Genomic DNA, 110,609 nt, shown 5'->3' on the forward strand with positions numbered 1-110,609 from the left:
TTAATCTTCTCGATGTGAATGCGGCCGTCCTGGACGGCCTCGATGCCGCGAGCGATCTCTATCAGCTTGCGGGCGGCACTTCACCTCAAATAGCGGTAGCCGGCATTGAGGGCGTCACCGAGTGTCGCCGCGAAAACTAAGCATGCGGACATTCCAGGCCTGGCAGGCGAGGATGTCCGCGTCCTTGCGGGCGTCGCGGGCGCGTTCGGCCAGAACGCGGACCGTTGTCCCGAACAGGTATTCGCGCGACTTGGTGGTCATGGTGAATTGATTCCGCCAGAAAGAGCCAGAAGCAAGCCGCTAGCGCTAGATGCGCCGCTCCGCGGACGGCCAACCCTTGGTCAAGCGTATTGTGGCAGGCGAGCGGAAAACTTAAGAAGGCTAGGAACATGCTGCGCGCAGCTAGTTTTGCATTTCCATGCCAAGAGAAATTGCAATTGCGCTCTGTTCTCTAGCCGCAGCCTGCTTGGTGGCATTCACTTTGGCTGCAATCGTCTCTCCTCACTAGCCAAACGGGAAAGGCCGCTTCATCGGCGGCCTTTCCCGTTGCGGTTTAGCGGCGATCGCAACCCAAGTCTCGTTCGCTCACCGCTGTTTCGGCACCTCCGCGTTAATGCGCAGGACAAGGATCGTATTCTCAAATTCATCCGCCACCTCCAACCGCCATTCACGACCGGGCACGAGATTTCCATCGATGCTCTGCAAGGTCTGGCCGGCCACCACCGTGGCCTCCTTCCAAGCAGCGCGATCATCGGGCAACTCTTCACCGACCTCATCGATGATGGTGCGATGGTAAGTCACGTGGAAAAAGTAGCGGGGCATGCGTCCTAGCTTGGGCGAAGGGAAGTGGTCAGCTTGCTGGTCATTTCGATCTGTCGCGCCTTCCGCAACAGCATCTCCCCATCGTTCGTTTTGCCCGCGGTCGGTCCGTTTCGGGCCCCTAACGGGGAGGATGAGCGATGCGGCGTCGCATCAAGCAAAGCCAAACGTTGGAGGAGAGGCTTCAGTCGGCTGCGCAAAAGCTAAGGGAGGAAGCCAAGTCTCAGTCGGAAAGTTGGAGACTTGCCGAACGTTCCGTCTTTTGGAACAGCCCCTAGGACGCCTTTAGAAGTTCCGCGATGCAACATTCGAGTTGTTCGATGGGGAATGGCTTTCTGAGAAGTGGACGTTCGCGAAAGGCTTCTGGGACGCCCTCGGCGCCAAAGCCGCTCGCGAATGCGAACGGGATGTTTCGGTTTGCAAGAGCCACCGCCACAGGCTCCGCGCTGTCGCGACCAAGTGAAACGTCCAGCAGGGCCATATCAAAATCAGAGTCGCGGGCGTGCCGTAATGCAGACGGCAAGTCGTTCACTTCTGCCTCGACCATGTGGCCAGCTCTGTCACCATGTCGGCGACCATCATCCTGATGAGGGCTTCATCCTCGACCAAGAATACCGAAGCCATGAAACGCCGCCGCTCAACTACTGCCACGTGATCTTCATTGCAGTCGCGAAAGCTTGGAGAGCCACGCTTCGAAGCTCGTCCAAAGTATTTTGGCCTGCCTCGGCGGCCTGCAAAAGCCGTTCGGCAATCAGTCGTCGGCTCTCGTGATCTCCACCGTGCGGAAGCTCTCGGCAAGTCTCTCCCAACACTAATTCCATGTTCGACTTCACGCGGTCGGACAGAGCCATCCAACTTTCTCCGGCTCCGATGTCGGTGGTTTGGTAATATGGGACCGGTCCGAAGCGCTCGTCAAGAAGGCGCGCGCCCGCGCTGCATTTTTTGTGTTTTGCGGCTCCGTTTGTAGCACTTCCGAGAAGTTGGGGCTCCCCGGTTTGAGGTCTGCTCCGCCGGGTCAAGCAGACGCGAATCGCTCGCTTTGAGCATGTCGACCCGGAGCGCCTCACTTCCATCGTCAGATCGTGGAGAGCCGGGGGAGCTTGGAACAATGTTCAGGCGATCTAATTGGAGCGTTGACCATCTCAGCTGAGGATGTGCCGTTCGCTGGGAAGCGTCTTGAGGAGGAAGGAGCTACAATGGACGACGAACGAAAAAAATCAGAAGCGGGGGAACGGGCCGCGGAAGGCTTGCGCAAAGCAGCATCCAACGAGGAAGCAAAAAACGAGAGCAAGATGGGGCACGATCTAGCTAAGGCGGCTGATCGTTTCGAAGAGCGCTCTAAGAGCTCCGATGGAAAGAGCGCAGGCGAGAAACAAAAAACCTAAATCTACCCGCACACCGGTCGCGGCTTTCTGACGTAAGGTCTCCACGGCCTTTGCACACAGGGAAGGTCTGCTTTCGCTGGTGGTTCGTGCCCTGGAAACGGGCGGCTTCCCCCGTGGAGCGCGCTAAGACACCTGCGGGAGGATGCCGACAGACCCCCGGACCTCCCCGCACTTGGTGTCGGCTTTTGGCTCGTCTGCGACATCTGATGGTCCGGTGTTGGAAATTGACCGGACATCAACGTCGTCCTTTCAAGCCGGGCAAATGGGGAACCCGCTGAAGACGACCATGGGCGCCGTCCTCTAAGCTGATGGTTCGTCGGATCGCCCCCTGCCCCCGTTCCGCCTCAAGCCAGAAGTCCAGGTCACGACCCACTGGGCGGCCGGCGTGCTCCCAGAGCTCCTGCGCTCGCATCTTGATCTCTCTATCTCGCGTGGACGGGAATAGCCTCTGCCTCAGCTCGTCGGCAAACCGTCTCAAGCGGCTGGCGGTGCTCTGGTCACGAATGTAGCCTGCCACCTTTGTGGCTAACTCGATCTGGTGCTCCAGCTTCGCCCGTTCGTCCATCTGAGCCGCTCCCATCCTCCTTTAGTGAAGACGACTCCCACGGCGCACGGTTGTTTCGCCGCCAGGCTCATTTCTACAATGGTCCGACTTAGGGTTCACTTTTGCACACAACGGGCTCTTAACCCCTGGTGAATTCGCCCGAGTCCAATTGTCGAAGAAATGAAAGTGCTCGTCGCGTTTTGTTAGCGACCCGGAACCCCCCACCGCCGATTTTCGCTCATAACGTATGGGTACTTACGTCGTGGTTCTGATCAGCGCTTTTTTGATTGTGGCGGTAGCGAGCTTCGCCTCGCTGAACTGGCCGACTTCCTGATCGCGGTCGAGACCACTCCACCGTAACAGCTTCCCCCACCATTTCCCCAGCGGCTGATGCAACCTGAGGATCAGCGCAGAAGGTCTTCCCTGGAAAGCGGCTATTGAAATGCGAACCCCGCCAGCACCGCGATCGCTGGGATAACGGCCACTCCAAACAGAACAAGCGGTGAGGGAAGGCTTGCTTCGGCTGTCACTGGTCACCTGCCGATACGGCTAGGCACTCGGGGCAGGTATCGCCGACGGAATCCATCGTCTGCGCGCGTCTGCTCGGGCATTCGCTGGGCGGCGCGACGGATGACCCGGGATGGGGCGACCGCCACGTCGAGGCTTTCGCGGAAGGTCGCGGTGATGCCTCCGATGTTCAGGAGGCGCTTGCTCAGATCATGCCCGGACCGGGCGAAGATCGCAGCTCCGTCCCTGATGTCTTTGCAAGTGTGCATAGCCATTGCATCGAGCTGGCAGCCGGTCGGGCTGCTGAGCGTATGTTGTTGGGCGATGATGATGCGCGGTCTAGCGTCGATGATCACCGGCAGGCGTGTGACTTGGCCTTGCTGATCTGCAAGAGCGAGGAGGCGATCGAAACATTTCTCGCGCACGGCGAAGTTGCTGCGCGCGATTTGCTGATCCCCTATGGTCACGTTGTGATCGCGTTGTCCGTCGTGTTGCGAATCAAGCGCACTCTAGATGGCGCCGAGATCGATGAGATCAACCTGTGCGATCACTCATGAGATCTCCTTCAAGAAAGCTCCGCTGGCACGCTCGTGCATTGCGATGCGACGGCCCTGCTCAGGTGTTCGGCCAAGTGCGCTCCGGTTCAGGGCAGGCGCGCAACCGGATTTAGATGATGCGACGGCATCGCGCGGAGTGATCCCCGCGGGCGGATCGTGCCTGGCAACATCGAGCGCGCGCTCGCGGGCATGCGGGTCGCCCCGTCCTGCGCCCAGCCGTGCTCCTCGCATTCGCGGATAGCGCCCGCCTCCTGAAGCACGCTAACTGCCCAGCCTCTCAGTGTCCGTATGGCACTCCGTCTTTGCGCAGTCATCAGCATCGCGTTGGCTCCTATCGGGGCGAATCCTTACGACCCCTGCTCGTTCCGGGCGGTTAGCACGGGGCAGGGATTCGCAATCGGCAGGGCTAGGGCTTGTCCACCTGTTCCGCACCGTTTGTGCAGAACGCTACGCTTCCAGCGCTGGGTCTTCCTTTTCGCCAGTTGCAAGGCGCCATCGGGGAGGGGCCGCTGCAGTCCCATGGCCCCCGAATCCAGACATCGTACTCCTCGGTCGTGGTCAGGATCACCGGCATGGCCTTCGGATGCACGCGCTTCACCTGGGCGTTGGGTTCGCAGGTCAGGAAAGGCACTACGATCACACCGAGAGAAAGGCCCGGGAAATCAGAATAGACGGAGTCTGAGCCCACACCAACGGTGCATGAGTCCGGTTATGGCCCATCCGCGAAGTGACGACACCGCTCATTGAGGTCCGCTTAGCCGGACGGAGCGGACTGGATTTGTTCGCGCTGAGTTTTTCGCATTCTGACCCGAACCCACGAGATGGTACGCGAAGCGTTGCGGACAGGGTGGTGTTCATGGACGCTGGCATGATTGTAGAAGAGGGCCTGCCTCACCAGTTCTTCTCGGATCCCAAGCACGAGCGCACTCGTTGCGTTTCTGAAGCAAATCATGCATTAGGGCATGCGGCAGCTGCAATCGCATCGCAGCAAACTGCTCGCAGTGAATCTCAAACAGGCGAATTGCAGGAAGCTTGACACATTGCGGCGGTACGACTTGATGGACTTCCGGTCACCAGTTTCGACCGACGTCCGGTGGCCCGGCCACCGACGGACTGATTAGCGACTTCGATATTCAGTTCGTAGGAGCCGTCCTTGGCCAATTGATTGCGCTCGGCTTCTCCGATCTTGCTCAGAACGCGACGTTCGTATCCGCGACATTCGTGAGTATACTGATCGGCGCGATCGGGGCCGCGGATCGGTGCGGCCGCAGATTGATGTTCCAGTTCAACCTCGCGGTGTTCGGTCTGGCAACGCTGGCCCGCCCTGTAAGCTTGGCTCGCCTTGGAAGTCAATGGAGCCACCAAGCGGCGAGGGCGCAACCGGGGCAGTGCAAGGGCCAGCCATGGTTTGGTTTCTAAATGATCTGCATCCGCTATCTGCTGCTTGCCCGCGGGTGTCGTATCTTCCCATCCCTCGGGTTCCGCATAGCGGTGATGACTGAACAACTAAATCTCGAAGATTGGGCCTGGCAACGTTCGACCGAGGTGTACCGTCTCAATCTGTATAGCCACCTTACGAGACAAGCAGAGCCGAATCGATCGTCGGTCACCGAAGAAGAGTTGGCCGGAGCTATCCGCGACAGTTTCACGCAAGTGAATGAGGCCGCCTACCGGGAAATGGTCAAGTTGGCGACGGAAGCGGCACTCGAAACCTACGATCGGGTCGTATCGTCCACCATCAAACGGTCGCGCGTCCGGCTACGCAGCTGAAGTCGCGTCTTGCGGTTCGGAAAAATCCCGACTCAACTCCATGGCGCACGCTACGGTGCTGCGTGCCGCGCCGATGGCTCTGTCGCGGCAAGGAAAATTCGCTTAGGAACCAAGTAGCCGGCCGTCCGTTGGGCGCTATTGGCCAGCGGAGACGACGCGCCTTCGCGTCGAGACCGGCTTGATTTCTCGGCTCGGCCTCCGTCGCAGGGAGCAAGACATGTCCCAAGACACGGCCGACGTCACGCATCAGATTCCCGACCGCATTCCGATCAGTCTCATCGTCAACGGAAACAGGCGCACGCTCGACCTCGTGCCCTGGACCTCGCTGCTGGACGCGTTGCGTGACCATCTCGCGCTGACCGGCACCAAGAAGGGCTGCGATCACGGCCAGTGCGGAGCCTGCACCGTGCTTGTGGACGGCCGGCGCGTCAATTCCTGCCTGATGCTCGCCGTCATGACCGACGGCGCGGAGATCACGACCGTCGAAGGTCTTGCCAGCGATGGCGCGCTACATCCCCTGCAACAAGCCTTCATCGACCACGACGCCTTCCAGTGCGGCTATTGCACGCCGGGACAGATTTGCTCGGCCGCCGGCCTGCTGGCCGAAGGCCACGCGGGAGATGCCGACGAGATCCGCGAGCTGATGAGCGGAAATCTCTGCCGCTGCGGCGCCTACCCGAACATCGTTGCTGCCATCCAGCAGGCAATGGGCCTGCCATGATCAACTTCCAGTATTGCCGCGCCACCGACGTCGCCGATGCGATCCTCTTGCTCACCGACCATCCAGGCGCCAAGCTCATTGCCGGCGGCACCAACCTGATCGACCTGATGAAGGAGAATGTCGAGCAGCCTTCCCGGCTGATCGACATCTCCCGTCTTCCGCTCCGCAAGGTCGCGGAGACGGCCGATGGAGGCTTGCGCATCGGCGCCCTGGTGCCGAACTCGGACCTCGGCTACCATCCGCTGGTCGAACAGCGCTATCCGCTGCTTGCCAGCGCTATCCTGGCCGGTGCCTCCGCGCAATTGCGCAACATGGCCACCGTCGGCGGCAACCTGATGCAACGAACGCGTTGCGCCTATTTTTATAACACGGCCACGCCCTGCAATAAGAGAAGTCCCGGCAGCGGCTGCTCGGCGATCGACGGCCTCAACCGCAACCATGCGATCCTCGGCACCAGCGCCTCCTGCATCGCGACCAATCCGTCCGACATGAGCGTGGCGCTGGCGGCGCTCGGCGCACTCGTGCACATCGCAGGTCCATCCGGCGAGCGCACGATGGCGCTGACCGATTTCCATCGGCTGCCCGACGACACGCCGCATGTTGACACCAATCTCGGCACCGGCGAGATCATCACGGGAATCGAACTTCCGCCGCGCGGCTTTGCCCATAACTACAGCTATCTGAAAGTCCGCGACCGCCTGTCTTATGCCTTCGCCCTTGTCTCGGTCGCTGCCGCGCTCGAATTGGACGGCAATGCGATCAGAGAAGCGCGCGTGGCGCTCGGCGGCGTTGCCCACAAGCCCTGGCGCAGCCTTGAAGCCGAAACGGCCTTGCGCGGCCAGGCGGCAACTGAGGATCATTTTTCCCGCGCTGCGCATCTCCTGCTGGAGGGCGCTAGGACCTGCTCGCATAACGGCTTCAAGATCGAGCTCGCCCGCCGAGCCATCGTGCGAACGCTGACGCAGGCCGCAAGCGCCACACCGCAGTCCCAGGCTCACAAGAAGATCGCATGAGGGGCCGATGAACGCCTATGTCGGAACGCCAACGTCCCGCGTCGATGGTCGCGCCAAGGTCACCGGGGCCGCCAAATATGCCGGCGAATTTTCGGCCGATGGACTCGCCCATGGCTTCGTCGTCACGGCCACCATTCCGCGCGGGCGCATTGCGCGTCTCGACACCAGCAAAGCGCTGAAGGTGAAGGGCGTGCTCGACGTGCTCACGCATGCGCATCGGCCGCCGCTCGCCGACAAGGACGAGTCCTGGAAGGATGAAGTGGCGCCGGACGAAGGCTCGCCATTCCGTCCGCTCTACGACGACAGCATCAAGTTCAACGGCCAGCCGATCGCGCTAGTCGTGGCGGACGACTGCGAAATCGCCAAATTCGCCGCGACGTTGGTGCGTGTCGATTATCAGGAGCAGGCGTTTGCGACCGACCTCGAAGCCGAGCGCCGCAAGGCCGCCGAGGTCAAGCAACCGAGCAAGCCCCGCGGCGATGCCGTCGCAGCGCTTGCCGGAGCACCCGTACAGCACGAGGCGGACTACTTCGTTCCGACCGAGCATCACAACCCGATGGAGCTCTATGCAACCACGGCGGTTTGGGACGGCGGCGGCAGGCTCACGGTCTACGACAAGACGCAAGGCGTCCAGAACGTTCACAAGTTTCTCTGCAGCGTGTTCGGCAAGAATCCGGAAGATATCCGCGTGCTCTCGCCCTATGTCGGCGGCGCCTTCGGCTCCGGCCTGCGGCCGCAATACCAGGTGGTGCTGGCAACGCTTGCCGCGCTGGCGCTGAAGCGGTCCGTTCGCGTGGTGCTGACGCGGCAGCAGATGTACGGGCTCGGCTACCGGCCGGCGACGATCGAGCACGTCGGGCTCGGCGCCCGGTCCGACGGCGCGCTCGAGGCGGTCACGCACGAGGCCACGGCCGTCACCTCGCGCTATGAGGATTTCGCGCGCAACGACGCCGGCTGGGCGGAACAGCTCTACAAGAGCCCGAACAGCCGCTATTCCCACAAGCTCGCTCGCCTCGATGTCTCCACCCCCTGCGACATGCGCGCGCCGGGTGCAGCTTCAGGCGTCTGCGCGCTTGAATGCGCCATGGACGAATTGGCCGTCGCACTCAAGCTCGACCCCGTCGAGCTGCGGCTGAAGTGCTACTCGGACCGCGACCAGAGTGAAGACCTCCCCTACACCAGCAAGCAGCTGCGCGAATGCTACGCCCGCGGTGCGCAAGCCTTCGGCTGGAGCAGGCGCAATCCCGCGCCGCGCTCGATGCGCGACGGCAAGGAGCTGGTCGGCTGGGGCATGGCGACAGGCGTGTGGGAGGCGCTGCAGATGCCGGTCGCAGCTCGCATCGTGCTGACCGCGAATGGCCATGCCGAAGTCTCCTGCGCGGCGTCCGACATCGGCACCGGCACCTACACCATCGTGGCACAGGTGGCAGCCGATGCGCTCGGGCTGCCGATCGAGAATATCGACGTCAGGCTCGCCGACTCGACCCTGCCGCAGGCCCCCGTCGAGGGTGGCTCGTGGATGGCCGCATCGAGTGCGCATGCGGTGTTGGGAGCGGCCGAGGACATTCGCCAGGAACTCGCGCGTCTTGCCAAGGCGATACCCGCCTCACCGCTGGCTGATGCGGCCAATATTATCCTTGTCGACGGCTCGATCGCCAAGGACGGCGACAGGAGCTTTGCGGTCTCGATCGCGGATGCGATGCGCTACGGCAAGCTTGAGCGGATCGAGAAGCAGAAGCTCAACCAATTCGCGGAGGACAAGTCGCACGCACGCAACACGCATTCGGCCGTCTTTGCCGAGGTAAAGGTGGACGAGCAGCTCGGCGTCATCCGCGTCGCGCGCGTCGTAAGCGCCGTCGCGGCCGGGCGGATCCTCAACACCAAGACCGGTCGCAGCCAGATCATGGGCAGCGTGGTCTGGGGGATCGGGATGGCCCTGCACGAGGAGACCGTGACGGATCACCGCTTCGGCCGGATCATGAACGCGAATATCGCCGAGTACCACATCCCCGTGAATGCCGACATTCACGACATCGAGGTGATCTTCGTCGAAGAGCGCGACGACCGCATCAACAGGCTGGGCGTCAAGGGGCTTGGCGAAATCGGCATTGTCGGCGTCCCCGCCGCGATTGCGAACGCCGTGTATCACGCCACGGGAAGGCGCATCCGCCGCCTCCCGATCACACTGGACAAGCTGCTGGCGTGACGCGCAAGTAGCTTACCCTCACGCAAGCTGTATGGATGTTCATCGAATTGTGAAAAACGCGAGCCTGGGCGCGATTTGATACGCTAGCGGGCGGTGCGAGTGCGTCGTGTGCCCGGCGTTTGCCGGATCCGCGCGGGCGCGGCGTCAGGCGTCTGAACCTCTAGACGGTTCGCCTGCCGCCGGAGCACGGCGTAGAGGGCGATCGAGCCAGAAAATCGGTGCATAGGACACGCCAAAGCGGTATTTCATACAGTAATGTCGGGGCGCGCGAAATGCATCTTCCTGCCGTATAAGGCCTCCGACTCTTGAATATACCAGGCAGTTGCTTGCGCATAACGTGCAGGAATTTCGGTTGCGCAAATCGTGGTCGCAGTACTACCAGGGCGCCGCTCAAAAGCGAGTCTCTGAGAAGCTTGTTGTCTGCGGGCGCGCCGTTCTCATGCTCGTCGCTCCTCGTAGCTGACGGTTCAGCCGAGATCGCCGAGTCGAGAACCAGGCTCTGCCCAGAGGCGACAAAGTTGGCATGAGATACCTTGTCGTTAGCCTTTCTCAACGCGTGATGATGAAGCTGGGCTGGAGCCTCGCCTTCTTTCGTCGCCGTTGAAAGCGGTTTTCATGACCTTCAAAACGTAACCTTCGTCTCGTTCGCCATCGATGTTTCGCCGACGGGTGTCCCCTGGGAATGAATGCGTCTCTCGGTGGGAAGAACGCGGGCACTATAGTCTGCGAGTCCATTGACCAAGGCGGCGATAAGCCCCTTTCGTCTTTCTCCAACTCAGAAGGAAAGGTAACGAGCGAGACAGTCGCGAGCGCTGGGAAGTACGAGGTCTGGTTATGAACGCCACGGTATAATCATTAGGGCCGTTCCGATGGGGATCAACTTCGCCGCCGCCTCGATTTACCGGCCAAACTAGGGGCACAACGTTTCCATTTGCCGGGGAACGAGCAGTTAGCCCAGCCGTTTCGGCAAAAAGTGATCCGCGGCTCTCGCTCATACGTTTTAAGTGGGAGAAGCCGCTTGTCGAGCAACTATGGTCGCTGCTATCCGAGCTTTAACTGTGCCAATCCCGGCCAAGGCCAGTGCGCCACGCGGGGGTGTCGCGCGGCTGTCGACCGGTGTGAGCAAAGGGCCGAAGGCGAAGGTGAACTGGGCTGATTTGATCGGACGCGTCGCCTCTTCCGGTGACAGAGAGGCATTCAACCGTCTCTTTGAGCATTTCGCGCCTCGCATCAAGGGATTGATGTTGAAGGCCGGGTGCAGTTCCGACGAGGCCGAGGAGATCGCGCAAAGCACCTTGATCGCCGTGTGGCGCAAGGCGAGCCAGTTCGATCCGTCGACGGTCGGGGCCGCGGCCTGGATATTCACGATTGCACGTAACCTGCGGATTGATTTGTTCCGCAGCAAGGCGCGGGCAGACCGCGTGTGGGGCGTTGCCGAGCTGCCGGACACGCCGGATCCCGCCGAACCGGTCGACGCCGTCATTTCACGCGTTCAAGACGCCGCCCGGATCACGTCGGCCGTCGGGAGGCTGTCTGCGGAGCAATCCAGGGTAGTGACGCTCTCGTTCATCGAGGAAAGGCCGCATCCGGAAATTGCAAGCCTGCTCGGAATTCCGCTCGGAACGGTGAAGTCGCGGATCAGACTGGCGATGAACCGCCTGAGAGAGCTATTGGACGAAGAAGAATGACCATCAACCATCATCCTCCGGAAGATTTTCTGGCCGACTTTGCCGCCGGCAGCTTGGAAGAGGCCTATCACCTGGTCGTGGGGGTGCATGTGGCAGAATGCGCCCGGTGCGCTCGGTTCGTGCGCGCGATAGAGCAGCTCGCGGGATTGGCACTTGAGGATGTCGAGCCGGTGCCGATGGCAACGGATGCGTTCGAGCGCGTGTTGGCCCGGATCGACGTCGCGCCCGGACCGAGAGCTGCGCCGTCCTCGACCGACACGTTCGGGATGGTGCGAGATGTTCCACGGGCGCTGCGAGATTACCGGGTCGGCAAATCCAGGCGCGTTGCGCCAGGTCTCAGCATGCGGCCAATCGAGCTTTCCGGCTCGGGCAAGGCGCGGGCCTTCTTGCTGCGGTCGGCGCCGGGCACGCGCATGCTGGAACACACTCACAGTGGCATCGAGTTGACCCTCGTGCTCGAAGGCAGCTTCAGCCACGAAGGCGGTCGTTTTGGCCCCGGCGATTTCGACTATGGTGATAACGAGGTCGATCATCGTCCGATCGTTGGCGACGAAGGCCCCTGTCTCTGCCTGGTCGCGATGACCGGTGATCTGCGCATGAATGGTCTGCTTGGCCGGCTGATCGGGCCCTTCGTGCGGCTTTGATCCTCTTCACTGCCTCTCCCTCCCGGTGATCCGAACGTGAGCCCGAAGCGTTTAAATGCCAAACGCAAGGGAGACGGGACATGGACTGCTCACGTCCGGCAAGACAGGGACAGAGCGACGGATTGCCCGAACTGCTCGCGCGTGTCTCACGGGGCGATGCACGAGCTTTCTCGACGCTGCACACACTGACGCGAAGCAGGTTGCGCAGGACGGCGCTCGCCGTTGGAGCACCGCCTCACGACATCGAAGACATCCTGCAAGAGACCTATCTGAAGATCTGGCGCAATGCCTGCCGGTTCGACGTCAAGCGCGCTCCAGCGATAGCATGGATGTCCGCGATCGTGCGCAATACCGCAATCGATCATTTGCGAGTCAAAAGACCGCCCACCGACGAATTCGACGAAGCGCTATCGATTGCGGCAAGCGAAGACCCGATCGACGACCTCGATTATGCGCGCGCCGAACCCATTGCTTTTGGCGCGTTGGCGCGGCTGCCGGAAGATCGGCGCAAGCTGGTGGCGCTCGCCTATCTCGAGGGCGAGAGCCGAGCGAGTCTGTCTCGACGCTACGGCGTGCCCGTGGGAACGATAAAGACCTGGCTGCACCGGGCTCTCCTGGCTGTGCGCAAGGACTGCCTCGCCGCATCTGGCGCGGCCTGAACGCGAGGGAGCACCGGCTTTGACCGCCGATATCATCGAATTTCCCATGCGCAGGCACGAGGACCGCTTGGTGCTTGCGGTCGTCAGGCTCGAAGAGATCGTGCGAGAGGTCGAGCGTATTGCGGTCGAGCCTGCGGATGGTCTGCATCGCCTACTGACCGTGATGGAGCACCTGGGAGACGGGCTGGTCGAATCATCATCGCTGTTGCTGGACGACGATGCGAACGGCCGAATTCAGCCCGCATTCACGTCATTGTCAGAAAAAATCGCGATAACCAGAGAGGCAATGGGTAAGCTTGGGAACGCACGCATTCCTGACTCGCTCCGTGATGCGCCCATTGCCCACGGCATCTGCAATCGGGCTGCAATGCTAGTTGAGCAAAAGCAACGAGAGATTCAGCGACATCGCAAACGCAACCCAGCCGGCGTAGGGAAGGAAAAGCGCCGCCGCCAGCCGGTCTGCGGGCCATTGCCGCCAGACAAATGCGACGATAGCGACGAATAACGCTACGATCACGCCGAGTGCAATGTCCATGCGATGAAGCGAAAAGAAAATGGGCGACCAGACGAAGTTCAAGACCATCTGAACGGTCCATAACCTAATCGCGGCGCCGCGCGGCTCCGCCTCGAAGGTGCGATATCCAGCTACGGCAATGAGCAGGAACAGCACGGTCCAAACCGGAGCGAACACCGCATCCGGCGGATTGAAGGACGGCTTGTTCAGGGCTGCATACCAAGCCCCTGGCCGGTTGAGCACGCCGATCAGAAGTCCCGCGGCGGGAACGAAACAGAGGAACGCGCCACCGCGATACCATTTCCAGCTCTTGCGGGCTTGGTCCATCGGCCGTTCGGTTCCGCCGCGCATGATCAGGGCGCCATTCGTTGAGCGACGACAAAGCCGGCCCAGGCGCTCACACCGGCGAGAAACGACCCCCAGCCGATGTCTGCCACCGACAACCCGGTCGACCAGTTTCGTAGCGTTGCTTGATTGGTCAGATCGTAAGTCGAATAGGTGAAGCATCCGAGCAGCGCACCCGAGGCAAATGCGCGCAGCGCACCGCCTTCGTGCTGCGCGGGTAGCACCGCGAACCAGATCAACCCGGCGGGATACGCCAGGTAGAACAGCGCGGCGGCGGCTAGATTGGGCTCGGACCGCAACATATCACCCAGCACCGGTCGATAGAGCCTTTCCACCATGCTCTTGAGCCAGATCATGTCGAGCCCAACGAAGGTCACCGTGACAGTGAGATATGTGAAGACGATATTCATGTCCGCTTCCACTTCCACCCGTGGGTCGCCAGCTTCGAGATCTGGACGGAAGCTTAACGAGCCGAAAGCCGTATCGGATCACATCCGCCTACTCATGCGCTTTTGCGGCCCGCGACGCAGCCCAAATCACGGCGCATAGGGAGCCCGATCATTGCAGCGGCTGTTTGGGCGGCCACGGAAAGAATGCGTTGGTTCTCGCCTGATACTCTCGATAGCGTTCACCACGCGATCGCAGCATCTGCTCCTCGAGCGGGGGTATGCCGGTCACCTTCACGAGTATCCAGTACATGATGGCTGGCGCCGAGAGGCTGGCCCAGCCCCATAGGTACTGCGGCGACAACGCGATGACCGGATAAGCCAACCATGCGAGCCATTCGAAGAAGTAATTCGGGTGGCGTGACCAGCGCCACATTCCCGCATCGCAAACGAGGCTGTGGTTGGAGCGCGAAAGCTTGAACCGCCGCAATTGCTCGTCAGCGATCGCTTCGCCGGTGACTGCCGCAAGCATGACGACAGCGCCGGCATAGTCCTGCAGCCCTAGGCCGGGGTCCGGAGCGTGTGCGGCGAGAAAGACCGAAAACGGCAGCGGGACCGACGCTTGAGCCTGCGACTGCAGGAAAAAGAACATCCGACGGGGAGCGTCGGAGCCCCATTCGCGTGCATAGTTCGCATAACGCGGATCGTCGACACCTGCGGCGGCGCGACGCGCAATGTGCGTTCCAAGTCTTGCCGCCCAGCAAAACACCAGCCCTGCCACAAGGGCCCGGCGAGCCGACGAACTGTCTTCGAGAGGCCATAGGGCGGCAACAGCGCCAACGAACCCAACCGAATAGCACCAGATTGCGTCAACCCAACCGGAATTGCCAGTGCGCTGTTGCACCACCCAAGCGAGCGCCATCAATGCCGAAAGAGCCAGGGCAATGCCGGCTATGGCCTGCAGATTCAGGAAAAGCATCCATTCACCGGGGCTGTTTTCATCGGTACGTCCGCCGTATGCGCCGGTTTCAGAATCAAAGCTCGCATGCGCGAGGTGATCCAGGCCGCCTCGGCGAGCGTTCCTATGCGCCGCCTGCAAAAGGAATGCGAATTGGTGGCTTCGAGCCGGGCGGAAGGGCTTTGCCCGTAGAATCGGACATTTCTCGCTGTCGGTGGCCGGCAGTATCGCAAAATGGGGCAGTTGAAAGATGCGCTTAGCAGTGATTGGGACGGGGATTGCAGGCAATGCTGCGGCCTGGCTCCTTTCGAAGCGCTACGCTGTGACCGTCTACGAGCGTGAGCTGCGACCTGGCGGGCACAGTCATACCGTTCGGATCGACTATGATGGCGAGGCCATAGACGTTGACGTCGGCTTCATCGTGTTCAATGAGCTGAACTACCCCGAGCTATCATCTCTGTTCACGCATCTGGGGGTGAAGACGGTCGAGACGTGCATGAGCTTTGCGATGTCCGCTGATCAAGGCCGCTTTGAATGGCGCGGGGGCGGCGAGGGGATTCTGCAGACTGCCTGCGGACTGTTCGCTCAACCGAGCAACCTGGCGTCGCTGTCATACTTTCGAATGCTGGCCGACGTCCTGCGATTCAACAAGGAGAGCGTGGCCGACTTGCGCGCCGGCCGGCTGGACAAGATGACGCTCGGCGAGTATCTGCAAAAGGGGTCATTCGGTGCGGGCCTGTTCTCTAATTATCTCGGACCAATGGGGGCAGCCATCTGGTCGTCCTCGGCGGCGGCTATTCTCTCATTTCCTGCGGAGAACTTCATCACCTTCTTCGACAATCATAGACTCCTGCACCTGGATCGCCCACGCTGGCGCACCGTGGAGGGTGGCAGCCGATGCTATGTCGACAAGCTCACCGCTATTTTCAAGGATAGTATTCGCCTCGGCCGTGCAGTGACTTCCATCACCCGAGAGGAGCAGGGCGTGACCATCCGCGACAGTCACGGCGGTGTGGAGAGCTACGATGCCGTTGTGATGGCCTGCCACAGCGATCAGGCACTGGCGATGCTATCAGATGCCGACGCGCAAGAGCGGTCAATACTAGGCGCCATAAGATACAGCCCGAACGCAGTCTATCTGCACCGCGATCACAATCTTATGCCCAAACGTCGTCAGGCATGGGCATCATGGAACTTCCTGCAGTGGCGGCGACAAACGCTTGTCGAGAACGACGCGGCCGTGACCTATTGGATGAACCGCCTGCAGGGTATTGACGATCGCAAGCCGCTATTCGTCAGCCTCAACCCGCCGCGCGAGCCAGCCCCCGACCTGACGTTTGCAAAATTCAGCTTCGCTCACCCTCTCTACCATTTAGCCGCATTCGCCGCCCAGCGGCGGCTTCCTGCGATTCAAGGTCGTCGCCGAACATGGTTCTGTGGTGCGTGGACGGGCTACGGCTTCCATGAAGACGGTCTGAGGTCCGGCATCCGAGTGGCTGAGGCTATGGGCTGTGCGCCGCCTTGGCGTCAGTCCACCTCGTTGCTGGCGCAAGCAGCCGAGTAAATGCGATGTTCGGGTCGAGACCGCCCAGAGGGAATGATCAGGTCGCACCGGTCGTGCTCTATCGCGGAAAGGTGATGCACGCGCGATGGCAACCTGTGCAGCACAGATTCACCTACGAGGTGATGAGCCTTCTCATCGACCTGGACCGACTGGACGATGCGGATCGACAGTCGCGCTTGTTCGGAGTCAATCGAGCGGCAATCTTCAGCTTCCACGAACGCGACCATGGAAACCGTGCTGGCGCAAAACTGAGCCAGTACGCGCGGAAATTGGCGGTCGAGCGCGGCATCGACTTGTCGGGTGGCCGGGTTCTTCTTCTGTGTTATCCGCGGCTCCTGGGCTACGTGTTCAACCCGCTCTCGATTTACTTCTGCTATCGCGCCTCCGGCGAGCTCGCGCTGTTGATTTATGAGGTGCGAAACACCTTCGGAGAGATGCATTCCTACGTTCTGCCGGTGCTAAAGGCGGCCGGTGCAAGGGCGATCCGGCAAACTCAGGCCAAGGAGTTCTACGTCTCGCCTTTCATGGAAATGAGGATGCAATACCGCTTCAGCATCTCTCCGCCGGCGCGTCATGTGCGGGTCAGAATCCTTCAGACGAACGAACAGGGTGCGATCTTTGCGGCCGCCTTTATCGGACGACGGCGTCGGCTGACCGGCCCTCGACTTGTTGCGGCATTCTTTGGTCTGCCCCTTGTCACCGTTAAGGTAATGATCGCCATCCATTGGGAGGCGTTATGGCTTTGGATCAAAGGTGTTCCGTACGTGACTAGGATGAAACAGGGCGGAATTTGAGATCATGGAGGTCGTAGCCAATCACCAGACTGCCCGATTCGACGATCTGCCGTTCCTCGCCCGGCTCACGCTGCGGCTTGCATCGCGACTCAGGTTCGGTAGCGTGCACGTGCGCCTTCCGGACCACAGGACCACGGTCTTGCGAGGGGTGGAATCAGGCCCGTCGGCCACGATCCAGATCAACGATTATGCGTTTGCCCGTAGTCTGATCCTGGGCGGCGACATCGGTATGGCTGAAGCCTATGTCAGGGGCGACTGGACGACGCCCGATCTCACCCAGCTTCTTTATGTGTTCTGTCTCAACGACGACCTCATCGACAGCGTCTTTACGGGTAACATGCTTGTCCGGCTCTGCCGCAGGATGCTTCACCGACTACGCCACAACACGCGAGAAGGGTCACGGCAAAATATCCGTGCGCATTATGATCTCGGTAACGAGTTCTTCGCTGCATGGCTGGATCGAAGCATGACCTACTCGTCGGCTCTGTTCTCATGCGGGACCGCCGACCTCGCCGCCGCGCAACGGAACAAATACGAGCAACTAGCAAAAGACATCGATTTGCAGGCCGGCCAGACCGTCCTCGAGATCGGATGCGGTTGGGGCGGCTTCGCCGAGTTTGCCGCGAAAAGTTGCGGCGTCAGCATATTGGCACTTACCATCAGCAAAGAGCAGCACGAATTTGCGCGCCGGCGGATTCACGAAGCCGGGCTTGCCGAAAAGGTCGAAGTCCGGCTGCAGGATTATCGCGATCAAACAGGTCAATTCGACCGCATTGCCTCGATCGAAATGTTCGAAGCTGTTGGCGAGCAGTTCTGGCCCGCATACTTTGATCAGCTGCATCAAAGGCTCAAGCCGGGCGGGCTGGCAGGTATCCAGACCATCACCGTCCAGGACGAACTCTTCGACAGCTACCGGCGCCGCGTGGACTTCATACAGCGGTACATTTTTCCAGGTGGCATGCTGCCTTCGGCCGCTATCCTGCGCTCGCTCGGCGAACGTTTCGAGATTCCTATGAGGCATGAGCGCGTCTTTGGACAAGATTATGCGAAGACGATTGCAATCTGGCGAGCAAATTTCGGTCAGGCCTGGGCTGACCTGACCTCGCTCGGGTTCGACGAGCAATTCCGACGACTTTGGGAATACTATTTGTCTTACTGTGAGGCGGGGTTCAGGGCTGGAAAGATCGACGTCCGCCAATTGGTCTATGCGCGTCGAGGCTAGAACCTCACGGGCGGTTGATAGCTGTTCGGAGGAGCAGCCTATGCAGTCAATTTCGACGGTCGGTCTGGATGTTGCGAAGTCGGTCTTTCAAGTGCACGGCGTCGATGCAGCCGGCCAAGTGGTCATACGCCGTCAGCTCAAACGCCGTTTCGTGCTGTCATTCTTTGAGAAGTTGCCGCCGTGCTTAGTGGGGATCGAGGCTTGCGCGTCATCCCATTATTGGTCCGGTGAGTTGCAGGCATTGGGGCATACAGTTCGATTGATGCCTCCGGCCTATGTGAAGCCGTGCGGTGGATTGTGATTTAAAGCTGGCCATTTTCTGAACCTTGTTCCGCACGACATGGGCGCGCTAAGGGTCATTCGCGTCGATTTGGCAAGATCATCACGGCCTCCGGCCTACCCCATTTAGCCGACATTCTCAGGATGGCCCGAGCATGTCTCGCAAGAGCCAATTCCGAACTCGAACGGGCCTGACCCTCATGAGCGAACTGCGCCGGAGTGTTGTGGTGCATGTTCTGGGCAAATGTAACACAGACGCCTAAGCGCTTCGCAGCCGCAATGGATGTGGCCAGTCTAAGGGAGTCTCTTTACCGATCCGAACCGCCACTGGAACTCAACTGTGCACCCGAGAGTTCTATTCGCTTAGGGCGGAAGGAAGCGGAAACCTGTGAGGCAAGCCATAGACAAACTTGGTCCCTACCAGTCACTTGCGCTGTTAGCCGCTGTCTGGTTGAGCCTTTGAAGCTCATCGCTGTAGCGGTGGCGGGCGAGGGCCACTGGATCACCGGCACAGCCATGATCATCTCAGCGTATGCCGCCAGCCTGCTCATTGTGGAACGACTGTTCGCGGCGGTGAAGCCAAAGCTGCTGAAGCTTCACTGGTTTGCGGAGCTGTGGGCTTGGCTCATACGATACAAGCTCGCACGTCCGTTTCGGAGCACGTCTGCTTCATAACGCCTATGTCATTTTTTACGCGCATGACCACGTCGAGCACTGGTGAGGAAAGAGCCGTTAGCGTCCTCCGTGAATTGCACGCTGCCGAGGACGAGTTGATCGGTAAGACTGTCGTCATGAGTGAAGGCTAAGCTGGAACCATTGATCATGTCTATCTCGACGACGTGCACGGACTTCGCATTTCAATAATCCGGCATGACAGTGAATGGCCGATTTTAACCGTCAAGCTCATCCAGAACTGATGGCTGGAGCACCAACTTCACCGACAACGGCCCACGTTGTTTGCGTCGCTAAGGGGGGCACAAGCAGGCATTATGCGGCCCCGCTTAGAGCCAAGGAGGCGAAAAGAGTCGAAGTGGCGCGTTTCGAAGGGCTGCTCGCGCCTCTTGAGCGCGCCGGAGACAATCCAAGGGAAGCGCCAGAGTCCAGTCGAAGCCGTTTCGGCTGACGATACGGCTGTCTTGCTCACTTACACACGCGGGCGCGGATGCACCTAACGCTTTGTCGGCCTACGGCGGAATGGACGCATGATGTCGGTGGTCGTGAAGCTGGTCTCGAACCCGTTTGGCAGCAACGGCATCTCATTGTCGGGACCGACCTTGTTGCAGACGGGCAGGGCGCAACCGCGCCGCCGCGGCCGCAGGCCTCGGTCCTTCACGGGCGCTCAGGGTGGTTCTCGCAAACCCAGTGCGTGCCGTCGCCGCGACCGATCGCATGGGTGACGACGTGTGATGATGCCGGCGCAATCAACGCCGCGCCGTTGAAATGCGATCGGACGCGTGTGCCGAGTGAGCCTCGAACGTTTTTCATCCTTCATGCCACAGCCATTCCGGAATCTTCATCTGCCGCGTCGTGTGGAGAAAGGCGACGCTTTGCGGCGTTTCCTTTCTACTGCGTCGTCGCTCGCCGAAATTGGCGAACGATTCTGGTGACCCCGCAAAAGTGGTGCGACTTGTTCGCCAGATCGTGTGCCGTTAAGACGGGCCTGGCTTGGAAGCGTCGGCGCTCCTCCTTGCGTGCTGACGAGCCGTCGATTGGACCGGCCCCTTCCGCTGTTGGCACTACGGCGGGGAAAGAAGACTTCCGGAAACAAGCAGACGTTCGGTAACCTCTTCTCTGTGGATTGCGCGCGCAAACTTTTAGATTTGCAGCTTTCAGTCGTGCGCACCCAAATCGAAAGTGCTTCTCTGTATTGGGGAGAGAGGCCGATCGATGACCCAGTTCAATTCTGTTTTGGTCGCGGTTGCTCTGGCGCTTACTGCCTACTTTGGCGTAGCCGCTTGGAAAGCCACTGCAGATGATCGCCGCGATCGGACTTCATAGGATGGAACTACCTGCGGCGCTAACGCAACAGTAGCGGAGTAACGTGCATCGGCCATCATTTGTGAGCAGTCAGGGTATCTCAGCCCGGCTAGGATCATAGCGATGGCTAGACGGAAACCGATCTTACCTATCGATGTTTTGCTGATAGTTGCGATCAACGTTGTCGTCGCGGTTGTGGTCTATTACTTGATCGTACTTTGGGGATTTATGGAGGGCTGAGGCAACAATCGGACAGCCGGGTGAGCCTGCCAACCTCATCGAGACTGGCTCACGTGTAGCGCCTTCGCCTCGTCCCAAGGCGCGCGCATCCAGAAATCGCAAGCCTCGACAGCGCGGTGAGAAAGTATTGAGGGTGCCGTTTGTGGCAGCTCCAAGACACTGTTCCGCTCAGCTCTCGAAAGCGGAAAGCGCGGCGCCAAAAGCGGAAGTCAGCTAAGGGCCAAATGCGAAGAACTCAGAGCGAGCAAATCCAGTCCGCTTAGCCGCAAGCAGCGGGCCTCCGCCAGATGAGGCGCAACTTCGCTGATGGGCCAAAACCCGACATGTTCTATATAAATGGTTAGGTCGAGACCAGATGGACGGCGGGATGCATCATGCCGAGCATTCCGACAATGGCGAGGATCGTCAGTCCGAGCGCGATCTCGATAACGCTGTTGCGCGTGAGTTGCCGGAGTGAGTCCGACTGCACTCTGGTGGCGGATGGCAGGGCGAGCCGCGGCATCAGGTAGAATCGGTTAATCGCGGCAACTGCGAGCATGGCGGCGAATATGCCGAGCGTGAGCATCAACACCCGGCCATATTCGGTTGTAAACAGCCCACGAAACGAGCCGACCAGGATCCAGGCGTTGACAATGCCGGTGACGAAAAGCGTGGCCACGCTGACCATGCCCAAGATCGAAAAGCGTTCGGCCGCATCGCCCGCAACCGGTGCCCAGGCGGTCGTCTGATTCCGGGCTGCAGCGAAGAAAAGGACCAGCGACACGAGACCACCGATCCAGGCCGCGGCGGCGATCAAATGCAGTGCATCTGCAGCGAGATGCACGTCGCCGATTGCCCCAAGGGTCGAGCCGGCATGGCCGGTCCAGGCAAGACTGGCGGCGAGGCCGAGCCCCGCCGCGAGCGCAAGCCACTCCGCGAGTGCCGCGCGATCAAACGCGAGGCAGGCCGCCAGAGCGACTGCCAGGCCAGCGCGGACCTCCATGAGTCGCCCGAACTGGGTTTCGTTCAATACCGTTTGCACTCGCGCGTTAACTGCTTTCCATCGCGCTGCCACTGCGAGGTTAAGGCGGCCACTCGGCGAATGCTCGGGTGCAGGTCTGCTATGGGTCCACTCGCGGACGTTGTCCTGAGCGCCGCAAGAGGTCGGCTATGGGCCGATTTTGTTGCAAAAGGCGGCTGTAACCGACGGATGTCTTTCGGCCATTCGGTAAGGCGGACCGGCTTTGATCCGCCGTCCCTGACGCTCTCAATGCAACTCCTACGCTACGCAATGCACAGGGCATGAGCGGGTGGTGGTCGCGCAACGAACAACGCGAGGCGCCTCAGATTTTGAGCGATGGCGGCCAGAACAAACTCGTCCTGGGCGCCCCGTGGGCCGCGAATCCGGAGCCGCCCAAGCCTCAAGATGCGCTTCAAGTGCGCAAACTGCATCTCGACCTTCTTGCGCTGACGTCGCGACGTCTCGAAGCCCTCGGTGCCAGCGAACGACCGGGCGACGTCCCGGGCGTGCTCATGTATGTCGCGCGGGATCTTGCGCGATGGTTCTTTTGGACAGCACTGCGGTTTAAGCGGGCATGCGTCGCAGTCGAGCTTGCTCGCACGATACAGAAGCGTTTTGCCCTCGTGTACGGTGCCGCTCGTCCCGAGCCGCTTTCCGCCAGGGCAGTGGTAGACGTCGCTGGTTGAATCATATCGAAAGTCACTGCGTGAGAAGGTGCCGTCATCTCGCTTCGACTTGTCGAACACAGGGATATGTGGCGCGATGCCCTTCTCCTCGACCAGCCAGTTCAGCATCGGAGCAGCCCCGTGAGCGGTATCCCCGACAAGCCGCTCCGGCTTGAGACCAAAGCGTTCCTCTGTTCGTTCGATCATTGTCTTTGCCGCTCCGACCTCGGCCTGGCGAATGGAGCGGGACGCCTCGACATCAACGATGACGCCGAACTTCACGTCGATGAGATAATTGTCGGAGTAAGCGAAGAATGCTGGTCCCTTGTGAGCTCCGGTCCACTGGGCCGCGGGATCGGACAGCGAGATGAACTTCGGGACAACGTCGCTGGCCGCGCCCCACGCCGTATCGTCGAGGGTTGCCAGATACTCCTTCACCGCGCGGCTTGACCTCGCCGGATCGCGATCCTTGCGCCAATCCTGACCCGCAATCGAGCGCTGCTTGTTGGCGTCGGCAGCAATCAGGCTCGCATCGACGGCAAAGCCTTCGCCACCAACCAGACCCGCCAAAATGCACGCCTCGACGACGCGTTCAAACACGCGACGGAAAACATCCCCCTCGCGGAAACGCTCGTTGCGGGCCCGCGAGAAGGCCGAATGGTCTGGGATGGCATCTTCAATGCCGAGTTTGCAGAACCAACGATAGGCGAGGTTCACCTGTACTTCACGACAGATCAGCCGCTCCGAGCGGAGCGCAAAGACATACCCCAGGACCAGCATCCGGATCATCAACTCCGGATCGATCGACGGACGACCCATGGACGAATAATGAGGAGCAACTTCGCTGCGAAGCCACGACAGATCGAGAGCAGCGTCGATCTTCCGCACCAGATGATCTTCGGGAACCGCGTCGCCGAGATGAAACTCGTAGAACAGTTGACCTTGGTCACTCTTCAGACGGCCCATCATGGATCGACCTCGTCGCGATTCGCGTCAACACAACGGAATCACGCCTACCGGCTCGTCTCAACTGACTTTTGCAACAAAATCGGCCAATTACAGACCTTGGCAGCGAACAGATGCGCGGATAACCTTTAGGTTGCAGTCCTCTGGCAGCCGATCCTTTGAACAACAGGAATTTGTCATGACGAATAGTGGAATTACTCGCCGCCGCATGCTTCGCAGCGCAACAGCCGGCGGTCTTGCGGCAGCAACGACCTCCGGCGTGGCCGGTGTCGCCCGCGCGCAACCGGCGCGAAAGACTTTCGTCCTCGTCAGCGGGGCGTTTTGCGGCGGCTGGATATGGCGCCGTGTCACGGACCGGCTCGAACAAGGCGGTCACAAGGTATTTGCCCGTCACTCACGGGTTTGGCTGATCGCTCGCATTTGCTGAGCAAGGACGTCAATCTGGACACCCACATCGCCGACGTCGTCAACCTGGTCAAATGGGAAAGTCTCGAGAACGTCTGCCTCGTGGCGTGGTCCCTTGCAGGTTATGTAGGTTCCGGCGCGCTCGAAAGCATCGGCGACCACGTCTCGTCAGCTGTGTGGCTTGATGCCTTCATTCCAGCCGACGGACAAAGGGCCGCAGACACCGCAGCCGAGCCGGTTCGCAAAGGCATACAAGCGGCCATCGAAAAGGGCGAGGCAGGTGTTCGTGGGTCGGCGAAGTATCCGCCTGCTGTCGTTGCCGAACGCGATCGCGCGTTCGCCGAGTCCAAAGTGACTCAGCAGCCAGTCGGCACCTATCTTCAGCCGATCAAGGTTACCGGGGCGCTCCAAAAGGTGGCGAAGAAGACATATATCCGTCTCCCCAAATTTTCACTGCCGCCCCTTGATAAGGCGCTGGCAGACTGCAAGAGCGAGAAGTCCTGGGCCACGTTCGAACTGCCTGATGTCGGGCACATGGCCATGCTCGATGCACCAGATCGTCTGAGCGAGTTGATACTGCAAGCCGCTTGAGATCGACCCATAGTGTAAGGTGCTGACACTGCACCGAAGTGCGTTGCCGCCCGTGGGAGGGCGGACGCTGGTCCGCTTTGGGTCAAAGGCTGCCCTCGGCGTGTCCACGATGGCTTTCCGCTCAGCCCCCGGAAGCGGACCGTGCGAGGCCAAGAGAGGAAGTCAGCTTCAATAACGCGGTGGAACGCATGGTCGCCAGTCTGGAAAACGTAACCGGCTGCTCAATCCCAAGGAACGTGAGATCGTCGCTTTTCATGAGATGGGCCACGCGCTAGTCGCGCTTTCCTTGCCCGGTGTCGATCCCGTGCATAAGATCTCGATCATACCCCGTGAGGGTCGGTGCACTCGGCTACACCATTCAGCGGCCGATCGAGGACCGATTTTTGATGACCAAGGAGGAGCTGGAAAACAATATGGCCGTTCTGCTCGGCGGCCGTGCAGCTGAGCTCATCGTGTTTGGCCATCTATCGACGGGAGCTGCCGACGATCTGCGCCGGGTGACCGACGTCGCACGGAGCATGGTGACACGCTATGGCATGTCGGAGAAACTCGGCAGCGTTGCCTATGACGCGAGCCCGGCAATTTCCTCCCAGGCCCTGACCAGCCCTATCCAGTTCGCGAGCGTGGCTACGCGGAGGAGACCGCCGCAGCCATCGACCGCGAGGTAAAGGATACTGTAGATCAGGTCTTTCAGCGCACCCAAGGCATACTGAACACGCGGCGTCCGATCCTGGACCGCGCGGCAAAGAAGCTCCTTGAGAAGGAGACGCTGGAGCAGAGCGATATTGACCTGCTGATCCGGGAGATGCCGAAGGAAGGCCTCCGGGCGGTCTAACGGCGCGCTCATTTTCGCGCCCCAGATAGAGCTGGTCCACCACCGCGTTGAGAACGCCGGAGCAGGTGAAGAACTCCTGATGCTGGTTTTTGGCTCCGCCAAATCGCTGGCAAGATCGACAGGTCTCATCAACGAGTTACTTGAACTCGCCCCGGACAGTTCTAATTCACTGTATAGCCGAACCGAGGTTCGGCGAAGTGGACCATGACAAGGAGACAAGTGCGCAGAGCGCGTAGTAACTTGAGGGAAACGACATGAGAAAGCTTGCTCTTGCAGTCGTCGCGGCGGCAACGCTCCTCATCGGATCAGTTGCGCCGGCTTCGGCCCATTGGCGTCATCATGGCTGGGGCGGTCCGGGTATCGGTCCCGGGCTTGCTCTCGGATTGTTCGCTGGAACACTAGCGGCCGCCACCGCACCACCGGTCTATTATGGACCGGTCTATGGCCCGCCCTACTACTATGGCCGTCCGTACCGGGTAGTCCGCTATTATCCTCCGGTTTATCCGTACTGGTACTGGTGATGAAAAGAAGGCCCGGTTCCCGCCGGGCGTTCGTTCAGGGCGCGCGACTTGCTCGCTCGCGCTGTCATCAGTTGTGGGACGGAGAAAATGGAGGTCGAGAGAATCAGAATAGCAGAACATCATGGAGTGATGAGCCGGCGAAAGTCTCGGAGTGGTTGCCGTATTTCGCGGAATCGGTGGGGCTGGGCCGCCGCTCCGGCTTCCATCGTGGCTCGGTCTCTTCGTTGCCAGCAAAGCAGCGGTGCAATGGATGAATGAGGGGCGTGGCGCTTCGAACGCCAACGCAAAACGGGAGCTGGACTTGAAGCTCATTTATCCGACCTGGCGCGAGGGCTTCCGTGCCGGATTGGCATCTCCATCGAGGTGAGTGCCGCCTGCCGCAAAGCGTCGCGCTGGAGAGCAGGGCAGGCGGGGCACACGAGTGGTGAAGCACCCTCGCAGGTTCGGCTGCGCTATCGACCGATCGCTAGGCTCCATTTGACGGCTTCTTGATCCCAGGTGTTTGCGCGATCTGTGCCGAGACAAAGTCGGCCAACAAGCGCACTCGGGCGATGCCCAACCGTTCCGGTACGATCAGCATGTTCAGCGGAACGGACGGTGGCGAAAATTCGGGAAGCACCACTTCGAGCTTGTTAGCGGCGAGGAGATCCTGGACGAGCCAGAGATGTGCAGGCGCTATTCCGCGTCCGGCTACGAGGGCCTCTCTTGCTGCAAGTCCATGATCAACGCGCAAGCGACCGCCGAATGGCACCACATGGCGCCCGCCGCGCTGACCATGCAGTACGAGTAGATCGCTGCCGGCGATATTGGACATCCTGACGCCTTCGTGATCTGCCAAGTCCTGCGGGCGCACCGGCTTGCCGCGTTCGGCTAGATAGCTGGGTGCGGCAACGAGCATTCGCCTTGATTGGCCCAGCGCCTTGAGCTTCATCGAGCTATCACCAAGTGGCCCAAGCCGGAGGGCAATATCGACGCCTTCCTGCACGAGGTCGATGCGCTCGTCCGTGAGGCTGAGATCAACCAGGATGTCCGGGTGGCGGTCCTGAAAGGCGAAGATGAAACGACTGACGTGCAGTACTCCGAAGGCCGCGGTGCACGAGATGCGTACCGTACCCGCTGCCGCGCCGCGTGTGCTGCGCGCTTCCTCGCCGGCCAAATCAACCTGGCGGAGGATCTGGACGCAGTGGCGATAGTAGCGCGCGCCCTCTTCAGTCATTGACACCCTGCGCGTGGTTCTGCTGAGGAGCGGCACTCCGACCGCGTCCTCCAGCTCTCGCAAATGGCGCGTCACCGTTGACTGGCCGACTTCCAGCTCGCGCGCGACCGCGGACAGATTGCCCCGCTCGGCGACCCGGACGAAGCTACGCATGCGCTCAAGCGTGACTTCTGATTTATCCATTTTTTGGCATAATCGTATCCATTATTTACATCTACTAGATTGCGGCTTTGCGTGCCACCTGATCAACGTCACTCATCAGGAGGTGCTGTCGTGAAAGTATTGATTGTCTTCGCCCATCCGGAGCCGCGCTCGTTGAACGGCGCGCTGCTAGACGTCGCTGTCAGGGAACTCAAGCGGCTCGGGCACGACGTGCAGGTGTCGGATCTCTATGCTCAGGGCTGGAAGTCGGAGGTCGGCAGAGGGGACTTTCCGTCGCTCGGGCAAGGTGAACGGCTCAAGCCGGCCGCGGCCTCCAAGCAGGCTTTCGAGGCGAGCACGTTGACCAGCGACGTGAAAGCCGAGATCGAAAAGCTGTTATGGGCGGATGTCCTGATTCTGCAGTTTCCGCTGTGGTGGTTTTCGACGCCGGCGATCCTCAAGGGCTGGGTCGACCGGGTGTTCGCCTACGGGTTCGCGTATGGGGTCGGCGAACACAGCGACAAGCGGTGGGGCGATCGCTATGGCGACGGGACTTTGAAGGGCAAGCGCGCGATGCTGGTCGTGACTGCCGGTGGATGGGAGGAGCACTATTCCGATCGCGGCGTCAACGGGCCGATCGACGACCTGCTGTTCCCCATCAATCACGGCATTCTCTACTATCCCGGCTATGAAGTCCTTCCGCCCTTCGTGGTCTATCGCGTGGACCGGCTGGACGACGCCGGTTTTGCACCTGTTGCCGAAGAATTGCGTGAGCGGATGCGCGCGCTCGCGACCACCGCGCCCATTCCGTACCGGCGACAGAATGGTGGCGATTACCTGATCCCGAGCATGCAACTCCGCGCCGGGCTAGAGGCTCCCGGCACAAGCGGATTCGCACTTCACCTCGATCGCGGAGGTCATAGCGAGCAGGAGAGTAGGCCCCAAGCGTCGGGCTCGTCCCTCGCCTCATCGGGCCGCGGCAGCTTGGCTTCCGGCGAATTGGCTAGCTGATACGGGGAACAACCCATTGGGTTCGCAGTTCTTTTGGCGCCGCCGGCCTGAGTGCCGTTGGGCGCCTCAGGGCCCAGCTAAGCCAGGCGACACGGCGGCTCGTACCATTTTGCTCCATGGAGGATCTGGATATGAAAGCTACCTGTGTCATCGCTTGGCAGTCGATCAGTCCCACTCACCTCCGTGGGTCCCCGCGGCTGCGTCTTCCCTCTGGCCGCTTGTTAGAGCTCAAGAGCGGCGATGGCTTCTGAGGGAGGGCAAGTCATGTCAATCAAGTCAGCCCTCCCTGCCATCCATTCGGAAGCCGGGTTGTCCCGGTATCTGCAAGAGATCCGTAGCTTCCCGCTGCTCGATGCATCCGAAGAAGTGATGTATGCAAGGCGGCTTCGGGATTCCGGGGATCGCGAAGCTGCCTACCGTCTGGTGACGAGCCATCTGCGATTGGCCGCCAAGATCGCGCTGAAATATCGGCGCTATGGATTGCCCATCGCCGACCTCATCTCGGAAGCCAACGTCGGATTGATGCTGGCCGTCAAGCGGTTCGACCCTGAGAAGGGATTTCGCCTGGCGACCTATGCCGCCTGGTGGATCAAGGCGTCCGTGCAGGAGTTCGTCCTGAGATCGTGGTCACTCGTCAAGCTCGGCACAACTGCAGCGCAAAAAAAGCTGTTCTTCAACCTTCGAAAGTTGAAGAGACGCCTTGGTGCGCCGGACGATGGCGAGCTTTCGCCGGAGCAGGTGAAGCAGATCTCTGAACATCTTCAGGTTAGGGAAACCGACGTCGTCGAGATGAACGGCCGGATCCGTGGCGACATGACGCTGAACGTTCAGCTCAGTGACGAAGAAGGCGAGCAATGGCAAGACAGGCTCGCCGATTCATCTCCTGATCCCGAAACCCAGCTTGTGGAGACCGGAGACCGTGAACGGCAGAAGGCCGCACTCTCGGAGGCGCTGAGTGCGCTCTCTCCGCGAGAACGCACCATCGTCGAAGCCCGTTACATGGCAGAAGAGCAAAGCACGCTTGACGATCTGGCTAATTCCTTCGGGATTTCTCGCGAGCGTATCCGCCTGATCGAGCAGCGTGCGTTGAAGCGCATCAAGAGGATGATGTGCGCACACCTTCCGGATCTTGAGGCTGCTTCAGCAGGCGCATCTAGAAGCTGAACACAGAAACTGCTGGCCGGCTGCTGATCGATGGATCGGCAGCCGGTGCAGATATCAGGCACGATGGCTTCCGCTGAGAAATCACTGTCTTTGCGGCCATCGGACCTTGTTCTTGCGGGCTTGCCGCGCGGCTGGTCGCTTTGATTGCTGACAAACTGCTTAACGGCGGCGTCGGAGCTTCGCACTGGTCGCGACGAATCCGCTTCTTTCGCCTGCAGCGAAACCACCATCCCGAGTAGAGCAGCAAGTACCAATAAAGTCCGCATCTCTGGTTATCCTCCTTTCGAAGATGCTCCAATTTGCTGCGCAGAGTTTGCTCTGCCGCCGAGAAAACATCTCGGTTTGATGATCTCAGTTTTCAACGTGCGGCGAGCGATTCTGGACGCTGGGAAAGCTCTGCGGGTGCGAGCTGCGAGCGATAGCGACAGCCGGCGGCCTTCGTCGCAAAAATTTTCTTCCTCCCTCTTGAAAGTAGATCCCTCGCTCCTAGGTGCTTTTTCGCCCGGGGGCCGGTTACGGACCCGGATTTTGGACATCGCTGAACCTACCCAAGGAGGATGTGCATGCATTTCCGTCCCTTGCACGATCGCGTGCTCGTGCGACGTCTCGACGCCGAAGAGAAAACCGCGGGCGGCATCATCATTCCAGACACAGCAAAGGAGAAGCCACAGCAGGGCGAGATTATCGCCACTGGCCCCGGCGCACGCAACGAACAGGGCCAGCTCGTTCAACTCGACGTCAAGCCCGGTGACCATGTTCTGTTCGGAAAGTGGTCTGGTACAGAGGTCAAGATCGACGGCGAGGAATTTCTGATCATGAAGGAAAGCGACCTTCTGGGTGTCATCGACAAGGCAGGCACCGTCAAGAAGGCAGCGTAGCGCGCTGACAGTCATAAGAGGAAAGGAGAGATCAAAATGGCTGCCAAGGATGTGAAGTTCGCAACCGAGGCCCGAGAGCGTATGCTGCGGGGCGTCGAGACACTGGCAAACGCGGTGAAGGTCACACTCGGTCCGAAGGGGCGCAACGTCGTGATCGAGAAATCGTTCGGTGCGCCGCGCATCACCAAAGATGGCGTAACCGTCGCCAAGGAGATCGAACTGGAGGACAAGTTCGAGAACATGGGCGCGCAGATGGTGCGCGAGGTCGCCTCGAAGACGAGCGATGCCGCCGGTGACGGCACCACAACGGCCACCGTGCTTGCCCAGGCCATCTTCAAGGAAGGCAGCAAGTCCGTCGCCGCCGGCATGAATCCGATGGACCTGAAGCGGGGCATTGATCTGGCGGTCGACGCCGTCGTTGCCAACCTGAAATCACACGCCAAGAAAATCACCTCGAACGACGAAATCGCCCAGGTAGGCACAATCTCGGCCAATGGTGATAGCGAGATCGGCCGCTTCCTGGCCGACGCCATGAACAAGGTCGGTAATGAGGGCGTGATTACAGTCGAGGAGGCCAAAAGTCTGCACACCGAGCTCGAAGTGGTCGAGGGTATGCAGTTTGACCGCGGCTACATCTCGCCATACTTCGTCACGAACCCCGAGAAGATGCGCGTCGAACTCGAGGATCCCTACGTTCTGATTCACGAGAAGAAGCTGTCCGGCTTGCAGACCATGCTGCCGCTGTTGGAGCAGGTCGTTCAGTCCGGTAAGCCGCTCCTGATCATCGCAGAGGACATCGAAGGTGAAGCGCTCGCGACATTGGTCGTCAACAGACTGCGCGGCGGATTGAAGGTCGCGGCCGTCAAGGCGCCTGGCTTCGGCGATCGTCGCAAGGCCATGCTGGAGGACATCGCGATCTTGACCGGCGGCAATGTCATCAGCGAGGACCTCGGCATCAAGCTGGAAAAGGTCACAGTGAAGATGCTCGGGCGCGCCAAGAAGGTGGTCATTGACAAGGACAATACCACCATCGTCGGCGGCACGGGCGCCAAGAAGGATATCGAGGCGCGCGCCCAGCAAATCAGGCTTCAGATCGAGGAAACGACCTCCGACTATGATCGCGAAAAGCTGCAGGAGCGCCTCGCCAAGCTCGCCGGAGGCGTCGCGGTGATCCGTGTCGGTGGCGCGACGGAGGTCGAGGTCAAGGAACGCAAAGACCGTGTCGATGATGCGATGCATGCTACGCGCGCGGCGGTGGAGGAAGGCATTCTCCCTGGCGGCGGGGTAGCCCTTCTGCGTGCCCTCAAAGCGCTTGACGGCATCAAGACCGCCGACGCGGACCAGAAGGCCGGCATTGACATTGTTCGCCGCGCCATCCAGGTGCCGGCTCGGCAGATCGTGCAGAACGCCGGCGAGGATGGCTCACTGATTGTCGGCAAGCTTCTGGAGCACCAGAGTTACAATTGGGGCTTCAACGCGGCGACTGGCGAGTACGAAGACTTGGTGAAAGCCGGTGTGATCGATCCCGCCAAGGTCGTCCGCACCGCCTTACAGGACGCCGCGTCGGTCGCATCGCTGCTGATCACGACCGAGGCACTCGTGGCCGAGAAGCCGAAGAAGGCTGAACCAACTCCGGCCGCTCCCGCCATGGACTTCTGAACGAGAGAGCCCGGCCGATCAAGGCCGGGCTCCACCGATGAGAGGAGAGAAGACCGCTTCCAAAGATGGAGTGTCCCATGAACAAGTCTAATCGTCGTCGGCTCAGGATGAGGCAGGACGCGATCCACTGGTTCATGTTCTACCTGAGTTTTGTCACCATTGCCTGGATCTGTTTTCGAACGATTGGAGGAGTATAGATGCTGAGCCATCACCATACGTTCTCCGCCCGGACGGAGACCAACCGCAATCTGCGGCGACGCCTGCTCGCTCTAGTAATGGGCAGCGCAATGTCCCTGACCGCCTTCGGTGCTTACGGCCTAGAAAGCCCGCGGGGAGCCGAGGCCACACAGCGTGTGTTCACTGGACTGCCACTGCTGCCAATCCCGTATCTCGATACGATGCCGTGGTTGAAGTGGCAGCCTGCGGCGGCAACGATGAAGATCGACATCTTGCTGCCGCCGACATCCGCGCCGACGGGTATTTGGCCGCAGCCGACGCCCCATCCCGCCGGACTGGCGGCAGCAAGCTGAATGTCGGTGAGCGGCCTGCAAAGGCCGCTCGCTACCTTATGCAAGGTCGTCAAGAGCGAGCGACAATCATGTTTGAAGCGAATTCGGCGAGGCATTCCGTGCGCGGGAGCTCCGATGCAGCCTCAAGCACAGCAGTCGAGCTTGGCGTCCGCGACTTCCTCATCCGAGGCTGTCAAAAGGTGATCGGTCACTACGAGCGCCTGCTCTCAACTGCGAGGAGCGAGCAAGAGCAGCAGCTCTATCAAGCCCGGATTGAGCGAGAGCAGCGAGTGATGGATGTCCTACGCGAGGGCGCTCACCCGGATCGCTTGGCCGCGTAGTCGCTGAGCTGCCGGGCGAGGCATCAGAAAAAAACGCACAGCCTCTTGAACTCATGAGTGTCAGTTCTAATTCGTTTCTCGACCGCCAGTGCGGTGTGTCGAGCGCCAGGCGGGGCTCGGCACGAGGCGCTGGACTGGGGGGCTCGACGATAATCGAAACTCCGATCCTGCCTTGCGTCGTATCCATATTGCTCTTTGGAGGACTTGGCTATGAGGACACTTGATTTCGCGCCACTTTGGCGCACCACGGTCGGCTTCGATCATCTGGCTGACCTCGTCGACGGCATGTCGCGCCAGCCGACTGAGGACAACTACCCGCCGTACAATATCGAGCGGTCCGGCGAGGACCACTATCGAATCACGCTGGCGGTGGCAGGCCTCGGTGCCAACGATATCTCCGTGACGGCCGAGCAGAATGCTCTCACGATCGAAGGAAGGAAATCCGATGGTGTTGCGCGCGAGTATCTGTATCAAGGTATTTCGGCGCGACCGTTCCGGAGAGTCTTCAGTCTGGCCGACTACGTTCAGGTGAAGCAGGCATCCTTCCAGGACGGCCTCTTGGTCATTGATCTCGTTCGAGAGATTCCGGAAGCGATGAAGCCGCGCAAGATCCAGATCGGAAGTGGAGCAGCTGCTTCGTCGCAGATTGAGCAGAAGAAGGCCGCTTAGTAGCCTCGATCCATGGACGGGCGATTCGCAACGGAAGTTGCTCTCTGTCCTATCTCATCTCAACATGGGTGGCGACGTCGACTACGCCGCCACCTAAATCTCGAGCACCATCCCTTAGAAAGGAGTGTGTAGGGAGGCGAGCCATGACTAACGTAAAAATCGACGGCGGTGGTCTTCACCCATTCCTCCATCCCGCCGCTCACTACGTTTCTCCGGCGGAAGTCCTGAATGACAAGGAGCTCTCGACGCCTGAGAAGCGGATCATCCTGTCCTCGTGGGCGTCGGACATGTACGCCGTGGAATCCTATCCCGACCTGCGGGAGGTCCCCGGGACTGGGCACGCTGTGAAGTTGGCGGACATACTGGCAGCGTTGCGGCAACTCGACGGAGACGGCGATGATGATCCACCCCCTGGCGGTGGCGTCCCCATGCGGCTGCGGCGGCCCTGGGCCGCCGCCGCACAGCGGAGGGCGCTGTGATGGTCACGGAAGCCGTTCTAGCCATCGTGCTGCTTGGCCATGCCGCAGCAGTCTGGGCAATTCCGCTCCTAGCATTGGAAGGAATGGTTCTGCCTGTGATTGACGATCCGACAAGCATGCAAGGGTGATCGGAATGTTGGATCAGCGAACAATATTGGCATGGCTTCTGGTTGTGGCGCTATTCGCGGCTTCACCGGCTACAGCCCAAGTGCCGGACCTGAAGACGGGTGGTTCTGTGCCAACATTGGCGCCCGTGGTTCGACAGGTGACGCCGGCGGTCGTGAATATTTCCGTGCACGGCCGTGTTCGCGAGGACAATCCACTTTACCGCGATCCGTTCTTTCGTGAGTTCTTCGACATTCCCAAGCAGGTCGAGAAGGAAATCAATTCGACGGGTTCGGGCGTCATCGTCGATGCCAAGCGCGGCTATTTGTTGACCAATAATCACGTTGTCGAAGGCGCTTCAGTCGTTCAGATAACGACCAAGGATGGCCGGCAGCTATCTGCGAAGGTAATCGGGCGCGATGCGCCGACTGACGTCGCAGTGCTGCAGATCCCAAACCCTGCCGACCTTCAGGGGCTTCCTTTCGCCGACAGTGATGCGCTTGAAGTCGGGGATTTCGTGCTTGCGATCGGAAATCCCTTCGGACTCGGCCAGACCGTTACGTCCGGGCTCGTCAGTGCGCTGGGTCGGACTGGCTTGAGCAAGGAAGGCTACGAGGACTTCATCCAGACCGACGCTGCGATCAATCCGGGAAATTCCGGCGGCGCATTGGTGAATCTTCGTGGCGAGTTGGTCGGCATTAACTCTGCGATCATTTCGCCCGGCGGAGGGAATGTCGGGATCGGCTTTGCAATTCCCGCGAATATGGCCCGGCTCGTTATGGAGCAGATCGTAGATAGAGGATACGTTGAGCGTGGCCGCATTGGCGTTTTACTGCGCGAGCTCCAACCGTCGACGAATTCTCGCCGCAACGAAGGGGCAGTGATCGCGGAGGTCGCGCCAGACTCTCCGGCTGAAAAGGCGGGCTTGCGCAAGGACGATATCGTGGTCATGGCAGATGACCGTCCGATCCGCACCGCGTCGCAACTTCGGAACAAAATTGGCCTAGCACGCATCGGTCAGGATGTGAAGCTTACCATCGTGCGGGGCGGCCAAACCAGTTCCGCAGTCGTGAAAGTAGCTCCGCCCGTCCAGGCAAGCAGCACATCCACTCGTCTGTTGCGCTGATGCAAACGGGTTCAAGACAACGGCTTCGCACCGACGGGTATCTGCCGGTCATGCAAGACCATTTGCTATTAAGACTATTCTTCTGCCCCTAGGGAAGCCATCTAACTTGCTCAATCTTGTAACTCTTCTCGCCTCCTGGAGTCTCGACGGCTACGACTGCGCCTTGGGACTTGCTTATCAACGCCCGTGCGAGAGGTGAGCTGACTGAAATTCTGCCTCTGGCCGCATCGGACTCCGGCTCGCCGACGATATGGCAAATTCGCTCCTCGCCCGTATCCTGATCCGTCAGCGTGACCGTCGCGCCGAATTTGACGATTTCGCCGGAGAGCTTCGAGACATCGATGACCTCTGCGCGTGCAAGTTTGGTTTCCAACTCGGCTATGCGAGCCTCGTTGAGGCCTTGCTCGGTCAGCGCGGCCTGATACTCCGAATTCTCAACAAGATTAGGTTCGTCCGCGATCGCGTGCTGAATACGCTCGGCAAGATGGGGCCGCGTAATTCGTATGCGGGTGGCTAATTCGTTCTGAAGAGCCGCATAACCGGACGCGGTCATAGGGAGAGTTGGCATCGTATTCGCTACCGGGTTTCCTAAGAGCGCTGCCGAGAGCCGAGAACGGCCGCGCTGTTATCCGCCGGCCGACGCGAACTCGGTGCTATTCGGTTGGCAACTATGCTGAACATCGCCTGTTCCAAGGAGCGCCTGTGCCACGGCGATCGTCCCTGCGCTGGACGGATTGCTCCATTGCGATCCCTCTTAGCGTCGGAGGAACTGACCTTCCGGTCGTGAGTTTTGCGCGTGTCCAAAGCGGACTCTGGCACGCTCCCGGCCGAGCGCCTCGGAGTGTCGCCTTCGCTGCATTGCGACAATGAAGATAAGGTGTCGATCAATGTACCAGCATCCCGAACTCACACCTTTGATGACAAGCGTGGCAATGCTCCTGACGCGAAAGCAGCACCTGATCAGCCGCCTAGAAGAAGAGCCAGGTCCAAGGGAGCGCGAGGAGATCGAACGTCTTCTCGAAAAAATAGATGCCGAACTGGACGCGGTTGATAGCCCCGATAAGCTTTGAGAACCGCGGAAGGGAGGAGCGATCTATGCCGATCAAGCCGGATTCCGACTTGGGCGGTGCCACTCAAGATGAGACGGCATATCTCGAATCGCTGATCCGCCAGGATTTCGAGCAATGCCATCCCGGCGAGACTCTTGACGATTTCAAACGGCGAGCCTCCTTTTCCAGGGAGGACAGAGGATTGTTGCGAGATTGGATGGCGATTGCGGCGAGCCGTGCAGCGGCTGCGCGGGCCAAGAGGAGCGACTTCAACTCGGCGGCGTAGTCCCGAGCGCGTCTTCTCGGAGATGAGGGATTGATTTCGATCGCCAGCGTTCTTGGCCAAGACTTGCCCTAATAACAATAAAATGAGGATGGTCCTACCGGCTCACCATGCCAGGCAGTTGGCTCTTGATCCCCCTCATGATGAAATTCACGGCGATTGCCGCGATGATGAGAGCCATTACACGGGTCATAATGTTGATGCCGGTTCGGCCCAAGAAGCGTTCGATCGCAGCAGCCATCCACAAAGTCAAACCGATCAGTGAGGTCGCGAGGACGGCTGCGGCGGCCAAGAAGGCCTTGCCAAGCCATCCTGGGTTATCGTTCGAGAGGGTGATCATGATGCTCAACTCGGCCGGCCCCACCAGCAAGGGAAACGCAAATGGCGTGATGGCCAGGCCATGTATGAACTTTCCATACTGTGCCTGAAACATTTCGAATGCGATCACCAGAACGAGCAGCCCACCGGCGATCCGGAAGTCATCGAGCCCCACATTGAAGAAGGCCAAGATCTCCTTCTCGAACATCGCAGACCCAATGAAGAAAACGGCTACTGCCGCGCAGGCCAAAACGATGATCCGGTGGGTCTTCACCACGCCGGCGCGCCCAGTCATTGGCAGGAAAACCGGGATGGCTCCGACCGGGTTCGTCAGGGCATAAAGAAGCATGATGGTGCCGACAAACTGATTCCAAGCCACAGTCTTCCGAGTCCCTTTGCTCTGGCCTGCCGAGCAGCTGTCGTGCTCAGAGATTTCGTGGGAGCCGGGTAACTCCAACCTCTTATTCGGGTTCCGGCCCGCGGCAGTTTCAGTGGCTTGACAGAACGCCGGAAATTCGTACGAAAATACCCTCCAGGAAGATGTTTGCAGCCATGGTGCCTGCTCAAGGGCTTTGGCCCTGTCTTCGCGCAAACCACGCCAATCACATCCAGCCATGCCAGCCGGGCAGAACGACGCCTGCTGGCCGGCGCGCGCTTGGACATCCGGAAGACAAATGAACATTCCTGAAGGCAGCACCAAAACGCAGGCAATCTCTACGGGCATCGCCGGCTTCGATGGCATTCTCGATGGCGGATACGCATCGCACCGCGTGCACTTGATCGAGGGCCAGCCGGGAACCGGCAAGACCACCCTGGCCCTGCAGTTTCTTCTCGACGGCGTCTCCAGGGGGGAGCGCTGTCTGTACATCACGCTCTCCGAAAGCAAGGACGAACTGCGGCAAGTAGCCGAAACCCACGGCTGGGATCTCGATGGGATCGAGATTTTTGAGCTCGTCCCGGCGGAACTCAGCCTCGACCCCAAGCAGCAACAGACCGTCGTCTATGCCTCTGACCTTGAGCTTGGCGAAACGACGAAAATGACCTTCGACGAGGTGAGGCGGGTTGCACCTAAGCGGGTCGTTTTCGATAGCCTCTCCGAAATTAGGCTCCTGGCGCAAAATCCGCTGCGATACCGCCGGCAGGTCATTGCTCTGAAGCATTTCCTGGCCCAGGAGGGCTGCACCGGGTTGTTTCTGGACGACCTTACCGATCAGGCCGACGATCTCAATCTGCACAGTCTCGTCCATGGCGTCGTCAGGCTTGAGCATAATGCGCTGCAATATGGTGCGGAGCGCCGCAGGCTGCGCATCTTCAAGATGAGGGGGCGCAGCTTCCGTGGTGGCTTCCATGATTTCGTTATCCGCAAGGGCGGAATAGTTCTGTTTCCCCGGCTGATTGCGTCCGAGCACCTCGATGGCAAGCCGCCGGCAGAACCGCTCCTGAGTGGTATCAACGAGCTGGATCAATTGCTGGGAAGTGGTCTCGACCGGGGCACGAGTACCCTGCTCATGGGGCCGTCTGGCTCCGGCAAATCATCCATCGCCATGCAGTTCGTGATGGCGGCGCTCGCTCGTGGTGAGCGCGCCCTCTTTGTGACCTTTGATGAGACCAAAGCAATCCTGATGAAACGTGCAGCGGGCATGGGCTGGTACTTGGATCAGCCGATCGCATCGGGGCAGTTGGTGCTTGAGCAAGTCGATCCCGCAGAGCTTTCCCCCGGAGAACTCACAGGGATGGTTCGCCGGCGGGTCGAGACGGACAATGTCCGGGTAGTGGTACTGGACAGCTTAAGCGGATATCAGAACGCCATGCCTGCCGAGCAGTTCATGCTGCTCCTCATGCACGAAATGCTGACCTATCTGAACCACCGCGGTGTCGTGACGATCCTGACCCTTGCGCAGCACGGCCTTGTCGGGTCGATGCAATCAAGCGTCGACCTCACCTATCTGAGCGACGCGGTCTTGCTGTTGCGCTTCTTCGAAGCTGCTGGAAAAATTCGCCGCGCGATCTCGGTCCTAAAGAAACGCACCGGACGCCACGAAGACGAAATTAGAGAGTACCGGCTAGATAATCGCGGAATTCGCGTCGGGCCGCCGCTGGCGGAATTCCAGGGCGTGTTATCAGGCTCGCCGATCTATACCGGCCAGCACGGCGCGCTACTTACGGCAGCTACCAATGGACGGTCGTGAGAAGAGCCAAAGCGGCCCGGTACTTGTCCTAGCGCCGTTTGGCGTGACGCCAGGGTGGTTTGTTCGGCTCTGCGCGACGTCGGCATTCAGGCGTTAGAGCAGTCGAGTCTTTCCGAACTGGTGTCCAGCTTGAGTGATGCTGCCGCCGCCGTCATTGCAGAGGAAGCGCTCGTTCACGAGTATCGTGGCGCCTTGGCTGATTGGATCGCCAATTAGCCGCCATGGTCGGATTTTCCTTTCGTGCTGCTAACGCTGAGAACCGGCAACAATGGCCCGGCTCTTACCGAACTCATCGATCTGCTTGGACACGTCACGGTCCTCGAGCGACCATTGGCCGCCACCTCTCTCAAGAGTGCGGTGCTCGCAGCAGTGCGCGGTCGCAGGCGGCAGCGACAGGCTGAACAGTATCTGAGGCAATTGAAGCAGCTGGCCGACACGCTCGAGCGGCGCGTGGAAGAGCGAACCGAGCAGCTCTCGGAAGCGAACAAGCGGCTGCGAGACGAGATGGTGGAACGAGAGCGCACCGAAGTCGCGCTGCGTCAGGCACAGAAAATGGAGGCTGTCGGACAGCTGACAGGTGGAATTGCGCACGACTTCAACAATCTCTTGATGGCAATCATCGGCAATCTTGAGCTGATTGCCCGGCGGGTGGAGGACGAACGCGTTCAGCGATATGTCCGGAATGCCATGCATGGAGCGCAGCGCGGGGCCAAGCTCGTCGGGCAGCTGCTGACATTCTCCCGCAAGCAGCGGCTCGCGCCGGAGCCCGTGGACGTCAATCAGCTCGTGGGCACCGTTGCAGAAATGTTGTCCAGAACCTTGGGCGCCTCTATTCGAGTTGATGTCGTCACGCACAAGGACCTTTGGCCTGCACTGGTCGACGCGACCCAACTGGAATTGATGTTGCTCAACCTCGCGATCAACGCGCGAGACGCGATGCCCGAGGGTGGCCTTCTTACGATAGAGACAAACGTTCTCCACGGCGTCCCGGAGGGTCTGCAAACCGAGCTCAAGCCAGGTGAGTATGTCTCGATCGCAGTGAAAGACACCGGCACTGGAATGCCTCCGGAAGTCCTGGCCCGAGCCTTCGATCCATTCTTCACGACCAAGGAGCCCGGTAAGGGAACGGGTCTCGGATTGTCGCAGGTCTACGGATTTGCCCGCCAGTCCGGCGGGACAGCGAAAATTGAGAGTCAGGTTGGGCGGGGAACGGTTGTGCGAATACTCTTGCCCCGATCGACCGATGTAGTTGTAGGAGGCGAAGATCGCCAATTGAGTCCTCCAAGTGTGGGAGCAAGGGAGCACATCCTTGTTGTGGACGACGATGCCAGCGTGCTCGAAACGACACGGAGCATGCTTGACGATCTCGGGTACCAGGCGATCGCGGCTGACAATCTGGATGCTGCGTTAGCAACCCTTTCTCATCAAGCCATCGATTTGGCGATTATCGACCTCGCGATGCCTGGCGTCTCGGGGCTGGACGTCGGGCTTGAACTTCAACGGCAGCAGCCCGGCCTGCCGGTCGTGTACTGTAGCGGCTCCAGATCTCATCGAAGAAACCGGCAAACGTATGAACGGCAGTGTGCTCCTCAGCAAGCCGTTTTCCTCGCGGGAACTCTCAGCCAAGATCGAAGCGATGCTACACACAAAAGCCAGCTACTAGTCTGCTTGAGCCAGACGCACGCGAACGCAACCGAAATTGGAGTGGACTCAATCGATACCGGTCCGCACCATCGCGCGAGCCAGCTCGAGTTCGCTGATGGCTTGGCGCAGCGATCGACGGGCAGCGTTCTTGTCTCCGTTCGCACAGGCCGCTTTCAGGCCCTTGATGTGCTGAGCCGCGATCTCCGCGTGCGCAGCGACATCTGCCGCGCCTGCAAAACTGGATTTCCGCTTTGTGTCCATGGTCGGGCACATCCCCCGGGACGGTTGCTCTAGTAGAAGCACGACGGGAGCGGAGGCCGCTCCCGTCGATTCTGTCATTTCGAGTTGATCGCGATACGCTTCACCTTGGATTCTGCTTGCGGCAGCTTTGGCATGGTGACAGTCAGCACTCCGTTCTTGAACGCAGCAGAGATCTTGTCCTGGTCCACGTCTTCGATCGGGATGCGCCGTTCAAATCTGCCGTAGTACCGCTCGCTGAACCGGCGATCCTTGTCTTCCGTCTCAGTCTTCTTCTCTCCCTTGATCGAGAGAACGCCATTGGCGAGTTCGATCTGGACGTCTTTCTCGTCGAGACCTGGCAACTCTGCCGTGACTTTCACGTCCTTCTCGCTCTCGTTGACCTCGATGCTCGGCCAATTCATCGACTGCTCGAGAAAGCTGCCGCCAAATGGCGCGACATCGAAGCCGCGGAAGACATCATCGAATAGCCGGTTCATCTCCCGGTGCAGGGTTAGAACCGGGTTGTAGTTTTCGGAGCGACGGGTGGTCACATCACGACCGCGGCCCCAAGGGATCAGATCAGTGATAGCCATAGTGCTTCTCCTTTTCTTTTGTTCCAAAGCTTCGCGACGCGGCGAAGCTACGCCGCAGAATTCAATTGTGAGCAGGTGGTGTTATGCCGCCTGCTTGTTCTCACCTTGCTGGTGATCATCACCTGTGCTGATCGCAATCTGGCGCGGCTTCATCGCCTCGGGAACCTCCCGAACCAGATCGATCTTGAGCATGCCATTCTCGAACGAGGCGCCCTTCACTTGCACGTACTCGGCCAGATTGAAGGTCCGTCGGAACGGGCGCGAAGAGATGCGTTGATAGAGATATTGATGGCTGCCCTTTTCGGCCTTGCGACCCTCGACAGTCAGCGTGTTCTGCTCGGCCGTGATGGAGACCTCGTCAGGCCTGAAGCCGGCAAGAGCCAGCGAGATTTGGTAGTGGTCCTCACCGACACGTTCGATGTCGTAGGGCGGGTAATTGTCCCCGCTGGTCCATCGGCCGGAGTCGTCCTCGAGAAGGTCGAACAGACGATCGAACCCGATCGTCGATCGCCACAAGGGGGCAAGATCAAGCGTGGTCATAGCCATATCCTCCTTTGAGCAACATGGATAAGAGCACCCCGGACACCTGCCGGATGCCCGCTGACCGGGCCCTGTACCGGGCGCCCGATCGTGCCGTGCAATTGCTGCGCGGCTATCCATGAAATTAGAAGCGTGTCGTGTCGTTTCAAGGCCTTCCAGGCACCTGCGAGAAATTGCGGTGTCGCACCCATGTCTTTGTTAAGCCCGGCTCAGGCGAATCTGGAAGGGGTTCCTATCGTCCTGCTGCGCCTCGGCCGGTCCCTCGAAGCTTACCTGAAGTGAGAGTGACCATGGCCCAAGCAGCCCCTGACTCGACGAAGTTCCTCAAGGCATCGGAGATCGCGTGGCCTTCGGCGGCGATGCGACGCTCGAGTTCGCGCGCAATATCCTCTGGCCTCTCGCGACCACCCCTCGATCGGATGAACGCGACGACGCGAAGGACTTGATCGTATTGGTCGGCGAGCAGGCCGCCGATCAGCGTGGAGTAGGTGACAACTTCGCCAGTCTCGCGAAACGCTGCGCCGTCCCGGAACTCCTCCAGGACCAAGTAGAAATCCTTATCGAGCCGGTCGTTCGGAATGATCGAAGGGAAGGCCATACGCAAGAACGCCAGTGGCCGGAGTCCAACATAGGGTGGGCGCGGCGAGAAGGCGAACTCGGACCTCGCATGCGCTAAGGGAAGGCGGAGAGAGGGCCCCGGCCTGCCGAGGCTTGGGGGGTATGGCCGGGGCCGCTCCGCCAGCTCGGTCGGCGAACCGGCGAGTCCACAAGCTCGTACGGCGGCGTTCGTTCCTCGCTCGTCTAGGCGGTTGACCAGCCGTAGCATCTATTGGAACGAAAGCAACATGCGTTGATTGATCGGCCTAGATTGGGCGGATCAAATGGCGCGCTACTACTTCGATTTGGTTGATCAAGATGGCTTTGTGGTTGATGAGGAAGGCTTGGAGTTCACGGACATGGAGGGAAGCCACCCAAGCCATGGCCGATGCGGCCCGAGAAAGCTTGCAGCGCCCTTTCAAGCCCAGCGAAGCCGCCATTGAGGTGCGCGACGATCTCGGGCCGGTCATGCGGGTGCGCTTCAGGATCGGGATAGAACGCCTGAGGAAGCAGTGAGGCCTCACTCGGTGTCCCGTTCGTCTTGACCCTGGTGCTGTCCTAATTGGGACACCCGCAGATTAGATTTAGGACATTGTATCATTTGAGACTCCGCGAGTGAATCCCGGGCGGGACGCTATCAACCGGCGTCCGGCATGAGCCGGTGCGTCGGGCGGTCTCGGTGCGTCTCGGTCCAGCCCCGGAGATGCCCGGGGCCGTTCGCACCCGCAGAGGGAAATTAGGATACCTACATTGCGGATCGGCCAGCTTACCGAGGCATCGCCTAATTAGGGATATCGCCCGAGCTCCCTCGACACGGTGTCATCCGCCTGGATCAGTTGCCTTCAACCGGCTTCGTGCCGAATGCCCCGTCCGACGTGGTGCAATTGCCGGCACCAGCGTCGGTGCCTCACCCGCGATGCGCAACGCGAAATAGGCAATCGTGGCCTGAAGACCGTCCTGCAGTGCGACGCGAGGGCGCCATCCCAATAAGCGCACGGCGGTATCGATGACCGGCTTGCGGCGTTTTGGATCGTCTTTCGGCAGCGCTTCGAAGCGGAGAGGCGAGACCGATTCCGTATGCGTCAGGACCTCTCGGGCTATGGCCTCTATAGTGACCTCGTGCGGATTGCCAAGATTGCAGGGGCCGGTCACCGAGGCTGGGCTCTCCATGAGCAGCTGGAGGCCGCGCACGAGATCATCGACGAAGCAGAAGCTCCTCGTCTGCGTGCCGCCGCCGTATATAGTGATAGGCTTGCCGCGGAGCGCCTGCACGATGAAATTCGAGACGACACGGCCATCGTTCTCCAGCATGCGCGGGCCGTAGGTGTTGAAGATACGCGCGACCTTGATCTCAGTCCCGCACGTGCGGTGGTAGTCGAACATCAGCGTCTCGGCGGCGCGCTTGCCCTCGTCGTAGCAGGCCCGCGGTCCGATCGGGTTGACGTTGCCGAGATAGGATTCCGGCTGTGGATGTACCTCCGGATCGCCATAGACCTCGCTGGTGGAAGCCTGCAAGACGCGGGCGCCCTTCCGGTACGCAAGTTCGAGCAGGTTGATGGTGCCGAGTACGCACGTCTTCATCGTGCCGACCGGATCCTTCTGGTAGTGCCGGGGCGAGGCGGGACAGGCTAGGCTGTAGATCCGGTCGATCTCGCCACCGATCTCGATCTGCTCGCGCACATCATGCTCGATGAAGCGGAACTTCGGATGGTTTAGCAGCGGCCTGATATTGTCGATGCTACCCGTAAGCAGATTGTCGATGCAGATCACCGCGTTGCCGCGCTGCAGGAGCGAATCGCAGAGATGAGAGCCGATGAACCCGGCGCCGCCGGCGATCAGCACGGTTGGCGAGTGGCGAAGCGTGGGGATACGGGTCTGCAGTGTCATGGCAAGCACCTTCAGAGTTCGGCGACCTGCACAGGCCGATTGGCCTGACGGGGCGCGGATTTGCGGTGGCGTCGCGCGGCTGCTTCGGCGTAGTAGGCCTCCAGCTGGCGGGCTCTGTGCTCGGACGTGTGAACGGAGAGGACGCGCCGGCGCGCGTTCTCCGCGATTGCGCGCCGGCGCTCTTCGGGCATATCGCGCAGGATCTCGATGACGTCGCGCGGGGTTGACGCAAGAAGAATTTCCCGCGACGGCTCGAAGATCGTCTCGATCCCTGGCCATCGATCGGAAATCACGGGCGTGCCACAGGCGGCCGCTTCAAACAGCCGGACGCTCGGCGAGAAGCCCAGCACGCGCATGTCGGCGCGGGTCGCATTCAAAGTGAACCGCTGCTCCGCGTAGAACATCGGGTGCTGCTTCGGAGCCAGATGCTCGATCCGCAAGACATTTTCGGGCCACTGGATACCTTCAGGAAATTGCGCGCCAGCGACCGCGAATTGCTCCGACGGCAGCGTTCGCGCCGGCGACAACATCAATTGATCAAGGATGGGTTGCCGGTCCTCGCTGTAGGTTCCGAGATAACCGAGCGCCCATTTCGTCTGCGCCTGTTGCGGTGCGTATGTATAGGTGTCGGCGCTACAATAGAGAACCCGTGCCATCGGGCTGCCGTAGCGCTGCTCGATCATCTCCGGCACCGGACCGCCGGCGAAGGATAGATAGAGGTCGAAACGCGGGATCATCGCGGCGGACAAATAGTCGAGGCCCTGGTCGAGCCGGGCCAGCGTCACCGGCGTGTCGATGTCGTAGAAGGCGGTGAGTCCTCGCGCCTGACTCGTGATCCATTCAGAGATGGCGATGCCATCCGGCACATAAGACCCGATGATGATGAGATCGGCGTCTTTGACCAACTTTCCGAAGCGGCGAGGGACATCCTTCAGCGACTGATAGAGCTCGACCGTCCACGACAACGGCTTGGTGAGATCGCGATGCTCGCGATACCAGGCAGTGTCGCGTTCCAGGAACGTAACTTTGTGGCCTCGCCGCGCGAGCGCCTCGATCAGGGCGCGATAGGTCGTGGCATGACCATTGCCCCATGACGATGTGACCGAAAGACCGACGACGACGATGCTGAGGTTCATTCTGCTGCCTCGATTCGCGAGCCGTCGCGATCAGCGAGAGAATGACCACCGGATAGCCGATCACCGGCCGGCGCGCGAATGTTGCCAGGATCGCCGAGACCATTCCCGTACCGGGAATGAAGATGATGTAGACCTCGGGATGGCCAAAGAACCAGAACAGATGCTGCCAGAGCAGGGGATGTCCGCCCGACGAGGAATCGTAGAAGCGCGTGTTGACGAGACGGTCGAGGATCAGCGAGGTCGATGCGACCATGATCGCGGGCATCGCGAACATCACCAGGAACGCCGTGACCAGCATCGCCCAGACGAAGAGAGGGATACGGTCGAGCGTCATTCCGGGCGCGCGCTGCTTGAACACGGTCACGACGATCTCCACGGAGACCGCGAGCGCCGCGACCTCGGTGAAGGTGATCATCTGCGCCCAGACGTCAGGCCGTTTCGTCGGCGTGTACTGCAACGAGGACAGGGGAACGTAGGCGAACCAGCCGACATCAGGCCCGACATTAAGCGCGAAGGAGATCCAGAGGAAGCAGCCGCCGAACACAAACATCCAGTAGCTGAACGCGTTCAGGCGCGGGAAGGCGATGTTCCGCGTTCCGACCATCAGCGGCACTAGATAGACGGCGAATGCCTCCATCACCGGCACGGCGAACAGGAACATCATCGTCGAGCCGTGCATCGTGAAGATCTGGTTGTACTTGTCGGCCGACAGGAACGTCTTCTCTGGTCCGGCGAGCTGAATGCGCATCAGGATCGCAAGGATGCCGCCAAGAAGCAGGAACGCGAATGCGGTGACGATGTAGCGTCGGCCGACGACCTTGTGGTCGACCGACATCAGCGCGCCGAGCAGGCCGGACGGCGTACGCCAGATGCTGTCGAAGCGCGCGGACAGCTCCAGGCCGCTCAACCCGTCGTCTCGCAACTCGCGTTGTTCAGCCACCACGGTCACTTGAGCTGCTCCAGATAGTGAAGGATCGCGATGAGCTCATCCGATTGCAGCGGCATCTTTGGCATATAGTTGCCAGGCTTGATGTGCTGGGGGTCGGCGATCCAACCGCCGAGCGTGGCCGGTGTCATCGGCAGCGTTCCGGCTGCGATTGTCGTCCGGCTGCCGACGTGGGTTAGATCGGGACCGAGCTGCCCGCCGGCGAGCGTGCCGCGGATGGTGTGGCAGAGCGCACAGCCTCTTGCGCGGAACTGCTGCTCGCCCTGCTTGCCGAGCGGGTCGGTCGGGCTGCTCGCACTCTGGTTCTCGTGGTCGCGCCAGCGGCCGAATTCGTCCGCCGATAGCGCCAGCACGGCGAACGCCATATGGGCATGCTGAAGGCCGCAGAATTCGGCGCACTGCCCGCGATAGACGCCGGCATTCTTCGCCGTGAATTGCAGCTCGTTCTTCTGCCCGGTGATGAGATCCATCTTCCCGGTCAAGCTGGGGACCCAAAAGCTGTGGATCACATCGGCAGACTCCAGCTCGACCTTTACGGGCTGGCCGGTCGGAATGCGGATCTCGTTTGCGGTGACGAAGCTCTTGTCGGGGCTGTCGTCTTCGTAGCGGACTTCCCACCACCATTGATGGCCGATGATCTTGAGGGTGAGGGCGTTCTCGTCCTTGGCGAAGACGGTGCGCTGACCGGCATAACTGACGATTGAGAGCCCAAGCACGATGACAAGGGTAGCGACGCCCAAGGCAAAGACGACACGACCGGTCGTCTGTTCAAACGAATGATGCAGCGCGAGCGGTTGGTCGGCCGCACGCTTTCGGCGCAGCATGCCCACACAAAGACCGATCAGGACGGCGATCCAGACGACGGCCCCGACGATCAGGAAGATTAAGAAAGTCCGGAGGATCTGGTCGGACTGAAGCCCCTGCGGATCGAGCGCGGACTGCCGGCCAGCGCAAGCGGCCAGCGGCAACGTCGCAAATGGCACCAGAGCCGTTCGCATCCGGACGGGCATCGATGTTCGCCGTGCTCCCCTGTTGCAGGGCGAACCGGTCAATCCTATGAAGGTTCCTATCGCACCGATCGGGCTGGTTCATTGCCGCCTCAGAACGGCCATCCCCTGGTCGCGATGAAGATCGCCGCATCGGCTGCGCCCATCAGCAGCAAGACGAGGAGGACGGCGATCGTCGCTCCCGGTTGAGCGAGCACGCGAATATTTTCCAGCATGTATCATCCTCGATCGCGCGATCACCGTGCCGCGGGCTTTTGCGGATCGTCGCGGCGCTGGGCGGCTTCCGTGTTCCGGTCCAGTTGCGCGCGCTCACTTCGGCGCAAATGGCCGGATCGTCTGACGCCATACCAGATAGCGGCGCCAAGGATAAAGGCGCCGATGAACCACAGCCACAATGCCGTGGCCGAGACGTCTCCCAAAAGCATGCCGACGCCGCTATTGCCCATTTGTGCGCTCCGATTAGATATGCGGGCAATGCGAGCCTGGTGCGGTGGTTCCTAAGCGCAGCAGGGCCGTCGGCAGGATGTCAGGAGGGCTGTGATCAGAATTGGCGCGATTTCGGACACGCACGGGCTGCTGCGGCCCGAAGCAGTGCACCATCTGGCCGGAGTCGTGCACATCATCGACGCGGCGCGTTCCCTAATCGTCAGTTGAGATCGGCAGACTCTTGCCGCGCGACATCGCCATTGGAGCGAGAGAGTCTGATCGCCCCGAGGAACGCTTGTGATCGCCTTTGGTTACCCGAGCAAATTCCGGAGCGGCTCCATGATCGAATATCCCAAACCTCCATTTCCGGCCCAGCAACAACCGATGCCCGGTTCGACCCGTGCGATGAGACCGCGGCCGGATCATGGCGAAGAGAGTTACCGAGGCGCAGGGCGCCTCGCCGACAAGAAGGCCATCATCACGGGTGGCGATAGCGGCATCGGCCGTGCCGTCGCCATTGCCTATGCTCGCGAGGGCGCGGACATCGTCATCTCATATCTTAACGAAGATGAGGACGCGGCCGAGGTCAAGGCGCTGGTCGAGCGGGAAGGGCGCAAGGCTGTCCTGATTTCCGGCGACATCAGCAATCCCGATCATTGCCGCTCCATCGTCCATCGCGCGGTCGAGGAACTCGGGGGAATCGACATCCTCGTCAACAACGCGGCCCATCAGGCGACGTTCAAGGACATCCAGGACATCAGCGATAGGGAATGGCAACGAACCTTCGAAGTGAACATCCACGCCATGTTCTATTTGGCCAAGGCCGCTGTCCCGCACATGCGGCCTGGCGGGACTATCGTGAATACCGCTTCCGTGAACTCGGACATGCCGAACCCGAGCCTGCTCGCCTATGCCACGACCAAAGGGGCCATTCAGAACTTTACCGGCGGGCTCGCACAGATGCTGGCAAGCAAGGGCATCCGGGTCAACGCGGTCGCTCCGGGGCCGATCTGGACGCCGCTCATTCCGTCGACCATGCCCGAGGATTCCGTCGAGAATTTCGGCAAGCAGGTGCCGATGCAGCGCGCCGGACAGCCGGCCGAGCTTGCGACAGCCTATGTGATGCTGGCCGATCCCCTCTCGAGCTACACCTCGGGAGCCACTCTCGCTGTTACCGGCGGGAAGCCGTTCATTTGAGCCGATACGCAGCCGGCGCTGCGTTCAGCCGTCAGGGCTGCCGCTGTCACGGTGCGTCTTCGGTCGGTGGATCGTCGCGCCGCGGCGTAGCAGGTCGAGTTAGGAACGTCTCTTCCGGCTGCAGGTTTTCGAGGCAGTCACGGGAGAACAGCATGGATCAAAACGACCACGCCACTGTCCGATCAGGGCAGAGCAGCGCAGTCGGCTGGATGGCCGGCGCAATCTTCGTCATAGCGGTCGTTGCGGCCGTCTTCTTCTACAATGGACGCGATGTCGGTCATCAGACCACCACCACGACTCCGACCAACGCCCCGAGCGTCACGACGGGTTCGGGCCCATCCAACAAGTAAGCCTGCGCTTGCATTAGCGGTCGCCCGAAAGGGGCAGCCCGTTCATTTGTCGAGTAGTAGATGCGCAGCTCCTTTATCCTGGCACATGGGCGCACATTCATAGTTGGTCATGCAATGCCCACATGCGATGGAAGTGCAGGGTCAGGTGAAGCTCCGGGCGGCTGCCGGAGCGTCCAACAGCTTCTTGACAGGAATGGCCGCTGACGGGACCTTTGCTTGGAGGCAGATCCCGCCAGCCAGAAGACAGGCGTAGCGTCTATTCCGTCTGCTCGACGGCCGCCGGCATTTTCGCAACCGACATCAGCGAACGAGCGACCTGGTTCAAGAGCTGATCAGTGTTCTCTTCCTCAGCGAGGGACTTCGACAGCAGACTGACGATCGCGCTGTGGCGCAATTGCTGAGCAAGATTTCTTGCCGTGGTGTAGCCGGCAATCTCATAGTGCTCGACCCGCTGCGCTGCGGCGATCAATGCGAGGTCGGCAGCAGCATCTTCCTTCTCTTCGCCTTCGGTCATGATTTCCTGACCTTCCTCGACCAGGCCCATCATGCCCTTGCAAGGCTTGGCGCGTGCGGACTGTCCGAGCATCTCGAAGCACTCGTTGATCCGCTCGATCTGTGCCTCGGTCTCGGCGAGATGCTGCTCGAACAGCTCTCGCAGCTGATCGAAGCGCGCGGCTTCCGCCATCTTGGGCAGCGCTTTCGTCAGTTGCTTTTCTGCGTGAAGGATGTCGCGGAGCTCGTCGATCAGGAGTTCGCCAAGACCGGCTTCGTCGACGGACGGAGAGCTCTCGGTAACGATCGCGTTTGCCGGGCCGGGCTCACCGGCCTGGATGGCAGGCGAGTCGGTGAAGACCCATTCGCCTCCTTCATTCCACGGCCCGCGCGTGTCGATCTCGCCGTGATCGCCGGTTCCCGTCGAATCGTTGAAGAACTGATCGACGAGGCCGGGTGTCGGCGCGATCCGGCCGATGCTGAATGCCGGCTTTGCCATGCTTTCGAGCGCCAACGAGAACGCCTTCATGTGCGTGATCTCGCGGGTCATCAGGAACTGAAGCGCATCCTTGGTGCCGGTGTCATCGGTGAAATTGATCAGCCGTTCGTAGACGATTTTGGCTCTCGCCTCCGCGGCAATGTTGCTCCGAAGGTCGACATCCAGCTCGCCGGTGATCTTGAGGTAATCGGCAGTCCAGGCATTGCCCTGCGAGTTGAGCAGGTTCACGCCGCCGCCTCCCGCGATCGCGATGAGCGGATCGGCTTCGGCAGCCTGGCGATCGAATTTCGAGGGCTTGAGATGCATGCGGGCGAGTGTGCCGACGACTTCGAGATGGCTCAATTCCTCGGTGCCGATGTCCATCAGGAGATCCTTGCGATCCGGATCCTCGCAATTGAGTCCCTGTATGGAGTACTGCATGGCGGCGGCAAGCTCGCCGTTGGCGCCGCCGAACTGCTCGAGCAGCATGTTGCCGAACCGGGGATCAGGTTCGTCGACACGAACGGTGAACATCAGTTTCTTGACGTGGTGGTACATGGATTTCCCTTTAGGGTGCGAGGAACATCCGTTCTCGAACCGGCGTGTATTGGCGTTGTTCCTATGTAGCTGCTGCGCAGTAGCGACGACGAATGCCCGGGGACGGACTGGGCTTTCCTTTGTCGTGGCGAGGCCGAGGCGAAGGGGCAGCTCGGTCGCTGCAATCGTCTTAGTGAGAGGAACGATCGCTGTGCTCCACGCATTCCAAGGGCGTCAAGGCAAAAAGGTGATGAGATGTCCCGACGACTACTGGCCAGGCCCTGGACACCGGCCGATGATAAGCAACTGAGGGAGATGGTTGAGGCTGGCTTGAAGACGTCGGCGATCGCTCGGAAGCTGAGAAGGCCGGTGGGATCGGTCCACTCCAGAAGATCCAAATATCAACACCATCACGTCTCGTGGGTAGGACAGTTCCTGGACACCGACGGCGGCCGCTAGGGATCAGGTGGGACAGTTTGGTGTCGCGGTCAGCTATTGCCGCAAGCCCTGAACATGCGAGCGCTCGTTCTCGACTTCTTCGGCGTCTTGCTCATCAATTCTCATGAGCGAGTTGTCCGCTGCGCCATGCACCTTCAGGAGTTCGTCGAGCTTGGCGTGCAAGGCCTGAGTGTCGCGATGCTCGGCTCGCTGGATGAGAAGCGTCATTCCCCAGGTCGCGAGCGTCGCCAATGAATGCCACTCGAGCCCATTTCCCATGGTAACCCAGCAGACCGCATATACCAGATAGAGGATGAACGCCGCTGGTCGCGCCGTGGCAACGCCGATCTCCGTAAGCCAACCTTTGGGATCGGAAAGGGACATGCGGGCAAACAGCACGAGAACGGCGGTGTTCCTATTGAGGTCGGCCAGCCTGGGGCCGTGATCGCTTCGTCATGAATTTAGATCAATTGACGTTGTCACCCAGCATGTTCCGGGTTGCGGTCACGACTGCGGCAAGGCCGCTCTCGCCGTGCATCAACGCGATCGCGCCCTGCTGCTCATGACGAATGGCATGGGCCATGACTCGCAGGCGGGGATCACCGCGGCTATGCCACATCTGATCCGCCATTTTGACCGCTCCCCTGTGATGTCGGATCATCATCTCGACGAAGACCGCGTCGAATTGATCGGGCGGCGCAAGTTTAACCAGCTTGATCTCGGTCAGTGTAAGGAAGCCCGGCATGACAGCGCGCTCGTCGGAGCTGCAATCAGGCATCGCAGTATCGAACCAACTCAGCCACCAATTTGCAAGAAGTCTGTTCTCGCCGGTCTGGCTTGCCACCATGAGCAGCGCGAATTGTTGCAGGTGTCGAGCTTGCGCACGCCGGGCGGCAATGCGCGCGAGCTCGATACCCTGGGCATGATGCGTCGTCATATGACGCATGTAGGTCTGGTCTGCATCCTTGTCGCGTCCGATCCACGGCGGTTCATATCCATGGCTACCGAACACGGCGACAATTCCGAGCATTACCATTAGGGCCAGTGCACCTGCGAGCCACGCTTCGGTAAACCGCAGATCTCGCGCGGCTGCCGCGTCGCGTGCCCACCGCAGCCGAGCGAACAAGGGATACATCAGGGCCGATGAAGCGTGGACTAGAAGCCCGATCCAGTATGGCTGCAGGAGCGTGAACAGCGGCTGCCAAAACGGGAAGAGCGGCACCAGCACAAACCATTCCATGCCGGACGAGAAGATCGCCCAAGGTAGCGCCAGAAGCAGAATCACCGGAGGCCGCAGATGAGCGGTCCAGCGTCCGAGGACACCAAAGAAGAATACCGCCCAGGAAAAGTCCGCCCATTGATGGAAGGCAATGCCGACAAAGGACAGCGCTCCACGACGGCTCCGAGCTGAGCGCCCAGTCGCGAGCCGGAATGGTCGCCACCGTCATCCAATCCACCGCCGCATCGCGGCCGATCCGCGCTGCGAACAACTGGCTGACGATGGTGGAGAAAGTACTGCTGATCAGCCCGAGCTCGACGGCGGCAATCCAGTGCGAGCGTCGCCGTCTCTCGTCTGCAATCCCGGCCTGGTCAAGAGGTGACACCGGCCGTCGCGTGCTGGATCATCTCTTTCGCTCGACCTTTCGCGGCCTGAAGCCCCTTGGGGAAACCGCTGCGGTTGGGATACAGCTTGCGCCGCGCATGCGGCGGGGGCCGCTGCGGCTTGGTATCTAGAGCGGCCCGGTAGTCGAGCATGGCAATGCCGCCCACCATGAGGAGCGCCAGCGCGATGTTGCCTTTCTTGGGATTATCGGATGTCAGGCCCGAAAGGAGCGCAGCCGCGTCTAGGCCATCGCCACCGACGCGGGCCCACAGCCCCGCGTTCTTATCGACCGAGAGTGACATGACGCCGGCGAGGATTTCTCGCACGCCGAAAGCACGGACCATCGTCTCGTGTCCCTCCATCCCGAGCGTTTCCGTGACGCGTCGGGGCGCGAAGAATTCCGTGATGCCGAGGCCAATGCTGAACCAGCCAAGCGCGCGTGCAAGCTGGTCTGTCGGTTGCTTCAGGCTCGGTCCGCCTTCAACGATCTTGGGGTCGCCCTTGGAGCGCACGATATTGGAGAAATGAAACATGGTTGCTCCTTCAGGGCTTCAGCACGACTTTGACGCACGAGTCTCGCTTGTCGCGGAACATTTGGTACATTTCGGGACCTTGCTCGAGCGGCACGGTGTGGGTGATGACGAATGACGGATCGATCTCGCCTTCCTCGATGCGGCGAAGCAGATCGTCAGTCCAGCGGTTGACGTGGGTCTGCCCGGTGCGCATCGTCAGACCCTTGTTCATGAACGCGCCCATCGGAAGCTTGTCGGAAAAGCCGCTGTAAACGCCGGGCACCGAGATGATGCCACCGGGCCGGCAGACATAGATCATCTCTCGCAGGACATGCGGCCGGTCGCTCTCCAGCATCACCATCTGCTTGGCGCGGTCGAGCAGGGTGTCGGGCCAGGACGCCATCACATGCGATTCCATCCCGACGCAATCGATGCACTTTTCCGGACCTTTGCCGTCGGTCAGTTCCTTCAGCCGATCCGGAACGCTCTCGTTCTCGAAATTGATCGTGGTCGCGCCGGCGGCTTCCGCCATGGACAGCCGCTCGGGCAGGCAGTCGATCGCGACCACTTGGTTGGCCCCGAGCAGGATTGCGCTGCGGATCGCCATTTGTCCGACCGGACCACACCCCCAGATCGCGACCGTATCTGTCGGTACGATGTCGCATTGTACGGCGGCCTGCCAGCCGGTCGGGAAGATGTCGCTGAGAAACAGCAGCTGTTCATCTGGGATGCCTGCGGGAACGTTGATATGCGTGGCATCGGCGAAGGGTACGCGCAGATATTCTGCCTGTCCGCCGGGATAGCCACCGGTCAAATGAGTGTAGCCGAACAGACCTGCGGTCGAATGTCCGAACACCTTATCGGCCAGGTGCTTCTTGCGATTGGTGGTCTCGCACACGGAGAAATTGCCGCGTTTGCATTGATCGCATTCGCCGCAAATGATCGTGAAGGGGACAACGATGCGGTCGCCCTTCTTCAATTTGCCGTCGACGCCGTGGCCGACTTCGACGACCTCGCCCATGGTCTCGTGGCCCATGATATCGCCGGGCATCATGCCTGGAATGAAATTGTGGAAGAGGTGCAGGTCTGAGCCGCAGATCGCGCAACTCGTGACCTTGATGATCGCGTCGCGCGGGTCCTGGATCTCCGGATCGGTAACGGTATCGCACCGGATGTCTTCCTTGCCGTGCCAAACCAGCGCCTTCATTTTCGTTCTCCGCCTGAATTACGAGGCATCTAAGTCCAGAATAGAACGATGGTTGCTATTGCAGCCGCAAATCTTCGCGCCTGATTGCGGACGTTCGGATAGGAACGAGCCGGACGCCGAGCGATTGGCCGTCATCAAGGTCAGCCGCGAGGATACGCCCATGTCCGCCGATCGATTGCCCGCCAGCAAGTTCGCCGTCGTGACCGGAGCTTCCACCGGAATCGGTCTGGAACTCGCAAAGTGCTGTGTCGAGAACGGCTTTGATCTTGTCATCGTTGCGAACGAGCCCGCAATTGAGACGGCTGCGACCGAGCTGCGCAGGCTTGGCGGAAGTGTAGAAGCCGTCCACACCGATCTCGCCACCACAGAGGGCGTTGACGACGGTGGCTAACGTCACGCCGAATGAGGTGTTGGCCAAGCAACATCGCAAGATGGCGGAGCCGGGCACGGCGAAGTCTTGACGAGATCGCGCTGCGGTCGCTCCAGGACCACCGCGATCCAATCAGCGAATTGTTGAACATCGACGATTGCGAGCGGCCGTCCATGCCAATCATTCGATACTTCGTTTTCGTCGGCGGGCTACTGCTGGCGCTGCTCTTCGCGGCGGATCGGCACCTGCCGGCTCCCAAGAACAAGCTCGAACCGAGCGTCGATGGCGACAAGATCCAGCTTGTCGGCGAAGTAGACGAAGTCAGGACGGCGCCAGCAGCCCGTTGGACTGCCGGCTCACGGGTGCGCTAAGGCCCCCTCGAAAACGGTTCCCACACGGAACAGAGTTCGGCGGTTCTATTCGTCCCGCGATTCACCTATGCAAGCGAGAAGGGAGCGCGGCCTATTGCCGAACGAGCAGTGGTGATCAGGAGGGCGGGGGGTGACTGAACGAGGGGTGGGGGCTGGCCGGTTTCTCGTCCGGATGGGAGGCGTCGGCTGGATGGTTTACGATCGGGATCGCAAGGGGCCGGCGCTGATCGGCACCGAACTCGCAGCTAATTTGACGAGAGAGCAAGCTGAACGAGCATACCATACGCTCGTCCGCTCAGAGCCGGGCCAACCTGCTGGCGGTCCAGGGGGCTCTTCATAGCGACTCCGAAAGTATATTTGGCGGACGCCAGAACTTCGCCTTATCCTTTGACCTGGAGCGCAGCTTTCCTCGCTTCCATCTCGGCCACGGCGATGGCCAGAGCTTCGTTCATTTGCTCGTCGGTGAAGCGCGCAGCAATTTTCTTTAACCGCGCAATCTTCTCGTCCAGTTCGACACACTGGTCACCTATTGCGGTCCGTTCGAAGTATCAGGTCCAAATAAGAACGAGCTTTTGGTTCCGGCGATAGGCGGCTGTTCGGCGGCGTCTTCCACCGTCCTGATCTGCTCGGCGCGGCGGGCAAGATCGTCGGAAGTTTTTGCCACGCGGCGAAGAGCCTCTTTCGTTTGCTGATGCTGTGCGTTGTCAGCTTTGGTTCGAAACTCCTCGGCCCGAGTACGAAAATAGTTCGGCGAATGTGTACGCTCGAGACCCATGACTCACTCCGCAATCCAGGTTTTCGCGTGTAACTGGCGATGGGCGATTTGGTTCAAGACGGGCTCATTGCACCGGCCGTGAAGAGCCCCTTTTCCTGGCTGAAGGGACCACTGAGGGAAGGTCGGTTCAGGCTTGTGGAACAATTGTCCACTTTGGTTCTTTACGTCGTCAAAGAGCGGGGCGATTCGAATGCTGACAATGCTGCTCATCATGACGCTTGGCGGTGGTGCCGTTGTCGCCATCATCGTCGCGGTGTTTGAAGGTCGCGCCGCGATCGATCGCAGGCGCGTCGAGAGTCACTAGCCGTCTCGGTTCATTTCGTCCTTTGGCAATTGGCTCTCCGTTTTAAGCCGCACATAGGTCCGCTTTCGTGCAACTCCATCCGGCCTCGCTCGACAAGGGTGGGATGCCGGCGCCAAATTCCGCACCAGTGCCTTTCGGCGTATAAAGAAAGGGCGCGTTGATTTTCTCGATATGAATGTGGCCATCCTGGACCGGTGCAATGCTGGCGGCGAACTCAACCAGCTTTGCGGCGGCCGCCTCCGGCGCCGCAAAGGGACGTTCCGGTCAATTTCAACTTCAGCGCTCCCCAAGGCCATCAGACGGACGGCGGGTCTAGGGGCCGAGATTCTTGTGGTCGCACGGCCGCCAAATGGCTGTTCTCGTACGGACCTCGTCGGCGCTCGGAGCATCGGCGATTGCTGACGCGCCCCGACGACGAAGGCCGCAGCGAAGTCAATCGCTGCGGCCCGCGCACGGTCAAATGAACCGGGTGAAACGATCTACGTGAACTATTCAACCAGCCCCGGTCTAACGATTATCTCCCCCGGCTTTCCGGATCGCATTGCTCTATGTGAATCGGGTCGGGAAAAATAGGCAACGGAACTGTGCGAAAGCGAACAGAGCAGGCTTTCGAGCAGTCAGTAGGCTCATGTCTGCTTGGTGCAACCGAGACCAAGCCCAGCGGCCTCGGCCTACACACCCCAAATTCTCCGCCGGGCCGGGGCCGTCTGGCGAGACGCGCGCTGACATGCCGCTCAGGACGTTTGGTGGCGGCTACGTGGGTGGCTGCTTTTTCCGTGCCTAATTTGCCGTTGCGTATCGTTTGGTACTTCGCGATCCAAAGGGCCCTGCTACTGTTTCCCGAGCAGAGGGGGCTCGCCATGGATCGGCTGAAGAATGCGCAGGGGGATATCGAAGCCCCGAGTGTGAAAATTGCCGGATCACCATGAGATGGTTTCGCTCGGAGTTGCTGCGAGATACTCCGGATTCGATAATCGCCCACCTTCTTGTCTGCCCGAACTGCAAACGCGCTCAGCGGATGGATACAAAGTTCACGCCGGTTCGGGTCCCGCCTGACAAGCTGTCTGCTCCTCGCTTTCGTGTGATCGCAGGCGGAAGGTTGGGGCGCAGAGCTCATGACTCAGCTCCGCGCGATTGAAGCGACATTCCCACAAGATCATGCTTAACCAGCGCTACTTCGGCATCTCTCCGCAAATGCGCAGGACAAAGAGCGTATTTCGAAATTCGTCGGTCACCTCCATCCGCCATTCGCGGCCAGGCACTAGATCGCCATCAATGCCCTGCAAAATTTGACCGGCCATCGATGTGGCCTCTTTCCAGGCGGCGTTTCTGTCAGGCAATTCCTCACCGACTCGATCGGTGGTTATGCGACCGTAAAAAACGTTGAAGAAGTAGCGGGGCATCTTCGGCATCCGAAAAAGAAAATGGCAATGCGGCAGTAACGCCGCAAAGTCTGGATCGGTTCCGCGTCAAGCCTTGCCGAGCAACCGCAATGCGGCGTTCGAGCTGGTCGATAGGCTTGTTGAGAAGGGGGCGGTCGCGGAAGGCTCTCGCAAGAGCCTGCGCCACCGCTTCAGCGCCGTGGCGATCAAGTGAAACGTTCAGCAGCGCGATGAAACTCAGAGGCGCGGGCGTGCTTCAATGCAGACGCCAGATCGTTAGCCTCTGCCGCAACCATATGGCCCAGCTCGGTCGGCGTGCTGGCCGAAGAAGACGCCGAAGGACGTCGACTCTGGACATCCGGCATGAACGCAATGGACGCGGTCGATCCCGATATGCCGTGTCACGCAGTGGAACATCGATTGGAGCCCTCAATGGTCTTTACCGGGGCGGCTTTTATGGTGGCAGGCTGATGAAGCGGATGCGAAGAAGGCGCTGCAGATGCCGTCTCCGTTGCAACGGCCGCCTTCTCAGCTTGCATAGCGCTGTTCGGGAAGATCCCTGCGGCCCAGCAGGACTAACTTAGGCGGACCTCCGGTGGCCTCTACGAGGCACGTCGCGCACTTCGTTGTTCGAATCCAAGCGCCATGGAACGTTGATCACAGTCAGATCGGGTTGTCCAAGAGCTATCAACTGGTTACGTAGCCGGAGCGCGCGATGGGTATGCAGGAAATGCTGATACCAGCGCCGCTTGACGAGCTCGGGAATGAGCACTGCGACGCGCCTGCTCGGGAATTGAGTCCTGATTTCGTCAATCGCTTTCAATATGGGTAACTGAATGGTGCGGTATTGGGCATGGAGTACAATGAGACGGGGAGGGAAAAGCCCAACGTTCTGTGCGGGGACTTCGACATCTGCCCGCCATTGCTCCCGCATCATGCGCTGCTCTTCCGTGGTATCCGGGCCTGATAACTGCATCAGGTGAACGCCAACCACGTTTGGTGAGATGCTCAGCGCAAATCCCAGTGCATTGTCACTCAGCTTATTCCAGGTCTCAAACGCAACGATTACGATGGGCGGAGCCAATCCGCTGAGATCTAGCGGGGTCGGATCGCGGAGCTGAGTGGCTAATTCGTCGTAGTAGGCCCTTATCACCTTAAGCAGGATGACGACCATTGGCAGCACCAACATCGTTATCCAGGCTCCCTCGGTGAACTTCGCGGCAACAATAACGGTCAGAGCAATGCCCGTCGTTACTGCGCCTGCCGTATTGACCAGAAGATGGGCTCTCAGCTGCGCTTTCGACTCTGCTGCTTGATCGATCGCGCGACGCCAATGCCAGACCATCCCGGTTTGGGAGATCGTGAACGTGAAGAATGCACCGATGGCAAATAGCGGGATCAGCCGATCCGTTATGCCGCCAAAGAGGATCAAGAGAAGCCCTGATGTGAACCCGAGGTAGAGGATGCCGATGTCAAACACCAAGCGACGGCCTGCGACCGCGAAGGATTTTGGCAAAAAGCCGTCCTCGGCTACCACATGGCAAAGACGGGGAAAATCGACAAAGCTGGTGTTCGCGGAAAGGGCCAGCACGCACAGGAGGGAGCCGATTGCGACGTAGTACAGGATGCCGTCGCCCACGACGGCGGCGGCAAGCTGCGACAGCACGCTTCGATAACCTTCTTGTTCCTGATCCATGGCACCGATTCCGTAGGCGCGGGCTAGGAGAGCTATCCCGATCAGCAGGATACCGAGGATCACGACGATGGCGGTTAAGGTCCGATGGCCATATTTCACCGTAGGCTCGCGAAACGCGGTCATGCCGTTGGATACGGCCTCAACGCCCGTCATCGCCGTGCAGCCGCTGGCGAACGCGCGCAACAGCAACCAGAGGCTGGCGCCCTCGATCGCTTTCCCGATCGGCGGCGGCGGCACCACCGGCTGCGGCGATCCGCCGGAAATAACCATCTTGTACATGCCAACCGCTAAAATGACCCCGAAACTTGCGACAAAGACATAGGTCGGCAAGGCAAACAATCGGCCGGCATCGAGTGTGCCGCGAAGGTTCACGATCGTTACCAAAGCCAGAATCGCGAGGCACAACGGAAGAATATAAGGATGCAGGATCGGCACAGCCGAAACCAGCGCGCCCACGCCAGCTGCGATGCCCACCGCGACATTCAGAACGTAGTCGACCATCAGCGCAGCAGCCGCGAGCAAGCTGGCATTGGTGCCGAGATTGTCTTTTGCGACGACGTAGGCGCCGCCATTGTTGGGGTACGCCCGAATGGTCTGCCAATAGGAGGCGAACAATATCCCGAGAAGCGCCACGATCGGCGCCATGACCCATCCAATGTAGGATGTCGCTGCAGCGCCGAGCGGGATGAGAATTGTGAGGGCCGCTTCGGGCCCATAAGCGGACGAGCCGAGTCCGTCGAGCCCCATTGCGGGAAGCCCTTCGAACGCTCCGATTTTGCGTTCGCTGAACTCCCTATTGGCCAAGCGCCGGCCGAGAACAAGATCGAGCAGGCTCACGACTGAATCGGTCCGGCTGAGGGGATCTCCACTTTGAACAAAGGGACCTGAACTGCAAAAGTTCCTGGCGCGCATAGCAAGGGCAGATGTAGCCAGTCGATGTGGGCGTGAATCACGTCGAACTGGGTTAGCGCAAATACCACTTCCAACTGGACTCCAAAGCCGCATTCGGATCTGAGCGTGGTCGCCAAGGCGAAGGGCTTTGGGCCAGACGGGAAAAAAAGTGCAGCGCGGGTCCTGGAATCGCCGCTCGCGAACAAGGTGACCTCATGTCCAAGCTCGACGAGTGCGTCCACCAGCCAGGCAACAACTCTTTCAGTACCGCCATGCCGCTTCGAACGTTACAGCTATCGGATGATCCGAGGTGATCTCGCTATGGACAGTGTAGAGCGCTTTTTCGTCGGCGTGGCCATTGCGGGCGGATATCCCTTTGCGCGGCAGTGTTGATGCTTGGTTCTTAGCGCTACCGCCCGCGAGGAATTGATAAGGTTGCCAGCTGCTTCTCGCGGCGCCTTCTTCAATCCGCAGAGTCGATGCCGTGTTTCTCCGTATTTCCATGTGCTCGACGGCGCGGTGGAGTTGCGGGACACGGACCAGACGCTCTTACCGTTGGTGACCGAAGGAAGACCCAATGGGGCAACCTCATTCTTACTTCGGCGATTGCAGGCCCTGCGAGGCCAGCCACCCTCTCAGGTGAGGCAGCCTTAGCTCGTCGAGCTTGGCGAACAACTCGCTCCCTGCCGGGCGGAATGCTTTGGGCCTCTTCCCGCAGGTCCTGTGCCGCCTCCACGAGCAGCTCTTCCAAAGTGGTATTCTTGAAACGAAGTCTTCTCAGCATTGTGTTGCTCCCTCGAATGCAGGCGGGAGCGCGATCGCTCTCTCTGCCACCGGGCACCTACAGAGGTCAGTCTTTGGCCGGTGATGTTGGGCAACTGTCCACACGGACGAAGGTTGCTAAACTGGATCGCCAAGCTCAAAGCCCCGCTGCTTGGGCGCGTGGTCCCCACTGTGTTACCGCAATTCGATCTCTTTGATCGCGAGAGCCGATATCTCCGCCGGGTCATGCACACCGCTTTGCGCGACCTTGATGATCTTCTTTGCGACCATTTCCGCAAGAGGATCGTCGCGATCCTTGACGCAAGGGAAGCTGTGCTCATCGAGAAACGGTGGCAGCGATGGTGGACCTCGCCCCGAACCGCGCCCATGGTCCGTCTCCCTATTTGGAGCCGGAGCACCGCCGGGCGATCTGCAAAGAGATTGGGGAGCGACTTCGCGGTACCCTCGCGGACGATGCGGCGCCGCTACCGCCACAACTGGAGGGTCTGGTAGAGCGGCTTACCGAGTCGGACGGCGGAGCGTCCCCAACCGCCTCTGCGCGCGAAGACGACGCCGCATCCCTGCCGCTCTGGAAGCGTGTCACGAGGCGTTGGCGGGTCTTCTGAGAGGGCCACTCAGGATCGGCCGGCGCGACCTTGGTGCAGCCCAATAGCGGGAGCAATAGATCATGACTGATGATCAGATCAATCTCGTCGTTCAGCAGCTGTGCGAGCAATTGGGCGCTCCGATTGAAGGGCAGCGAGGCACATCCACCAAACGCCAAGGATATCGGATTCGATCCTGCCTCTGTAAGAACTGTATTGCTGAGCGGCTTGCGTTCGGCGGGTGTCACGATCCATCACGAGGCAGTCGGAGCGAGCGAAGAGCCGCCATGGTCCTAAACGCGAAGCGTGGGACCGCGGCACGCGCCTGTGTCTCGGTCGGGTCAAGGTCGGACATTGATCAATGGGGTTGAGACGTGTGCTTTGGCACAAGGGTGTCACGGGCGGCGGAGCGCGAATTATCAAACAATCGGCTGGAAGTTTGACAGTAAGCTCTCGCGGGCGCGAAACGAACAATCAAGCAAACTGCCACAATACGCATTTTGGCATTATTGGTGACGTAGGTGGCCGACAGGTTAATAGGGACCGGAAGATCGGCCGACAGACACGCTGCCTTAAGGGTTCGTCATTGAATTGACGGCGTCCGCAATGGCAGCGGGGTCTGCGTGCGTGACCATATGTCCGGCATTCGGAACCAGGTGAAGATCGGACCGAGGCAGCGCTTGATGTAAATCTCGAGCTTGTTTCTGTTCGATCACCTGGTCCTCTGCTCCGTGGAATATTTTTACCCGGCTGTCCATAGTCGAATAATGAGCTTGGAATTGTGCTGCAGTTGGACTGAGGAGTGCGCTTTCCTGCGCAGCCGCCCTCAATTGTGTCGGCCTGAGAACCAGAGACGCTGGAAATTCATTTTTGAACGTCCGCGGGATAGGCCGGGGCGCGAAAATCTTGCGCAGGGCTCCCGGCAACATGGCCCACGAGATGATAGGCGCGACAGTGTAGCTGACCAGGTCGCCCAAAACCGGTATCGCCGGACCTGACATCAACCACACGTCCAATCGGACGGTTGGGAAGTAGTACCCGGACGCAAGCACAAGACCCCGAATCGGGTAATCCTTCCGCACGCCGAGAGCGATAGCGACCAAGGCGCCCCAAGAATGGCCCAGCACCACAGGATCGCGGATCCCGAGTTGCTCGAGCGCCTTCACCAGCAGAGCTGCTTGAGCCGCTGCGCTCCATATTCGGAGCCGTGGCCGCTGACTATGGCCAAAGCCCGGGCGGTCGAAGCACACCACGCGATTGCGACGGGCAAGAAGATCGACCAGCCCACTGCTCATGAAGTCCTGGATCATGGATCCGTTGCCATGGAGCAGCACGACGCAAGGAGCCGCGGGATCGCCCCGATCGATATAGTGGAGTACCACGCCGTCGCACTCGAGAAACTTGCCAATAGGCGGATTCCTTCGCTCGGCCAGTTTGGAGAAGCCGATGTTACCGATGACGAGAAGTGCCAATAACAAGGCTGCGATGAGCAGTACGGTTTCAGCGGTGGTCATGACTGAGCCTTGAGCTATACGGCCAAGAACATTAGGCAGCGCGGAGCAGACGAGCCAACCAGGGAATAATTGGAAGTTGAAGTGCTCGTTCCTGGGCGCAATCGCGGAGGATTGATTAAAAGAGCGCCCGTGCCGAGCGGTCCGCGCTTTGCGAACTCGACGGTAAGGGCGTCGCGCAGCGCCTTGCTGTGAACAAAGAAGTAACAGCCTAGCAGATAATTATTGAGCGTGTGGGAGGAGTGATCGCGCTGCTTCTCGTACTAGATCATGCCCGTGATTTCGCGGCGAAGCACCGCGTCGCGAAACTGATTTGCGTCCTCGAGGCCGATCATGTTCAGGACGCTCTGAACCACGGTCGGATGTTGTCAGACGAACTTCGTCCATCGTCGCGGTCAGGAACCGCTCAAGGTGGCCTTGAACTCGGCGCCGCAAGGGCGATGGGCCTTCCTGAAGCCAAGTTTCGACGCCAGGCCTCGAATGGGCACGGTACCGCGCGAAGCGCCGTGCCTATGCCCGAAGATTTTTGCCTGATCGAGAATTAAGGAGGTCTCGCAGTTTCTGGCGCAGCTAGAGGCCCAACGGGGCCACAGCTAAAGCAAATCAAAGCCGAGCGGCGTTGGCGCGCTCAATGTGTGCTTCCCAGCGCTCCTTAGTGGCGCTGGTGAGCTGCAATATTTGTTGCCGGACATTGTCCTGAAACTCGCTGAATGGGCTTCGGTAGCGAGGGTTTCTTATCGCAAGCAGCGCGACGAGGTTTAGGATTGAATCAAAATCCTCTTTGGTTGCATCGATGTTGCCGTTGACCACCGATTGGAGGATCGGAGCCAGTTCACCTTCAAATTGGCCATGTGCCATCTCGAGGGCGTCCGGAGCCAGATCGTCGGTTTCGATCCGGTTGAAGTCGCGCTCCTGAGCAACGTTCTCCGGGTTCGTCGTGAACTCATCACCGGTGTCGAGATCAACGAGCGTAATCTTCTTATTGGTCGTGAAATTCTTGAGGGAACAGCGAGGAACGAAATGATGCGCGCGAGCTGTCATGCTTTGCTTTCTCATCGCCGGCGCCTTCGACATCGAAGGTCAGGCCATCGTTGACGGTGAGGTCGTCGTTATCCACGAGGGGCGACCCAACTTCTCCGAGCTGCAGGCCCACCTCGCCAGAGGGATCAGGATCGCCTAGTGTACTTCGCCTTCGATCTCCTGTGGCTTGATGGCCAAGATCTCCGGAAACATTCCCAGCTTGCGCGTAAGGAGCTGCTCAAGGAGCTAATCGATAGCACCAAACTGAAGGAGCCCATCCTCTACAGCGAGCATCATGAAGGCGACGGGCAGGTGCTCTTCGCGGCAGCCAGCAAGCTGAATTACCAGGGCATCATCTCCAAGCGAGTGGATCTCCTTACCGGTCGGAGCGGGTTGAAGCTTGGCAGAAGATCAAGGCAGTCCAGAAGGGCAAATTCCCCGTGGTCGGCTCCATAAAAGATCCCACCGGTGTTGCCGCTCTCTATCTCGGCAACAGGAAGGGAAGGAGCTGCGCTATATGGGCAAGGTCGGCACGGGATGGCGCCGGACCACCTCGCGCAAGATCAGGGATGCACTCGACAGTGTAGTCAGCCCGAAGAGTAGATTGAGTAAGCAACTCAAAAGACCCAAGGCCACTTGGGTCGAGCCGAAGTTTGTTGCCGAAATCGAGTATCGCGACGTAACTTCCGAAGGACTGCTCCGCGCCAGCTCATTCAAAGGTCTAAGCCGGAAATAAACTTATGTTCCTGCGGTAATTTGCACCCTCACGTACAATCGGTACTCGTCAGCAGAAGGAACATGCGATGGGATTGAAGCGCAGGCGAATCAAGCAGACGGATTCTCTGGAAACTCGGCTTGAGCAATTTGCACAGGAAATGCGTGAGCGGGCCGATGGAAAGCCTCTGGGCGACGAACGCAACTCCTTGCTCAAGCGAGCACGCAATGCAGATCAAGCAATCGACATTGAGCGACAACTTCGTCAGGATCACTAGGAACGCCAAGAGAGAAGCGGTTTAGCTTGGCTCCTCCCTCTGAAAAATCCTGTCCTCGCTGCTCCCGTGGCGAGGGCCTTTTCGGCGGTCGCCGCTTGACCCCAACTCGGATTCGAAGTGACCAGAGGCCTGCACGGTTGCCATAGAGCCTATTTCCCTGCCGGCGAGTAAACATTCCGAGCCGCGCTTCTTCCGGGCGTGACTGCGTCCTTAGCCTTGGGGCCGTCGCCGGGGCGCTCGATCCGCCACCATTGTTATCGGCCGGCGTATCCAAGCTTGATGCGCCGGCGCCTGTCGCGCCGCGGGTGCCGGATGAATTGATGCTCAATCTCGCGCGGGATGTCCCCGATCCGCTTTGCGCGCTGGCAGTGGATGTCGTGATGAGGGCTGCGCCAACGGCGACCGCGTTGAGAATCTTTATGTCCGATTTCTCCGATTGACGGGGCAGGGATGAGCCGCGCGCTGCCTCATCGCTGAAGCCGACTTCGGTGCGGCCATTCTTCGAAATGCAACTGCCGCGGTCGAAAGTGCCTAATTGAACGCTCCAAAGGGAACTGCCGCTTGTGCTTCGGTTGCCCCGCGAAGGAGCCGCCCATGCGCAGCACCAAGCTCGGTTAGATTCTTCTCAACGCAGCGCTGCTTGTCATGTTCGGGCTTGCCGCTTTCGACATTGCGTGGACAGGCCGATCCATTGCGCAGTCGGGCCAGAAGAAACGAGGATGGAGAGCCGGAGCGTGACAGAGCCGCCGCCCAGGTGCCATCGAGCAGCAGCGGCTCGAACTCCTAAAACTCGGCCTCGATGGCGCGGCGATGATGCGGCTCATCGAGCGAGGAACGTTCACCCGGAGACCGAGTTTCAAGCGAACTTCAACAGGAGACTGCAACAATGAAGATTGCAAAGATTGCCTTGGCTGCGGCACTGGTGTTCGGCTCGATCGCGGCAGCGTCCGCTCAAGGCGCAGGCGGCGGCGCGGGTGGTGGCGCTGGCGGCGGAGCGGGTGCGGGAGCTGGGGCGGGCGGGGGCTCCGGTTCCGGCGGAGGTGGCGGCGATTCTCCGGCGGCTACCACCGGCCAGGGCGCCTCGAGCAGCCCAACGTCTGCGAACCCCTCGGCGACGATGAACGACACCAAGTCGAAGGGGCACGACACCAAGAAGTAAGAACAGCCCGCCGGCGCAGGTTTCGCGGGCGGGCTTTTGCCGGAGATGGCATATGCATCGTGACCAAGGATGACCCCATCAGACTGACGAAGAAAAGCTCAAAACGCGCGACGGCCGGCCGATCGCCTCGACGGAGTCGAAGGAGCTAGCTGAACAAGTCGCGGAGCGGACGCTGGCGGCCTTGAGCCCAAACTTTCTCTTCGCCACTCGCATGACTCACAAACGTTACCGCGGATCAGCGCGTCGCTACGCCCTACAGCGACGGAATAGCTGACATACTGCGGCTTGGGGCCAAGACGGGCATGGAGCGGGACGCCGAACGGCTATCAGATAAAGCCTTCGATGTACGCTCGCACAGCCATTGTGTCGCCAGCCGTCGCTACAGCGATGCCGAATGCGTGGATTTCACGAGGTAGTCCGCCGCTCGGGCTCTCGTGCATGTCCACCATCATATTCGGCCAACGCTCAGAACGCGAGCGCGTTTTCCTTGCACCGTTTGAGATGTGCTTCTCGCGTCAATGGGGTCGTAGTCGTCATTGATCCTGGGTTCAGTTTTTGAATCGGAGTTCGGTCCTAGCTTATTGCCACGGTTTCGTCTCGAACGCGCATTTTCGAATTCGAGTGGCCATCACCAGCGGATAAGTATCCGCCCTATGGCATTCGGCATATGGGCTTGTCCGAGTGAAGACGAAAAATTTCGTGTCGAGTCGCGAAGAGACTGAGCTGGGTACCCCGGCCAATTTCTGTTTCTGGCGCAGGAGGTGCTTGCATGTCTTTTGACCCGATGGCGGCTGCCGTCGACTGGTTCGACGCCTACCGCGCCGGCGATATCGAAACGCTACTCGAAATGTACGCCGAAGATGCCGTGGTCTACTGCGATTGTGACCAATTGGCGATCTCCGGCAGAGAAAACCTGCGAGGCTACTGGGCTAGCCGTCTGCAGGAACACCCAGCGACCGAGCTGGATAATCTTCAGCCCTTGCACGGTGGCGCAATGATCTCGTACGTCAGCGGGGAAAACATAGTGCAGGCGGTCTTGAACTTTAATGATGCCGGGAAAATCAGGACACTGAGCTGCAGGCCGACACATCAGGCCAAGTCCAGCTCCCGCCAAGGCGGAGTCTGTTAAGGGTCAAAGGCTGTCGCGATGCGGCGCGGGACCGCGGCCTCCGTGTGTATCGGGTGAGTTTCGGCTTTGCTTGGAACCATCCTCTTGGGCGGCTCAATACTCCGTTCGCAGGCTTAACGTGTCGCGGCCCATCGAGCGGGTCGGCTCGCGTGGCCCATAGCCTCGTAGGCCCGCGACAGAACCTCCGCACTCTGCTGCGCCTTAAAAGCCTCCCACGCCACCTTGAAACGGCCCTTGGCCTCATCGAGGCTGTGCGCGTCTCCATATGGCGGGCCAGGCAGCGGCACGGTCACGTGCCAGAGCCAAATTGCGGGCGCGCGTTCGTGAGCCAGCCTGACGCGGCCGATCGGCCGTCCGTCTTCGCGGACGGAGTAGTCAGTGGGCGCGATCAGGCGAACAGTGAGCATCACAAACATGCTGGTCAAAGTTTCTCCAGCAACCTTTCGCGCAAGGGTTTGTTTCTATAACCATCAACGGCCAAGACTTTAGTAGGCGTCGGTGGCTGAGAGACCGATCGCGCTCCCCGCCTGCAACGTCCCTCGCGGTAGGCGCGGTCGACCTGCTTCGAGACCATGCCTTCCAATCCCATGATGCAAGCGTGCCGGAAGAGGTCGGTGCCGATCTCGCCTTGCTCGAATGGGGCGGCTTGAATGCGCTCGCTGCGATTGCGCAACAGCCGCGCGAGGTTCGGCTTGCGCAGCTTCAGCGGCAAGCGGCGATAGTCGTCACCGTCGGCGGCCAAGATGTCGAAGGCGTAGAACTGGACCTCGTGGTCGTGCTTGCGGGAATGCAGGGCATCGAAATCGGATGTGCCATTGCTTGGTTCGGATCTTAAGCGCGGTCTCGATGATCCACGGGTAGCGCTTGGTTCAGTCGTGGCCGCCTTTGGTGATCAGGCGCACCCGGTCGTTCTCCCGCATTAGCCTCATGCGGTAGCCGTCATGCTTGATCTCGTGGAGCCAATCGGGACCGGATGGAACCTTGCTGCCCTTAACCGGAATGGCGAACTCAAAACCCGGAGCCATAACAGCGATTATGTGCCGGGCGGAACATCGCAAGTCGGGCAAGCGTGGTCGATCGGCCCCGGCCGGGCGCGGTTGAGGTGTGAGGGGCCGGGGCCGCCGGCTTGGCGCATTGCCGATGCCAAGTATCCAGGAGCCTACCGGACCCTCACGCCGTGCCTCTGTTCGCTTGAGCACCTTGGCTGCGAAAATCACCAGCCGATCCGCGACCAGAGACTCACGAGCAGCACGAACAAGGCGAGCCAAAGCAAGATGACGACCATGCGGCGGGGCTCGGCCCAGAAAGGCGAGCCGCTCCGCTGGCGATACGAGCGCTGCGGCGAACAAGACACCGATGACCGCAACAAGCAGCAGGCCAAACGAGGTCATCGTCGCTTGTGGGGAGGCACCCTCGGGCGGCCGACATGGATGAAATGAATCAGCTCGGCGCGCTCGTCAAACTCAACTCCGTCCAGTGCGGTCTTGGCTGCAAGCACTCCGTTGCGCGCCTCGATGACGGTGGTGACGTCCCTCGATGTGTCTTCGTGCCATGTTTGGCCGGGAGTGCAGAAGCAGATGCTGACCTCGAACAGCGGCATTTCTCGTTCTCCCATCGGACATTCGCGTTCCAGTGTGAGATCGAGAAATTTACAACATGAGCGAGCGGGAGTGTAGTTGCGGCAGGGCGCCGTGGAACGAAGAAGACCCCGCCATCAGGCGGTATCTTTTTTGCGCGGTCCGGAACGCCCCCACCCAGTCAGTGCAGTTGGCAGACTGACTGACCGAGGTCGCGACTGGAGGTGCTTGGTCGGTTGCACCAAGCGTAGGTAAGGCTACTCCTAGATCTAAGGGCGGGCTGTTCGCTTTTCGCACTGTTCCCATCCCTGGGGAGCTTTAATTGAATATCCGCCTGCCGTCCGTGGGTTTGAAGAAATTCCTGGAGGGTCGGCGGAACTTCGGTCCCGTCGGCGCGGCGCTGTTGCAGTTCTTCCGCGATGTCGTCGGAGGCATCCCTCGACCATCCCTCGCCAGTGTTGAAACAGACGATGCGGACCGGATTGCTGTACTTCCCCTCCATGAGGTGCCGCAGCAGGGTCTTGCGGTCGGTGTGCTCCTCGTCCGTCTCGGTCCATGCTCGGCCAAGGTGTCCACGGAAATCATCGAGCACGAGATAGATGTCCCGATCGGAACCGGACACGACCGACGGCGAGATACGCATGACGCTTGCTCCAATAGATCCTTATTCCAAAGGGGTTGGGCCGGGGGCGTCAAGGTCGAGAGGCGGCTATCGTTTCGTTGGCTTGCGAAGGAATGGACGCATGATGTCGGTGGTCGTGAAGCTTGTCTCGAACCCGTCTGGCAGCAATGGCATCTCGTTGTCGGCGCCAACCCTGTTGCAGACGGGGCAGGGCGCACCGGCGCCGCCGCAGCCGCAGGCCTTCGAACCTTCCCACGTGCGCTCGGGGTGGTTCTCGCAAACCCAGTGCGTGCCGGCGCAGCGCGCGCAAGCCATTTCGGACCTCCCTTCAATGCTGTGTCGGCTCTTCCTCGATTTGCTGCACCTCGCTGAGGTCGCGCATGTCTAGCAACTCGCCGCGGATCGTGCAGCGGATGAAGTGATTGCTCTCGCGTTGCGGGCGCCAGTTGCCGTGCGGTTTGCCTTCACGTGGCATAGCTCGCCATCCGCAGTGGGAGCGCCAACTGGATGCCGATCGCGCGGCCGAGCTGGCTCTGGACGAAGTGTCTCAAGGCGTCGGAGATCTCGTGGCCTTCGGCGGCAATGCGGCGCTCGAGTTCGCGCGCAATATCCTCTGAGGCGTCCCACGACCACCCCTCGACCGGATTGAAGACGACGCGAAGAACCTGATCGTATGGACCGGTGAGCATGTCCCCGATCAGCGTGGCCTAGGTAACGCCTTCGTCGGTCTCACGAAACGCTGCGCCATCCCGGAACTCCTCCAGGACCAAATAGAAATCCTTATCGAGCCGGTCATTCGGAATGATCGACGGCGAGCCATACGCGAAGACGCCAGTGACCTGGAAGCAGAATTGGAGGCACGAATCGACAAATGCGAATGAATTGATCTGCTTTGAAAGAGGCGCCTGCGGCCTTTGGGTCTCGCCAACTCACGTCGCTCTGGGCTCACCTGGAACTCTGGTTCCGGTCCGAGTGCGTCGGAGGGTTAATGAACCTGACATGATTCACCTAGACAAAGCATGGGAAGGAGAGCGGCCTACTCGCTTAACGTGCACAGTGAAGGAGGGGTTAGGGCAAGCCGGTTTCTCGTCCGGATGGGCGGCGTCGGTTGGATGGTTTACGGTCGAGATCGCAAGGGGCCCGCGCTAATCGGCACAGAGTGGGCAGCCTATCTGACTAGGGAGCAGGCAGAACGGACGTATCACACTCTGTCTTGCTCGGACAAAGGCCGAGCCGCCGGTGGTTCGGGGGTAGTGATCGTGAGGGTGCTTCATCGGGAAGATTTGGCAGAAATCGCATAGCACGCCTGCTTAACTTAGGTTAAGGTGAGGCATGGGCGAAGAACTACTAGTGCGTGTGATTGCCATCGGCGCCGGAGTTTTCACTTTGGCTGCCGCAACCGCGCTCATCTTCAGCCTTTGATTTATCTCAAATAGCGCACGCAATCGGTCCGCATCCTCCATTGCCGACGGGAGGCGACAATGCGGCCATGGATGTTGCATGCGCTGGCGTGGGGAATAGCCGCCGTTGGTTTGGCAGCCCTCATTTCTATGAGCATGTAGAGCCGACTCAGCGGCCAATGATGCTCGTACTAGATTTGCTTCTCCAATGACCGAGTGGCATGTCAATGTGGGGCCGCGTGCAGCGCGCAGCAATTTGTTCGGTTGGGATGGCGGGCACTGTGGGGCTCGCGCTGCTCGCCATCTTCGGCCAACTGGACGATGCGATAGAAAAGCGATTGTACAGAAACTGTGTAAAGGCCTACCAGGACTCGCCGATTTGCCTGACCGAGCCACAGGGGAAATGATCGGAGATGATCCAAAGTTGGTTTGCGCTCTTCACGGGTGGCGCTGGCGTCTTGTTTCGGCGCCGCCCGGGGATCAGGATCACATACATGCAGAGTCAGTGAGGGGCGACATGCCGACGTCAACGAACATCAGTCGCCAACCGTCGCCGAAATGCCCGAGATGGAATCGGAGGAGCAAGCGATGATCCGATGGGCCGTCGAACAGAGCCTTCCCGCGAACGATGCGCATCGAGCTAAGGCTTGGCTCGATTGAGCTTTCGCTGCCTTCACCGCTCTGATCGAACTTGGCGTCGAAGTATAAGGCCCGCCGGTTCGCCGGCGGGCCCGATCAGCCCCGTCATAAGATAACATCTAGGGGAATGGTGCACACGGCTCTGCCATCATCGTCACTGACGAAGATCGAATAGCGAAGGCCGACTAGCTCCGGGCGAGTTTCGCGCAGTGACCGAGCAAGCCTGATTGCATCTATCTGTGCGTCCGCTTCGCTCGGCAGGTCATGCACTCCAAAATCCGAGACAAAGTGGGAATTGATGAGCTTGAACGAAAACAGCGGCATGGAACATGATGTCCAACGGATGCCAAAGCGAAGCCCCCGCTCCCTAACGGTGGGCGGGGGCTCGCGGATGGATGGCGCGAGGCTCGCGCGAACGAGGTGTCGCACCAAGGACCCGCACAAACTATGAACCCCCTTGCGCGCCGATCCTTGAGCACAAATGTTGTGCAGAGTGCGCAAAAAGGAGCCCGTCCGAGCGACCTATTCCAGAACGTCATACTCAAAGGCAACGCCCTCGGGGTCGTTCTCCTCGAACCACTTTTCCGCGGCCTCGACCGTAGCGAAGACCTTGACGTGGTTGGCATCACCGACCTGCTTGGCGGTGTTCACGTACACGAAGACGGTCATTGATCCCTCTTTAGCTTGGGCCGGCGCCAATGCGGTTCTTTTCCCTTGGGGTTGAACGCTGGAACGTAATGTCGGTTCAAAGCCCGCATGACGCCGATGCGGGCCTTGATGACCGGGCCGCCGTTCTCAGCGACCAGGATCAGCGCTTCCATCGCCGCCTGCCACTCTGGCGCGTCATGCTCCTTCTTTGGCAGCGCCGCGATGCACTCCCCGGCATCGCGCAGCGTCACTAGCTTGCGGCCGTTGACCTCGATCGGATCTTCGAATTCGTGAGACCAGCCAGTAGGGCGGGGCGCGCTTGAACCGCCCTTAGGCGGCGGCGTCGATCGTCGCAATCAGGGCCCGCATATCGGCCGCCTGGGCGCGATAACGCTCGCTCAAGCGGAGGTACAGTTCACGATCGCCACCACCTACCGCCCGGTGCGCGATCATTTCGCATTCGGTAGCGAGGCTCTCAAATCGTTCCAACTTGGCTTGGAAACCGGTCATAAAATACGCCCCTAACGCTTACTGAGGGACGCAGACCATACACTTCTGATTAGGTCGAGGCGAAAATTGTTCTGGCCTATAACGATTTGGCCACCCTTCAGGTCGTGTTTCGCGTGCCCATGATCGCGAGCCGCGGGTTGCCCGCGCTCGAAGTCCGGCCGCACCTCGTCGGACCAGCGATCCGCATCGAGTTCAACCTGGTGGCCGCAGTGGCAATAGACCGGGACGCCGCGAAGCCCATCTTACGCATCTCGCCGAAGGCGATCTTCAGTGGGTGGCCGTCGGCGTGAATAGGCGAGTGACGTCGAACAGGGCAAGGCATGCCGTACTCAGAATAACGTGCCGTGAAACATGCTGATAATCGCGAGCACACCAAGAGGCACATCCCGAACCCGATCCATGCGGCAGCGGCTTGTCGCAATTCGATCCGGCCTGTCGCATCGCGGCGGTAGCCAGCCATCGCAATGGCTCCGGCGTTGCGCTGAACACCTCGACATAAACGCGCCCCAACCACAGGAATGGCAGGACGGTACGTGCCACCAGGTATCCGATCAGTTCGACGAGCATTCCGAACCTGGACATGGCCGAACTCAGACGCGCCAGAAGTATGCACCATATAGAACGCAAAGAATGTAGTCAACCACAGGTTGGTAACGATGCATGATGCCCGCCCGCTTACGCTGGACGCTCTTCGTCGACGAAGGAAGGCGCCGCTGCGATCGCTGTTCGCGGCGTTCCTGGTCGGCCTCTGGGTCGCGCGCCGGGGCTAGTTTCGCGAGTCTTGCTGCGCATGGCGGAAGCTCAAGACGTTCGGAGCGGGAGTGGCGCGAGAAGGCGACGACGAAAGCGCAGGCGCCCCTCGACGCCGCCGAGCGGCAGCACGCAGCCAGGCTGCGCGCGGCGCTCAGGAAGGTCAGGAATAGGCCGCCTAAGTCCGCGTTAACCATTGCGATTCCTTGCGTAAAAATTTTGTCCGGGGGTCTTGAAACTTTTCTCTGACTTCCAAATTTTTTTGGCGTCGTCGTACGACGATCGGGATGCCGTTCGGGTCCCGCCATTGAGACGGGCACCGGTCGTGTCCGGTGTCGCTCGTAACCATTTTGCTCCCAGGAGGATCTGGCTATGCGCACTGTTGATTTTTCGCCCTTCTTCCGCTCGGCCATCGGCTTTGACCGTCTTTTTGACCTCGCCGAAGCCGCCCAGCGCGCGGGCGAGGAGACCTATCCCCCCTACAACATCGAGCGTCTCGACGAGAACCGCTTCCAGATCTCGGTAGCGCTCGCCGGTTTCACGCCGGATGAGGTCGCGCTGACGGTCGAGCAGAACGTCCTTACGTTGGAAGGTCACAAGGGCGAGAAGGACGGCAAGACCTTCCTGCATCGCGGCATCTCGGCCCGCAACTTCAAGCGGCAGTTCACGCTCGCCGACCACGTTGAGGTCAAAGGCGCCAGCTTCGAGAACGGCTTGCTTGTCATCGACCTGCAACGGGAGATTCCGGAGGCGATGAAGCCGCGTCGCATTGCGATCAACGGCGCCGCGCCGAGCAACGTGACACAGATCGAATCCAAGGCTGCCTAAGGCCATCCCGCAGAACAGCCACCAAGCCGCGCGGGACGACCCGCGCGGCTATCTCCTCAACTCGTCTTGGAAATGGAGGAAGCCATGCGGCCGACGACCGCCCTTCACGACAACGTTGTTGATCTCAGCGCCATCATTCATCCCGGTACAGTCTTTGAGCATCCCCGGGACGTGGTCTCCCATCCTTCTCTCAGCCTGTCCGAGAAACGTGCCATCCTGGCTTCGTGGGCATCGGACGCTTCTGCGATCGCATCGTGCCCGTCACTGCGGGCCCCCGAGGGGCTGAAGGCGCCGGTCACGATCGACGAGATTTTGGAGGCGCTTTGCGCGCTGGACGAAGGCGCCCGGAATTCTCCCGGGGGCAAGCCGATGCGCTTGCGGTCGGTCGAGCGTGCAGCGGCTTAGGAGAGGGTGAGGAGTGATGAAGATGCTCGATCAGAACCTTGCCCGCATCCGTGCGCACCGCAACAACGTCCACCGCTATCGAAGACTTCTAAAGACGCGGCTCTCCGACCTCGAGCGCCAGTTCATCGAACGGCGTCTCTCCGAGGAGGGCTCGGCGCTGGAGGCGTTGACGTCCGAAACCTTCCCGATCGCCTTGCTCAGGACCCCGACGCCGTGCTCGCCTGCGACCGCGGGGGCGGCATCATGACCGACGTCAGGGACCTTTTGATCCGCGGCAGCGAGAAGGTCATAGCTCACTACCGGCTGCTGCTCGCCCGCGCCAAGACCGAGAAGGAACGAGAACTTTACCTGAGCCGGATCGAACGCGAGCAGCGGCTCCTGGACCAGCTCCAGGGCGGCTTGCGGGGACGGGTCGCGGCATGAACACTCGAAACGACGAAGAGAACTACGCGGGCTTCGACGAAGCGACGCGGCCGCGGCCGATGGAAGTGGGCTGTCTGCGCAGCTGGAGGCGAGGTCGTGATGTCCGGCTCGGAGTGCAGCCGCGCTGCCGCGAGGTACAAGGCGGAGCGCGCGCTGTTTCTCCTGCTCTGCGCAAGCGCGTCGCGGGTGCTGTCCGTCGGAGGAGGGCGGACCGCAGGCTCGGGCTTGCCGCGGCCCTAGTGCCAGGAATCGTCAATATCGCTGGCACGTATCCGCTAAGCGCTTTTGCCACGGAAGCCACCCTTGAAATTAGCGACTGAGCACTTGCGGATTGGTAGCAAGTACCGCCCGACATAAAACCCCCGCCGGCCCAAGTCGGCGGGGTCTTCGCTAGAACTCTGCCCCCTCCCATCGCCCATGGCCGACGCGGCCCGAGAAAGCTTGCACCGTCCTATTAAACCCGGCGAGGCCGCCATTGAGGTTCGCGACGAAACCGGGCCGGTCATGCGGGTGCGATTCACGATTGAGACAGACCGCCTGAGTCAGTCTTCCTTCCCATAGCTCCATGGGATTAGCTTCAGCTAGCCGCTTAGCAAGTGCTCGGACGTTTTCCTCAGTCCCACAGACCAAATCAACCGAGTGGATCATCTGCCCCTCAAACGTGACAACGAAGCCGATAAGTCTTCATCGGACTCCTACCAGTTGTTCCCGCAAGAATAAGGCGGCCTCAATCGGGCAGCTCCTGTAACCGCGCATATTTCCAAAGACGACGTTGCCGAATCGTCCTAGACCGTAAGAGGCCTCGGCGGCCCCCCCTTACCCTCGAGGCCTCCAGCGGCTCCGGCGATTAGGGCCGTTTTTTGCGAGCCACTTACTATCGTGGGTGTGGATAGGTGCGGCGCGCCAAGATCCTGAAGCCCCGATGATGTCGGGCCCGCCGGTTCACGCTGGCGGGCCTTTGTTCTCGTTTCCGCGGAACGTTCCTATGTGGCGGCTGGGTCCTGTCCGTATTTGACCTCTAGTGTCCTAGTTTGTTCTGCGCGGCGTCCTAATTCGCTGGAGCGTCGATTTGGCTCAACGGACGCCCGACCATCGGGCACTGGTCGAGCCCGAGAAACAGAGTGAGGCGAAAAGCCAAAGCCGTCACGGCTGGAGGAGGCGCGGCGGATCATTGAACAGTACGCTGCCGAGTGCGCGAGATCGTCCAGAAGCTACGCCGCAAGATGAACTAGGCTGCTTTGGAACAAGTGTTCACTTTGGTACTTAAGCCATCTCCAGATGCGAAAGGCGGCTGATGGTGACGGGAAGCAAGTTGGATAGGCTGGGTACGCTGGCGCTCGCCACAATGGTAACGGGCCTCGGCACCCTCATTGCAAGCATCGCTATGCTCATGATCCGATAAGACCGCCTCAGTTGGTGGCCCGCTATCGCTATCGCTTCAAATGGAGTCCTGGCCCGTCTTGAGTCGCACGTAAGTTCCGCTTTCGTGCAGCTCCAGCCAGCCCTTTTCGATGGCGAACTTGATGGCGGCGCCGAACTCGGGCCCGCTAGCCTTTAGTGTGTAGGGAAACGGCGCATTGATCTTTTTAATGTGGATGCGGCCGTCCTGGACGGCTCGATGCCCTTGGCGATCTCTATCAGCTTGCGCACGGCGGTTTCCGGGTTGGTGAAGGCACGTTCATCGATCGTTTTCAAGTCCGCGCTCCTCTCCGCACTGATCGAGCAGCAGAAGTTGGCCGGTAGAACCTATTCAGAGTCGTCTGCCGAGCCAATAAGGATTTCATACGCTCGCTCGGCCTGCTCCCGCGTCAAACTCGCGGCCCAGTCGCTGCCGATCAGTGCCGGCCCCCGGCGCTCTCGATCGTAAACCATCCAACCAACGCCGCCCATGCGAATGAGAAATCTGTTCGGGGGCACACTTTCAGTCACCATAACCTCTCTAATCACTTGGAGACTTGGTGAGTGGGCGCCCCTCGTTCCCGGATTGCAATTGACCCATGTGAGTCAATTCGGGAAAAATAGGCAATCGAACTGTGCGATAGCGAGCAGAGCCGCCTTCGGTCTCTGCCTAGGCTCGCCTCTGCTTGGTGCAACCGAGCCCGAGCGCAGCGGCCCCGGCCTACACTCCCCAAATGCCATGCCGGCCGGGGCCGTCTGGCGAGTCGAGTGCCGGCAAGCCCTGACATGACGCCTGCGGCTGCGTTAGCTGCTATCTCCGTGCTTAATTTGGCGTTCCGTATCCTTTGATACGCTGCGATCGAAATGGCCCTGCTAGTATTTCCCGATAAAGGGGGCCATGGATCGGCTGAAGAATGGGGCCATGGATCGCTGAAGAATGCACTGGGGCATCTCGAGGCCCCGGACTGTCCGAATTGCCGGATCTCGCAGGCGGATGGCTGCGCCTATGTGAGGGGGAACACCGCTACACGCGCCGATCATGTGCCGGTCGGGTTTGCCTGCATTGATCCGGAGACCAGCAGTTTCAATGCTCGAAATGTCAGGTGCCAATACCGTGACGTTGCTCCTGCTAATGAGGACAAGCCGGCCATGACTATTCTTCGCGAATTGTCCATTGCGGAGGAGGGTTTCGTCGGGATGGCCATCGCGCTGACCGGCGGTGACGGGGCATGTCACATCGTGCTTCGCAAAGCGGGGCCAAACGTCGAGAACCTTATCCGATAACGGCGGCGGCCTGACCGAGGAGATCGAGGACGAACTGCTGACGCACTTGGCCCAACGCCAGACCAGGATCGTCGGATCGCAATTTACGAGGCGGGGCATGCCATTTGCGCGCGTCTGCTCGGGCACGATGTAGGCCGGATCACCGTGAATCCATTCGACGCGCGGTTACGAGGGATGTGCTGGGGTGTCGGGCATACCGAGGCGTATGCGGAAGGTCGCGGATATTCTTGCTCGGCCGATGCCGCAGGCTGGCGAAGATCGTCACCCTGTGGCGGATGTGTTTGCCAGCGTCTACGCAAAGTGCATCGACCTTCTAGCGGCGGAGCGTATGGTGCTCGACGGTGAACCCGTTGTGCCTATTGGCGATCTTCGGCAGGCGCGCGAGCTTGCCTTGCTGATCTGTAAGAGCGAAGAGGCGGTCGAAACGAATATCGCACACTGCGATGTTACTGCGCACGATCTGTTGATGCCGTATGGCGACGTGGTGAATGCGCTGGCCACCATCTTGCGGATCAAGCGGACGCTGGATGGTGTACAGATTGACGAGATAATTCGGGGTCTGGAAGGTCAGAAGGCGTTGACCGCAGAACAGCGGCGGCGTGCCGAGTGGGCGCGGTGCGTACTGGCTGCTGACTGGTTTTGTGCGCAATGTGATCACATCGAGGTTGTTCGGGTGACACGTTTTGCGCTTAATCGAGTCAGTAATCGAGAAAGATCGGGCGGCGCGGCGGATGCACCCGGCCGGAGTGATCTTGAATGGCTCCGACGAGTAATGCCGTCGGGGCCATAGTGGAGCGTTTAATGATCGGTGTCGGCTCTCGGACCCGGAGCCGACATTTTATGCTCGGGTCGAGCCTTTCTGGTCTTGACCTTAAGCGGTCCTGACCCACTCGCGTTGCAGCGTTCGCATCTGAGTGCAACTACCCACGACCCTCAGTTTTGATGAGGATCGAATGAACCGGCGGGATTTCATCGCGGGTAGTGCGGCGCTGCTTGTCTCGCCGCGCGTTCGTGGGCGGAGGGGCCGACTCGCCGGGTTGGCTATGATGATCGTGCGACCCTGTAGTTGCCACTCTTCAAAGGTGTGGCAGGAAAGCTTGCGCGATCATGGCCGGATTGAAGGGAAGAACCTGATCATTGACTACAGATCGCCTGTCGCGATTAGACATACTCTCCGAGCTTCAGTGCAAGACGCGGGAAAGGCTCGCCAATGCACACTACCTGTTAGACCTGTCCTGACGCTCTTCGATGGCGAGTTCCACCTTGGTGGCGAGCCCCAATAGGTTCGAGGAGAGATCAGCAAACAACTCCTTCTTTGATTGGTCGGCTGCATGGCGTCTGCTGATAAGGGCGCACTCCTCCGCTTCGGTGAGGAGTATTTCTAGGTGGGTTTGCATGTCGTGCATGGCTGTACCCCTTGCGGCACTAACGTGCTGGCACGCCAGCGTGTCGCGGAACTGACGTCGCTCATCTGCAATCGGCCGCCGGGTTGGTCGTTCCTAAAGCGAATTAGGAAACACTGCGATATGACACCAATGCCGCGTAGTCCGCACGCTTGAAGGACAGCTTATGACCCGTCGCTTCCTTTGGGGCGTAGCGGCAAGTTGCCCGAAGTCGGGAGTAAACCGGAAGTTCCCCACGGCTGGTCAAAACGGCACTTTTGACCCATAGCGGCTTCCGGCCGTCGGGCAGTCACGTTCCCGAAACAGCCCAAATTCACGATTTGCTCCCAGGGAGCGGGGTGCGGTCTGTATTAGATCCCCAGTGTCCTAAGTTGAATTTGGAGGTGTCTAGTTTCATGTACGATGTTCCCTACGGGAAACATCATGCAGGACATGATCGAACACCTCGCGGTCTTGCGCGAAAAATCGCAAAGTGCGAGCAACTGAGAGACGCCGTGAAGACACAGGTAAAGCGCGCCATTTCGATAGGATCGTCGTTCGTTACAGGGCCCTCGCATCCGAATTAGAAAGCGCTATCGCGCAAGCCAAGGCTGAGAATGAGTAAGGCGCCTATTGCCCTTAGCGGTCCTCAGTCTTCGACGCCGTGATGTCTGCTTTCGGAGGTGGAAGAGACCGGCGCTGGGATTATGGGCCCGATGATGTCAAGCCTCCCGAGTGAACGCCACGCCGCCGAGCTCATGCTTCTGTTCGTGGTCGACGCCTGGCCGCCACATCATGCTGTCAGAGGGAGCGGTGAGCCTATCTAGATACGCGTGGTTCGTCGGACGACGCCACTGGGCGTGTAACGGCTTCACCGCATCCACCGTCCCGGCGACGGGACTTCGGGCACCGGGCTTCAGTTCATCCCGGTTGCGTTCTTGATCTCCTCCACGTCTTCTATGCTGCGATTGAGCCCGCTTCGGCCCATCGGTAAGTCGTGCCATCGACCCAGATCCGATGCAGGATCACTGCGAGCTTGCGTGCCAAGGCGACCTTTGCGCGCTTCGAGCCTCTCCGCTTGGCGACGTCCATCCCCCAGCGTTTGAGTTTTGAGAACCGCGTGATGCGCGATAGCAGAACGTTGGCGGCTTCATACAAGGCCGTCCGCACCGTCTCATCGCCGGCCAGCGTGATTCCGCCCGTGACGTCCTTTTCTCCCGATTGATATTTCTTTGGCGTGAGCCCGAACAGCGCGCCTGCTGCCTTTGACTTTACAATGCGATGAGGATCATCAATCGCCGATTTGTAGGTGATGGCCACCAGGGGACCAACGCCTGGTACTGTCATAAGCCGGCGGCAGACTGCATCATCACGCACAATTGCCAGCACAGCCTTGTGTAGTCTTCCGTATTCTGCCTTCAGGGCCGATCGTGCCGAAAGCATCGCACCAGCAATGCGCTCCAATGTCGCCTGGCCTGCAACCAACTCTCGAATCCGCGCTTCGAAATTCCTTCGCGTCACCGGGCCAACCTTCAGACCGAAGCCGCGCAAAATCCCTCGGATACTTAATTCTACATCGATCAGCCGCCCGAGAAGCTGTTTGCGTGCGATCAGGAGTGCCCGGATCTCTTGCGCATCAACCGACTTTGCGTGTACCTGCCGAAACCATCCCATCCGGATCAACTGGGCGATCCCGCGGGCATCCTTGCGATCCGTCTTGACCGTCATTGCAGATAATGCGGCCTTCACGTGCCGCGTTTCCAGCAGAACTGTTTCAAATCCTGCACCTTTCAGGCCTGCATGCAGCCATTGCGACAGCGGCCCAGCCTCCAGCCCGATCCGCTTCACTGCAAAGCCGAGCGTCTCAAAAAACTCAACTAAGGCGTCGGGTTCGCTTGCGACCTTCGCTTCCTTCAGGATCTTACCCTGGGCGTCCACAACACACACGCTCGACAGTTCCAATGACACGTCGATTCCGGCATAATTCTCCACGGCTGTCCTCCGTCTCCAGATGCTTGGGGCCGACTCAAGTCGTGACCCCGTTTCATCATCTATCGGGGGACAGCCACCATCATGACCCCTTGCTCCGGAGCCGGGCCCATTACCGCATCTAGCGCTACTTTGGCAGAATTGGTTTGCGCCACTGTTTTTCAAGGATTTGCTTTCGGCAATATGGGCACTGCTGAGACGGGGGCCGAAGGATGAGATCGACGATGGCGTGACGTACGGCGGGCATGGTTGGCTGGGGCGGAGGCCCGTTGTTTCTTTTTTTCCGCTCCGCGTGTGCGAGGCGACGGTGTTGCAGGAGGGCGTAGGCAATTATTGTCATTAGGGCGTGGCGATGAAGCCCCTGCCAAGATCGCCCTTCGAAGTGATCAAGTCCGAGCTCCTCCTTCAACCGCTGATGCGCCTGCTCACAAACGGGAGCCGACACGGTCGTCTGCGAGTTGCCGTGCGTCTCCACGCGAACGGGCGGCGGCGCCGGCGGAGGAGGCGGCGCGATCGGGTGTTCGAGCGCACGTTCAAACTGCGAGCGCGGCTGCATCGGCAGCGGCTGGGGCTTGAATTCGGGCGGGATGCCCCGGGACGCGCCGGCGACACCGGAGCGGGGCGCGTCACAGGTGGCGGAGCTGACGGCTTCATGTAAGCCGGGTTCGGCCGCAGGTTAGTGTCTACGCCAAGCATGCCCGGACGGTAAGCGAGCCTCTCGGTACAGCGAGATCGCCTTCCGCCTACGCTTCAGAGATCGAGTTTGCGGTGAAGGTCTGACTGCAGACCCTGGCTTTCAACGGGTCCTACGAGGTGGATGCTGGGAGGCAGGCTTGGAGCTGATGGTCGCAAGCGGTCCATCTCTGCTTTTGAGATTGGAACTGACCACGCCTTAAGCAAGGCGAGCCCGATCAGAGCAAACAGGACTTCGGCAATTTCGTCGCTGCCGATTGTCTCCTTGGCGGCATTGCGTGTGACCTGGGGGGAGGCGACAATTTTCGGCGGCGCGCACGAACAGCTCGGTACAGCGCTGAACGAACATGTCGAGGAATGCGGTCAGCGAATGGGAGCGGCGCTTGTGCGCAAGCAGGCGTCAACGAGGGACAGATGGTTCAGCAACAGGTGCGACATGAGCCGCCAGAGCAGGCCACTGCCGGCTAGCAAGCGCATTGTGTCGCTTGATCGCATCCGCTTCGCCAAGTTCGACGAGCTTGCCCGAAGCATAGGAGCGGATGGCATTGAGCAATCTATAATTTGTGGTGTCCCCGAAGGGAGTCACCGCAACAAGCGACTTATTGACCAGGTTCGCGAGCCCGTCGATGACTTCCGTATCGTCAACGCCTTTATCCGCCGCGACCGCGAGGGCGTCCTCTAGTGTGAAGGCGCTTGAAAAGGTCGAGAGCCGGCAGAGGGTCAGTCGCTCAGACTCGGATAGCAGATCGTAACTCCAGTCCAGCATTGCGCTTAGAGTTTTATGTCTGGGTGGTGCCGTGCGTCGGCCGGTTCGAAGCAGGTTGAACCGATCGGCAGGGATTTCTAGGGTTTTTTTCAGACCCCAAGCGTTGACGCATCCCGCGGCAAGCTCAATCGCAAGAGCAATTCCGTCGAGCCGGCGGCATATTTCGCCAACAACGGGGGCATCCGCATCACTTAACTCGAAGCCGGTCCCGCTGGCGGCCACGCGCTCAACGAATAGCTGAACTGCCGGGAAGTCCAGCGCGCGCTTCGCTGAGAGCCTCGCTTCAGCAGGGGGCCCGCCGAGCAGGGGCAACCGATACACAAATTCGCCCCTGACGCGCAATGGTTCCCGGCTCGTCGCCAAAAGATGAACCCGCGGCGCTTCGATAAAGAGACGCTCGGCCAATGCCGCTACGGTCTCGATTACATGCTCGCAGTTATCGAGAATCAGCAACACCCGCCGGTCCTGCAGGAAGTTGATCAGGTCGGGAGTTGGGTCGTCGGGTTTGATGCAAAAACCGAGGGCCGACGCGACCGCGCTCGGTACGAGAAGTGAATCGTTGACGGATCCCAGATCGACGAAGCAAACGGCGCCCGCAAAATCTTCCATCTGCCTGTGACCCACGGAAAGAGCGATGGTCGTCTTGCCGATGCCGCCGGTTCCAACGACGGAGACAAAACGCCCAGCGACCAACTGCGCCAATGATTGTTGAATCGCTTCATCACGTCCTACCGTTCCAGCCGGGCAATTCGGCAGCTTGCATGATCCATCGTCCACTCGCCGTTCGCCATTTGTCAGGACTGTTGCGCTAGAACGGGAGACGGGTGCCACGAAGCAATAGCCCCGCCCGGAGTGCGTGGTCACATATCTCGCTCCCGCCCCACAATCCCCGAGTGCCTTGCGAAGCGAAGCGACGTGAACTCTAAGGCATCCCTCGTCGACCGTAACATCCGGCCAGACACGCTCCATCAGATCACTCTTACTGACAATTGTTCCGGCGCGTTCGACCAGATGGGCCAGAATATCGAAAGCGCGACTGCCGAGACGGAGCGGAGTGTCGCCTTTATCGAGTCGCCTCTGCTTCAGGTCCAGCCTGAATGGACCGAACGAGGTGATGTTGTTCACCTGAGGCTCTGTCTGGTTGCTCGTCTGCATACTCTGATCCCTTCTCGAGTAGGCAACGGCGGATAGTTCGGGCCTGGAAACCACACCAATAGCTCGGGTCATGAATGGTTGTGCCGGCTGCGAACTATTCCCTTTGCATGTCAATAGGGAGCGACGAGTCTCCCGAGGTGTCGGCGATACTAGCGCCACGGGATATCGCGCCCAACTGAACTTGTGACGGCAAGGTGGACCGAAGGGTGTAGCAGCAGTCCACCTCTGGTCCAGAGGACCTAGACCAAAGGATAGTGAAGTATGGGGAAGTCCGCTCTTCGGCCGGTTGAATTGGATCGGGCCGGAATGGCGCCCGTTCGTGCCATCTTCGCGTGACAGCGAGACCGGAATTGCGACCGTGACCGTTGGCGGGTTGGGGAGGCCCGCGATTCTCTACGGCTTTGAGAGACCTATCCTGTCGACCATTCTAACCAGTTCAGCCAACGATACCGCCTGCATTTTTTGCATCACGTGGCCGCGATGGAGTTTGACCGTCGCCATGCTGATTCCGATGTCCGCGGCGATCTGCTTGTTCAGGCGACCAGCCACCACGTGCTCCAGCACCTCACGTTCGCGCTGCGTCAAAGTAGCGAGGTTCGCCCGGATCTTCGCAACCGAACTCTCCGTCTCGCGGTGTTCGCGGTCCTTATCGATGGCCAGGTGGATTGCATCCAGCAAATCCTGATGACGAACCGGCTTGGTCAGGAATTCGACCGCGCCTGCTTTCATGGCCCGGACCGACATTGGGATATCGGCATGGCCGCTGATAAAGACGACCGGCAGAAATATGTCTTCCGCCACGAGACTATCGTAGAAATCCAACCCGCTTCGCCCTGGCAACCTGATATCGAGGACGAGACATCTGAGGCCGCTCGGAGGATCACTGTCGAGAAACTCCTGAACCGAAGCGAACAGTTTTGTTCGCAAGCCTACTGACTTCAGAAGGCCTTCGAGCGCGTCGCGAATATCCTGATCGTCATCAATAACGATTACGGTCGGCTGAGCATCGTCACGCGAGGTCGTCAATCGACGTTCCTTTCTTCAGCACAGGTAACGTAAATTGAAAACTGGAACCAACAGGAAAGCGCGGCGACGCCCAGAGCCGGCCACCATGGGCCTCCACAATCGAGCGCGAGATCGACAAGCCCATGCCCAGACCCTCGTGCTTGGTTGTGAATAGGGGATCGAAAATGCGATCTCCATTTGCTGGATCAAGCCCGATGCCTTCGTCTTCCACCGCAACGAGAACGTCATCCTCGCCGCCGAGCCGCGTTTTGATCCTTAATACTCGCCGCTGGTGCTGGAGGCCGCTCATTGCCTCGATGCCGTTCATGACCAGGTTAGCGACAACCTGCTGCAACTGAACCCGGTCGCCCATGATCGGCTCGAGTCCGCTGAACAGATCAGTTTCGACGAAGACTTCATGTCTGGCAAGTTCAGCCTGAATCAATTCGAGAATGCTCTCGATCAAGCCATTCACGTCAAGATTAGCCATTTGTGACGGCGATTTGCTGGCCAGCGCGCGAATACTCCTGATGATTTCTCCGGCCCGGTGGCCATTTCTGACGATGCGTTCTGCGGCATTTCGGGCTTCGGCAAGATCAGGTTCGGGCCTGGCAAGCCAGCTTAAACACGTTTCGGCGTTGGTCACGATTGCCATCAGCGGTTGGTTTACCTCGTGTGCGATCGATGCGACGAGTTCACCCATCGTTGTCAGCCGGGCAACATGCACGAGGTCCGCCTGGGCATCGCGTAATGCGTCTTCGTTGCGTTTGCGCTCTGTGACATCGATTGTCGTGCCGATATATTCCCGCACCTCTCCGGATTGCCCTACAATTGGCCGGCCTGCGCCGTGTACATATTTGACCGATCCGTCCGGAAGCAAAATCCGGAAATCAAACGCGAAACCGGTGCCGTTGCGGACCGCCGCGTCGAGCCTTTGCTGAAGATAGGGGCGATCTTCCGGGTGCACTCTCTGCTCGAACAGCTGGAAAGTCAGCCCATTCTCCGCCGTCGGATTGTAGCCGAAGATTCGACTATGTTCCTCCGACCAAACAAGCTTTCCGGTCGCAATATTCCAGCTCCAGCTGCCGGTGTGGCTCATTCTTTGCCCTTCCGCGAGAAAGGCTTCGCTCCGTGACAGGTTAGCATAGAGGTATGCGTTCTCGAGAGAGATCGCGGCCTGCGACGCCAGGAATTCCAGCACTGCGACGTGGTTCGGCGAAAACGCATTCGCCGCCAGGTTGTTTTCGAGGTAGAGTGCGCCGACGAGCTTGGCCTGCTTGATGATAGGTAGACACAGAACAGACTTGGGACGGCGCTCCTTCACATAATCATCGCCCGATAGCAACTCGCTTGCCGTGGCATCGTCCAGGATCAGGCCCTCTCGCGTCCTAACCACATATTTAAGTGCGGAATGAGGGAAGCTGCCTGACGAAATTGACTTCCTCTGAAGCGTGACCTCGATCGTGCCGTGAATAGTGGAGGCTTCCGCTGCAATCTGCGGCTCGTTGTTCTGCAGAAGGATGAGCATGCCCCGCTCAGCTCCCGCATTCTGAACGGCGATTCGCATCAGTGTCTCAATCAAGGAGTCCAGCACGATCTCGCTGGAAAGAGCTTGCGAGGCCTTGAACATCGTTCCGATATCCAGTTGTTCGACGGGCGCGTCGAAGGTTCTGGTCGGAATCGGCGAGGTCGGATAGCTCCGGACATTCGGGTAGTCGCGATCAAGCAGATGAACCTTGGCCTCCGCACCCCAACGGAGATAACAATTTCGCGCGTCACGGAGATATGTGTCGGAGATTTTGTTGAATCCGCGCACCATGTAAAATCGTGCGGCGAGTTCATTGGCGATCGCCTCGTTCTGGACGAAGCCGTGTTCGCGGGCCAACAGAATGGCCTCCTCGTATAGGTGCTCTGCGTCGAGGGCGCGACCTTCCAGGCGCGCGATTTCGGCTCCGAGCACGGCAGCGCGGTCTGCGAAATTCTCGGGGCAGTTCCTCGCCCAACCCACAATCCGTCCGTGATGTGCGGACAGTGCTTCCAGATGTTGCTGCCGTTGACTAGGGATCGCCGAGTCACAGACCGCCGCCCGCGTGAGCGCGCTGTAGAAATGATATTCAGCCAGTTCGAAGTCCCCGAAGAACGACCAAAACAAAGGCACCGCTTTCGACGCCGTCGCGAGCGCGGATGGGTAGTCACCCAAAAGGAAGTGCGCTTGCAGCTTGCGTATCCAATAACAACCCATCGGCTTTGCCAGCTGGGGATCACTCTCCAAACGCTGTTCGAATTGCTTCTCCACAAGCACCGCGTCATTGACGGAGACAAGATGCGAAGTAGGAACTCTAAGATTCCGGATCAGCATGAGTTGCCCAGTTATGACATCCATGACGAGACCGAACTTGGCCTTTCGTGCAGATGCCAGGGCATTCTCCGCCTCCAACTCGACTTCGCTGAGCGGTTCTCCAGCAGCGAGGAGGTTGGTAACCAGGTCGGCAGAGCTACAGGCTGCAAAAAAAAGGTCGCCGGCCTCTTGCGCCGCTTCGAAAGCGCGCCGCACAAGGGAACGGCAGGTCGGAAGGTGTTGCATCCATGGAGCGATGTGATTGCTGAAAGTCTGGTACACGCGAGCCCGGAAACGATCATACGTCTCCGTTAATTCCAGGCCAACTTTGCTCAAACGGTAACCCGACTGAAAGTCGTCGAAGACATGGCCCAAATATATGCCCAAAGCCACGTAGGCATAGGCCGACGCATCGCTGTTGCCATGTTCAAGACTAAGCGCCGCCATCCGGATGGAGATGATCACCCCGAGGTTATTGCTCTTGCCGCTGAAGGTGGCTGGTACCACAAGTACCGACAGGACGTTCATGACTGCGTATTGATCGGCGTCAAGCATTGGCGGCAAGTCAATGAGGGACTCGATCGGGCGGGCCCCAAGTCGCTGCCACAATTCCTCATAGTCCAGGCGGACATCCTCTGCCGTCGGGCGCAGCTGCAGGCGGATGCCAACCCGCCGCAGATATTCCAAGCCTATCTCGAGCGCCCTGTCGCTTTGATCCAAATTGGTGTGCAACATCACACGCAGGCATGTGACGGCGGCCTCATCGACCGGGTTCGCCGCGCGACCCGAAAGCAGCCTGAGCCGTTCTTCCGACGACGCCAGGTCCCCCGTCAGGTACTCGCATTCGCCTCTGAAGAGTTCGAGCGCGAAAGCGAGCCGATAAGTCCTTTGCCATTTGTCCGCCGCCAGTAGCTCGCTTCCGGCGGTCAGAAAGGCCAGCGCCGATGCGTAAGCCGAAGTTTCTCTAGCATGCTTTCCAGCCATGAGATTGAGTTCAGCAACGAGTTCGCGCTCTTCCTGGTTCGTGATTAGTCCGACGCCGCGATCGAATTGGCCGACGATCTCGAAAATGCTCTCCTCAAGTTCTTCCGGCCCCGTCGATGGTGAAGCGAGTGCTCTGCCGATCGTTAGATGGGCCGCCGCCCGCTCACCCTCGCGGATAAGAGCGTAAGCAGCCTCCTGGACGCGGTCATGGAGAAACGTATAACCGCTGCCCTGGTGGAGGACGAGGCCGGCGCGAACTGCTTCCCAGAAAGCCGCGTGAATCTGCGCCTCGGTTGCGCCGGATATCTTGCTCAGCGTGACGGTCTTGCAACTGTTACCCAGGCACGCCAGCTGCTTCAGAATTTCCTGGGTGACCTTGGGCAGCCGTTGCAGCTTTCCGATCATGAGAGACACGACGTTGTCAGTGAACCCCTTGGCGCGGATCCGCTCCATGTCCCAACGCCAGGCGAGCGTCTCCGGATCGAACGCGATCAGTCTTTCCTCTGCCAATGCAGTGAGAAATTGGATCGTAAAAAACGGATTGCCGGCAGTTTTCTCATGCACCAAATCGGCCAGAGGCTGAACAGCATTCTTTTCGCAGCGAAGCGCGTCTGCAACCAGGCTGCAGATGTCGTCGCTGTCCAGGGGCGCCAGCACAATTTGTGTGACCCGCGCCTCGGCCTGGCGGACTGACGCCAACATGCGCGTCAACGGGTGCGCAGAATCTACTTCGTTGTCCCGATAAGCGCCGATCAGCAGGAGGTGCTTCACATCGGGATGTGTGACGAGGTGTCCAAGCAAATCGAGGCTGGCGGCGTCCAGCCACTGCAGATCATCGAGAAACAAGGCAAGCGGATGCTCCGGCCTGGCGAAGACGCCGAGGAAGCGGCGAAACACGGCCTGGAACCGATTTTGTCCATCCTGGGGCGGGAGCTCCGGAACCGGTTGCTGCGCTCCGATGACGAGAGCAAGCTCCGGTATCAAATTGACCATCAGTTGCCCGTAGGTACCAAGCGCCTCGAGCAACGCCGACCGCCACTGGCTGACCTCCGTTTCGCTCTTGGCAAGGATCTGCCTGACGAGAGACTGGAAAGCCTGCGCCAACGTGGCGTACGGGATGCCGCGCTTGTACTGGTCGAACTTGCCAAGCGCGAAAAGACCGCGCGCCGGCGTCAACGATCTATGAAGTTCGTTCACGACCGAGGATTTGCCGACACCTGAATAGCCGGACACGGCCACGAATTCGATCGTGCCCTGCGTCACAACATGATCGAAAGCCGAGAGAAGCGCGCCGATTGCGGCCTCGCGTCCGTAGAGTTTCTCGGGGATGAACAGTCGATCCGAACCGTCGTGCTCGGCTAGTGAAAACGGATCGATACGGCGGTGTGCTTCCCATGCCTTCAGGCAACGCCGCAGATCCGCCTCTAGACCCGCTGCGGATTGGTATCTATCTTCGGCGTTCTTCGCCAGCAGCTTCATCACAATGGATGAGAGTTGAATCGGAACCGCAGTTGATCGATTGCATGGTGGAACGGGAAGGCGGGCAATGTGGCAATGGACCCATTCCATCGGATCAGAGGCAGCAAACGGCAATGTGCCGGTGAGTACTTCGTAAAGGGAGATCCCGAGCGAATAGAGATCACTGCGAGCGTCGATTGAGCGGTTCATCCGCCCGGTCTGCTCGGGAGCGATGTAGGCAAGCGTGCCAGCAATATCCTCGGGCGGCCCGGCAGCCTGCCACTCGTGCAACAATCGCGACGCGATACCGAATCCAGTGAGCCGGACGTTGCCCGCGGCATCGACCAGCACGTTCGCCGGCTTGATGTCCTTGTGAACGAAACCGCTCTGATGGACTTGACCGACAGCTGCCGTGAGCCTGATGGCCAGGCGCAAAAACTGCGCTGGCTCCAGCCTCCGATTGAGTAGGCAACTGAGAGGTTCGGCGCCGTTGTCCTCGAGTACGAGGGTGGCAGACCCATCGTCGCGGATTAGCGCCAGAGGCCGCGCCGCCCAGCTGGGATCGAGGTCGTCTGCGAGCGCGTACTGGCGTTCGAGCCGCTTAATGAGCGTTGGCCGACGGGTGGTAAGCACTAACACTGAAACCGGATTGTTGCGCTCGCGGGCCCGGTGTAGCGCAAACTCCCCGTCGTCTCGCAGCATCTCAAGCTGGTAGTCGCTGAGGTTCATTCACCTTCCCCGATGATCGCGCCAGACCGTCGTGATCGATTCCGGAAGCAGCCTTCGACGGTAATTCTTAGGTTTACCCGTCTGTCTTATCAACCGAGGAGCGGCAACTGCTTCGCCTTGGCCGGCGCTGTAATTTCGCGCTAATCGCGTGCCAGGAGGCCATCTATTCTTGTTGGTCCCAAGTAAAACAGCATATTTTCTTGATAGCCAAAGTAGAACAGCATATTTGCGCAAGGGCAAAAAATAGGCCAAAATTCGCACTTGGCCCCCTCGGCTTCAGCGGCATCATGCGCGTACAGTGGGACCGGCGGCAATGAAGTTCAACCGAACGTTGCTACTGCTCGTCATTCTCTTGATCGGCCGTCTTCAGCCGACGGGCAGTGCATGGGCCGAAGACCTTGTAGCGCCAGATCGCATCGGCCGCTCCGATGCACCCAAGAGTTTCACTTTCCGTGTTCTAACGGCGCATTCGAACAACAACGCACAACCGAAGTATGCAAGGGGAATGGCGGAGCTTTACGAAAAGTATGCCCGCAACCATCCTGACTGGCGCGTTCGAATTCAGTTAATGTCTCTTCAAATCCCGCAGGAACATGCGCGGCTGCTGGAGCAGGCCAGGAATGGCATCGCACCCGATTGTACTTCAATGGATTCATTCGCGGTCCCTCTATTCATTCAACAGGGCCTTCTGAAACCGATCGAACAATATTTCACGAAGGAGGAGGTCGAGGAACTCTTTGCTTTCGTCAGGCCCATCGTGACCGATGCCGAGGGCCATATCTATGCTTGGTGGTGGACGACCGATCTGCGACTGCTATTCCGCAATACGGCGTACGTGCCCAACCCACCCGACACCTGGCAGCAAACGAAAGAAGCGGCACTGGCGGCCAAGCGGACGACCCCAGGCCTCGATGGCCTGCTGTTCAATGGTGGCCGCAACGAGACCACGATGGTTGATTTCCTGCCAAACTTCTGGGCGCAAGGCGGCAAGCTCGTCGACGAAAAGGGGACACCTGTATTTGGAAGGGAGCCGAACAGGGCCTATCTGCTGAACGCGATTGCTTATTATCAGGACCTGATTAAGTCAGGCGCCGCACCGGCCCGTGTCGCGAGCATCAGCGACTACAGCGACCTCACTGCATCGGCTATCGCAGGGAGCACCGCCATGATGATCAATGGCGACTGGGTGATCGGACAGATGCAGGCATCGATGACGCCTGATGCTTTCGCAAAATGGGAAATTTCGATGTTGCCCGGGCCGACGGCGGAGCAACGTTCGACGGCCAGCGGCGGCTGGACGTTTGTGTCCTTTTCGAAGGATCCGGAGAAGGTCAAGGCGTGCATGGACCTGGTTCGTGAAGTCTACATGGTGCCGGCGGTCGAAGTTCTTCAATTGTTGCCGACACGGCAAAGCGCGTTCGATTCCATGCCAATGTTTCGCTCCGAGGTCTATCAGCGAATTAGGCAATACCTGAACAAGAGCCAGGCGCGACCGGGCTTTCCGATCTACACCGCAATCTCAAACAGATTGCAAATCGCAATCAGCAGCGCGCTTTCGGGCTCCCGCACTGCGGAGGCCGCGGTGGATGAGGCGATGGAGCACGTCGCCAAAGTCGCTCCCACGCCATAAATGAAAATGGGACTGCAGCGTCGGCACTCGGGCGAAGACCGAAAGACGAACTCCCCGGGCGCGGCGCGCAGCGCTTTACGGTTCAATCAGGGTGATTATCCCTTCTGGTGGCTTTGTCCTGTCGCCATCCTCCTGGCGGTCTTTTACGTCTATCCGGTTCTTGAGGTCCTGCGCACAAGCTTTACAGACGCAACGCTGTTGGACACGTCCTACCGCTACACTCTGGGTAGCTATCGATCCATCTTGGCAGATCCCGCTCTGTTGCAGATCCTGGAGGCGACCTTCGTTTTCGTCGCCGGCAGCGTGATTGGCCAAACCGCACTTGGATTGTTGACCGCGTTGGCTCTTCAGGCTGGACTCAAACGGCACCTGTTCGGGGTGAGAGTGGTTCGGGTCACCGTGCTGGCGACGTGGGTCGTTCCCAGCGTTGCTTCCGCTATCGCGTGGCAGTTGCTTTTGAGCGAAGCGGACTTCGGCCTCTTCAACGCCATGCTGAGGTTCACCTCGCTGCCGCCCGTGCCATGGTTATCGGAACCCTGGATGGCGGTCCAGTCTGCGACTGTAGCAAACATCTGGTATGGCACTGCGCTCAGCGTGATTTTGCTCTATGCCGGCTTACAGACCATCTCCCCGACCTTGTACGAAGCGGCGGCGGTCGACGGCGCGACCACCAGTCAAACTTTCTGGCACATTACGCTGCCGGGACTGAGACCGACGCTTCTGATCAACATCATCATTGTCAGCGTCCTCTCTCTAAACACCTTTGAAATCGTGATGCCGCTGACCGGCGGAGGGCCCGGGCGTTCAACCGAGGTCCTCGCATTGGCGGCGTACAATATGGTTTTTCATGATTTCAATCTGGCACAAGGCAGCGTGCTGGCGGTCCTGATGCTGCTCATCAACCTTGCGGTCGCGACAACCGTTTGGCTGTTATTCAGGGGATCGCGTTGAATTATCGCAACAAGCGGGGGATCACAATCTACATCGCGCTTGCGCTGATCATGTTGTTTTTTGCGCTTCCTTTGCTTTGGTTGCTGTCATTATCCATTCGGACGCCGGCGGAAATCCTTGTGAGGAATCTGCATGTCATTCCGCATTCGCCTACGCTGCAAAACTTCGCCCAGGTTCTGAACAATCATCAGTTCCTTGGCTACCTATGGAATGCTCTCAAACTCTCGATCGCCGGGGCTGCCGGCGCCTGCGTTGTCGCCGCTCCCGCGTCCTATGCGTTCTCCCGACTGCAATTCCGAGGCAAAGCTCAGTTGCTCTTTTTGGTCCTGGGATTTCAAATGGTTTCGCCGCTGGTGATGATGGTGCCGCTCTATCGCTCCATGCAGGCGTTGGGCCTGACCGAGTCTCATTTTGGTGCCACTCTCGTCTATATCGCGATGTACTCGCCGATCGCCACATGGGCGATGAAAGGGAGCATCGATGCCGTTCCCAGAGAGCTCGATGAGGCGGCGATGATTGACGGTTGCAGTCGTTTACAGGCATTCTTGCGTATCATACTTCCGGTCAGCCTGCCGGGGCTGGCGTCGACTTTCATTCTAACGGCGATGCTTGGATGGTCGCAGTTCATCGTCCCCTTCATTTTGCTCAGTCAGCCCGATATGTTGCCGATCTCGGTCGGTATCTTTTACTTCTTCGGCGCTTACGCCGGTTCGGCGATGCAACTCGTCGCCGCGGCGAGCGTGTTGTCGCTACTCCCGATCATCGTGATCGTCTTCCTCCTTCAAAACTTCGTCGTGGGCGGTTTGACGGCCGGCGCCGTGAAGGAATAGAGGGTTGCTTGCGCCATCAAAATTTCTCCGATCGCTCCAGAGCCGACCTGATGCAGGCGAGCAGATCGTCTTTGGCGACGGGCTTGTCCAGAACGCAAATCACTCCGGCTCTCAGTGCCTGTGCGCGAACGTGTTCGCCGGAGAACGCGGTGATGACGATCGTCGGAACTCGGCTGCCGGAGCTCGCCAGCTGGTTTAGCAGTTGAAGTCCGGACATCCCGGGCAGTTTGATGTCGGTAATCAGACACGATGTCTGCTCAAGCAGATTGGATTGCAAGAACTCCTCAGCCGAAGAAAACATTGCAGCCCTGAAGCCAAGCGCCTTGAGAAATCCGGCTATTGCGTCACAGACAGCCTTGCTATCGTCGATACAGGCAATAAGAGGATCTGATGTCAAAGCGGCATCCTCGCGACGAGATCAATCATATCGCCCAAACAGGCAATAGCTCAAGCCATGTCGAAGCGTCGAGGGTTGGCTGATAGTCGCGTCTGGCTAGACCATGGTCTATGTCGCGACGTGTCCCTGTCGGAAACCTAATCCGGCTGGCACATGAGGCATCGCGCAATGCTTCTGTCTTATGAGAGAAGCTCACAGCCTGGTCTGGTCGGCGCTGGGCATATTGTTCCGGTCGCGGGTCTCGCTGGAAGCTGAGATCCTGATCCCTCGTCATCAACTTAATAGCCGGCGCCCGCATCTGCCGAAGAGACCGGCATTCAGTACGACGGATCGCCCGATCCTTGTTGGGCTGTATCGTTGGCGCCAAACGCCACCAACGCGCTGACGATTGTGAAGCCGGGAGCGCCGAGAACCCATCGAGAGCTTCTCAATCTCGGGATCGAGATCGGCCAGACTAGCGTCGTCAAGTACATGGCGCGGAGGAGGGGCCTTCCTTCGCCGGGATGGAAGACGTTCCTTCGCGACGGTGCGGACGGCATCGTTTCAATGGACGTCTTCGTCGTGCCGACAATTTGGTTCCGGCGCTCTATGGGCTGCTGATCATGGGGATTCGGCTGCGATCCACCATGATGCGCGTCGTGAGTTCTTTTGGCGTTGGATCTGGCCGCGCGCCTTACACATCGCTGAGGCTTGTCCACATGCTCTGATTGTTACTCGATCGGACTGCGGCGGCGATGAATTCCATTCCTTCAATTCCGTCAGCGAGCGACGGCAGGTCGGGACAGGCAGTGTCTCCGGAGCGGATCAGCTGAGCAAACTCACTATAAAGTGTTGCGAACGCCTCAAGATAACCTTCGGGGTGCCCGCTCGGCAGTCGTACCTGAATCGGAGGAGCGTCACCGGAGATGGCGCCGCCTCGCGTCAGAAGTTGCTTGGGCCTGCCAAATTCCGTGAACCACATCTGGTTTGGATTGTCCTGGCGCCACTCAAGCCCGGCCTTTGCGCCATAAACGCGCAGCTGTAGACCGTTTTCGCAGCCCACGGCAACTTGGCTGGCCCACAGCATCCCGCGTGCATTGCCTTCAAAACGTAGCAGCACGTGCACGTTGTCGTCGAGCCGTCTGCCCTCTACGAAAGTCGACAGGTCCGCACTTACGGCCACCGTTTTTAGACCCGTCACAAATCTCGCAAGGTTATAAGCGTGCGTACCGATATCTCCGATCGCACCGCCAGGTCCTGAACGAGCAGGATCCGTGCGCCAATCCGCCTGTTTGCTTGAAAGGGGGCGAGTTAGCCAATCTTGCGGATACTCGACTTGAACGACTCGAATCTTGCCCAGGTCACCATTCGCCACCATGGCACGCGCTTGTCGTACCAGAGGATAACCCGTGTAATTGTGCGTCAATAGAAACTTCGCGCCGTTCTTTGGCTCGATTTTGGCGAGCGCACGGGCCTCATCGAGCGTTGACGTAAGCGGCTTATCGCAAATCACGTGAATTCCAGCCTCAAGAAATGCCTTGGCCGGCGCAAAGTGCAGGTGATTGGGTGTAACGATTGAGACGGCCTGAATGCCGTCTTCGCGGGCTGCCTCTTTCGCCGCCATCTCGGCAAAGCTGGCATATATTCGATCTTCGGCCAGCCCGATCCTTCTACCAGATTCTTGAGCTCGATCAGGATCGGAAGACAGAGCTCCCGCAACAAGTTCATAATCGTCGTCAATTCGCGATGCAATTCGGTGTACGTAGCCGATGAAGGCTCCGATCCCACCACCGACCATTCCCAATCGGATGCGCGACGTCTCGCTGCTTCTCATGACATGCCCTCATCTGGCCGCAGACCAAGCATTTTCAGATTTGCTTCCCTGTTCGTGCCGGAGCTTGCAAAGTCATCAAAAGCTCGCTCGGTGACCCGTATGATGTAATCGGAGATCAGCCGGGCTCCTTCCCGCGCGCCATCTTCCGGATGCTTCAGCGCGCATTCCCACTCCAGCACGGCCCACCCCGCGTAATCGTAGGCCGTGAGCTTCGAAAAGATCGATCGAAAGTCAACCTGACCGTCTCCAATCGATCGGAAACGTCCGGCGCGGTTAACCCACGACTGAAATCCTCCGTAGACTCCCTGCCTGCCGGTTGGATTGAATTCGGCATCCTTGACGTGGAACGCCTTGATACGCTGGTGATAGATATCGATGAAGTCGAGATATTTGAGTTGTTGCGGCACAAAATGGCTTGGGTCGTAAAGAATATTGGCGCGAACGTGGTTCTTCACTTGATCGAGGAACATTTCGAAAGTCACCCCGTCATGTAGATCCTCGCCCGGGTGCAATTCATAGCAAACGTCGACGCCGTTGCGATCGAATTCATCGAGAATTGGTAGCCATCGGCGGCCAAGTTCACCAAAGCCATCGTCGATCAGGCCATGGGGGCGTTGGGGCCAAGGGTAGATGAAAGGCCACGCAAACGCGCCCGAAAAAGTTGCGTGGGCATTCAGACCAAGATTGCTCGAAGCCCTTGCGGCCCATTTCAATTGTTGAATGGCCCACGCGGTCCGAGCGGAGGAATTCCCATGGACTGCGGCCGGCGCGAAACCATCAAAAGCACTGGAGTAGGCCGGATGCACGGCGACCAGTTGCCCCTGAAGGTGCGTCGACAATTCAGAAATCTCGAGTCCATGGCGATGGACTGTGCCACGCAGTTCCTCCGCATATGTTTTCGACGTCGCAGCCTTTTCCAGGTCAATAAAGCTGGAAACCCAGCTAGGTATCTGCACGCCCCTGTATCCGAGATCCGCTGCCCAGGCGCATATGCTGTCCAACGTATTAAAAGGAGGAGCTTCGGCGGCGAACTGAGCCAGGAATATTGCCGGTCCCTTGATGGTGCGCACAATTAATCTCCTCTGTCTTGTTATTCGAAGGGCCTGAGCCTGACGGCTTTCTGGACCCCACCGCAGTTCTGCTTCCTACCCCCCGGCGCGATATGATCACGGTTGAAGGGATCGCGTCGCACCTGTCCTCCTTCTACATCGCAACGGCGAGATATTTCGCCTCCATGAACTCGGCGATGCCATGCCTTTGCCCGCCTTCGCGTCCGATGCCGCTCTGCTTGGCGCCGCCGAACGGGGGCGGCCGGATCGGACATGAGCCCGCGATCGAGCGCGATCATACCCGTTTCAATCTTCCCGGCTACACGCATGCCGCGGGCGAGATCACGGGTGTAGATGTAGGCGGCGAGCCCGTATTCCGTGTCGTTCGCCCGCTCGATCGCTTCGCTCTCCCGTTCGAAGCGCGAGATCGGCGCCACAGGTCCGAAGATTTCCTCGTGCGCCATCGCGGCGTCGGCCGGCACGTCGCAGAGGACTGTCGGAGGATAGTAAAAACCTGTTCCGCTCCCGACCGAGCCCCCGCACAGAACGCGGGCGCCACGCGCGACGGCGTTCTGGACCAGCCGATCGATCTTATCGACCGCCTTTTTCGTGATCGTCGGACCGCATTCGGTGGCGGCTTCGATGCCTGCACTTTGAGCGCCGTCATGCGCTTTCGAAGGCCTTCGGCGAAGGCGTCGTGGATGCCAGATTGTACATAGATGCGATTTGCGGCGGTGCAGGCTTCGCCGGCGCTGCGCATTTTCGCTACCATCGCGCCGTCGAGCGCAGCCTCGAGATCGGCGTCGTCGAAGACGATGAACGGCGCGTTGCCGCCGAGTTCCATCGAGCAGGAGATGACGTGCTTGGCGGCTTCGGCGAGGAGGAGGCGGCCAACTCCGGTCGAACCGGTGAACGACAGTTTCCGCACCCGTGGATCCGCCAGCATGGCGGCGGTGGCCGGAGCAGGATTAGAAACCGTAAGGACGTTGACGACGCCCGGGGGAACGCCGGCTTCTTCATATAGCGCAGCGAGCTCGCAGGCCGTGAGAGGCGTCTCGCTCGCGGGCTTGAGAACAACCGTGCAGCCCGCTGCCAGGGCGGGAGCGATCTTGCGCGTCGCCATGGCTGCCGGGAAGTGCCAGGGCGTGATCAAAGCGCAGACGCCGATCGGCTGATAGTCGACGATGATGCGGTTCGCGCCCGAAGGAGCGAGGCCGAATTCGCCGGTGATTCGTACGGCTTCCTCGGCATTCCAGCGAAAGAACTCGGCGGCATAGCGACCTGGCCGCGCGCATCGTTCAAAGCCTTGCCGTTCTCGATCGATATCAGCGCGGCAAGAGTTTCGGAACGCTGCGTCGTCAATTCGAAGCAGCGCCTCATAATTTCGGATCGTTTGCGCGGAGGTGTCTGGCTTCAGCCGGCCGCCGCCCGGGCGGCGGCCTCCACCGCTGCCTCGACGTCGACCATGGCCGCATCGGGAACCTCGGCGATCATGCGCTCGGTGGAGGGATCGTCGACTTCGATAAGACGGCCGTCAGCGGCCTGCCGCCATTGGCCGTCGATATTGAGACCGCGCGCATAAGTGCGGAGGTCGATGGTTTCCTGATCGGTCTTGAACGTGTTCTGGGACATGTTCATGAGGGGGTCCTGTCAGCTTAGATAGCGCTGCCGGCGAAATCGCCGTCGTAGGCGGCTTTCACCAGTCGTTTCATCGCGGGAAGGTATGAGGGGCGGGGATTGTTCTTGATCAGCCGATCGATGCCGAGGGCGAGTTCGGCGGTCCAATCAATCCTGTCGGAGGGAAGTCCAAGACCGGCCAACGTAGGAGTGATCCCAATCGCCGCGAACAGGCGGCTGATTTCTTCAATCGTCGCGCGGGCCATCTCGCCGTCGCTCCGGCGGGAGCGCCGAGGCCGAGAGCGACTCCGACGTGGGCGATTTCGGTTGTCGCCGCTAAGCAATTAAAATTCATTCACATAACGCAGCATGGTCGCGACGTCGAGCCCGTGTGGCGGTTGGATCGCGGTTCATCCTCAGAATCGGTTTTGTTGCCCGAGCATTGCACGCGAGCCATGATTTCGCATTACTGAGTACTTTGGATTTCTGGTCGGCTTGGTATTTGACCATAGAAATGCCCGTATCTCGCAGCGATCCTCTTGCATGGAAGTCGGAGCAGAGGCATTGACCTGGTCGGCGATGATGATGTCCTGTTTGCCGCGTTCTCAGATTTAGCTTCGCTTATCCCCTAGTCCGGTCAACTCCACGGCGTCGCGCCCAATAGCTCGTGCTTCGCCAGTCCGTAACGATGAACTGAAATAGCATGCGAGTACTCGTTGTCGAAGATGAGCCTGATCTCAGCTCGTTCCTCTCGTCTCTTCTGCAGCGCGCCGGTTCAAATCTGGGGCTTGCCTATTCTGCCGCGAGGAGCGCCGCGCGCAAATTGCCGTCGCGGGCTGCAAGGCGCAAGGATGCCTCCACGGCTCCATCGATGGGACTGAACTCCGGTAAATTCAAAGGCGGAGTCACTGATCGCCGACAATAAGACGTCCTTTCGTTCGCCGTCCAATTGAACGGCGGATAAAATTCGCAAGCTGTTCTACAGCAGGAGACCGCAACTGCTCTTCTTGGGCAACTAGCGCCAGTTCGGTTGCTCGCACATTCGGAAAGCCTGCCCGCCCATTGAGGATGCACAAATTCGCGGGTACTGCCGTACGGGCTAACAGTGTCACTGCCAAGCCGGACGAAACCGCAGCGAGGATGCCTGTCAGACTGGCGCTCGCATAGGCGATGCGCCAGGGCAGTTTTGCTGTCTCCATCGCGTAGATCGCGCGCTCGCGATAGAGGCACCCTTGCGGAAAGAGGGCAAGGGGAATCGGATCGTCGTCGCGACGCTCTGCAATACCCCGCGCTCCAACCCACACAAGCTGCTCCGGCCAGCTTTCGAGGCATGGACCGGACCGCGCCTAGCGCTTCATCAATGCGAGATCGAGCTCACCCGAACTTAGCAACGGCTCGACCTCCGCGGTCAATCCGCAGACCGTGTCGACACGAACGTTGGGGTATTGGCTGCCGACGACCTGCAATTCTGTCTTTCAGGAAAAAGGCCGATCGCAAGCTACGCGTTGTCGATCCGATAGGATCGCGCGTACTACAGGAGGGCAAGGAGAGCCTTGCCCTGACACGATTGAATTGGTACGCTCCTTTACCCCAAGGTTGAGGACAGAGGGGGAAGGTCGATGGATCATCATAGCTTCCACAATCCAACCCGAGGACCTGTGTCCGCCCCGCGTTTCATCTCGCGGGGCTGATCAAGGAGCGCATCGCGGTCTCGTTGTCAGCCATTTGCGCGCGTTTGGTCGCGCTCACTGATTCATGAGACTGCAATGTCACTTATCTCCGTCAAAGACCTCTCTCTAACTCGTGTTGACTCGCTCTTCACCGGCCTGAGTTTCTCAATCGGCAAAGGCGATCGCCTTGGCCTTGTCGCCGCTAATGGCCGCGGCAAATCATCCCTCCTTCGTATTTTGGTCGGCCAGGAAGACGCAACGGCGGGGACCGTCACCCGCATACGCGGACTGATCGCCGCCGCCGCCCCGCAAGATCCACCCGAACGGCTCCGGTCCCTTAGCTTCCATGATGCCGTGCGAGAAGCTCTTGCTCCGGAGGTCGCCCAAACACAGGGCTGGCGGGTCGATGTCCTGCTCGATGATCTTTTCGTCGACGAATCCATAAGGGGCCGCGCTGTCCATACTCTATCCGGCGGCTGGCAACGGACGATGCTTCTAGCGAGGGCCGCCATTGTCGAACCTGACCTGCTCCTGCTGGATGAGCCGACAAATCACCTCGACATCGGCCGGATCGGCGTGCTGGAAAGGTTCCTAGCAGCGTTGCCTCGCGATTGCGCCATGGTCGCAGCGAGCCATGACCGCGCCTTCCTCGACGACGTGACCAGCCGGACGTTGTTCTTGCGCCCAAAGGAAAGTTCAGACTTTTCTCTGCCCTATTCTCGCGCCCTGCAAGCGCTGGAGGATCACGACGCGGCGCGAAAAAGACAGTTCGACAACGATATGCGCAAGGTCAAAGTTCTTCGACAACAGGCGGCGAAGCTCAAGAACATCGGCATCAATTCCGGGTCCGACCTACTGGTGGTAAAGACAAAGCAGCTGTCGGAGCGCGCCGACAAACTCGAGGAGCGCGCCCGACCGGCGCATCTGGAGCGCTCAGCAGGAACCATCCGCCTTACCAACAGCGGCAGCCACGCCAAAGCGCTGATAGCAATCAAGGACACCGCCATCGTCACGCCGGATGGGAGGCCGTTGTTCCGTACCGGTACGAAATGGATCGAGAGCGGGGATCGGGTTGCTCTCCTAGGAGCAAACGGTACGGGCAAGACGAGGCTGATCGAGCGATTGCGGGCGGCTGTTGCGGGATCCGATCCGGATATCCGTGTCGCGACGAGCCTCAAGTTGGGATATTCGAATCAGGCGCTATCACAGCTCGAGATGTTCAAGACCCCACAGGACGCGTTCAAGAGCCTGAGCAATCTCCCGGACCACCAGGCGCGCTCCCTGCTCGCGGGCGCCGGCGTCGGCATAGACGCCCAAACTGCGCCTATACCTCGCCTTTCGGGGGGGCAGCGAGCGCGGCTTGCAATGCTTCTTCTGCGCTTGCTCCAGCCAAACTTCTACCTTTTGGATGAGCCAACCAATCATCTCGATATCAACGGGCAGGACTCGCTGGAGAGCGAGTTGGTCGAGCATGGCGCGGCTTGTCTTTTGGTCAGCCATGATCGAGCATTTGTCCGAGCTGTGGCGACGCGAATCTGGGTCATCACAGGTCAGCGACTTGTCGAGGTTGATGACCCGGTACCGGTCTTTGACAAGCTGATGTCCAGCTGATCCTGCATTGCCTGGGGCGTTGACTAGTCTGCGACCTGCTCAGGCCTAGTTGAGTTCGGTTGTCGGAATGGTCATTGATTGTCCGGCGAAATCACACGCCTCTTAAATCAGCGGGTCCCAGGTTCGAGCCCTGGTGCGCCCACCAAGCTTTTCAAAGACTTGGACAGACCTCGCGGAGAACGGAGCTTTCGGTCGGGAAATCGGCTTGATCGGTCCTGAATTCGCCTGAGAATCCGGCTTTGATAGCTGCGCGCCAAGCCGCCGGGCGCTCGGCCACGGCAAGGCCATTTGCGGATGTATCGGCCGGTTGAAGTCGTCCACGACGTTCTAGCGGACCTGCCTTCCTGCATCGAGCTGTTGAGACGTCGGACGTCAACCAGCGTTCTTCGCCGAAACGCCGTTGCTCGTCGGCAAAGACCGTCTCGCGCCGGGGCCCGGATGAACATGGACTGCCTTCGCCGTCAGCGGCTCACCGCATTCGGAGCAGATCATGACAGGATCAAACATCTTGTGGCAGTTCTTGTGTTCATGCAGCAGCGGTCGTCCGCGCGAGTCGACCATGTGGACGTTGCCCCAGTGCACAATCGACATGATGATTGGATAGAGATCGAGACCCTTTTGCGTCAGGATATACTCGTAGCGCTTCGGCGCTTCTTGATACGGAATCTTGCGCAGGACGCCAAAGCGGACAAATTTCTTCAGCCGATCGGCGAGCAGATGGCGGGTGATTCCGAGCGACGTCTGGAAGTCATCAAATCTGCGGATGCGCAAGAAACATTCGCGCAGGATGAGGAGGCTCCAGCGGTCACCGATCACCGCCACGGTACGGGCGAGAGAGCATGGCTCCTCCTCAAGGGTATCCCATTTCATCGAAGTCTCCAGCGAATCCGTAGCGGCACTGCAAATAAATTCTAAATCAGAACTCACGGAAAATCAATGGGATGCCCGCATTCGTGCGCCACGACGCCGATTGTATGATAAACATCATATTGACAGTTCTAAAATAGAACTTTATCGGTGCGGCACGATCAATCGGGTGGCGAACAACCGCCGCCGTCGAAGAGAAGGGCGTTCCATGGCTGCTCCGCTCAAGGTCGAGTTTCATTTCGATTTCGGCAGTCCCAACGCTTACCTCGCCGAGCTCGCGCTGCCCGGCATCGAGCAACGAACCGGCGTCAAATTCGACTACGTGCCGGTGCTGCTCGGCGGCGTCTACAAAGCGACCGGCAACCTGTCGCCCGCCGAGTCGCTGCGCGGGATCAGGAACAAGCCGGAATACAATGCGCTCGAGACCCAACGCTTCCTGCGCCGGCACAACGTCACGAAGTTCACGATGAACCCGTTCTTCCCGGTGAACACGCTTGCGCTGATGCGCGGCGCCGTTGCCGCGGAGTTCGAGGGGGCGTTCGAGCCCTACTTCCGCGCTGCCTATCACCACATGTGGGTCGAGCCCAAGAAGATGGACGATCCGCAGGTCTTCCGCGATGCGTTTCTGTCGTCTGGGCTGGACATCGATCGCATCAGCGCCCGCGCCCAGCAGGACGACGTCAAGAAGAGGTTGATCGAGAACACTGGCAGCGCCGTGGCGCGCGGTACGTTCGGCTCGCCGACGTTCTTCGTCGGCGACGAGATCTACTTCGGCAAGGACAGCCTGCGCGACGTCGAGGACGAAATCCTAGCGCAATCGGCGGCGGCGCAGCGTAAGAGCGCCTGATCGCGCGGAGGCATCCAGAACGAGCCGAGCCCGCAAAGGGCCTTTCATTGGGAGGTTTCATTGGCGAACTGGCAGCAGGCTGCAGCTGAAATCACGAAGACGTTGCCGCATCGCATCCATGAGGTGATGGACATCTATGTTGCCACCACACCCGACCGGACGGCGCTGATCGAAGACAACGCGTCCATGACCTATCGCGAACTGGATAGGGCGGTTGGTGCCACGGCGGATGCGCTCCGCGCGCTCGGCGTCCGCGCCGGCGATCGCGTGATGCTGGTCAGTGAGAATTCGATCGCGCTCGCCTGCCTGCTGTTTGCGGCAAGCCGCCTTGATGCCTGGGCAATCGTCGCCAACCCTCGGCTATCGCCGCGTGAGCTCGATCAGATCAGGGATCACAGCGGCGCCCGACGCATGCTCTTCACGGCAAATGTCTCCGAAGAGGCGGCCGCGCATGCGGCGCGTTACGACGCTCCGTTGCAGGATGTCGGGCCGCTCCACGGCATCGGCGTGTCTGCTCTGAATCAGGACACGCAGGCCGAGCCGGCCGAGACCGACGGCGCCCGCCAGGTGGCGGTGCTCATCTATACGTCCGGTACGACCGGAACGCCGAAGGGCGTCATGCTCACGCATCGGAACCTGTTGTTTTCCGCAAGGACCACCGCGAATCTGCGCAGCATGACGGCGGACGACGTGCAGTATTGCGTGCTGCCGATCTCGCATATCGTCGGCATCTCGCTGCTGACGATGACGCTGATGGTCGGTGGCGTCACCCGGCTGGTCACCAAGTACAACCCCGCTGCGCTTGCCAAGGCGCTGGCCGAGGAGGGCATCACGCTCCTGAACGGCGTCCCGGCGACCTACCAGCGGCTGCTCGAATACAAGCAGACGGCGGGCCTGCCGAAACTGGAGCGCGGCGCGCTGCGGCTGATGAGCGTCGCCGGTGCGCCGCTCGACCTCGAGCTCAAAGCGCGGGTCGAGAAGGAGCTCGGTCTTCCGCTCGGCAACGCGTTCGGCATCACCGAATGCTCGCCCGGCATTTCCGGCGTTCGGGCGGAGGCGCCGCGCAGCGACAATTCGGTCGGCACTCTCGTGCCGGGCATCGAGGCTCGAATCGTCGCGCGTGACGGTGCCATCGTGACCAGCGGCGATATCGGTGAACTGCATGTCCGCGGACCGAACGTGATGCTCGGCTATTACCGCGCGCCGGACCTCACGGCGAAGGCGATCGACCCGGATGGGTGGTTCAACACGGGCGACCTGGCGCGCTTCGAGGGCGAGGCGATGTTCATCGTCGGGCGCACCAAGGAGATGATCATCCGGTCCGGCTTCAACGTCTATCCGGCTGAGATCGAGGCGGTGCTGAGCACCCATCGCGACGTAGTGCAATGCGCCGTGGTCGGACGGCCGGTCCCGGGCAACGAAGAGATCGTGGCGTTCGTCCAGCTCCTCAAGGGCTCCTCCGCAACCGCGCAGGATTTGATGGCGCATGTCGCGCCTGAGCTCACGTCCTACAAGCGACCGTCCGAGATCATCCTCATGGACGCGCTGCCGGCCACGTCGACCGGCAAGCTGCTGAAACACAAGCTGGCGGAATCGCTGCGCAACTGACGCGGGCGAGATCGCTTCAACATCTCACGAGGCTGGAGAAGTCCCATGCAGAAGAGAAACAGGACGGTTGCGGTGATCGGCGCCGGTGACTTTATCGGCGGCGAGATTGCCAAGAAGTTCGCTTCCGAGGGCTTCACGGTCTTCGCCGGTCGTCGCAATGGCGACAAGCTCGCGCCGTTGGTCAAGGAGATCGAGGCCGCCGGCGGCGAGATCCACGCCCGCTCGCTCGATGCGCGAAAGGAGGAGGAAATCATCTCGTTCCTCAATGACGCCGACAAGCACGCGCCGCTCGAGGTCTGCATCTTCAACATCGGCGCGAACGTGAATTTCCCGATCCTGGAGACCACCGAACGTGTGTTCCGAAAGGTCTGGGAAATGGCCTGCTATTCCGGCTTCCTTGCGGGGCGCGAGGCCGCGCGGCTGATGCTGCCGCGTGGTGAGGGCAACATCTTCTTCACCGGCGCGACCGCGAGCTTGCGCGGCGGTTCCGGCTATGCCGCCTTCGCCAGCGCGAAGTTCGGCCTGCGAGCCGTCGCGCAGGCGATGGCGCGCGAACTCGGGCCGAAGAACATCCATGTCGCGCATCTTATCATTGACTCTGGCGTCGATACTGAATGGGTGCGGCAGCGCCGGCTTGAAGCGCTCGGCCCCAATGCGCTCGACGATCCGGACCTGCTGATGCCGCCAGCGTCGGTGGCCGCGTCCTATTGGCAACTCTACCAGCAGCCAAAGAGCGCCTGGACGTTCGAGCTCGAGATCCGCCCCTTCGGCGAGAAGTGGTAGGGGAAGCGCCAATGGAGCTCGCGCTATCCCCGGAAGACGCGACGTTTCGCGACGAAGTGCGCGCGTTCATCAACGACAACTATCCGGCCGCGATGCGTGTCCCCAATCCGGAGACCGACCTATCCAAGGAGCAGATGCTTCTATGGCATCGCGTCCTGCACAAGAAGGGCTGGATCGCGCCGCTCTGGCCCAAGGAATATGGCGGGCCCGGCTGGTCCATCACGCGCCGCTTCATCTTCGAGCAGGAGACCACGCGTGCCGGCACGATGCCACCTTTGGCGTTCAGCGTCACCATGGTCGGTCCCGTCATCTATACGTTCGGCAATGAGGCGCAGAAGAAGAGGTTTCTTCCCCGCATCCTCTCGGGCGAGGACTGGTGGTGCCAGGGCTATTCGGAGCCCGGCTCGGGCTCGGATCTCGCCACCGTCCGCACCAAGGCGGTGCGCGACGGCGACCACTACATCGTCAACGGCCACAAGACCTGGACCACGTTGGCGCAGCATGCCGACTGGATCTTCTGCCTGGTGCGGACCGATCCAGCCGCAAAGCCGCAATCTGGCATCTCCTTCCTGCTGATCGACATGAAGTCGCCGGGCGTCACCGTGCGTCCGATCATCACCATCGACGGCTCCCATGAAGTCAACGACGTCTTCCTTGAAAACGTCCGCGTTCCCGTCGAAAACCTGATCGGCGAGGAGAACAAGGGCTGGACCTACGCCAAATTCCTGCTCGGCAACGAGCGCACCAGCATGGCCGGCATCGGCCGCTCGACGCGCTATATCGAGAAGCTGAAGAAGATCGTGAAGGCGGAGATTCCCGCAGACGATCCGGCGCATATCGAATTTGTCAGGGACATCGCCCGCATCGAGCTCGATGTGCTGGCGCTGGAAGCAACCGAGCTGCGCGTCGTTGCTCAAATGGCCCGCGGCATCGATCCGGGACCCGCGGCCTCGCTGTTCAAGATCCGCGGCACCGAGATATTCCAGGACATCACCGAGCTGACCCACCGCGCGGTCGGCAACTACGGGCTGGCGATCCGCGAGCACCCCGTCAGCGCCAATCACTTCATGCCGGGACCGGATCACGGTCACACCGCGTCGGAGAAGTACCTGAACTCGCGCAAGCTCTCCATCTACGGCGGATCGAACGAGATCCAGCGCAACATCATCGCCAAGGCCGTGCTCGGTCTCTAGCGAACAGCAGCACGGGAGGAATCGGATGGATATCCAGTTCACGGAAGAGCAGGAGCTGCTCCGATCCAGCGTCCAGCGCCTGCTGCGCGACCAGTATGGTTTCGATGCGCGCCGTAAGGCCGTCGCGAGCGAAGAGGGGTACAGCCGCAGTCAATGGCAGTCATTCGCCGAGCTCGGACTGCTGGCGGCGCCGTTCTCCGAGGACGTCGGCGGTCTCGGCGGCGGTCCGCTGTCGACCATGATCGTCATGCAGGAGTTCGGCCGTCATCTCGTGCTCGAGCCTTTCGTCGAGACCGTTGTGCTCGCGGGCGGCCTGCTCGATCGCGTCGGGTCGGCCGAACAGAAACAGGAGTTCATTCCGGGCATCATCGCTGGCACCAGGACCTGGGCGCTGGCCTGGACCGAAAAGAACTCGCGCTTCGATCTCGCCAACGTCACCACCACGGCACGGCGACAGGGCAACGACTATGTGTTGACCGGCGAGAAGACCGCGGTCATCGGCGCGCCCTGGGCGGACTTTCTGATCGTTTCGGCGCGCATGTCCGGTCAACAGCGCGATCGCGGCGGGGTCGGTCTCTTCGTGGTTGATCGCCGTGCCGCCAATCTAGATCTGCAGAGTTTCAAGACGATCGATGGCCGCCGCGCGGCGGAGATCAGCCTGCGCGGCGTCGCTGGCCAGCTGCTGGGTGAGGAGGGCGAGGGCGTGGCCGCGCTGGAAGCCTGCCGCGACCGTGCCATCGGCGCGCTCTGCGCCGAGGCGGTCGGTGCGATGGCTGAATTGAATGCCGCGACGCTAGAATATTCCAAGACCCGCAAGCAGTTCGGCACGACGATCGGCTCGTTCCAGGTGCTGCAGCATCGGATGGTCGACATGTTCATCGCGCATCAGGAAGCGCTCTCATTGATGCAGCATCTCACGCTGAGCCTGGATGCAGGCGAGGCCGGCGTGTCGCGTCTTGCGTCGGGCGCCAAGTCGAAGATCGGCTATGCCGGCAAGTTCATCGCCGATCAAGCGGTGCAGCTGCATGGCGGCATGGGCATGACCGACGAATTGAACGTCGGACACTATTTCAAGCGGATTTCCTCCATCAACATCCAGTTCGGCGATCCCGCCTTTCACGTGTTGCGCTACGCGCAGCGCGATGCGGCCGCCTAGCAGAGAGGCAGACATGACGACTGAAGCAGTTATCGTTTCCACCGCGCGCACCGGCGTCGGCAAGGCCTACCGCGGCGCGCTCAACCACACCGATGGTCCGACCCTGGCGGGCCACGTGATGGCCGAGGCCGTGAAGCGCGCCGGCATAGCGCCCGGCGAGGTCGAGGACGTGATGATGGGCTGCGCCATGCAGCAGGGCACCATGGTGATGAACGTCGCTCGCAAGGGTGCGATCCGCGCCGGCCTGCCGGTCACCGTAGCCGGCACCACGATCGACCGCCAGTGTGCTTCCGGTTTGCAGGCGATCGCGGTGGCTGCGCGTTCGGTGATGCTCGACGGCGTCGAGATCGCAATCGGCGGTGGCATCGAGTCGATCAGCTTGGTGCAGAACGATCACATGAACAAGTTCCATGCCATCGATCAGGATCTCATGGCGATGAAGCCAGAGATGTACATGTCGATGCTGGAGACGGCCGAAGTGGTCGCCGAGCGTTACAAGATCGGCCGCGATCAGCAAGACGAATACAGCCTCGAATGCCAGCGCCGCGTCGGCGCGGCGCTGCAGGGCGGCCGTTTCAACGACGAGATCGTGCCGATCACGACCAAGATGGCCGTCGTCGACAAGGACACCAAGCAGGTCAGCTATCGGCAGGTCACGCTGAGCCGGGATGAGGGCCCGCGGCCAGATACCACGGCGGAAGGCCTGTCGAAGATCAAGCCGGTGTTCGAGGGCAAGACCATCAGCGCCGGCAATGCCAGCCAGCTCTCGGATGGCGCCTCCGCCTGCGTGATCATGAGCGACAAGATCGCGGCGCAGAAAGGCCTGAAGCCGCTCGGCATCTTCCGCGGCTTCGTCGCTGCCGGCGTCGAGCCCGACGAGATGGGCGTCGGCCCGGTCGCTGCGATCCCGAGGCTCCTCAAGCGTCACAACCTCAAGATCGATGACATCGATCTCTGGGAGCTCAACGAGGCCTATGCGGTTCAGGTGATCTATTGCCGCGACAAGCTCGGCATCGATCCCAGCAAGCTCAACGTCAACGGCGGTTCGATCGCGATCGGTCATCCCTATGGCATGACCGGCGCGCGGCTTACGGGGCATATCCTGCTCGAGGGCCGGCGGCGCAAGGCGAAATACGGCGTGGTGACCATGTGCATCGGCGGCGGCATGGGCGCGGCCGGTCTGTTCGAAATCATCCACTGATCGGAAGACGGAGTTTTCACGTGAAGACAGCAATAACCGAACTGTTCGGCATCCAGCATCCGATCATCCAGGGCGGCATGCACTATGTCGGCTTCGCCGAGATGGCCGCGGCCGTGTCGAATGCCGGCGGTCTCGGCATCATCACGGGCCTGACACAGAAAACGCCGGAGCTCCTCGCCAAGGAGATCGCGCGCTGCCGCGACATGACCGACAAGCCGTTCGGCGTGAATCTGACCTTCCTGCCGACGCTGTCGGCCCCGCCCTATCCGGAATACATCGCCGTGATTCGCGAGGGCGGAATCAAGGTTGTCGAGACCGCGGGCCGCAGCCCGGAGGCCTACATGCCGGCGCTGAAGGCCGCCGGCATCAAGGTGATCCATAAATGCACCTCGGTGCGGCATTCGCTCAAGGCCGAGAAGATCGGCTGCGACGCCGTCAGTGTCGACGGTTTCGAATGCGGTGGTCATCCCGGCGAGGATGACATCCCGAACATGATCCTGCTGCCGCGGGCGGCGGACGAACTGAAGATCCCGTTTGTGGCCTCCGGCGGCATGGCGGATGGACGCAGTCTCGTCGGCGCGCTAGCGATGGGCGCAGCCGGCATGAACATGGGCACGCGCTTCGTCGCCACCAAGGAAGCGCCGGTCCACGACAACGTGAAGCAGGCGCTGGTTGCGGCGACCGAGCTCGACAC

At 60.0% G+C, this 110,609-nt stretch carries 111 protein-coding genes and 11 pseudogenes (2 of these 122 running past the window's edge); 63 read left to right on the forward strand and 59 right to left on the reverse strand.

What is annotated here, in order from left to right:
- On the forward strand, nucleotides 1-140 hold the 3' portion of the coding sequence (locus tag AAFG16_RS14070; RefSeq protein WP_342741123.1) for a hypothetical protein. Its footprint begins 124 nt before the window's first position; 140 of the gene's 264 nt are visible here — the last part of the coding sequence; its start codon lies off the left edge, out of view; the stop codon is at nucleotides 138-140.
- Here the strand turns inward: AAFG16_RS14070 and AAFG16_RS14075 are convergent.
- From AAFG16_RS14075 to AAFG16_RS14090, 4 genes are all read right to left on the reverse strand, one after another.
- A complete protein-coding gene (locus AAFG16_RS14075) occupies nucleotides 115-261 on the reverse strand; it encodes a hypothetical protein (RefSeq protein WP_283087167.1) in 147 nt (48 codons plus the stop codon). The two genes, AAFG16_RS14070 and AAFG16_RS14075, sit on opposite strands and share 26 nt — an antisense overlap.
- Before the next feature lie 324 nt (nucleotides 262-585).
- Complete coding sequence (locus tag AAFG16_RS14080; protein ID WP_283085067.1) at nucleotides 586-822, reverse strand: hypothetical protein; 237 nt, start codon at nucleotides 820-822, stop codon at nucleotides 586-588.
- A 271-nt stretch (nucleotides 823-1,093) separates the two neighbouring features.
- Nucleotides 1,094-1,366 (reverse strand): response regulator, encoded by a 273-nt coding sequence (locus AAFG16_RS14085; protein ID WP_342739502.1) that lies wholly within the window; start codon nucleotides 1,364-1,366, stop codon nucleotides 1,094-1,096.
- 94 nt (nucleotides 1,367-1,460) lie between these two features.
- On the reverse strand, nucleotides 1,461-1,670 hold the full coding sequence (locus AAFG16_RS14090; protein ID WP_342739503.1) for a hypothetical protein: 210 nt from the start codon (nucleotides 1,668-1,670) through the stop codon (nucleotides 1,461-1,463).
- Between the two features lie 345 nt (nucleotides 1,671-2,015).
- On the opposite strand from AAFG16_RS14090, the gene AAFG16_RS14095 reads away from it, so the two are divergent.
- Nucleotides 2,016-2,204, forward strand: a complete 189-nt coding sequence (locus AAFG16_RS14095; RefSeq protein WP_283085069.1) for a hypothetical protein — start codon at nucleotides 2,016-2,018, stop codon at nucleotides 2,202-2,204.
- 235 nt (nucleotides 2,205-2,439) lie between these two features.
- Here AAFG16_RS14095 and AAFG16_RS14100 read toward each other — a convergent pair whose 3' ends face one another.
- Nucleotides 2,440-2,784 carry a DUF2934 domain-containing protein gene (locus AAFG16_RS14100; RefSeq protein WP_342739504.1) on the reverse strand — a complete coding sequence of 115 codons (345 nt, stop codon included), beginning with the start codon at nucleotides 2,782-2,784 and terminating at the stop codon, nucleotides 2,440-2,442.
- Nucleotides 2,785-3,467: 683 nt separating this feature from the next.
- Here AAFG16_RS14100 and AAFG16_RS14105 point away from each other — a divergent pair.
- Nucleotides 3,468-3,812 (forward strand): hypothetical protein, encoded by a 345-nt coding sequence (locus AAFG16_RS14105; RefSeq protein WP_342739505.1) that lies wholly within the window; start codon nucleotides 3,468-3,470, stop codon nucleotides 3,810-3,812.
- Here the strand turns inward: AAFG16_RS14105 and AAFG16_RS14110 are convergent.
- Together AAFG16_RS14110 and AAFG16_RS14115 are read right to left on the reverse strand one after the other, a co-directional pair.
- A pseudogene (locus tag AAFG16_RS14110) lies at nucleotides 3,807-4,132 on the reverse strand (hypothetical protein). The gene AAFG16_RS14105 and the pseudogene AAFG16_RS14110 overlap by 6 nt on opposite strands.
- Nucleotides 4,133-4,159: 27 nt before the next feature.
- A pseudogene (locus tag AAFG16_RS14115) lies at nucleotides 4,160-4,437 on the reverse strand (hypothetical protein); the annotation flags it as partial.
- A 204-nt stretch (nucleotides 4,438-4,641) separates the two neighbouring features.
- Between AAFG16_RS14115 and glnQ the strand changes: the two are divergent.
- Nucleotides 4,642-4,743: pseudogene (gene glnQ / locus AAFG16_RS14120) on the forward strand (glutamine ABC transporter ATP-binding protein GlnQ); the annotation flags it as partial.
- A 77-nt stretch (nucleotides 4,744-4,820) separates the two neighbouring features.
- Here the strand turns inward: glnQ and AAFG16_RS14125 are convergent.
- Nucleotides 4,821-5,318 carry a hypothetical protein gene (locus AAFG16_RS14125; protein ID WP_342739506.1) on the reverse strand — a complete coding sequence of 166 codons (498 nt, stop codon included), beginning with the start codon at nucleotides 5,316-5,318 and terminating at the stop codon, nucleotides 4,821-4,823.
- Between AAFG16_RS14125 and AAFG16_RS14130 the strand changes: the two genes are divergently transcribed.
- From AAFG16_RS14130 to AAFG16_RS14160, 7 genes are all read left to right on the forward strand, one after another.
- Nucleotides 5,307-5,582, forward strand: coding sequence for a hypothetical protein (locus AAFG16_RS14130; protein WP_283085073.1), 276 nt, complete (start codon nucleotides 5,307-5,309; stop codon nucleotides 5,580-5,582). The genes AAFG16_RS14125 and AAFG16_RS14130 overlap by 12 nt on opposite strands.
- Nucleotides 5,583-5,799: 217 nt before the next feature.
- The gene (locus AAFG16_RS14135; protein WP_283085074.1) at nucleotides 5,800-6,303 is read left to right on the forward strand and encodes a (2Fe-2S)-binding protein; all 504 of its coding nucleotides are present in this window, start codon (nucleotides 5,800-5,802) and stop codon (nucleotides 6,301-6,303) included.
- Nucleotides 6,300-7,316 carry a xanthine dehydrogenase family protein subunit M gene (locus AAFG16_RS14140; RefSeq protein WP_342739507.1) on the forward strand — a complete coding sequence of 339 codons (1,017 nt, stop codon included), beginning with the start codon at nucleotides 6,300-6,302 and terminating at the stop codon, nucleotides 7,314-7,316. The genes AAFG16_RS14135 and AAFG16_RS14140 overlap by 4 nt, the downstream gene beginning before the upstream one ends.
- 7 nt (nucleotides 7,317-7,323) lie before the next feature.
- On the forward strand, nucleotides 7,324-9,522 hold the full coding sequence (locus AAFG16_RS14145; protein WP_342739508.1) for a xanthine dehydrogenase family protein molybdopterin-binding subunit: 2,199 nt from the start codon (nucleotides 7,324-7,326) through the stop codon (nucleotides 9,520-9,522).
- A gap of 1,142 nt (nucleotides 9,523-10,664) precedes the next feature.
- Entirely contained in the window at nucleotides 10,665-11,210 is a 546-nt protein-coding gene (locus AAFG16_RS14150; protein WP_342739509.1) for a sigma-70 family RNA polymerase sigma factor, read from the forward strand.
- Complete coding sequence (locus tag AAFG16_RS14155) at nucleotides 11,207-11,854, forward strand: ChrR family anti-sigma-E factor (protein ID WP_342739510.1); 648 nt, start codon at nucleotides 11,207-11,209, stop codon at nucleotides 11,852-11,854. Before AAFG16_RS14150 ends, AAFG16_RS14155 begins: the two co-directional genes overlap by 4 nt.
- Nucleotides 11,855-11,934: 80 nt before the next feature.
- Complete coding sequence (locus AAFG16_RS14160) at nucleotides 11,935-12,513, forward strand: sigma-70 family RNA polymerase sigma factor (RefSeq protein ID WP_342739511.1); 579 nt, start codon at nucleotides 11,935-11,937, stop codon at nucleotides 12,511-12,513.
- A gap of 370 nt (nucleotides 12,514-12,883) precedes the next feature.
- Here AAFG16_RS14160 and AAFG16_RS14165 read toward each other — a convergent pair whose 3' ends face one another.
- The 3 genes from AAFG16_RS14165 to AAFG16_RS14175 form a co-directional block, all read right to left on the reverse strand.
- Nucleotides 12,884-13,354: a TspO/MBR family protein gene (locus AAFG16_RS14165; protein WP_283085083.1), complete on the reverse strand. Its 471-nt coding sequence runs from the start codon at nucleotides 13,352-13,354 to the stop codon at nucleotides 12,884-12,886.
- Nucleotides 13,355-13,380: 26 nt separating this feature from the next.
- A complete protein-coding gene (locus tag AAFG16_RS14170) occupies nucleotides 13,381-13,782 on the reverse strand; it encodes a DUF2177 family protein (RefSeq protein ID WP_342739512.1) in 402 nt (133 codons plus the stop codon).
- Nucleotides 13,783-13,930: 148 nt separating this feature from the next.
- Nucleotides 13,931-14,737, reverse strand: a complete 807-nt coding sequence (locus AAFG16_RS14175; protein ID WP_342739513.1) for a DUF1295 domain-containing protein — start codon at nucleotides 14,735-14,737, stop codon at nucleotides 13,931-13,933.
- 229 nt (nucleotides 14,738-14,966) lie between these two features.
- Between AAFG16_RS14175 and AAFG16_RS14180 the strand changes: the two genes are divergently transcribed.
- The 5 genes and pseudogenes from AAFG16_RS14180 to AAFG16_RS14200 all read left to right on the forward strand — a co-directional run bounded on the left by AAFG16_RS14180 (nucleotide 14,967) and on the right by AAFG16_RS14200 (nucleotide 19,250).
- Complete coding sequence (locus AAFG16_RS14180) at nucleotides 14,967-16,280, forward strand: FAD-dependent oxidoreductase (protein WP_342739514.1); 1,314 nt, start codon at nucleotides 14,967-14,969, stop codon at nucleotides 16,278-16,280.
- A gap of 5 nt (nucleotides 16,281-16,285) precedes the next feature.
- Nucleotides 16,286-17,074: a DUF1365 domain-containing protein gene (locus AAFG16_RS14185; RefSeq protein WP_283085087.1), complete on the forward strand. Its 789-nt coding sequence runs from the start codon at nucleotides 16,286-16,288 to the stop codon at nucleotides 17,072-17,074.
- A gap of 4 nt (nucleotides 17,075-17,078) precedes the next feature.
- On the forward strand, nucleotides 17,079-18,296 hold the full coding sequence (locus AAFG16_RS14190) for a cyclopropane-fatty-acyl-phospholipid synthase family protein (protein WP_342739515.1): 1,218 nt from the start codon (nucleotides 17,079-17,081) through the stop codon (nucleotides 18,294-18,296).
- 40 nt (nucleotides 18,297-18,336) lie between these two features.
- Nucleotides 18,337-18,582, forward strand: a pseudogene (locus AAFG16_RS14195) (IS110 family transposase); the annotation flags it as partial.
- Nucleotides 18,583-19,034: 452 nt separating this feature from the next.
- Nucleotides 19,035-19,250, forward strand: coding sequence for a hypothetical protein (locus AAFG16_RS14200; protein WP_283085089.1), 216 nt, complete (start codon nucleotides 19,035-19,037; stop codon nucleotides 19,248-19,250).
- A 1,882-nt stretch (nucleotides 19,251-21,132) separates the two neighbouring features.
- Here the strand turns inward: AAFG16_RS14200 and AAFG16_RS14205 are convergent.
- Nucleotides 21,133-21,801: a CopD family protein gene (locus AAFG16_RS14205; RefSeq protein WP_342739516.1), complete on the reverse strand. Its 669-nt coding sequence runs from the start codon at nucleotides 21,799-21,801 to the stop codon at nucleotides 21,133-21,135.
- Nucleotides 21,802-22,055: 254 nt separating this feature from the next.
- The gene (locus tag AAFG16_RS14210; RefSeq protein WP_342739517.1) at nucleotides 22,056-23,426 is read right to left on the reverse strand and encodes an IS1182 family transposase; all 1,371 of its coding nucleotides are present in this window, start codon (nucleotides 23,424-23,426) and stop codon (nucleotides 22,056-22,058) included.
- 417 nt (nucleotides 23,427-23,843) lie between these two features.
- Between AAFG16_RS14210 and AAFG16_RS14215 the strand changes: the two genes are divergently transcribed.
- The 3 genes and pseudogenes from AAFG16_RS14215 (at nucleotide 23,844) to AAFG16_RS14225 (ending at nucleotide 25,775) form a co-directional block, all read left to right on the forward strand.
- A complete protein-coding gene (locus tag AAFG16_RS14215; RefSeq protein WP_342739518.1) occupies nucleotides 23,844-24,419 on the forward strand; it encodes an alpha/beta fold hydrolase in 576 nt (191 codons plus the stop codon).
- A gap of 167 nt (nucleotides 24,420-24,586) precedes the next feature.
- Nucleotides 24,587-25,254, forward strand: a pseudogene (locus AAFG16_RS14220) (cell division protein FtsH); the annotation flags it as partial.
- Nucleotides 25,255-25,508: 254 nt separating this feature from the next.
- Nucleotides 25,509-25,775, forward strand: coding sequence for a hypothetical protein (locus tag AAFG16_RS14225; RefSeq protein ID WP_084334648.1), 267 nt, complete (start codon nucleotides 25,509-25,511; stop codon nucleotides 25,773-25,775).
- A gap of 466 nt (nucleotides 25,776-26,241) precedes the next feature.
- Here the strand turns inward: AAFG16_RS14225 and AAFG16_RS14230 are convergent, their stop codons facing one another.
- Nucleotides 26,242-27,174 (reverse strand): LysR family transcriptional regulator, encoded by a 933-nt coding sequence (locus AAFG16_RS14230; RefSeq protein WP_283085092.1) that lies wholly within the window; start codon nucleotides 27,172-27,174, stop codon nucleotides 26,242-26,244.
- 90 nt (nucleotides 27,175-27,264) lie between these two features.
- On the opposite strand from AAFG16_RS14230, the gene AAFG16_RS14235 reads away from it, so the two are divergent.
- From AAFG16_RS14235 to AAFG16_RS14270, 8 genes are all read left to right on the forward strand, one after another.
- Nucleotides 27,265-28,143, forward strand: a complete 879-nt coding sequence (locus AAFG16_RS14235) for an NAD(P)H-dependent oxidoreductase (RefSeq protein ID WP_342739519.1) — start codon at nucleotides 27,265-27,267, stop codon at nucleotides 28,141-28,143.
- Nucleotides 28,144-28,407: 264 nt separating this feature from the next.
- Entirely contained in the window at nucleotides 28,408-29,307 is a 900-nt protein-coding gene (gene rpoH / locus AAFG16_RS14240; RefSeq protein ID WP_342739520.1) for an RNA polymerase sigma factor RpoH, read from the forward strand.
- A 563-nt stretch (nucleotides 29,308-29,870) separates the two neighbouring features.
- A complete protein-coding gene (groES, locus tag AAFG16_RS14245) occupies nucleotides 29,871-30,185 on the forward strand; it encodes a co-chaperone GroES (RefSeq protein ID WP_342739521.1) in 315 nt (104 codons plus the stop codon).
- 36 nt (nucleotides 30,186-30,221) lie between these two features.
- Nucleotides 30,222-31,844 carry a chaperonin GroEL gene (groL, locus tag AAFG16_RS14250; RefSeq protein WP_342739522.1) on the forward strand — a complete coding sequence of 541 codons (1,623 nt, stop codon included), beginning with the start codon at nucleotides 30,222-30,224 and terminating at the stop codon, nucleotides 31,842-31,844.
- A 197-nt stretch (nucleotides 31,845-32,041) separates the two neighbouring features.
- Complete coding sequence (locus AAFG16_RS14255; RefSeq protein ID WP_283085097.1) at nucleotides 32,042-32,374, forward strand: hypothetical protein; 333 nt, start codon at nucleotides 32,042-32,044, stop codon at nucleotides 32,372-32,374.
- A gap of 530 nt (nucleotides 32,375-32,904) precedes the next feature.
- Nucleotides 32,905-33,363, forward strand: coding sequence for an Hsp20 family protein (locus AAFG16_RS14260; RefSeq protein WP_283086880.1), 459 nt, complete (start codon nucleotides 32,905-32,907; stop codon nucleotides 33,361-33,363).
- A gap of 143 nt (nucleotides 33,364-33,506) precedes the next feature.
- A complete protein-coding gene (locus tag AAFG16_RS14265) occupies nucleotides 33,507-33,842 on the forward strand; it encodes a hypothetical protein (protein ID WP_283085098.1) in 336 nt (111 codons plus the stop codon).
- Nucleotides 33,843-33,975: 133 nt separating this feature from the next.
- Nucleotides 33,976-35,073, forward strand: a complete 1,098-nt coding sequence (locus tag AAFG16_RS14270) for a trypsin-like peptidase domain-containing protein (protein WP_342739523.1) — start codon at nucleotides 33,976-33,978, stop codon at nucleotides 35,071-35,073.
- Between the two features lie 88 nt (nucleotides 35,074-35,161).
- On the opposite strand, the gene greA is transcribed toward AAFG16_RS14270, so the two are convergent.
- Nucleotides 35,162-35,641 carry a transcription elongation factor GreA gene (gene greA / locus AAFG16_RS14275; RefSeq protein ID WP_342739524.1) on the reverse strand — a complete coding sequence of 160 codons (480 nt, stop codon included), beginning with the start codon at nucleotides 35,639-35,641 and terminating at the stop codon, nucleotides 35,162-35,164.
- A 319-nt stretch (nucleotides 35,642-35,960) separates the two neighbouring features.
- Here greA and AAFG16_RS14280 point away from each other — a divergent pair, with 319 nt between their 5' ends.
- Nucleotides 35,961-36,143: a hypothetical protein gene (locus tag AAFG16_RS14280; RefSeq protein WP_035730668.1), complete on the forward strand. Its 183-nt coding sequence runs from the start codon at nucleotides 35,961-35,963 to the stop codon at nucleotides 36,141-36,143.
- A 25-nt stretch (nucleotides 36,144-36,168) separates the two neighbouring features.
- Entirely contained in the window at nucleotides 36,169-36,408 is a 240-nt protein-coding gene (locus AAFG16_RS14285) for a hypothetical protein (protein ID WP_342739525.1), read from the forward strand.
- 94 nt (nucleotides 36,409-36,502) lie between these two features.
- Here the strand turns inward: AAFG16_RS14285 and AAFG16_RS14290 are convergent, their stop codons facing one another.
- On the reverse strand, nucleotides 36,503-37,447 hold the full coding sequence (locus AAFG16_RS14290) for a MarC family protein (protein WP_342739526.1): 945 nt from the start codon (nucleotides 37,445-37,447) through the stop codon (nucleotides 36,503-36,505).
- Here AAFG16_RS14290 and AAFG16_RS14295 point away from each other — a divergent pair.
- Both AAFG16_RS14295 and AAFG16_RS14300 read left to right on the forward strand, forming a co-directional pair.
- On the forward strand, nucleotides 37,398-38,912 hold the full coding sequence (locus AAFG16_RS14295) for an ATPase domain-containing protein (RefSeq protein WP_342739527.1): 1,515 nt from the start codon (nucleotides 37,398-37,400) through the stop codon (nucleotides 38,910-38,912). The two genes, AAFG16_RS14290 and AAFG16_RS14295, sit on opposite strands and share 50 nt — an antisense overlap.
- A gap of 240 nt (nucleotides 38,913-39,152) precedes the next feature.
- On the forward strand, nucleotides 39,153-40,850 hold the full coding sequence (locus tag AAFG16_RS14300) for an ATP-binding protein (protein WP_342739528.1): 1,698 nt from the start codon (nucleotides 39,153-39,155) through the stop codon (nucleotides 40,848-40,850).
- A gap of 41 nt (nucleotides 40,851-40,891) precedes the next feature.
- Here the strand turns inward: AAFG16_RS14300 and AAFG16_RS14305 are convergent, their stop codons facing one another.
- The 3 genes from AAFG16_RS14305 to AAFG16_RS14315 all read right to left on the reverse strand — a co-directional run bounded on the left by AAFG16_RS14305 (nucleotide 40,892) and on the right by AAFG16_RS14315 (nucleotide 42,527).
- Nucleotides 40,892-41,389, reverse strand: coding sequence for an Hsp20/alpha crystallin family protein (locus AAFG16_RS14305; RefSeq protein ID WP_283085106.1), 498 nt, complete (start codon nucleotides 41,387-41,389; stop codon nucleotides 40,892-40,894).
- 81 nt (nucleotides 41,390-41,470) lie between these two features.
- Entirely contained in the window at nucleotides 41,471-41,929 is a 459-nt protein-coding gene (locus tag AAFG16_RS14310; protein ID WP_342739529.1) for an Hsp20 family protein, read from the reverse strand.
- A 232-nt stretch (nucleotides 41,930-42,161) separates the two neighbouring features.
- Complete coding sequence (locus AAFG16_RS14315; RefSeq protein WP_283085108.1) at nucleotides 42,162-42,527, reverse strand: hypothetical protein; 366 nt, start codon at nucleotides 42,525-42,527, stop codon at nucleotides 42,162-42,164.
- Between the two features lie 380 nt (nucleotides 42,528-42,907).
- On the opposite strand from AAFG16_RS14315, the gene AAFG16_RS14320 reads away from it, so the two are divergent.
- A complete protein-coding gene (locus AAFG16_RS14320) occupies nucleotides 42,908-43,042 on the forward strand; it encodes a hypothetical protein (RefSeq protein ID WP_283085109.1) in 135 nt (44 codons plus the stop codon).
- 303 nt (nucleotides 43,043-43,345) lie between these two features.
- On the opposite strand, the gene AAFG16_RS14325 is transcribed toward AAFG16_RS14320, so the two are convergent.
- From AAFG16_RS14325 to AAFG16_RS14350, 6 genes and pseudogenes are all read right to left on the reverse strand, one after another.
- Entirely contained in the window at nucleotides 43,346-44,413 is a 1,068-nt protein-coding gene (locus tag AAFG16_RS14325; protein ID WP_342739530.1) for a UDP-glucuronic acid decarboxylase family protein, read from the reverse strand.
- Nucleotides 44,414-44,424: 11 nt separating this feature from the next.
- Nucleotides 44,425-45,549 (reverse strand): glycosyltransferase, encoded by a 1,125-nt coding sequence (locus AAFG16_RS14330; RefSeq protein WP_342739531.1) that lies wholly within the window; start codon nucleotides 45,547-45,549, stop codon nucleotides 44,425-44,427.
- A gap of 22 nt (nucleotides 45,550-45,571) precedes the next feature.
- A pseudogene (locus tag AAFG16_RS14335) lies at nucleotides 45,572-46,471 on the reverse strand (cbb3-type cytochrome c oxidase subunit I); the annotation flags it as partial.
- 23 nt (nucleotides 46,472-46,494) lie between these two features.
- Complete coding sequence (gene coxB / locus AAFG16_RS14340; protein WP_342739532.1) at nucleotides 46,495-47,505, reverse strand: cytochrome c oxidase subunit II; 1,011 nt, start codon at nucleotides 47,503-47,505, stop codon at nucleotides 46,495-46,497.
- An 89-nt stretch (nucleotides 47,506-47,594) separates the two neighbouring features.
- The gene (locus AAFG16_RS14345) at nucleotides 47,595-47,717 is read right to left on the reverse strand and encodes a hypothetical protein (protein ID WP_283085138.1); all 123 of its coding nucleotides are present in this window, start codon (nucleotides 47,715-47,717) and stop codon (nucleotides 47,595-47,597) included.
- 21 nt (nucleotides 47,718-47,738) lie between these two features.
- Nucleotides 47,739-47,948 (reverse strand): hypothetical protein, encoded by a 210-nt coding sequence (locus AAFG16_RS14350; RefSeq protein WP_283085139.1) that lies wholly within the window; start codon nucleotides 47,946-47,948, stop codon nucleotides 47,739-47,741.
- Between the two features lie 91 nt (nucleotides 47,949-48,039).
- Between AAFG16_RS14350 and AAFG16_RS14355 the strand changes: the two are divergent.
- From AAFG16_RS14355 to AAFG16_RS14365, 3 genes and pseudogenes are all read left to right on the forward strand, one after another.
- A pseudogene (locus tag AAFG16_RS14355) lies at nucleotides 48,040-48,126 on the forward strand (metallophosphoesterase); the annotation flags it as partial.
- Between the two features lie 141 nt (nucleotides 48,127-48,267).
- The gene (locus tag AAFG16_RS14360) at nucleotides 48,268-49,125 is read left to right on the forward strand and encodes an SDR family oxidoreductase (RefSeq protein ID WP_342739534.1); all 858 of its coding nucleotides are present in this window, start codon (nucleotides 48,268-48,270) and stop codon (nucleotides 49,123-49,125) included.
- A gap of 152 nt (nucleotides 49,126-49,277) precedes the next feature.
- A complete protein-coding gene (locus AAFG16_RS14365; protein WP_342739535.1) occupies nucleotides 49,278-49,475 on the forward strand; it encodes a hypothetical protein in 198 nt (65 codons plus the stop codon).
- Between the two features lie 256 nt (nucleotides 49,476-49,731).
- On the opposite strand, the gene AAFG16_RS14370 is transcribed toward AAFG16_RS14365, so the two are convergent.
- The 5 genes from AAFG16_RS14370 to AAFG16_RS14390 form a co-directional block, all read right to left on the reverse strand.
- Entirely contained in the window at nucleotides 49,732-51,003 is a 1,272-nt protein-coding gene (locus AAFG16_RS14370) for a DUF892 family protein (protein WP_342739536.1), read from the reverse strand.
- A 471-nt stretch (nucleotides 51,004-51,474) separates the two neighbouring features.
- The gene (locus AAFG16_RS14375; protein WP_283085143.1) at nucleotides 51,475-51,819 is read right to left on the reverse strand and encodes a low affinity iron permease family protein; all 345 of its coding nucleotides are present in this window, start codon (nucleotides 51,817-51,819) and stop codon (nucleotides 51,475-51,477) included.
- A gap of 67 nt (nucleotides 51,820-51,886) precedes the next feature.
- Nucleotides 51,887-52,705, reverse strand: a complete 819-nt coding sequence (locus AAFG16_RS14380) for a DUF305 domain-containing protein (protein ID WP_342739537.1) — start codon at nucleotides 52,703-52,705, stop codon at nucleotides 51,887-51,889.
- 305 nt (nucleotides 52,706-53,010) lie between these two features.
- Nucleotides 53,011-53,556 (reverse strand): hypothetical protein, encoded by a 546-nt coding sequence (locus AAFG16_RS14385; RefSeq protein WP_342739538.1) that lies wholly within the window; start codon nucleotides 53,554-53,556, stop codon nucleotides 53,011-53,013.
- Nucleotides 53,557-53,566: 10 nt separating this feature from the next.
- Nucleotides 53,567-54,742, reverse strand: coding sequence for a zinc-dependent alcohol dehydrogenase (locus AAFG16_RS14390; protein WP_342739539.1), 1,176 nt, complete (start codon nucleotides 54,740-54,742; stop codon nucleotides 53,567-53,569).
- Between the two features lie 160 nt (nucleotides 54,743-54,902).
- On the opposite strand from AAFG16_RS14390, the pseudogene AAFG16_RS14395 reads away from it, so the two are divergent.
- Both AAFG16_RS14395 and AAFG16_RS14400 read left to right on the forward strand, forming a co-directional pair.
- Nucleotides 54,903-55,121 (forward strand): annotated as a pseudogene (locus tag AAFG16_RS14395) (SDR family NAD(P)-dependent oxidoreductase); the annotation flags it as partial.
- Between the two features lie 134 nt (nucleotides 55,122-55,255).
- Nucleotides 55,256-55,483, forward strand: coding sequence for a hypothetical protein (locus AAFG16_RS14400; protein ID WP_283085145.1), 228 nt, complete (start codon nucleotides 55,256-55,258; stop codon nucleotides 55,481-55,483).
- A 526-nt stretch (nucleotides 55,484-56,009) separates the two neighbouring features.
- Here the strand turns inward: AAFG16_RS14400 and AAFG16_RS14405 are convergent.
- The 5 genes from AAFG16_RS14405 to AAFG16_RS14425 form a co-directional block, all read right to left on the reverse strand.
- Nucleotides 56,010-56,258 carry a hypothetical protein gene (locus AAFG16_RS14405; RefSeq protein WP_342739540.1) on the reverse strand — a complete coding sequence of 83 codons (249 nt, stop codon included), beginning with the start codon at nucleotides 56,256-56,258 and terminating at the stop codon, nucleotides 56,010-56,012.
- Nucleotides 56,259-57,734: 1,476 nt separating this feature from the next.
- The gene (locus tag AAFG16_RS14410) at nucleotides 57,735-57,965 is read right to left on the reverse strand and encodes a hypothetical protein (RefSeq protein ID WP_283085148.1); all 231 of its coding nucleotides are present in this window, start codon (nucleotides 57,963-57,965) and stop codon (nucleotides 57,735-57,737) included.
- Between the two features lie 559 nt (nucleotides 57,966-58,524).
- A complete protein-coding gene (locus tag AAFG16_RS14415; protein ID WP_342739541.1) occupies nucleotides 58,525-60,477 on the reverse strand; it encodes an APC family permease in 1,953 nt (650 codons plus the stop codon).
- Complete coding sequence (locus AAFG16_RS14420) at nucleotides 60,474-60,773, reverse strand: hypothetical protein (RefSeq protein ID WP_283085150.1); 300 nt, start codon at nucleotides 60,771-60,773, stop codon at nucleotides 60,474-60,476. Before AAFG16_RS14420 ends, AAFG16_RS14415 begins: the two co-directional genes overlap by 4 nt.
- 1,697 nt (nucleotides 60,774-62,470) lie before the next feature.
- Entirely contained in the window at nucleotides 62,471-63,412 is a 942-nt protein-coding gene (locus AAFG16_RS14425; protein WP_342739542.1) for an alpha/beta hydrolase, read from the reverse strand.
- Between the two features lie 239 nt (nucleotides 63,413-63,651).
- Between AAFG16_RS14425 and AAFG16_RS14430 the strand changes: the two genes are divergently transcribed.
- Complete coding sequence (locus AAFG16_RS14430) at nucleotides 63,652-63,954, forward strand: hypothetical protein (RefSeq protein ID WP_342739543.1); 303 nt, start codon at nucleotides 63,652-63,654, stop codon at nucleotides 63,952-63,954.
- A 58-nt stretch (nucleotides 63,955-64,012) separates the two neighbouring features.
- On the opposite strand, the gene AAFG16_RS14435 is transcribed toward AAFG16_RS14430, so the two are convergent.
- Nucleotides 64,013-64,450 (reverse strand): DUF4238 domain-containing protein, encoded by a 438-nt coding sequence (locus AAFG16_RS14435; protein ID WP_342739544.1) that lies wholly within the window; start codon nucleotides 64,448-64,450, stop codon nucleotides 64,013-64,015.
- On the opposite strand from AAFG16_RS14435, the gene AAFG16_RS14440 reads away from it, so the two are divergent.
- The 6 genes from AAFG16_RS14440 (at nucleotide 64,449) to AAFG16_RS14465 (ending at nucleotide 67,709) form a co-directional block, all read left to right on the forward strand.
- On the forward strand, nucleotides 64,449-64,589 hold the full coding sequence (locus AAFG16_RS14440) for a hypothetical protein (RefSeq protein ID WP_283085155.1): 141 nt from the start codon (nucleotides 64,449-64,451) through the stop codon (nucleotides 64,587-64,589). The genes AAFG16_RS14435 and AAFG16_RS14440 overlap by 2 nt on opposite strands.
- Nucleotides 64,589-64,885: a hypothetical protein gene (locus AAFG16_RS14445; RefSeq protein WP_342739545.1), complete on the forward strand. Its 297-nt coding sequence runs from the start codon at nucleotides 64,589-64,591 to the stop codon at nucleotides 64,883-64,885. Before AAFG16_RS14440 ends, AAFG16_RS14445 begins: the two co-directional genes overlap by 1 nt.
- A gap of 61 nt (nucleotides 64,886-64,946) precedes the next feature.
- Nucleotides 64,947-65,165: a hypothetical protein gene (locus AAFG16_RS14450; protein ID WP_342739546.1), complete on the forward strand. Its 219-nt coding sequence runs from the start codon at nucleotides 64,947-64,949 to the stop codon at nucleotides 65,163-65,165.
- Nucleotides 65,166-65,232: 67 nt separating this feature from the next.
- On the forward strand, nucleotides 65,233-65,421 hold the full coding sequence (locus tag AAFG16_RS14455) for a hypothetical protein (protein ID WP_283085157.1): 189 nt from the start codon (nucleotides 65,233-65,235) through the stop codon (nucleotides 65,419-65,421).
- A gap of 886 nt (nucleotides 65,422-66,307) precedes the next feature.
- The gene (locus tag AAFG16_RS14460) at nucleotides 66,308-66,580 is read left to right on the forward strand and encodes a hypothetical protein (protein WP_283085158.1); all 273 of its coding nucleotides are present in this window, start codon (nucleotides 66,308-66,310) and stop codon (nucleotides 66,578-66,580) included.
- A gap of 769 nt (nucleotides 66,581-67,349) precedes the next feature.
- Nucleotides 67,350-67,709, forward strand: a complete 360-nt coding sequence (locus AAFG16_RS14465) for a nuclear transport factor 2 family protein (protein ID WP_283085159.1) — start codon at nucleotides 67,350-67,352, stop codon at nucleotides 67,707-67,709.
- Nucleotides 67,710-68,130: 421 nt separating this feature from the next.
- Here AAFG16_RS14465 and AAFG16_RS14470 read toward each other — a convergent pair whose 3' ends face one another.
- The 4 genes from AAFG16_RS14470 to AAFG16_RS14485 all read right to left on the reverse strand — a co-directional run bounded on the left by AAFG16_RS14470 (nucleotide 68,131) and on the right by AAFG16_RS14485 (nucleotide 69,929).
- The gene (locus AAFG16_RS14470) at nucleotides 68,131-68,451 is read right to left on the reverse strand and encodes a hypothetical protein (protein WP_342739547.1); all 321 of its coding nucleotides are present in this window, start codon (nucleotides 68,449-68,451) and stop codon (nucleotides 68,131-68,133) included.
- A 127-nt stretch (nucleotides 68,452-68,578) separates the two neighbouring features.
- Entirely contained in the window at nucleotides 68,579-69,100 is a 522-nt protein-coding gene (locus tag AAFG16_RS14475) for a hypothetical protein (RefSeq protein WP_342739548.1), read from the reverse strand.
- Nucleotides 69,097-69,309, reverse strand: coding sequence for a hypothetical protein (locus tag AAFG16_RS14480; protein WP_283085160.1), 213 nt, complete (start codon nucleotides 69,307-69,309; stop codon nucleotides 69,097-69,099). Before AAFG16_RS14480 ends, AAFG16_RS14475 begins: the two co-directional genes overlap by 4 nt.
- A 158-nt stretch (nucleotides 69,310-69,467) precedes the next feature.
- Nucleotides 69,468-69,929 (reverse strand): hypothetical protein, encoded by a 462-nt coding sequence (locus AAFG16_RS14485; RefSeq protein ID WP_342739550.1) that lies wholly within the window; start codon nucleotides 69,927-69,929, stop codon nucleotides 69,468-69,470.
- Between the two features lie 100 nt (nucleotides 69,930-70,029).
- On the opposite strand from AAFG16_RS14485, the gene AAFG16_RS14490 reads away from it, so the two are divergent.
- Nucleotides 70,030-70,296 (forward strand): hypothetical protein, encoded by a 267-nt coding sequence (locus AAFG16_RS14490; protein WP_342739551.1) that lies wholly within the window; start codon nucleotides 70,030-70,032, stop codon nucleotides 70,294-70,296.
- 76 nt (nucleotides 70,297-70,372) lie between these two features.
- Here AAFG16_RS14490 and AAFG16_RS14495 read toward each other — a convergent pair whose 3' ends face one another.
- From AAFG16_RS14495 to AAFG16_RS14515, 5 genes are all read right to left on the reverse strand, one after another.
- Nucleotides 70,373-70,597: a hypothetical protein gene (locus tag AAFG16_RS14495; RefSeq protein WP_283085162.1), complete on the reverse strand. Its 225-nt coding sequence runs from the start codon at nucleotides 70,595-70,597 to the stop codon at nucleotides 70,373-70,375.
- A gap of 1,455 nt (nucleotides 70,598-72,052) precedes the next feature.
- Nucleotides 72,053-72,271: a hypothetical protein gene (locus tag AAFG16_RS14500; protein ID WP_283085163.1), complete on the reverse strand. Its 219-nt coding sequence runs from the start codon at nucleotides 72,269-72,271 to the stop codon at nucleotides 72,053-72,055.
- Nucleotides 72,272-72,469: 198 nt separating this feature from the next.
- Nucleotides 72,470-72,616: a hypothetical protein gene (locus tag AAFG16_RS14505; RefSeq protein ID WP_283085164.1), complete on the reverse strand. Its 147-nt coding sequence runs from the start codon at nucleotides 72,614-72,616 to the stop codon at nucleotides 72,470-72,472.
- The gene (locus AAFG16_RS14510; RefSeq protein ID WP_342739552.1) at nucleotides 72,613-72,846 is read right to left on the reverse strand and encodes a hypothetical protein; all 234 of its coding nucleotides are present in this window, start codon (nucleotides 72,844-72,846) and stop codon (nucleotides 72,613-72,615) included. Before AAFG16_RS14510 ends, AAFG16_RS14505 begins: the two co-directional genes overlap by 4 nt.
- Before the next feature lie 79 nt (nucleotides 72,847-72,925).
- Complete coding sequence (locus AAFG16_RS14515) at nucleotides 72,926-73,105, reverse strand: hypothetical protein (protein WP_342739553.1); 180 nt, start codon at nucleotides 73,103-73,105, stop codon at nucleotides 72,926-72,928.
- An 86-nt stretch (nucleotides 73,106-73,191) separates the two neighbouring features.
- Between AAFG16_RS14515 and AAFG16_RS14520 the strand changes: the two genes are divergently transcribed.
- From AAFG16_RS14520 to AAFG16_RS14540, 5 genes are all read left to right on the forward strand, one after another.
- On the forward strand, nucleotides 73,192-73,395 hold the full coding sequence (locus AAFG16_RS14520; protein ID WP_342739554.1) for a hypothetical protein: 204 nt from the start codon (nucleotides 73,192-73,194) through the stop codon (nucleotides 73,393-73,395).
- A gap of 832 nt (nucleotides 73,396-74,227) precedes the next feature.
- Complete coding sequence (locus tag AAFG16_RS14525) at nucleotides 74,228-74,683, forward strand: Hsp20 family protein (RefSeq protein WP_342739555.1); 456 nt, start codon at nucleotides 74,228-74,230, stop codon at nucleotides 74,681-74,683.
- An 84-nt stretch (nucleotides 74,684-74,767) separates the two neighbouring features.
- Nucleotides 74,768-75,088 (forward strand): hypothetical protein, encoded by a 321-nt coding sequence (locus tag AAFG16_RS14530; RefSeq protein ID WP_283085169.1) that lies wholly within the window; start codon nucleotides 74,768-74,770, stop codon nucleotides 75,086-75,088.
- Nucleotides 75,089-75,110: 22 nt separating this feature from the next.
- Nucleotides 75,111-75,335 (forward strand): hypothetical protein, encoded by a 225-nt coding sequence (locus tag AAFG16_RS14535; protein ID WP_283085170.1) that lies wholly within the window; start codon nucleotides 75,111-75,113, stop codon nucleotides 75,333-75,335.
- Nucleotides 75,332-75,511: a hypothetical protein gene (locus AAFG16_RS14540; RefSeq protein WP_283085171.1), complete on the forward strand. Its 180-nt coding sequence runs from the start codon at nucleotides 75,332-75,334 to the stop codon at nucleotides 75,509-75,511. Before AAFG16_RS14535 ends, AAFG16_RS14540 begins: the two co-directional genes overlap by 4 nt.
- A 1,554-nt stretch (nucleotides 75,512-77,065) precedes the next feature.
- Here AAFG16_RS14540 and AAFG16_RS14545 read toward each other — a convergent pair.
- Nucleotides 77,066-77,206, reverse strand: coding sequence for a hypothetical protein (locus AAFG16_RS14545; protein ID WP_342739556.1), 141 nt, complete (start codon nucleotides 77,204-77,206; stop codon nucleotides 77,066-77,068).
- Nucleotides 77,207-77,773: 567 nt separating this feature from the next.
- Between AAFG16_RS14545 and AAFG16_RS14550 the strand changes: the two genes are divergently transcribed.
- The gene (locus AAFG16_RS14550; protein WP_283085172.1) at nucleotides 77,774-78,193 is read left to right on the forward strand and encodes a hypothetical protein; all 420 of its coding nucleotides are present in this window, start codon (nucleotides 77,774-77,776) and stop codon (nucleotides 78,191-78,193) included.
- A gap of 205 nt (nucleotides 78,194-78,398) precedes the next feature.
- Nucleotides 78,399-78,983: a hypothetical protein gene (locus AAFG16_RS14555; RefSeq protein WP_342739557.1), complete on the forward strand. Its 585-nt coding sequence runs from the start codon at nucleotides 78,399-78,401 to the stop codon at nucleotides 78,981-78,983.
- A gap of 427 nt (nucleotides 78,984-79,410) precedes the next feature.
- On the opposite strand, the gene AAFG16_RS14560 is transcribed toward AAFG16_RS14555, so the two are convergent.
- The 6 genes and pseudogenes from AAFG16_RS14560 to AAFG16_RS14585 form a co-directional block, all read right to left on the reverse strand.
- The gene (locus tag AAFG16_RS14560) at nucleotides 79,411-79,599 is read right to left on the reverse strand and encodes a hypothetical protein (protein ID WP_342739558.1); all 189 of its coding nucleotides are present in this window, start codon (nucleotides 79,597-79,599) and stop codon (nucleotides 79,411-79,413) included.
- A 933-nt stretch (nucleotides 79,600-80,532) separates the two neighbouring features.
- Nucleotides 80,533-81,567 carry an IS110 family transposase gene (locus AAFG16_RS14565; protein ID WP_283080660.1) on the reverse strand — a complete coding sequence of 345 codons (1,035 nt, stop codon included), beginning with the start codon at nucleotides 81,565-81,567 and terminating at the stop codon, nucleotides 80,533-80,535.
- Between the two features lie 158 nt (nucleotides 81,568-81,725).
- Nucleotides 81,726-81,997: pseudogene (locus tag AAFG16_RS14570) on the reverse strand (IS701 family transposase); the annotation flags it as partial.
- Nucleotides 81,998-82,657: 660 nt separating this feature from the next.
- Nucleotides 82,658-84,148, reverse strand: coding sequence for a winged helix-turn-helix domain-containing protein (locus AAFG16_RS14575; RefSeq protein WP_342739559.1), 1,491 nt, complete (start codon nucleotides 84,146-84,148; stop codon nucleotides 82,658-82,660).
- 423 nt (nucleotides 84,149-84,571) lie between these two features.
- On the reverse strand, nucleotides 84,572-85,204 hold the full coding sequence (locus tag AAFG16_RS14580) for a response regulator (protein WP_283085177.1): 633 nt from the start codon (nucleotides 85,202-85,204) through the stop codon (nucleotides 84,572-84,574).
- Nucleotides 85,188-90,692 (reverse strand): AAA family ATPase, encoded by a 5,505-nt coding sequence (locus tag AAFG16_RS14585; RefSeq protein ID WP_342739560.1) that lies wholly within the window; start codon nucleotides 90,690-90,692, stop codon nucleotides 85,188-85,190. The genes AAFG16_RS14580 and AAFG16_RS14585 overlap by 17 nt, the downstream gene beginning before the upstream one ends.
- A gap of 313 nt (nucleotides 90,693-91,005) precedes the next feature.
- On the opposite strand from AAFG16_RS14585, the gene AAFG16_RS14590 reads away from it, so the two are divergent.
- Genes AAFG16_RS14590 through AAFG16_RS14600 form a run of 3 tightly spaced genes read left to right on the forward strand, consistent with a single transcriptional unit; the run spans nucleotide 91,006 to nucleotide 94,103 of the window.
- Nucleotides 91,006-92,322: an extracellular solute-binding protein gene (locus AAFG16_RS14590; RefSeq protein WP_283085179.1), complete on the forward strand. Its 1,317-nt coding sequence runs from the start codon at nucleotides 91,006-91,008 to the stop codon at nucleotides 92,320-92,322.
- Entirely contained in the window at nucleotides 92,323-93,273 is a 951-nt protein-coding gene (locus tag AAFG16_RS14595) for a sugar ABC transporter permease (protein WP_342739561.1), read from the forward strand.
- Between the two features lie 50 nt (nucleotides 93,274-93,323).
- The gene (locus tag AAFG16_RS14600) at nucleotides 93,324-94,103 is read left to right on the forward strand and encodes a carbohydrate ABC transporter permease (protein WP_342740905.1); all 780 of its coding nucleotides are present in this window, start codon (nucleotides 93,324-93,326) and stop codon (nucleotides 94,101-94,103) included.
- A gap of 16 nt (nucleotides 94,104-94,119) precedes the next feature.
- Here AAFG16_RS14600 and AAFG16_RS14605 read toward each other — a convergent pair whose 3' ends face one another.
- The 6 genes and pseudogenes from AAFG16_RS14605 to AAFG16_RS14630 all read right to left on the reverse strand — a co-directional run bounded on the left by AAFG16_RS14605 (nucleotide 94,120) and on the right by AAFG16_RS14630 (nucleotide 100,283).
- Nucleotides 94,120-94,500 (reverse strand): response regulator, encoded by a 381-nt coding sequence (locus tag AAFG16_RS14605; RefSeq protein WP_283085181.1) that lies wholly within the window; start codon nucleotides 94,498-94,500, stop codon nucleotides 94,120-94,122.
- A gap of 673 nt (nucleotides 94,501-95,173) precedes the next feature.
- Nucleotides 95,174-96,313 (reverse strand): Gfo/Idh/MocA family oxidoreductase, encoded by a 1,140-nt coding sequence (locus AAFG16_RS14610; protein ID WP_342739562.1) that lies wholly within the window; start codon nucleotides 96,311-96,313, stop codon nucleotides 95,174-95,176.
- The gene (locus tag AAFG16_RS14615; protein WP_342739563.1) at nucleotides 96,310-97,383 is read right to left on the reverse strand and encodes a sugar phosphate isomerase/epimerase; all 1,074 of its coding nucleotides are present in this window, start codon (nucleotides 97,381-97,383) and stop codon (nucleotides 96,310-96,312) included. Before AAFG16_RS14615 ends, AAFG16_RS14610 begins: the two co-directional genes overlap by 4 nt.
- 133 nt (nucleotides 97,384-97,516) lie before the next feature.
- Nucleotides 97,517-99,000, reverse strand: a pseudogene (locus tag AAFG16_RS14620) (NAD-dependent succinate-semialdehyde dehydrogenase).
- Between the two features lie 17 nt (nucleotides 99,001-99,017).
- Nucleotides 99,018-99,374 (reverse strand): annotated as a pseudogene (locus AAFG16_RS14625) (iron-containing alcohol dehydrogenase); the annotation flags it as partial.
- A gap of 510 nt (nucleotides 99,375-99,884) precedes the next feature.
- Nucleotides 99,885-100,283 carry a LysR substrate-binding domain-containing protein gene (locus tag AAFG16_RS14630; RefSeq protein ID WP_342739564.1) on the reverse strand — a complete coding sequence of 133 codons (399 nt, stop codon included), beginning with the start codon at nucleotides 100,281-100,283 and terminating at the stop codon, nucleotides 99,885-99,887.
- A gap of 462 nt (nucleotides 100,284-100,745) precedes the next feature.
- Here AAFG16_RS14630 and AAFG16_RS14635 point away from each other — a divergent pair, with 462 nt between their 5' ends.
- Nucleotides 100,746-102,260, forward strand: a complete 1,515-nt coding sequence (locus tag AAFG16_RS14635) for an ATP-binding cassette domain-containing protein (RefSeq protein ID WP_342739565.1) — start codon at nucleotides 100,746-100,748, stop codon at nucleotides 102,258-102,260.
- 372 nt (nucleotides 102,261-102,632) lie between these two features.
- Here the strand turns inward: AAFG16_RS14635 and AAFG16_RS14640 are convergent, their stop codons facing one another.
- Nucleotides 102,633-103,130, reverse strand: coding sequence for a helix-turn-helix domain-containing protein (locus AAFG16_RS14640; protein ID WP_283085185.1), 498 nt, complete (start codon nucleotides 103,128-103,130; stop codon nucleotides 102,633-102,635).
- A gap of 205 nt (nucleotides 103,131-103,335) precedes the next feature.
- Between AAFG16_RS14640 and AAFG16_RS14645 the strand changes: the two genes are divergently transcribed.
- The 7 genes in view from AAFG16_RS14645 to AAFG16_RS14675 are tightly spaced (at most 60 nt apart) and all read left to right on the forward strand, a layout consistent with a single transcriptional unit that may run on beyond the window.
- Nucleotides 103,336-103,974 (forward strand): 2-hydroxychromene-2-carboxylate isomerase, encoded by a 639-nt coding sequence (locus tag AAFG16_RS14645; protein ID WP_283085186.1) that lies wholly within the window; start codon nucleotides 103,336-103,338, stop codon nucleotides 103,972-103,974.
- A gap of 60 nt (nucleotides 103,975-104,034) precedes the next feature.
- On the forward strand, nucleotides 104,035-105,582 hold the full coding sequence (locus AAFG16_RS14650; protein WP_342739566.1) for an AMP-binding protein: 1,548 nt from the start codon (nucleotides 104,035-104,037) through the stop codon (nucleotides 105,580-105,582).
- A gap of 45 nt (nucleotides 105,583-105,627) precedes the next feature.
- Nucleotides 105,628-106,365, forward strand: coding sequence for an SDR family oxidoreductase (locus tag AAFG16_RS14655; protein WP_283085187.1), 738 nt, complete (start codon nucleotides 105,628-105,630; stop codon nucleotides 106,363-106,365).
- An 11-nt stretch (nucleotides 106,366-106,376) separates the two neighbouring features.
- Nucleotides 106,377-107,558, forward strand: coding sequence for an acyl-CoA dehydrogenase family protein (locus AAFG16_RS14660; protein ID WP_342739567.1), 1,182 nt, complete (start codon nucleotides 106,377-106,379; stop codon nucleotides 107,556-107,558).
- Nucleotides 107,559-107,583: 25 nt separating this feature from the next.
- Nucleotides 107,584-108,714 carry an acyl-CoA dehydrogenase family protein gene (locus tag AAFG16_RS14665; RefSeq protein ID WP_342739568.1) on the forward strand — a complete coding sequence of 377 codons (1,131 nt, stop codon included), beginning with the start codon at nucleotides 107,584-107,586 and terminating at the stop codon, nucleotides 108,712-108,714.
- A gap of 13 nt (nucleotides 108,715-108,727) precedes the next feature.
- Complete coding sequence (locus AAFG16_RS14670) at nucleotides 108,728-109,915, forward strand: acetyl-CoA C-acyltransferase (protein WP_342739569.1); 1,188 nt, start codon at nucleotides 108,728-108,730, stop codon at nucleotides 109,913-109,915.
- A gap of 20 nt (nucleotides 109,916-109,935) precedes the next feature.
- Nucleotides 109,936-110,609 carry the 5' portion of a nitronate monooxygenase family protein gene (locus tag AAFG16_RS14675; protein ID WP_342739570.1) on the forward strand. The gene runs 337 nt beyond the window's last position, so the window shows 674 of its 1,011 coding nt (coding positions 1-674); it begins with the start codon at nucleotides 109,936-109,938; the stop codon falls past the right edge of the window.

It is taken from the genome of Bradyrhizobium sp. B117, from assembly GCF_038969555.1.
Lineage (GTDB): Bacteria > Pseudomonadota > Alphaproteobacteria > Rhizobiales > Xanthobacteraceae > Bradyrhizobium.

What these genes read in the sequence shown, in the direction of transcription:
- AAFG16_RS14075 (WP_283087167.1), bottom strand. Translation starts at nt 261, where the DNA reads ATGACCACCAAGTCGCGCGAATACCTGTTCGGGACAACGGTCCGCGTT.
- AAFG16_RS14080 (WP_283085067.1), bottom strand. Translation starts at nt 822, where the DNA reads ATGCCCCGCTACTTTTTCCACGTGACTTACCATCGCACCATCATCGAT.
- AAFG16_RS14085 (WP_342739502.1), bottom strand. Translation starts at nt 1,366, where the DNA reads ATGGTCGAGGCAGAAGTGAACGACTTGCCGTCTGCATTACGGCACGCC.
- AAFG16_RS14090 (WP_342739503.1), bottom strand. Translation starts at nt 1,670, where the DNA reads ATGGCTCTGTCCGACCGCGTGAAGTCGAACATGGAATTAGTGTTGGGA.
- AAFG16_RS14095 (WP_283085069.1), top strand. Translation starts at nt 2,016, where the DNA reads ATGGACGACGAACGAAAAAAATCAGAAGCGGGGGAACGGGCCGCGGAA.
- AAFG16_RS14100 (WP_342739504.1), bottom strand. Translation starts at nt 2,784, where the DNA reads ATGGGAGCGGCTCAGATGGACGAACGGGCGAAGCTGGAGCACCAGATC.
- AAFG16_RS14105 (WP_342739505.1), top strand. Translation starts at nt 3,468, where the DNA reads ATGCCCGGACCGGGCGAAGATCGCAGCTCCGTCCCTGATGTCTTTGCA.
- AAFG16_RS14130 (WP_283085073.1), top strand. Translation starts at nt 5,307, where the DNA reads ATGACTGAACAACTAAATCTCGAAGATTGGGCCTGGCAACGTTCGACC.
- AAFG16_RS14135 (WP_283085074.1), top strand. Translation starts at nt 5,800, where the DNA reads ATGTCCCAAGACACGGCCGACGTCACGCATCAGATTCCCGACCGCATT.
- AAFG16_RS14140 (WP_342739507.1), top strand. Translation starts at nt 6,300, where the DNA reads ATGATCAACTTCCAGTATTGCCGCGCCACCGACGTCGCCGATGCGATC.
- AAFG16_RS14145 (WP_342739508.1), top strand. Translation starts at nt 7,324, where the DNA reads ATGAACGCCTATGTCGGAACGCCAACGTCCCGCGTCGATGGTCGCGCC.
- AAFG16_RS14155 (WP_342739510.1), top strand. Translation starts at nt 11,207, where the DNA reads ATGACCATCAACCATCATCCTCCGGAAGATTTTCTGGCCGACTTTGCC.
- AAFG16_RS14160 (WP_342739511.1), top strand. Translation starts at nt 11,935, where the DNA reads ATGGACTGCTCACGTCCGGCAAGACAGGGACAGAGCGACGGATTGCCC.
- AAFG16_RS14165 (WP_283085083.1), bottom strand. Translation starts at nt 13,354, where the DNA reads ATGGACCAAGCCCGCAAGAGCTGGAAATGGTATCGCGGTGGCGCGTTC.
- AAFG16_RS14170 (WP_342739512.1), bottom strand. Translation starts at nt 13,782, where the DNA reads ATGAATATCGTCTTCACATATCTCACTGTCACGGTGACCTTCGTTGGG.
- AAFG16_RS14175 (WP_342739513.1), bottom strand. Translation starts at nt 14,737, where the DNA reads ATGCTTTTCCTGAATCTGCAGGCCATAGCCGGCATTGCCCTGGCTCTT.
- AAFG16_RS14180 (WP_342739514.1), top strand. Translation starts at nt 14,967, where the DNA reads ATGCGCTTAGCAGTGATTGGGACGGGGATTGCAGGCAATGCTGCGGCC.
- AAFG16_RS14185 (WP_283085087.1), top strand. Translation starts at nt 16,286, where the DNA reads ATGTTCGGGTCGAGACCGCCCAGAGGGAATGATCAGGTCGCACCGGTC.
- AAFG16_RS14190 (WP_342739515.1), top strand. Translation starts at nt 17,079, where the DNA reads ATGGAGGTCGTAGCCAATCACCAGACTGCCCGATTCGACGATCTGCCG.
- AAFG16_RS14210 (WP_342739517.1), bottom strand. Translation starts at nt 23,426, where the DNA reads ATGATGGGCCGTCTGAAGAGTGACCAAGGTCAACTGTTCTACGAGTTT.
- AAFG16_RS14225 (WP_084334648.1), top strand. Translation starts at nt 25,509, where the DNA reads ATGAGAAAGCTTGCTCTTGCAGTCGTCGCGGCGGCAACGCTCCTCATC.
- AAFG16_RS14230 (WP_283085092.1), bottom strand. Translation starts at nt 27,174, where the DNA reads ATGGATAAATCAGAAGTCACGCTTGAGCGCATGCGTAGCTTCGTCCGG.
- rpoH (WP_342739520.1), top strand. Translation starts at nt 28,408, where the DNA reads ATGTCAATCAAGTCAGCCCTCCCTGCCATCCATTCGGAAGCCGGGTTG.
- groES (WP_342739521.1), top strand. Translation starts at nt 29,871, where the DNA reads ATGCATTTCCGTCCCTTGCACGATCGCGTGCTCGTGCGACGTCTCGAC.
- groL (WP_342739522.1), top strand. Translation starts at nt 30,222, where the DNA reads ATGGCTGCCAAGGATGTGAAGTTCGCAACCGAGGCCCGAGAGCGTATG.
- AAFG16_RS14255 (WP_283085097.1), top strand. Translation starts at nt 32,042, where the DNA reads ATGCTGAGCCATCACCATACGTTCTCCGCCCGGACGGAGACCAACCGC.
- AAFG16_RS14260 (WP_283086880.1), top strand. Translation starts at nt 32,905, where the DNA reads ATGAGGACACTTGATTTCGCGCCACTTTGGCGCACCACGGTCGGCTTC.
- AAFG16_RS14265 (WP_283085098.1), top strand. Translation starts at nt 33,507, where the DNA reads ATGACTAACGTAAAAATCGACGGCGGTGGTCTTCACCCATTCCTCCAT.
- AAFG16_RS14270 (WP_342739523.1), top strand. Translation starts at nt 33,976, where the DNA reads ATGTTGGATCAGCGAACAATATTGGCATGGCTTCTGGTTGTGGCGCTA.
- greA (WP_342739524.1), bottom strand. Translation starts at nt 35,641, where the DNA reads ATGCCAACTCTCCCTATGACCGCGTCCGGTTATGCGGCTCTTCAGAAC.
- AAFG16_RS14280 (WP_035730668.1), top strand. Translation starts at nt 35,961, where the DNA reads ATGTACCAGCATCCCGAACTCACACCTTTGATGACAAGCGTGGCAATG.
- AAFG16_RS14285 (WP_342739525.1), top strand. Translation starts at nt 36,169, where the DNA reads ATGCCGATCAAGCCGGATTCCGACTTGGGCGGTGCCACTCAAGATGAG.
- AAFG16_RS14295 (WP_342739527.1), top strand. Translation starts at nt 37,398, where the DNA reads ATGAACATTCCTGAAGGCAGCACCAAAACGCAGGCAATCTCTACGGGC.
- AAFG16_RS14290 (WP_342739526.1), bottom strand. Translation starts at nt 37,447, where the DNA reads ATGCCCGTAGAGATTGCCTGCGTTTTGGTGCTGCCTTCAGGAATGTTC.
- AAFG16_RS14305 (WP_283085106.1), bottom strand. Translation starts at nt 41,389, where the DNA reads ATGGCTATCACTGATCTGATCCCTTGGGGCCGCGGTCGTGATGTGACC.
- AAFG16_RS14310 (WP_342739529.1), bottom strand. Translation starts at nt 41,929, where the DNA reads ATGACCACGCTTGATCTTGCCCCCTTGTGGCGATCGACGATCGGGTTC.
- AAFG16_RS14315 (WP_283085108.1), bottom strand. Translation starts at nt 42,527, where the DNA reads ATGGCCTTCCCTTCGATCATTCCGAACGACCGGCTCGATAAGGATTTC.
- AAFG16_RS14320 (WP_283085109.1), top strand. Translation starts at nt 42,908, where the DNA reads ATGGCCGATGCGGCCCGAGAAAGCTTGCAGCGCCCTTTCAAGCCCAGC.
- AAFG16_RS14325 (WP_342739530.1), bottom strand. Translation starts at nt 44,413, where the DNA reads ATGACACTGCAGACCCGTATCCCCACGCTTCGCCACTCGCCAACCGTG.
- AAFG16_RS14330 (WP_342739531.1), bottom strand. Translation starts at nt 45,549, where the DNA reads ATGAACCTCAGCATCGTCGTCGTCGGTCTTTCGGTCACATCGTCATGG.
- coxB (WP_342739532.1), bottom strand. Translation starts at nt 47,505, where the DNA reads ATGCCCGTCCGGATGCGAACGGCTCTGGTGCCATTTGCGACGTTGCCG.
- AAFG16_RS14345 (WP_283085138.1), bottom strand. Translation starts at nt 47,717, where the DNA reads ATGCTGGAAAATATTCGCGTGCTCGCTCAACCGGGAGCGACGATCGCC.
- AAFG16_RS14350 (WP_283085139.1), bottom strand. Translation starts at nt 47,948, where the DNA reads ATGGGCAATAGCGGCGTCGGCATGCTTTTGGGAGACGTCTCGGCCACG.
- AAFG16_RS14360 (WP_342739534.1), top strand. Translation starts at nt 48,268, where the DNA reads ATGATCGAATATCCCAAACCTCCATTTCCGGCCCAGCAACAACCGATG.
- AAFG16_RS14365 (WP_342739535.1), top strand. Translation starts at nt 49,278, where the DNA reads ATGGATCAAAACGACCACGCCACTGTCCGATCAGGGCAGAGCAGCGCA.
- AAFG16_RS14370 (WP_342739536.1), bottom strand. Translation starts at nt 51,003, where the DNA reads ATGTACCACCACGTCAAGAAACTGATGTTCACCGTTCGTGTCGACGAA.
- AAFG16_RS14385 (WP_342739538.1), bottom strand. Translation starts at nt 53,556, where the DNA reads ATGTTTCATTTCTCCAATATCGTGCGCTCCAAGGGCGACCCCAAGATC.
- AAFG16_RS14390 (WP_342739539.1), bottom strand. Translation starts at nt 54,742, where the DNA reads ATGAAGGCGCTGGTTTGGCACGGCAAGGAAGACATCCGGTGCGATACC.
- AAFG16_RS14405 (WP_342739540.1), bottom strand. Translation starts at nt 56,258, where the DNA reads ATGGGTCTCGAGCGTACACATTCGCCGAACTATTTTCGTACTCGGGCC.
- AAFG16_RS14410 (WP_283085148.1), bottom strand. Translation starts at nt 57,965, where the DNA reads ATGCCCCGCTACTTCTTCAACGTTTTTTACGGTCGCATAACCACCGAT.
- AAFG16_RS14425 (WP_342739542.1), bottom strand. Translation starts at nt 63,412, where the DNA reads ATGACCACCGCTGAAACCGTACTGCTCATCGCAGCCTTGTTATTGGCA.
- AAFG16_RS14440 (WP_283085155.1), top strand. Translation starts at nt 64,449, where the DNA reads ATGCTTTGCTTTCTCATCGCCGGCGCCTTCGACATCGAAGGTCAGGCC.
- AAFG16_RS14435 (WP_342739544.1), bottom strand. Translation starts at nt 64,450, where the DNA reads ATGACAGCTCGCGCGCATCATTTCGTTCCTCGCTGTTCCCTCAAGAAT.
- AAFG16_RS14450 (WP_342739546.1), top strand. Translation starts at nt 64,947, where the DNA reads ATGGGCAAGGTCGGCACGGGATGGCGCCGGACCACCTCGCGCAAGATC.
- AAFG16_RS14455 (WP_283085157.1), top strand. Translation starts at nt 65,233, where the DNA reads ATGGGATTGAAGCGCAGGCGAATCAAGCAGACGGATTCTCTGGAAACT.
- AAFG16_RS14460 (WP_283085158.1), top strand. Translation starts at nt 66,308, where the DNA reads ATGAAGATTGCAAAGATTGCCTTGGCTGCGGCACTGGTGTTCGGCTCG.
- AAFG16_RS14465 (WP_283085159.1), top strand. Translation starts at nt 67,350, where the DNA reads ATGTCTTTTGACCCGATGGCGGCTGCCGTCGACTGGTTCGACGCCTAC.
- AAFG16_RS14475 (WP_342739548.1), bottom strand. Translation starts at nt 69,100, where the DNA reads ATGACCTCGTTTGGCCTGCTGCTTGTTGCGGTCATCGGTGTCTTGTTC.
- AAFG16_RS14480 (WP_283085160.1), bottom strand. Translation starts at nt 69,309, where the DNA reads ATGCCGCTGTTCGAGGTCAGCATCTGCTTCTGCACTCCCGGCCAAACA.
- AAFG16_RS14485 (WP_342739550.1), bottom strand. Translation starts at nt 69,929, where the DNA reads ATGCGTATCTCGCCGTCGGTCGTGTCCGGTTCCGATCGGGACATCTAT.
- AAFG16_RS14490 (WP_342739551.1), top strand. Translation starts at nt 70,030, where the DNA reads ATGATGTCGGTGGTCGTGAAGCTTGTCTCGAACCCGTCTGGCAGCAAT.
- AAFG16_RS14495 (WP_283085162.1), bottom strand. Translation starts at nt 70,597, where the DNA reads ATGCTCACCGGTCCATACGATCAGGTTCTTCGCGTCGTCTTCAATCCG.
- AAFG16_RS14500 (WP_283085163.1), bottom strand. Translation starts at nt 72,271, where the DNA reads ATGCCGCTGTTTTCGTTCAAGCTCATCAATTCCCACTTTGTCTCGGAT.
- AAFG16_RS14505 (WP_283085164.1), bottom strand. Translation starts at nt 72,616, where the DNA reads ATGACCGTCTTCGTGTACGTGAACACCGCCAAGCAGGTCGGTGATGCC.
- AAFG16_RS14515 (WP_342739553.1), bottom strand. Translation starts at nt 73,105, where the DNA reads ATGACCGGTTTCCAAGCCAAGTTGGAACGATTTGAGAGCCTCGCTACC.
- AAFG16_RS14525 (WP_342739555.1), top strand. Translation starts at nt 74,228, where the DNA reads ATGCGCACTGTTGATTTTTCGCCCTTCTTCCGCTCGGCCATCGGCTTT.
- AAFG16_RS14530 (WP_283085169.1), top strand. Translation starts at nt 74,768, where the DNA reads ATGCGGCCGACGACCGCCCTTCACGACAACGTTGTTGATCTCAGCGCC.
- AAFG16_RS14535 (WP_283085170.1), top strand. Translation starts at nt 75,111, where the DNA reads ATGCTCGATCAGAACCTTGCCCGCATCCGTGCGCACCGCAACAACGTC.
- AAFG16_RS14540 (WP_283085171.1), top strand. Translation starts at nt 75,332, where the DNA reads ATGACCGACGTCAGGGACCTTTTGATCCGCGGCAGCGAGAAGGTCATA.
- AAFG16_RS14550 (WP_283085172.1), top strand. Translation starts at nt 77,774, where the DNA reads ATGGCCCTGCTAGTATTTCCCGATAAAGGGGGCCATGGATCGGCTGAA.
- AAFG16_RS14555 (WP_342739557.1), top strand. Translation starts at nt 78,399, where the DNA reads ATGCGGAAGGTCGCGGATATTCTTGCTCGGCCGATGCCGCAGGCTGGC.
- AAFG16_RS14560 (WP_342739558.1), bottom strand. Translation starts at nt 79,599, where the DNA reads ATGCACGACATGCAAACCCACCTAGAAATACTCCTCACCGAAGCGGAG.
- AAFG16_RS14585 (WP_342739560.1), bottom strand. Translation starts at nt 90,692, where the DNA reads ATGAACCTCAGCGACTACCAGCTTGAGATGCTGCGAGACGACGGGGAG.
- AAFG16_RS14590 (WP_283085179.1), top strand. Translation starts at nt 91,006, where the DNA reads ATGAAGTTCAACCGAACGTTGCTACTGCTCGTCATTCTCTTGATCGGC.
- AAFG16_RS14595 (WP_342739561.1), top strand. Translation starts at nt 92,323, where the DNA reads ATGAAAATGGGACTGCAGCGTCGGCACTCGGGCGAAGACCGAAAGACG.
- AAFG16_RS14600 (WP_342740905.1), top strand. Translation starts at nt 93,324, where the DNA reads ATGTTGTTTTTTGCGCTTCCTTTGCTTTGGTTGCTGTCATTATCCATT.
- AAFG16_RS14610 (WP_342739562.1), bottom strand. Translation starts at nt 96,313, where the DNA reads ATGAGAAGCAGCGAGACGTCGCGCATCCGATTGGGAATGGTCGGTGGT.
- AAFG16_RS14635 (WP_342739565.1), top strand. Translation starts at nt 100,746, where the DNA reads ATGTCACTTATCTCCGTCAAAGACCTCTCTCTAACTCGTGTTGACTCG.
- AAFG16_RS14640 (WP_283085185.1), bottom strand. Translation starts at nt 103,130, where the DNA reads ATGAAATGGGATACCCTTGAGGAGGAGCCATGCTCTCTCGCCCGTACC.
- AAFG16_RS14645 (WP_283085186.1), top strand. Translation starts at nt 103,336, where the DNA reads ATGGCTGCTCCGCTCAAGGTCGAGTTTCATTTCGATTTCGGCAGTCCC.
- AAFG16_RS14655 (WP_283085187.1), top strand. Translation starts at nt 105,628, where the DNA reads ATGCAGAAGAGAAACAGGACGGTTGCGGTGATCGGCGCCGGTGACTTT.
- AAFG16_RS14660 (WP_342739567.1), top strand. Translation starts at nt 106,377, where the DNA reads ATGGAGCTCGCGCTATCCCCGGAAGACGCGACGTTTCGCGACGAAGTG.
- AAFG16_RS14665 (WP_342739568.1), top strand. Translation starts at nt 107,584, where the DNA reads ATGGATATCCAGTTCACGGAAGAGCAGGAGCTGCTCCGATCCAGCGTC.
- AAFG16_RS14670 (WP_342739569.1), top strand. Translation starts at nt 108,728, where the DNA reads ATGACGACTGAAGCAGTTATCGTTTCCACCGCGCGCACCGGCGTCGGC.